Source organism: Paenibacillus oryziterrae, assembly GCF_042610485.1.
Classification (GTDB): Bacteria; Bacillota; Bacilli; order Paenibacillales; family Paenibacillaceae; genus Paenibacillus_AQ.
Genome location: NZ_JBGJZO010000009.1, coordinates 1 through 114505, shown reverse-complemented (window position 1 = coordinate 114505; position 114505 = coordinate 1). Strand labels below are relative to the sequence as shown.

At 49.2% G+C, this 114505-nt stretch carries 121 protein-coding genes, 3 tRNA genes and 1 pseudogene (1 of these 125 cut by a window edge); 33 read left to right on the top strand and 92 right to left on the bottom strand.

Translation table 11 applies throughout. The features are described from left to right. Positions 1 to 1539, bottom strand: the 5' portion of a protein-coding gene (gene ilvB / locus ACAN55_RS12270) for a biosynthetic-type acetolactate synthase large subunit (RefSeq protein WP_379132723.1). Its footprint begins 207 nt before the window's first position; only the first 1539 of its 1746 coding nucleotides appear in the window; it begins with the start codon at positions 1537 to 1539; the stop codon falls past the left edge of the window. A gap of 577 nt (positions 1540 to 2116) precedes the next feature. Between ilvB and ACAN55_RS12265 the strand changes: the two genes are divergently transcribed. Next, positions 2117 to 2563, top strand: coding sequence for a GNAT family N-acetyltransferase (locus tag ACAN55_RS12265; protein ID WP_379132720.1), 447 nt, complete (start codon positions 2117 to 2119; stop codon positions 2561 to 2563). A gap of 21 nt (positions 2564 to 2584) precedes the next feature. On the opposite strand, the gene ACAN55_RS12260 is transcribed toward ACAN55_RS12265, so the two are convergent. The 5 genes from ACAN55_RS12260 to ACAN55_RS12240 all read right to left on the bottom strand — a co-directional run bounded on the left by ACAN55_RS12260 (position 2585) and on the right by ACAN55_RS12240 (position 7874). Continuing rightward, positions 2585 to 2929 carry a hypothetical protein gene (locus ACAN55_RS12260; protein ID WP_379132718.1) on the bottom strand — a complete coding sequence of 115 codons (345 nt, stop codon included), beginning with the start codon at positions 2927 to 2929 and terminating at the stop codon, positions 2585 to 2587. A 183-nt stretch (positions 2930 to 3112) separates the two neighbouring features. Next, entirely contained in the window at positions 3113 to 4069 is a 957-nt protein-coding gene (locus tag ACAN55_RS12255; protein ID WP_379132715.1) for an ABC transporter permease, read from the bottom strand. Further along, positions 4070 to 5143: an ABC transporter permease gene (locus tag ACAN55_RS12250; protein ID WP_379132712.1), complete on the bottom strand. Its 1074-nt coding sequence runs from the start codon at positions 5141 to 5143 to the stop codon at positions 4070 to 4072. Next, a complete protein-coding gene (locus ACAN55_RS12245; protein ID WP_379132709.1) occupies positions 5130 to 6674 on the bottom strand; it encodes an ABC transporter ATP-binding protein in 1545 nt (514 codons plus the stop codon). The genes ACAN55_RS12250 and ACAN55_RS12245 overlap by 14 nt, the downstream gene beginning before the upstream one ends. A gap of 192 nt (positions 6675 to 6866) precedes the next feature. Next, positions 6867 to 7874, bottom strand: a complete 1008-nt coding sequence (locus ACAN55_RS12240; RefSeq protein WP_379132707.1) for a BMP family lipoprotein — start codon at positions 7872 to 7874, stop codon at positions 6867 to 6869. A 307-nt stretch (positions 7875 to 8181) separates the two neighbouring features. On the opposite strand from ACAN55_RS12240, the gene ACAN55_RS12235 reads away from it, so the two are divergent. Further along, positions 8182 to 8742 (top strand): acyl-CoA thioesterase, encoded by a 561-nt coding sequence (locus tag ACAN55_RS12235; protein WP_379132705.1) that lies wholly within the window; start codon positions 8182 to 8184, stop codon positions 8740 to 8742. 95 nt (positions 8743 to 8837) lie between these two features. On the opposite strand, the gene rplT is transcribed toward ACAN55_RS12235, so the two are convergent. The 4 genes from rplT to ACAN55_RS12215 form a co-directional block, all read right to left on the bottom strand. Beyond that, entirely contained in the window at positions 8838 to 9197 is a 360-nt protein-coding gene (rplT, locus tag ACAN55_RS12230; protein ID WP_189025884.1) for a 50S ribosomal protein L20, read from the bottom strand. 31 nt (positions 9198 to 9228) lie between these two features. Then, on the bottom strand, positions 9229 to 9429 hold the full coding sequence (rpmI, locus tag ACAN55_RS12225; RefSeq protein ID WP_379132702.1) for a 50S ribosomal protein L35: 201 nt from the start codon (positions 9427 to 9429) through the stop codon (positions 9229 to 9231). Between the two features lie 58 nt (positions 9430 to 9487). Then, entirely contained in the window at positions 9488 to 9985 is a 498-nt protein-coding gene (gene infC, locus ACAN55_RS12220; protein WP_379132699.1) for a translation initiation factor IF-3, read from the bottom strand. 296 nt (positions 9986 to 10281) lie between these two features. Beyond that, on the bottom strand, positions 10282 to 11520 hold the full coding sequence (locus tag ACAN55_RS12215) for a glycosyltransferase family 2 protein (protein ID WP_379132697.1): 1239 nt from the start codon (positions 11518 to 11520) through the stop codon (positions 10282 to 10284). Positions 11521 to 11929: 409 nt separating this feature from the next. Here ACAN55_RS12215 and ACAN55_RS12210 point away from each other — a divergent pair, with 409 nt between their 5' ends. Continuing rightward, complete coding sequence (locus tag ACAN55_RS12210; protein ID WP_379132695.1) at positions 11930 to 12457, top strand: phosphatase PAP2 family protein; 528 nt, start codon at positions 11930 to 11932, stop codon at positions 12455 to 12457. A gap of 147 nt (positions 12458 to 12604) precedes the next feature. On the opposite strand, the gene trmB is transcribed toward ACAN55_RS12210, so the two are convergent. Together trmB and ACAN55_RS12200 are read right to left on the bottom strand one after the other, a co-directional pair. Then, positions 12605 to 13318, bottom strand: coding sequence for a tRNA (guanosine(46)-N7)-methyltransferase TrmB (gene trmB / locus ACAN55_RS12205; protein ID WP_379132692.1), 714 nt, complete (start codon positions 13316 to 13318; stop codon positions 12605 to 12607). A 190-nt stretch (positions 13319 to 13508) separates the two neighbouring features. Beyond that, positions 13509 to 13685, bottom strand: coding sequence for a C2 domain-containing protein (locus ACAN55_RS12200; protein WP_379132690.1), 177 nt, complete (start codon positions 13683 to 13685; stop codon positions 13509 to 13511). 264 nt (positions 13686 to 13949) lie between these two features. Here ACAN55_RS12200 and mnmL point away from each other — a divergent pair, with 264 nt between their 5' ends. The 6 genes from mnmL to ACAN55_RS12170 all read left to right on the top strand — a co-directional run bounded on the left by mnmL (position 13950) and on the right by ACAN55_RS12170 (position 18192). Next, positions 13950 to 14906 carry a tRNA modification radical SAM protein MnmL/YtqA gene (gene mnmL / locus ACAN55_RS12195; protein ID WP_379132688.1) on the top strand — a complete coding sequence of 319 codons (957 nt, stop codon included), beginning with the start codon at positions 13950 to 13952 and terminating at the stop codon, positions 14904 to 14906. Further along, the gene (gene mnmM / locus ACAN55_RS12190; RefSeq protein ID WP_379132685.1) at positions 14906 to 15511 is read left to right on the top strand and encodes a tRNA 5-(aminomethyl)-2-thiouridylate-methyltransferase MnmM; all 606 of its coding nucleotides are present in this window, start codon (positions 14906 to 14908) and stop codon (positions 15509 to 15511) included. Before mnmL ends, mnmM begins: the two co-directional genes overlap by 1 nt. After that, positions 15508 to 15888 carry a VOC family protein gene (locus tag ACAN55_RS12185; protein WP_379132682.1) on the top strand — a complete coding sequence of 127 codons (381 nt, stop codon included), beginning with the start codon at positions 15508 to 15510 and terminating at the stop codon, positions 15886 to 15888. The genes mnmM and ACAN55_RS12185 overlap by 4 nt, the downstream gene beginning before the upstream one ends. Positions 15889 to 15928: 40 nt before the next feature. Beyond that, a complete protein-coding gene (locus tag ACAN55_RS12180) occupies positions 15929 to 16897 on the top strand; it encodes a type I phosphomannose isomerase catalytic subunit (protein ID WP_379132680.1) in 969 nt (322 codons plus the stop codon). Positions 16898 to 16938: 41 nt separating this feature from the next. Further along, positions 16939 to 17901, top strand: a complete 963-nt coding sequence (locus ACAN55_RS12175; RefSeq protein ID WP_379132677.1) for an alpha/beta fold hydrolase — start codon at positions 16939 to 16941, stop codon at positions 17899 to 17901. Between the two features lie 207 nt (positions 17902 to 18108). After that, entirely contained in the window at positions 18109 to 18192 is an 84-nt protein-coding gene (locus ACAN55_RS12170) for a putative holin-like toxin (protein WP_379132875.1), read from the top strand. A 209-nt stretch (positions 18193 to 18401) separates the two neighbouring features. Here the strand turns inward: ACAN55_RS12170 and ACAN55_RS12165 are convergent, their stop codons facing one another. From ACAN55_RS12165 to recQ, 3 genes are all read right to left on the bottom strand, one after another. Then, entirely contained in the window at positions 18402 to 19568 is a 1167-nt protein-coding gene (locus tag ACAN55_RS12165) for a nucleotidyltransferase family protein (protein ID WP_379132675.1), read from the bottom strand. Between the two features lie 79 nt (positions 19569 to 19647). After that, entirely contained in the window at positions 19648 to 21525 is a 1878-nt protein-coding gene (locus ACAN55_RS12160) for a B12-binding domain-containing radical SAM protein (protein ID WP_379132673.1), read from the bottom strand. 14 nt (positions 21526 to 21539) lie between these two features. After that, a complete protein-coding gene (gene recQ, locus ACAN55_RS12155) occupies positions 21540 to 23378 on the bottom strand; it encodes a DNA helicase RecQ (protein WP_379132671.1) in 1839 nt (612 codons plus the stop codon). A gap of 310 nt (positions 23379 to 23688) precedes the next feature. Between recQ and ACAN55_RS12150 the strand changes: the two genes are divergently transcribed. Continuing rightward, on the top strand, positions 23689 to 24627 hold the full coding sequence (locus ACAN55_RS12150) for an RluA family pseudouridine synthase (protein WP_379132872.1): 939 nt from the start codon (positions 23689 to 23691) through the stop codon (positions 24625 to 24627). A 178-nt stretch (positions 24628 to 24805) separates the two neighbouring features. Here the strand turns inward: ACAN55_RS12150 and ACAN55_RS12145 are convergent, their stop codons facing one another. From ACAN55_RS12145 to ACAN55_RS12125, 5 genes are all read right to left on the bottom strand, one after another. Next, the gene (locus ACAN55_RS12145) at positions 24806 to 26029 is read right to left on the bottom strand and encodes a threonine synthase (protein WP_379132668.1); all 1224 of its coding nucleotides are present in this window, start codon (positions 26027 to 26029) and stop codon (positions 24806 to 24808) included. A gap of 137 nt (positions 26030 to 26166) precedes the next feature. After that, entirely contained in the window at positions 26167 to 27048 is an 882-nt protein-coding gene (locus tag ACAN55_RS12140) for a cysteine ABC transporter substrate-binding protein (protein WP_379132665.1), read from the bottom strand. A 19-nt stretch (positions 27049 to 27067) separates the two neighbouring features. Then, a complete protein-coding gene (locus ACAN55_RS12135) occupies positions 27068 to 27823 on the bottom strand; it encodes an amino acid ABC transporter ATP-binding protein (protein ID WP_379132662.1) in 756 nt (251 codons plus the stop codon). A 21-nt stretch (positions 27824 to 27844) separates the two neighbouring features. Next, entirely contained in the window at positions 27845 to 28522 is a 678-nt protein-coding gene (locus ACAN55_RS12130; RefSeq protein WP_379132659.1) for an amino acid ABC transporter permease, read from the bottom strand. Beyond that, positions 28503 to 29168 carry an amino acid ABC transporter permease gene (locus ACAN55_RS12125; protein WP_379132657.1) on the bottom strand — a complete coding sequence of 222 codons (666 nt, stop codon included), beginning with the start codon at positions 29166 to 29168 and terminating at the stop codon, positions 28503 to 28505. The genes ACAN55_RS12130 and ACAN55_RS12125 overlap by 20 nt, the downstream gene beginning before the upstream one ends. Positions 29169 to 29353: 185 nt before the next feature. Between ACAN55_RS12125 and ACAN55_RS12120 the strand changes: the two genes are divergently transcribed. The 4 genes from ACAN55_RS12120 (at position 29354) to ACAN55_RS12105 (ending at position 32734) form a co-directional block, all read left to right on the top strand. Beyond that, complete coding sequence (locus tag ACAN55_RS12120; protein WP_379132655.1) at positions 29354 to 29923, top strand: hypothetical protein; 570 nt, start codon at positions 29354 to 29356, stop codon at positions 29921 to 29923. A 48-nt stretch (positions 29924 to 29971) separates the two neighbouring features. Beyond that, positions 29972 to 30370 carry a hypothetical protein gene (locus ACAN55_RS12115; protein WP_379132652.1) on the top strand — a complete coding sequence of 133 codons (399 nt, stop codon included), beginning with the start codon at positions 29972 to 29974 and terminating at the stop codon, positions 30368 to 30370. 1 nt (position 30371) lies between these two features. Next, the gene (gene dhaS / locus ACAN55_RS12110; protein WP_379132649.1) at positions 30372 to 30947 is read left to right on the top strand and encodes a dihydroxyacetone kinase transcriptional activator DhaS; all 576 of its coding nucleotides are present in this window, start codon (positions 30372 to 30374) and stop codon (positions 30945 to 30947) included. Between the two features lie 206 nt (positions 30948 to 31153). Beyond that, positions 31154 to 32734, top strand: coding sequence for an oleate hydratase (locus ACAN55_RS12105; protein ID WP_379132646.1), 1581 nt, complete (start codon positions 31154 to 31156; stop codon positions 32732 to 32734). Between the two features lie 420 nt (positions 32735 to 33154). Here ACAN55_RS12105 and ACAN55_RS12100 read toward each other — a convergent pair whose 3' ends face one another. Continuing rightward, the gene (locus ACAN55_RS12100) at positions 33155 to 33877 is read right to left on the bottom strand and encodes a DsbA family oxidoreductase (RefSeq protein WP_379132644.1); all 723 of its coding nucleotides are present in this window, start codon (positions 33875 to 33877) and stop codon (positions 33155 to 33157) included. 179 nt (positions 33878 to 34056) lie between these two features. Here ACAN55_RS12100 and ACAN55_RS12095 point away from each other — a divergent pair, with 179 nt between their 5' ends. Beyond that, on the top strand, positions 34057 to 35232 hold the full coding sequence (locus tag ACAN55_RS12095) for an MFS transporter (RefSeq protein WP_379132642.1): 1176 nt from the start codon (positions 34057 to 34059) through the stop codon (positions 35230 to 35232). Positions 35233 to 35445: 213 nt separating this feature from the next. On the opposite strand, the gene ACAN55_RS12090 is transcribed toward ACAN55_RS12095, so the two are convergent. After that, positions 35446 to 35667, bottom strand: a complete 222-nt coding sequence (locus ACAN55_RS12090) for a hypothetical protein (protein ID WP_379132640.1) — start codon at positions 35665 to 35667, stop codon at positions 35446 to 35448. Positions 35668 to 35756: 89 nt separating this feature from the next. After that, positions 35757 to 37049 (bottom strand): glycosyltransferase family 4 protein, encoded by a 1293-nt coding sequence (locus ACAN55_RS12085; protein ID WP_379132637.1) that lies wholly within the window; start codon positions 37047 to 37049, stop codon positions 35757 to 35759. A gap of 120 nt (positions 37050 to 37169) precedes the next feature. Here ACAN55_RS12085 and ACAN55_RS12080 point away from each other — a divergent pair, with 120 nt between their 5' ends. Beyond that, on the top strand, positions 37170 to 38141 hold the full coding sequence (locus ACAN55_RS12080) for a glycosyltransferase family 2 protein (protein ID WP_379132635.1): 972 nt from the start codon (positions 37170 to 37172) through the stop codon (positions 38139 to 38141). 162 nt (positions 38142 to 38303) lie between these two features. After that, complete coding sequence (locus ACAN55_RS12075; RefSeq protein ID WP_379132633.1) at positions 38304 to 39458, top strand: FAD:protein FMN transferase; 1155 nt, start codon at positions 38304 to 38306, stop codon at positions 39456 to 39458. A 162-nt stretch (positions 39459 to 39620) separates the two neighbouring features. On the opposite strand, the gene ACAN55_RS12070 is transcribed toward ACAN55_RS12075, so the two are convergent. From ACAN55_RS12070 to ACAN55_RS12050, 5 genes are all read right to left on the bottom strand, one after another. Continuing rightward, positions 39621 to 40331, bottom strand: a complete 711-nt coding sequence (locus tag ACAN55_RS12070; protein WP_379132630.1) for an HAD family hydrolase — start codon at positions 40329 to 40331, stop codon at positions 39621 to 39623. 4 nt (positions 40332 to 40335) lie between these two features. Further along, entirely contained in the window at positions 40336 to 40806 is a 471-nt protein-coding gene (locus ACAN55_RS12065) for a GNAT family N-acetyltransferase (protein ID WP_379132628.1), read from the bottom strand. A gap of 102 nt (positions 40807 to 40908) precedes the next feature. Continuing rightward, positions 40909 to 41415, bottom strand: a complete 507-nt coding sequence (locus ACAN55_RS12060) for a metallophosphoesterase family protein (RefSeq protein ID WP_379132626.1) — start codon at positions 41413 to 41415, stop codon at positions 40909 to 40911. Positions 41416 to 41445: 30 nt separating this feature from the next. After that, the gene (locus tag ACAN55_RS12055; RefSeq protein WP_379132623.1) at positions 41446 to 41706 is read right to left on the bottom strand and encodes a YqkE family protein; all 261 of its coding nucleotides are present in this window, start codon (positions 41704 to 41706) and stop codon (positions 41446 to 41448) included. A gap of 50 nt (positions 41707 to 41756) precedes the next feature. Further along, positions 41757 to 41975: a hypothetical protein gene (locus ACAN55_RS12050; protein ID WP_379132620.1), complete on the bottom strand. Its 219-nt coding sequence runs from the start codon at positions 41973 to 41975 to the stop codon at positions 41757 to 41759. 75 nt (positions 41976 to 42050) lie between these two features. On the opposite strand from ACAN55_RS12050, the gene ACAN55_RS12045 reads away from it, so the two are divergent. Continuing rightward, complete coding sequence (locus ACAN55_RS12045) at positions 42051 to 42413, top strand: winged helix-turn-helix transcriptional regulator (protein ID WP_379132617.1); 363 nt, start codon at positions 42051 to 42053, stop codon at positions 42411 to 42413. Positions 42414 to 42487: 74 nt separating this feature from the next. Here ACAN55_RS12045 and ACAN55_RS12040 read toward each other — a convergent pair whose 3' ends face one another. Together ACAN55_RS12040 and ACAN55_RS12035 are read right to left on the bottom strand one after the other, a co-directional pair. Then, the gene (locus ACAN55_RS12040) at positions 42488 to 42991 is read right to left on the bottom strand and encodes a GNAT family N-acetyltransferase (RefSeq protein ID WP_379132615.1); all 504 of its coding nucleotides are present in this window, start codon (positions 42989 to 42991) and stop codon (positions 42488 to 42490) included. Positions 42992 to 43085: 94 nt separating this feature from the next. Next, entirely contained in the window at positions 43086 to 43928 is an 843-nt protein-coding gene (locus ACAN55_RS12035) for an SDR family oxidoreductase (protein ID WP_379132612.1), read from the bottom strand. A 119-nt stretch (positions 43929 to 44047) separates the two neighbouring features. Here ACAN55_RS12035 and csaA point away from each other — a divergent pair, with 119 nt between their 5' ends. After that, entirely contained in the window at positions 44048 to 44377 is a 330-nt protein-coding gene (gene csaA / locus ACAN55_RS12030) for a chaperone CsaA (protein ID WP_379132609.1), read from the top strand. 98 nt (positions 44378 to 44475) lie between these two features. On the opposite strand, the gene ACAN55_RS12025 is transcribed toward csaA, so the two are convergent. Together ACAN55_RS12025 and clpP are read right to left on the bottom strand one after the other, a co-directional pair. Next, the gene (locus ACAN55_RS12025; protein WP_379132606.1) at positions 44476 to 44682 is read right to left on the bottom strand and encodes a hypothetical protein; all 207 of its coding nucleotides are present in this window, start codon (positions 44680 to 44682) and stop codon (positions 44476 to 44478) included. An 18-nt stretch (positions 44683 to 44700) separates the two neighbouring features. After that, positions 44701 to 45282 (bottom strand): ATP-dependent Clp endopeptidase proteolytic subunit ClpP, encoded by a 582-nt coding sequence (gene clpP, locus ACAN55_RS12020; RefSeq protein ID WP_379132604.1) that lies wholly within the window; start codon positions 45280 to 45282, stop codon positions 44701 to 44703. A 179-nt stretch (positions 45283 to 45461) separates the two neighbouring features. On the opposite strand from clpP, the gene ACAN55_RS12015 reads away from it, so the two are divergent. From ACAN55_RS12015 to ACAN55_RS12005, 3 genes are all read left to right on the top strand, one after another. After that, the gene (locus tag ACAN55_RS12015; protein WP_379132602.1) at positions 45462 to 46187 is read left to right on the top strand and encodes an RNA polymerase sigma factor; all 726 of its coding nucleotides are present in this window, start codon (positions 45462 to 45464) and stop codon (positions 46185 to 46187) included. 82 nt (positions 46188 to 46269) lie between these two features. Beyond that, on the top strand, positions 46270 to 47364 hold the full coding sequence (locus tag ACAN55_RS12010; protein ID WP_379132600.1) for a M24 family metallopeptidase: 1095 nt from the start codon (positions 46270 to 46272) through the stop codon (positions 47362 to 47364). A gap of 359 nt (positions 47365 to 47723) precedes the next feature. After that, complete coding sequence (locus ACAN55_RS12005) at positions 47724 to 49421, top strand: methyl-accepting chemotaxis protein (protein WP_379132595.1); 1698 nt, start codon at positions 47724 to 47726, stop codon at positions 49419 to 49421. A gap of 116 nt (positions 49422 to 49537) precedes the next feature. Here ACAN55_RS12005 and ACAN55_RS12000 read toward each other — a convergent pair whose 3' ends face one another. From ACAN55_RS12000 to cobD, 11 genes and pseudogenes are all read right to left on the bottom strand, one after another. Then, positions 49538 to 49870, bottom strand: a complete 333-nt coding sequence (locus ACAN55_RS12000; RefSeq protein ID WP_379132593.1) for a YnfA family protein — start codon at positions 49868 to 49870, stop codon at positions 49538 to 49540. Between the two features lie 3 nt (positions 49871 to 49873). Further along, positions 49874 to 51427 (bottom strand): cobyric acid synthase, encoded by a 1554-nt coding sequence (locus tag ACAN55_RS11995; protein ID WP_379132869.1) that lies wholly within the window; start codon positions 51425 to 51427, stop codon positions 49874 to 49876. Positions 51428 to 51507: 80 nt separating this feature from the next. Continuing rightward, positions 51508 to 51687, bottom strand: coding sequence for an adenosylcobinamide-GDP ribazoletransferase (locus ACAN55_RS11990; RefSeq protein WP_489685774.1), 180 nt, complete (start codon positions 51685 to 51687; stop codon positions 51508 to 51510). 9 nt (positions 51688 to 51696) lie between these two features. After that, a pseudogene (gene cobS / locus ACAN55_RS11985) lies at positions 51697 to 52491 on the bottom strand (adenosylcobinamide-GDP ribazoletransferase); the annotation flags it as partial. Continuing rightward, positions 52488 to 53036 (bottom strand): bifunctional adenosylcobinamide kinase/adenosylcobinamide-phosphate guanylyltransferase, encoded by a 549-nt coding sequence (gene cobU, locus ACAN55_RS11980; protein WP_379132590.1) that lies wholly within the window; start codon positions 53034 to 53036, stop codon positions 52488 to 52490. The gene cobU and the pseudogene cobS, both read right to left, overlap by 4 nt. Then, on the bottom strand, positions 53033 to 54100 hold the full coding sequence (gene cobT / locus ACAN55_RS11975; protein WP_379132587.1) for a nicotinate-nucleotide--dimethylbenzimidazole phosphoribosyltransferase: 1068 nt from the start codon (positions 54098 to 54100) through the stop codon (positions 53033 to 53035). Before cobT ends, cobU begins: the two co-directional genes overlap by 4 nt. Positions 54101 to 54349: 249 nt before the next feature. Beyond that, positions 54350 to 55240: a histidine phosphatase family protein gene (locus ACAN55_RS11970; RefSeq protein WP_379132584.1), complete on the bottom strand. Its 891-nt coding sequence runs from the start codon at positions 55238 to 55240 to the stop codon at positions 54350 to 54352. Positions 55241 to 55247: 7 nt separating this feature from the next. Beyond that, a complete protein-coding gene (gene cbiB, locus ACAN55_RS11965) occupies positions 55248 to 56207 on the bottom strand; it encodes an adenosylcobinamide-phosphate synthase CbiB (RefSeq protein ID WP_379132582.1) in 960 nt (319 codons plus the stop codon). Next, positions 56204 to 56350, bottom strand: a complete 147-nt coding sequence (locus ACAN55_RS11960) for a hypothetical protein (RefSeq protein ID WP_379132578.1) — start codon at positions 56348 to 56350, stop codon at positions 56204 to 56206. Before ACAN55_RS11960 ends, cbiB begins: the two co-directional genes overlap by 4 nt. Beyond that, complete coding sequence (locus ACAN55_RS11955; protein WP_379132575.1) at positions 56347 to 57084, bottom strand: adenosylcobinamide amidohydrolase; 738 nt, start codon at positions 57082 to 57084, stop codon at positions 56347 to 56349. The genes ACAN55_RS11960 and ACAN55_RS11955 overlap by 4 nt, the downstream gene beginning before the upstream one ends. Before the next feature lie 232 nt (positions 57085 to 57316). Next, positions 57317 to 58408, bottom strand: coding sequence for a threonine-phosphate decarboxylase CobD (gene cobD, locus ACAN55_RS11950; protein WP_379132573.1), 1092 nt, complete (start codon positions 58406 to 58408; stop codon positions 57317 to 57319). Between the two features lie 100 nt (positions 58409 to 58508). Between cobD and lplA the strand changes: the two genes are divergently transcribed. Next, positions 58509 to 59510 (top strand): lipoate--protein ligase, encoded by a 1002-nt coding sequence (gene lplA, locus ACAN55_RS11945; protein ID WP_379132571.1) that lies wholly within the window; start codon positions 58509 to 58511, stop codon positions 59508 to 59510. A 138-nt stretch (positions 59511 to 59648) separates the two neighbouring features. Here lplA and ACAN55_RS11940 read toward each other — a convergent pair whose 3' ends face one another. Both ACAN55_RS11940 and ACAN55_RS11935 read right to left on the bottom strand, forming a co-directional pair. Further along, on the bottom strand, positions 59649 to 59789 hold the full coding sequence (locus ACAN55_RS11940; protein ID WP_379132568.1) for a hypothetical protein: 141 nt from the start codon (positions 59787 to 59789) through the stop codon (positions 59649 to 59651). 24 nt (positions 59790 to 59813) lie between these two features. Beyond that, positions 59814 to 60527, bottom strand: a complete 714-nt coding sequence (locus tag ACAN55_RS11935) for a metal-dependent hydrolase (protein ID WP_379132863.1) — start codon at positions 60525 to 60527, stop codon at positions 59814 to 59816. A 214-nt stretch (positions 60528 to 60741) separates the two neighbouring features. On the opposite strand from ACAN55_RS11935, the gene ACAN55_RS11930 reads away from it, so the two are divergent. Both ACAN55_RS11930 and ACAN55_RS11925 read left to right on the top strand, forming a co-directional pair. Continuing rightward, on the top strand, positions 60742 to 61680 hold the full coding sequence (locus ACAN55_RS11930; RefSeq protein ID WP_379132566.1) for a DMT family transporter: 939 nt from the start codon (positions 60742 to 60744) through the stop codon (positions 61678 to 61680). 14 nt (positions 61681 to 61694) lie between these two features. Continuing rightward, entirely contained in the window at positions 61695 to 62507 is an 813-nt protein-coding gene (locus ACAN55_RS11925; protein ID WP_379132564.1) for a Cof-type HAD-IIB family hydrolase, read from the top strand. 84 nt (positions 62508 to 62591) lie between these two features. On the opposite strand, the gene ACAN55_RS11920 is transcribed toward ACAN55_RS11925, so the two are convergent. The 8 genes from ACAN55_RS11920 to cysT all read right to left on the bottom strand — a co-directional run bounded on the left by ACAN55_RS11920 (position 62592) and on the right by cysT (position 69643). After that, a complete protein-coding gene (locus ACAN55_RS11920; RefSeq protein ID WP_379132561.1) occupies positions 62592 to 62933 on the bottom strand; it encodes a PH domain-containing protein in 342 nt (113 codons plus the stop codon). A 29-nt stretch (positions 62934 to 62962) separates the two neighbouring features. Further along, entirely contained in the window at positions 62963 to 63559 is a 597-nt protein-coding gene (locus ACAN55_RS11915; RefSeq protein ID WP_379132559.1) for a GNAT family N-acetyltransferase, read from the bottom strand. A gap of 205 nt (positions 63560 to 63764) precedes the next feature. Next, positions 63765 to 64541 carry an MBL fold metallo-hydrolase gene (locus ACAN55_RS11910; protein ID WP_379132556.1) on the bottom strand — a complete coding sequence of 259 codons (777 nt, stop codon included), beginning with the start codon at positions 64539 to 64541 and terminating at the stop codon, positions 63765 to 63767. A gap of 185 nt (positions 64542 to 64726) precedes the next feature. Further along, positions 64727 to 65581 (bottom strand): copper amine oxidase N-terminal domain-containing protein, encoded by an 855-nt coding sequence (locus ACAN55_RS11905; protein WP_379132554.1) that lies wholly within the window; start codon positions 65579 to 65581, stop codon positions 64727 to 64729. A 259-nt stretch (positions 65582 to 65840) separates the two neighbouring features. Continuing rightward, positions 65841 to 66917, bottom strand: a complete 1077-nt coding sequence (locus ACAN55_RS11900) for a sulfate ABC transporter substrate-binding protein (protein ID WP_379132551.1) — start codon at positions 66915 to 66917, stop codon at positions 65841 to 65843. Between the two features lie 50 nt (positions 66918 to 66967). Continuing rightward, complete coding sequence (locus tag ACAN55_RS11895) at positions 66968 to 68032, bottom strand: sulfate/molybdate ABC transporter ATP-binding protein (RefSeq protein ID WP_379132548.1); 1065 nt, start codon at positions 68030 to 68032, stop codon at positions 66968 to 66970. Position 68033: 1 nt separating this feature from the next. Next, positions 68034 to 68831, bottom strand: a complete 798-nt coding sequence (locus ACAN55_RS11890) for a sulfate ABC transporter permease (protein ID WP_379132546.1) — start codon at positions 68829 to 68831, stop codon at positions 68034 to 68036. Next, complete coding sequence (cysT, locus tag ACAN55_RS11885; protein ID WP_379132544.1) at positions 68828 to 69643, bottom strand: sulfate ABC transporter permease subunit CysT; 816 nt, start codon at positions 69641 to 69643, stop codon at positions 68828 to 68830. The genes ACAN55_RS11890 and cysT overlap by 4 nt, the downstream gene beginning before the upstream one ends. A gap of 184 nt (positions 69644 to 69827) precedes the next feature. On the opposite strand from cysT, the gene ACAN55_RS11880 reads away from it, so the two are divergent. Beyond that, positions 69828 to 70229 carry a secondary thiamine-phosphate synthase enzyme YjbQ gene (locus ACAN55_RS11880; protein WP_379132542.1) on the top strand — a complete coding sequence of 134 codons (402 nt, stop codon included), beginning with the start codon at positions 69828 to 69830 and terminating at the stop codon, positions 70227 to 70229. A gap of 152 nt (positions 70230 to 70381) precedes the next feature. On the opposite strand, the gene ACAN55_RS11875 is transcribed toward ACAN55_RS11880, so the two are convergent. From ACAN55_RS11875 to ACAN55_RS11865, 3 genes are all read right to left on the bottom strand, one after another. Continuing rightward, a complete protein-coding gene (locus tag ACAN55_RS11875; protein WP_379132538.1) occupies positions 70382 to 70963 on the bottom strand; it encodes a TetR/AcrR family transcriptional regulator in 582 nt (193 codons plus the stop codon). A gap of 4 nt (positions 70964 to 70967) precedes the next feature. Next, positions 70968 to 71600, bottom strand: a complete 633-nt coding sequence (locus ACAN55_RS11870) for a YigZ family protein (RefSeq protein ID WP_379132536.1) — start codon at positions 71598 to 71600, stop codon at positions 70968 to 70970. A gap of 118 nt (positions 71601 to 71718) precedes the next feature. Then, positions 71719 to 73074 carry a glucose-6-phosphate isomerase gene (locus ACAN55_RS11865; RefSeq protein ID WP_379132533.1) on the bottom strand — a complete coding sequence of 452 codons (1356 nt, stop codon included), beginning with the start codon at positions 73072 to 73074 and terminating at the stop codon, positions 71719 to 71721. Positions 73075 to 73312: 238 nt separating this feature from the next. Here ACAN55_RS11865 and ACAN55_RS11860 point away from each other — a divergent pair, with 238 nt between their 5' ends. Continuing rightward, positions 73313 to 74215 (top strand): NAD(P)-dependent oxidoreductase, encoded by a 903-nt coding sequence (locus tag ACAN55_RS11860; protein ID WP_379132531.1) that lies wholly within the window; start codon positions 73313 to 73315, stop codon positions 74213 to 74215. Positions 74216 to 74283: 68 nt separating this feature from the next. Here the strand turns inward: ACAN55_RS11860 and ACAN55_RS11855 are convergent, their stop codons facing one another. From ACAN55_RS11855 to tkt, 3 genes are all read right to left on the bottom strand, one after another. After that, complete coding sequence (locus tag ACAN55_RS11855) at positions 74284 to 75807, bottom strand: methyl-accepting chemotaxis protein (protein WP_379132529.1); 1524 nt, start codon at positions 75805 to 75807, stop codon at positions 74284 to 74286. A gap of 159 nt (positions 75808 to 75966) precedes the next feature. Beyond that, on the bottom strand, positions 75967 to 76284 hold the full coding sequence (gene ppnP / locus ACAN55_RS11850; RefSeq protein WP_379132527.1) for a pyrimidine/purine nucleoside phosphorylase: 318 nt from the start codon (positions 76282 to 76284) through the stop codon (positions 75967 to 75969). A gap of 47 nt (positions 76285 to 76331) precedes the next feature. Beyond that, the gene (gene tkt / locus ACAN55_RS11845; RefSeq protein ID WP_379132524.1) at positions 76332 to 78380 is read right to left on the bottom strand and encodes a transketolase; all 2049 of its coding nucleotides are present in this window, start codon (positions 78378 to 78380) and stop codon (positions 76332 to 76334) included. A 275-nt stretch (positions 78381 to 78655) separates the two neighbouring features. On the opposite strand from tkt, the gene ACAN55_RS11840 reads away from it, so the two are divergent. Next, on the top strand, positions 78656 to 79273 hold the full coding sequence (locus ACAN55_RS11840) for a hypothetical protein (protein ID WP_379132522.1): 618 nt from the start codon (positions 78656 to 78658) through the stop codon (positions 79271 to 79273). A gap of 133 nt (positions 79274 to 79406) precedes the next feature. Here the strand turns inward: ACAN55_RS11840 and ACAN55_RS11835 are convergent, their stop codons facing one another. From ACAN55_RS11835 to ACAN55_RS11775, 13 genes are all read right to left on the bottom strand, one after another. After that, positions 79407 to 84437: an Athe_2463 domain-containing protein gene (locus ACAN55_RS11835; protein ID WP_379132519.1), complete on the bottom strand. Its 5031-nt coding sequence runs from the start codon at positions 84435 to 84437 to the stop codon at positions 79407 to 79409. 12 nt (positions 84438 to 84449) lie between these two features. Then, on the bottom strand, positions 84450 to 85814 hold the full coding sequence (locus ACAN55_RS11830; protein ID WP_379132516.1) for an S-layer homology domain-containing protein: 1365 nt from the start codon (positions 85812 to 85814) through the stop codon (positions 84450 to 84452). An 89-nt stretch (positions 85815 to 85903) separates the two neighbouring features. Continuing rightward, a complete protein-coding gene (locus ACAN55_RS11825; RefSeq protein ID WP_379132514.1) occupies positions 85904 to 86407 on the bottom strand; it encodes a hypothetical protein in 504 nt (167 codons plus the stop codon). Positions 86408 to 86428: 21 nt separating this feature from the next. Then, positions 86429 to 86809 carry a hypothetical protein gene (locus tag ACAN55_RS11820; RefSeq protein WP_379132512.1) on the bottom strand — a complete coding sequence of 127 codons (381 nt, stop codon included), beginning with the start codon at positions 86807 to 86809 and terminating at the stop codon, positions 86429 to 86431. Positions 86810 to 86822: 13 nt separating this feature from the next. Beyond that, positions 86823 to 86966 (bottom strand): hypothetical protein, encoded by a 144-nt coding sequence (locus tag ACAN55_RS11815; protein ID WP_379132509.1) that lies wholly within the window; start codon positions 86964 to 86966, stop codon positions 86823 to 86825. Next, a complete protein-coding gene (locus tag ACAN55_RS11810) occupies positions 86963 to 87178 on the bottom strand; it encodes a hypothetical protein (RefSeq protein WP_379132507.1) in 216 nt (71 codons plus the stop codon). The genes ACAN55_RS11815 and ACAN55_RS11810 overlap by 4 nt, the downstream gene beginning before the upstream one ends. A gap of 58 nt (positions 87179 to 87236) precedes the next feature. After that, positions 87237 to 88106 carry a hypothetical protein gene (locus ACAN55_RS11805; protein ID WP_379132504.1) on the bottom strand — a complete coding sequence of 290 codons (870 nt, stop codon included), beginning with the start codon at positions 88104 to 88106 and terminating at the stop codon, positions 87237 to 87239. An 11-nt stretch (positions 88107 to 88117) separates the two neighbouring features. Then, positions 88118 to 89167 (bottom strand): hypothetical protein, encoded by a 1050-nt coding sequence (locus ACAN55_RS11800; protein WP_379132502.1) that lies wholly within the window; start codon positions 89165 to 89167, stop codon positions 88118 to 88120. 12 nt (positions 89168 to 89179) lie between these two features. Beyond that, entirely contained in the window at positions 89180 to 90661 is a 1482-nt protein-coding gene (locus ACAN55_RS11795; RefSeq protein ID WP_379132499.1) for an ATPase, T2SS/T4P/T4SS family, read from the bottom strand. A gap of 20 nt (positions 90662 to 90681) precedes the next feature. Continuing rightward, entirely contained in the window at positions 90682 to 91746 is a 1065-nt protein-coding gene (locus ACAN55_RS11790) for a CpaE/TadZ family protein (RefSeq protein ID WP_379132496.1), read from the bottom strand. 12 nt (positions 91747 to 91758) lie between these two features. Further along, positions 91759 to 92529, bottom strand: a complete 771-nt coding sequence (locus ACAN55_RS11785; RefSeq protein ID WP_379132493.1) for a CpaB family protein — start codon at positions 92527 to 92529, stop codon at positions 91759 to 91761. Positions 92530 to 92748: 219 nt separating this feature from the next. After that, complete coding sequence (gene purU / locus ACAN55_RS11780; protein ID WP_379132491.1) at positions 92749 to 93645, bottom strand: formyltetrahydrofolate deformylase; 897 nt, start codon at positions 93643 to 93645, stop codon at positions 92749 to 92751. 68 nt (positions 93646 to 93713) lie between these two features. Then, positions 93714 to 94823, bottom strand: coding sequence for a deoxyribonuclease IV (locus tag ACAN55_RS11775; protein WP_379132489.1), 1110 nt, complete (start codon positions 94821 to 94823; stop codon positions 93714 to 93716). A 169-nt stretch (positions 94824 to 94992) separates the two neighbouring features. Here ACAN55_RS11775 and ACAN55_RS11770 point away from each other — a divergent pair, with 169 nt between their 5' ends. Together ACAN55_RS11770 and ACAN55_RS11765 are read left to right on the top strand one after the other, a co-directional pair. Further along, positions 94993 to 95457: a DUF2621 domain-containing protein gene (locus ACAN55_RS11770; RefSeq protein ID WP_379132486.1), complete on the top strand. Its 465-nt coding sequence runs from the start codon at positions 94993 to 94995 to the stop codon at positions 95455 to 95457. Positions 95458 to 95493: 36 nt separating this feature from the next. Continuing rightward, positions 95494 to 96396, top strand: coding sequence for a TIGR01777 family oxidoreductase (locus ACAN55_RS11765; protein ID WP_379132484.1), 903 nt, complete (start codon positions 95494 to 95496; stop codon positions 96394 to 96396). A gap of 3 nt (positions 96397 to 96399) precedes the next feature. Here the strand turns inward: ACAN55_RS11765 and ACAN55_RS11760 are convergent, their stop codons facing one another. The 12 genes from ACAN55_RS11760 to ACAN55_RS11705 all read right to left on the bottom strand — a co-directional run bounded on the left by ACAN55_RS11760 (position 96400) and on the right by ACAN55_RS11705 (position 107956). Further along, positions 96400 to 98103, bottom strand: coding sequence for a DUF6382 and FHA domain-containing protein (locus ACAN55_RS11760; RefSeq protein ID WP_379132481.1), 1704 nt, complete (start codon positions 98101 to 98103; stop codon positions 96400 to 96402). Positions 98104 to 98118: 15 nt separating this feature from the next. Beyond that, on the bottom strand, positions 98119 to 98628 hold the full coding sequence (locus ACAN55_RS11755) for an A24 family peptidase (RefSeq protein WP_379132477.1): 510 nt from the start codon (positions 98626 to 98628) through the stop codon (positions 98119 to 98121). Beyond that, entirely contained in the window at positions 98621 to 99667 is a 1047-nt protein-coding gene (locus ACAN55_RS11750; protein ID WP_379132860.1) for a TadE/TadG family type IV pilus assembly protein, read from the bottom strand. Before ACAN55_RS11750 ends, ACAN55_RS11755 begins: the two co-directional genes overlap by 8 nt. Before the next feature lie 21 nt (positions 99668 to 99688). Beyond that, positions 99689 to 101956 (bottom strand): hypothetical protein, encoded by a 2268-nt coding sequence (locus tag ACAN55_RS11745; protein ID WP_379132474.1) that lies wholly within the window; start codon positions 101954 to 101956, stop codon positions 99689 to 99691. A gap of 46 nt (positions 101957 to 102002) precedes the next feature. Further along, complete coding sequence (locus ACAN55_RS11740; protein WP_489685771.1) at positions 102003 to 102629, bottom strand: pilus assembly protein; 627 nt, start codon at positions 102627 to 102629, stop codon at positions 102003 to 102005. Positions 102630 to 102675: 46 nt separating this feature from the next. Continuing rightward, positions 102676 to 102864, bottom strand: a complete 189-nt coding sequence (locus ACAN55_RS11735) for a Flp1 family type IVb pilin (protein ID WP_379132469.1) — start codon at positions 102862 to 102864, stop codon at positions 102676 to 102678. Positions 102865 to 102877: 13 nt separating this feature from the next. Next, positions 102878 to 103756 carry a type II secretion system F family protein gene (locus ACAN55_RS11730; protein ID WP_379132467.1) on the bottom strand — a complete coding sequence of 293 codons (879 nt, stop codon included), beginning with the start codon at positions 103754 to 103756 and terminating at the stop codon, positions 102878 to 102880. Between the two features lie 11 nt (positions 103757 to 103767). Next, positions 103768 to 104535, bottom strand: coding sequence for a type II secretion system F family protein (locus ACAN55_RS11725; RefSeq protein ID WP_379132464.1), 768 nt, complete (start codon positions 104533 to 104535; stop codon positions 103768 to 103770). Further along, positions 104528 to 105796, bottom strand: coding sequence for a TadA family conjugal transfer-associated ATPase (locus ACAN55_RS11720; protein ID WP_379132462.1), 1269 nt, complete (start codon positions 105794 to 105796; stop codon positions 104528 to 104530). The genes ACAN55_RS11725 and ACAN55_RS11720 overlap by 8 nt, the downstream gene beginning before the upstream one ends. Further along, entirely contained in the window at positions 105789 to 106955 is a 1167-nt protein-coding gene (locus ACAN55_RS11715) for a P-loop NTPase family protein (RefSeq protein WP_379132459.1), read from the bottom strand. The genes ACAN55_RS11720 and ACAN55_RS11715 overlap by 8 nt, the downstream gene beginning before the upstream one ends. A gap of 147 nt (positions 106956 to 107102) precedes the next feature. Continuing rightward, the gene (locus ACAN55_RS11710; RefSeq protein ID WP_379132457.1) at positions 107103 to 107558 is read right to left on the bottom strand and encodes a thiol-disulfide oxidoreductase DCC family protein; all 456 of its coding nucleotides are present in this window, start codon (positions 107556 to 107558) and stop codon (positions 107103 to 107105) included. Positions 107559 to 107677: 119 nt separating this feature from the next. Further along, positions 107678 to 107956 carry a hypothetical protein gene (locus tag ACAN55_RS11705; RefSeq protein WP_379132454.1) on the bottom strand — a complete coding sequence of 93 codons (279 nt, stop codon included), beginning with the start codon at positions 107954 to 107956 and terminating at the stop codon, positions 107678 to 107680. A gap of 281 nt (positions 107957 to 108237) precedes the next feature. On the opposite strand from ACAN55_RS11705, the gene ACAN55_RS11700 reads away from it, so the two are divergent. Beyond that, the gene (locus ACAN55_RS11700) at positions 108238 to 108717 is read left to right on the top strand and encodes a glutathione peroxidase (RefSeq protein WP_379132451.1); all 480 of its coding nucleotides are present in this window, start codon (positions 108238 to 108240) and stop codon (positions 108715 to 108717) included. Positions 108718 to 108805: 88 nt separating this feature from the next. Here the strand turns inward: ACAN55_RS11700 and ACAN55_RS11695 are convergent, their stop codons facing one another. From ACAN55_RS11695 to ACAN55_RS11685, 3 genes are all read right to left on the bottom strand, one after another. Continuing rightward, entirely contained in the window at positions 108806 to 109168 is a 363-nt protein-coding gene (locus ACAN55_RS11695) for a DUF1304 domain-containing protein (protein ID WP_379132449.1), read from the bottom strand. Positions 109169 to 109257: 89 nt separating this feature from the next. Beyond that, positions 109258 to 109340: transfer RNA gene (locus ACAN55_RS11690), tRNA-Leu, on the bottom strand. Positions 109341 to 109428: 88 nt separating this feature from the next. Then, a complete protein-coding gene (locus ACAN55_RS11685; RefSeq protein WP_379132447.1) occupies positions 109429 to 109797 on the bottom strand; it encodes a helix-turn-helix domain-containing protein in 369 nt (122 codons plus the stop codon). 139 nt (positions 109798 to 109936) lie between these two features. On the opposite strand from ACAN55_RS11685, the gene ACAN55_RS11680 reads away from it, so the two are divergent. Continuing rightward, on the top strand, positions 109937 to 110134 hold the full coding sequence (locus ACAN55_RS11680; RefSeq protein ID WP_379132444.1) for an XRE family transcriptional regulator: 198 nt from the start codon (positions 109937 to 109939) through the stop codon (positions 110132 to 110134). A 36-nt stretch (positions 110135 to 110170) separates the two neighbouring features. Beyond that, positions 110171 to 110878 (top strand): hypothetical protein, encoded by a 708-nt coding sequence (locus tag ACAN55_RS11675; protein ID WP_379132441.1) that lies wholly within the window; start codon positions 110171 to 110173, stop codon positions 110876 to 110878. Positions 110879 to 110947: 69 nt separating this feature from the next. Here ACAN55_RS11675 and ACAN55_RS11670 read toward each other — a convergent pair. The 5 genes from ACAN55_RS11670 to ACAN55_RS11650 form a co-directional block, all read right to left on the bottom strand. Beyond that, a tRNA-Leu gene (locus tag ACAN55_RS11670) sits at positions 110948 to 111030 on the bottom strand. Positions 111031 to 111033: 3 nt separating this feature from the next. Next, a tRNA-Glu gene (locus tag ACAN55_RS11665) sits at positions 111034 to 111108 on the bottom strand. Between the two features lie 162 nt (positions 111109 to 111270). After that, positions 111271 to 112413 (bottom strand): alanine dehydrogenase, encoded by a 1143-nt coding sequence (gene ald / locus ACAN55_RS11660; protein WP_379132438.1) that lies wholly within the window; start codon positions 112411 to 112413, stop codon positions 111271 to 111273. Positions 112414 to 112587: 174 nt separating this feature from the next. Beyond that, positions 112588 to 113787: an ABC transporter substrate-binding protein gene (locus ACAN55_RS11655; RefSeq protein WP_379132435.1), complete on the bottom strand. Its 1200-nt coding sequence runs from the start codon at positions 113785 to 113787 to the stop codon at positions 112588 to 112590. A gap of 74 nt (positions 113788 to 113861) precedes the next feature. Beyond that, on the bottom strand, positions 113862 to 114505 hold a 644-nt coding region (locus tag ACAN55_RS11650; RefSeq protein WP_379132432.1), incomplete at its 5' end, for an ABC transporter ATP-binding protein.

Sequence of the window (114505 nt, the reverse complement as noted above, 5' to 3'; positions counted from 1 at the left end):
GCTTCCGGCAAGGTCGGTGTAGCTGTAGCGTTTGTTATAAATGAGATTCTGCCACTGCCGAACCATCCCGAGCACCTGATTATTAATAACAACGATTTTTACCGGAATATTGTGAATCGCACAGATCGCAAGCTCCTGGGAACACATCTGCATCCCGCCGTCACCGTTGATGGATACGACAAGCCTTTCAGGATGAGCCATTTGGGCGCCAATCGCAGAAGGGAATCCAAAGCCCATCGTTCCGAGTCCTCCCGAAGTGATCCATGAACGGGGTTGGTTGAATTTGTAATATTGAGCAGCCCACATCTGGTGCTGTCCAACGTCAGTAGTTACGATCGCTTCGCCTTTTGTCGTGTCATTGATCATCTCAATAACCCACTGCGGTTTAAGATCCGTCTCCGAGTCGTTATAGCGGAGAGGCCAGTCGAGCTTCCACTGAGCGATCTGTGTTCTCCAGGCATCAGCCTTAGCGGCACGTCCTACTTCAGTATTCAGAAGTTCCAGCACGGTCTTCACATCGCCGACGATTGGAATATCGGGTGCTACATTTTTGCCGATTTCAGCCGGGTCGATATCAATGTGAACGATTTTGGCTTTTGGTGCAAAACCGTCCAGCTTGCCGGTCACACGGTCATCGAACCGGGCTCCGATATTGATAAGCAGATCACACTGCTGAATCGCGTTATTCGCTGTGTAAGTACCATGCATACCCGGCATACCCATCCACAGATCCTCGCCGCTCGGGAAGGCCCCAAGTCCTAGCAATGTGGTAGTAATCGGGATTTCTGTCCGTTTGACGAACTCCAGCATTTCTTCATGTGCTCCGGAGTAAATGACTCCACCGCCGGCAATAATGATCGGACGTTCGGCAGCCGCAATGGCCCGAACCAGTTTATCCAACTGCAATTTATTAGGAACCGTGCGTGGATTGTATCCGCGAAGATTCACATCTTTTACAGGAACGAACAATGTATTGGCCGCAGACACATCCTTCGGAATATCGATCAGTACCGGACCTTTGCGTCCAGTTGACGCTATGTGGAAGGCCTCGTGTATAATCCGCGACAGATCCTTAACATCACGAACCAGATAACTGTGTTTAGTAATTGGCATTGTAATTCCTGTGATATCTGCTTCCTGAAAAGCATCTGTACCAATCAGACTGGAGAATACGTTCCCTGTGATTACTACCAGCGGCACTGAATCCATATAGGCTGTAGCAATACCCGTAACAAGGTTCGTCGCTCCCGGACCGGACGTTGCAATACATACCCCGGTTTTGCCGCTCGCCCGGGCATATCCGTCAGCCGCATGGATAGCACCCTGCTCATGGCGGGTCAATACATGCTTGAAATCCTTGAAGCCGTATAGCGCGTCATAAATATACAATACCGCTCCACCCGGATACCCGAATACTGTATCTACTCCTTCAAGCACCAGGCTGCGGAGCAGAATCTCCGAACCGGAAATGACTTCCGGTTCTGTCCATTTCTCCCGAAGCTGCTCAGTGGTCTGTACTTCCGGTGTTTGCGCACTCATCAGTATTCCTCCTTCGATTTCTAACATTCATTATGCAAATGACGGTGCGTCTCTCAACCATATCATGAAAACAAAAAAGCCTTTCGCCTCCCACACGAAAAAATATCGCGTGAGGGACGAAAGGCATTAGCTTCCGTGGTACCACCCATGTTTGCACAACATCTCACGATGAAGTGCCTTATCAGGTATACAAAAATCCATCGATGTAGGCTGGGCCCAAATCCTTGTAACCTGAAGTCCGTAACGCGGACCAAACGATTTCCCCTAATAATTTCACCACTTCTGCCGGTGAACCTTTCAGGGAAACAGCTCCGAGGTGAGCTCGTATATAAGGGATTTTGGTGAAGGTTGCAGCTGATCCTCTCACTCTCTGAACAAAAGAGCCCTTAAAACTTCGTCCTCATCATCGCCGATGCATGTATACTCGATAAAATGTTTAGACACATTATATGATTCCTCACACGGTAAGTCAATACCCCACTTTTTTTAACTTCTTTTGTCGTTCATTGACCTTTCAGGAACGCCGGTGCCTATATACGTCATATGATGTACGACAACGCGTGAGAGGAGGCGCATTATGATCCGTTACCGCAGACCCAAACAGGATGACGTTATAATACTCAGTTTGATCGAAACCCAGCTGGTGCCGCTGTCGCATCTGCCTCAAAATGTGCTTAGCCAGGTCCGCAAGGATCTGCCGCTGCGACTTGGACATGGCGTAACACTTGTAGCTTGTCCGGATTATGAAAGTGATCCATTTGGTTTCGTGCATTTCATGTTACATGGTGATCTGCTGTACATTGACATGCTTGCCATTGCACCTGCCGCCCGGCGGAAACGATGGGGAAATATGCTAATGGATCGTGCGGAACGGTTTGCATTATCCCGCGGGTGCCAAAGGGCGAAGGTTGCCGTTGACGCCGGAAATGCGGCAGGCCTGGCTTTTTATCAGAAGCTGGATTACAGGATCGCACGATATCTCTCCCAAAGCTATTGCTATGAACTGGAAAAGCGTTTCTCTTAACCGTGCAATCCTATATTCCACTTAAAAGAATCCGCCATATGGATAAGGTGATCCGCCATAGCCTGGGGCTCCGTATCCTGCTCCGGGATAGCCGCCTCCAGGATAGCCATACCCGCCATAAGGGGCACCTCCATAGCCATACCCACCATAGGCATAAGGAGCGGTACCAACAGCAAGCAGGTCAAAAAGCACCAGTGGAATCAATGCTTTGGTTTGTACTTTTTTGCCGCTTACCCGCTGAACAATCAGACGATTGCCGGAAATACGGATCAGCTTGCCGGTGACCTTTGTGCCGTCTTTTTTCACTGCTGTAATATTCTTGCCAATCAGTCTCATAACCTGTTGTTTAGTTACCGGTTGAGTCATAATATCCCTCCTCATAAGTTATACAAAGGATTAGCTTTCGCGTAACTTCTCAGTAAGCTGTACACTTTTTGCCTTCCTCGAAACAGTGTATTCGACGGACTTTTCCTTCGCCTGTATCACTGTCCATATGTAAAACAAAAAAACGCATTCCCGGAATACCGGAAATGCGTCTTACAGCATATTTTAGCGTTTACTTGGATCATACGGCTGGCCTAGTGCACTTGGCGCAGAAGAACGTCCAACGGCACTAACAAGCACGATAATCGTGAGCACATAAGGGATCATGAAGATAAACTCCTGCGGAATGCTCTTGGACCATTCGAACAGCTGCACATAATTACGGATAGCCTGTGAGAATCCGAAGAACACAGCAGCTCCAAACGCTCCAACCGGATTCCATTTACCAAAGATCATTGCGGCAATCGCAATAAAACCTTGTCCGGAAATCGTGTTGTGTGCAAAGGTGCTGGTAGTCGTTAATGTGATGGTAGCTCCGCCAATACCAGCGAGCATACCGCTCAGAATAACACCAATATATCTCATCCGGTTCACGTTCACACCGAGTGTATCGGCCGCGCTCGGATGCTCCCCAACAGCACGCAGACGAAGACCAAATGGAGTCTTGAAGAGTACGTAATAAATTACGATAACCAGCACGATTGCCAGATACGTTGTTGGGTAGGAATTAAACACACCTTCCCCGATAACAGGAATATCAGAGAGGAACGGAATCTTGAATTTCCGGAAACCATCGAGCAAGGGGGTTTCTCCAGCGCCATCAAACAGCAGCTTAACCATGTACAGCGTACTGCCTGCGGCTAAAAAGTTGATTACCGTACCACTGATCGTCTGATCGGCTTTGAAGGTAATCGAGGCCACGGCATGAATGAGTGCACCGAGCCCACCTACAACAATGGCACACAGTACACCAATCCATGGCGCTGCTGCTCCCATCCCTGCGTCCTGTGCATAATATCCGCCTACGGCGGCAGCAAAAGCACCAAACATCATTAAACCCTCAAGTCCAATGTTAACTACACCGGAGCGTTCTGAGAAGATGCCGCCGAGCGCCGCAAAAATAAGCGCTGTGGAAAATACAAGAGTCGTATTCAGCAATTGACCTAGCGTCTGCAGATCCATCTATAACACCTTCTCTTTCTTGCGCTTGAAGTAAAAGGGTTTCAGCACCCAACGCACAATTCCTTGTGCGGCTATGAAGAAAATAATGGAACCAATCACGATACGGATGAGTTCAGGAGGAACATCCGCCCCAAAACTCATACCTGCAGAGCCATAAGTCAGTGTGCCGTAGAGAATCGCCGCCAAGATCACACCAAGCGGATGAGTCAATCCAAGCAGAGCAACCGCGATTCCGTCAAAACCGTATCCCGGTGAAGCCGCAAATACCGACTGGTAGTGGAATACACCCAAAACTTCACCTGCTCCGGCGAGACCTGCAAAAACTCCGCTGATGAACATAGCTTTGATAATATTGCGTCCCACATTCATACCGGCGTATTCCGCAGCATGCGGATTTAAACCAACGGCACGCATTTCATAACCCTGTTTAGTCTTCCAAAGGAAGATGTAGAAGAAGGTTGCAGCTGCTAATGCAATAATCGTTCCCCAATGAAGCCGTGCATTATCAAACATGGAATTCAGGAACGTCATGGACAAGGAAGCTGGAATATCCTCGGAACGGTTCTGTCCTTCCAATAAAAGAAAAGTACGAACGATATAGTTGGAGAGGAACAATGCGATCCAGTTCAACATGATCGTCGTAATAACCTCATTAATGCCGCGTTTAGCTTTCAAGTATCCGGCAATACCGGCATACAGTCCGCCAAACAGACCCGCAGCAATAACTGCGATCGGAACCAGGAGGAACATCGGTAATCCAGAAAACTTGATACCGACAATGCTAGCTGCTGTCATGCCGATTAATACTTGGCCGTCAGCCCCGATATTGAACAGTCCGGAGCGAAAAGCAAAGGCGACTGCAAGACCCGTTAGCATTAGCGGAGTCATTTCACGGATGGCCTCGCCGAAATCGTATGGGCTGCCGAATACCCTTTTAAACAATGCGCCATAAGCGTCGATCGGATTATATCCCCCGACAATCATAACGACTGCCCCAACCAGAAATCCGAGCAAAATGGCGACAAGCGGTATAATGTAGCTATCTGTCGCAAATATTTTTTTAAGCCTGTACATTTGCGTTACCTCCCCGCTTCAAGCTTCCCGCCATCATGAGTCCCAGCTCCTGGTCATTTGTATTCTCAGGGAATACCTCACCGACTATTTGCCCTTCATAGATGACAGCGATTCTGTCCGAAACGTTCATAATTTCATCCAATTCAAAAGATATGAGCAGTACGGCTTTCCCTTGGTCACGCTGGGCAATCAACTGCTTCTGAACGAATTCGATTGCACCCACATCAAGACCACGGGTTGGTTGTGCTGCAATCAGAAGCGTTGGATTCTTGTCTATTTCCCGCGCAATAATCGCCTTTTGCTGATTACCGCCCGACAAAGAACGCGCTTTATTCTCGATAGAAGGCGTACGCACGTCAAACTGCTTCACCAGTTCCTCGGCATGCTGGTTGATAACCTCATTGTCAAGGAATCCGTTTTTGTTGTACGGGCTTCGATAATACGTTTCGAGCACCATATTCTCGCTTACAGAGAAATCCAGTACCAGACCATGCTTGTGACGGTCTTCAGGAATGTGGGAGACGTTCATTTCGATGATTTTGCGCGGTGACAGATTGGCTATTTCCTTCCCAGTCATCGTTATGGAACCGGAATCAATTTTGCGCAGACCTGTAATCGCTTGGATTAATTCACTCTGACCGTTGCCGTCGACCCCGGCGATCCCCAGGATTTCCCCAGCTTTCACTTCAAAGTTCAGACCATTCAGCACAGAAATGCCGTCTTTATTCTTACTGGAAACATCATTCAATTTAAGCACTACTTGTCCAACGTTTGGTGGTTGTTTGTCGACCTTGAAGGTGACACCGCGTCCGACCATTTTCTCAGCAAGCTCATTCGGGTTCGTCGTAGAGGTTTGAACCGTATCAATCACTTTACCCCGGCGGATAATCGTTACACGATCAGAGATTTGCATAATCTCCTTAAGCTTATGAGTAATCAAGATGATGGATTTACCCTCAGCGACGAGCCGCTTCATAATCGCCATTAGTTCGATGATTTCCTGTGGCGTCAATACGGCAGTTGGTTCGTCGAATATAAGAATATCCGCTCCGCGATACAGGGTCTTCATAATTTCTACCCGCTGCTGCATGCCTACCGAAATGTCATGGATCTTGGCGTTCGGATCTACTTGAAGGCCATACTGCTCGGATAGCTTGCGAACCTGTTCTGAAGCAGATTTATAGTCAATTTTAAGACCTTTTTTGGGTTCCATCCCAAGAACAATGTTCTCGGTAACTGTAAAAGGCTCTACAAGCTTGAAATGCTGATGCACCATACCAATGCCCAGTTCAATTGCTTTATTCGGGTTGTCGATGACAACCGGTTGCCCATTAATTTCAATACTACCTTCATCAGGCTGGTAAAGACCAAATACAATGTTCATCAGTGTCGACTTGCCTGCACCGTTCTCACCAAGCAGTGCGTGAATCTCGCCCTTTTGCAGCGTCAGACTAATGGAATCATTGGCGATAATACCTGGAAAGCGCTTTGTGATTTGCTTCAACTCTACGACTGGAGCCGCAGCACTCATGGAATCACCCTCATCACAGAATATTTAAGAAGAAACGGCTTCACCATGTTTATAGGGAGGGCACCCGCTTCAAGGAGACCTTCCGCTTTGATGAGCAAAGGTTAAAACCACTTTTAACAAGGAACAAGGCCAGCTTCACAACCGGCCTTGTTCCTTGTTTATTATTTAAATACAAGAAAAGTGTGGCAAATATTATTCGGCAGGAACAGTAATTGTTCCATCGATGATTTGTTTTTTGAACTCTTCAACTTTAGCCAGGATTTCTGCGCTTACATTGGCTTTGGAAGTTTCAGGAAGGCCTACACCATTGTCTTTCAGACCAAGAACAGTTGTAGATCCGCCTTTGAACGTACCGTCGATAACTTGTTGGGAAACCATTTTAACCGCTTCGTCAACACGTTTAACCATGGAAGTCAAAGTTACATCGTCGCCAAATTCCAGGGATTGGTCTTTGTCTACGCCGATAACCCATACTTTAGCGCCGCCTGCATCGTTGCGGGATTTAGCTTCGTTAAATACGCCGTTACCCGTTGCGCCTGCAGCTGGGAAGATGATGTCATTGCCTGCATCATACAATGTTGCAGCCAGGGATTTACCTGTGTCTGGTTTGTCATATGCGCCAGCATAAGTAATAGTTACTTCTGCGCTTGGGTTAACAGCCAGTACGCCTGCTTTGAAACCAACTTCAAAACGTTTGATAACTGGGCTTTCCATACCGCCGATGAAACCAACTTTATTTGTTTTAGTAGTCAGACCTGCAACAACACCTACCAGGAAGGATCCTTCATTCTCGGAGAATGTTACGGATTCAACGTTAGGAGCATCTACTACGCTGTCGATGATTGCCAATTTAGCATCTGGGTTCTCAGCAGCTACTTTACCAAGAGCATCTCCAAGATCAAAACCGATACCCCAAGTCAGGCTATAGCCGTCTTTAACGAATTGGTTAAGGTTCGGTTGATAATCAGCATTGGATTTACTTTGCAGATATTTAACTTTAACACCTGCTTCTTTCTCAATTGCTTGAAGGGCTTCCCATGCAGATTGGTTAAACGATTTGTCGTTTACTCCACCTACGTCGGTTACCATACCGAGTTTAACGTCGGATTTTGCACCGGAGTTGTTGTTGTTGCCGCAGCCAGCAAGTACTACTGTCATCGCGAGCAACATAACAAGCGAGAGTTTGAAAACTTTTTTCATCGATTGTGATCCCCCTTAAGAAATTGGATGTCTTTTGTCATTGCATGGACATTCCATTGTACAGATTATACCCGCAATTTTTTTTAAAATCCAGTCAATTATTGACCGGAGGTCATTAATAATTTGCAAAACATACCTTGAAACCGCTTACGATTACATCATATGTCACCATTCTATACAACTTGTGTCATTAAACCTCGAATCCAATCAAATGCGGGTTATTCTGCACATAAATATTATTGCACCACAAAGTGTTTTCTATTATTATGAGTGCTTACAACCGTACATTGAAAGGAAGTTGGCTTAAATGAACGAACATCCTAAACCCCAGACGCCACCCGCGTTCAAATATTGCCGTGAATCGCGTGTATTCAAAACAGGGCGTGTATTCCCGAACGATGTGAACAATCACAAAACGCTATTTGGCGGTAAGCTTATGAGCAGCATTGATGAAGTTGCTTCCATTTCAGCCATGCGCCATTGCCGCGCCAACGTCGTTACAGCCTCTGCCGATTCCGTAGATTTCCTGCTTCCTATCCGCCCTACAGATTCCGTCTGCTTCGAATCCTTCGTATCCTGGACAGGACGCACAAGCATCGAAGTGTTCGTGAAGATCATATCTGAACATTTATATACTGGAGAACGCGCAGTGGCCGCCACGTCTTTCCTGACGTTCGTAGCTGTCGGCGACGACGGTGAACCACATCAGGTTCCCGGAATCATCCCCGAAACCCCGGAAGAGAAACTAATCAACGAATCTGCTCAGGAACGCGCTGAGCTGCGCAAAGTAAGACGTACCATGAGCAAGACACTGGCTTCACAGCTCAATACTTCGAAGTACTGGGAAAACTACAGCTCAGGCGACTAAGAATTCTGCACTCTGAGAATGCAAGGCTAGTCGGCACAAAAAAGCACCGCTGAACGGGAACCCCGCAGGCGGTGCTTTTCGATTATATCAAGCTCTTACGCGTTGATCTTCTCTTTAGCTACAACAGCCAGAGAGTTGAATGCGTTAAGATCATTTACAGCCAGATCAGCCAGCATCTTACGGTTCACTTCTACGCCAGCCAGTTTCAGGCCGTGTACAAGCTTGCTGTAGGACAAGCCGTTCAAACGTGCTGCAGCATTGATGCGGACGATCCACAGTCTGCGGAAGTTACGTTTGGTTTGACGACGGTCACGGTATGCGTATACCATCGATTTCATTACTTGTTCTTTAGCTGTTTTAAAAATGCGGTGTTTGGAACCGAAATAACCTTTTGCCAATTTCAATACTTTTTTATGTCTACGACGAACTACAAATCCGCCTTTAACTCTTGCCATATTAATAAACCTCCCAAAAATGTGTATTAAACTACTTCAGTAGTGCAAGTCCTCTTCTCAAACGTCTAACATCCCCAGGGGCCATTACAGGGTTTCCAGCAAGAACGCGTTTAGCGCGTTTCGATTTGTGGGACAGCAAGTGGTTCTTGTGTGCTTTGTAACGAGTTACTTTGCCAGTTCCAGTAATTTTGAAGCGGCCTTTAAGGCTGCTATGTGTTTTCATTTTAGGCATGGTGTTTCCTCCTTGAATATTATGCGGCGTCAATTTGCAGTTGCAAATGACTCCAGATTTATTGGGCTTTAGGAGCCAAAATCATAATCATGCTGCGTCCTTCCAGCTTAGGCTGGCGTTCCACAACGGATATATCAGCCACTTCCGTTTTGACACGTTCCAGGATCTTCTGGCCGATATTAGCGTGAGTAATCTCACGGCCGCGGAAACGCACGGAGCATTTCACTTTATCGCCTTCACCCAGGAATTTGATGACATTTCGGAATTTGGTTTGATAATCATGTTCTTCGATGTTAGCACGGAACCAAACTTCCTTGATGTCTACAATCTTTTGGTTCTTACGTGCTTCCTTGTCTTTCTTCTGCTGTTCATAGCGGAACTTGCCGTAATCCATGATGCGGCATACCGGCGGTTTCGCCTGCGGTGCTACGTTGACTAAATCCAGATTAAGATCAATCGCCATCTGCAACGCCTCACGAATCGGCGTAATTCCGATTTGTTCCCCTTCTGCACCAACCAAACGAACCTCTTTGGCCCGAATTTCATCATTGATCATATGTTCCTTACTGATAACTCTCCACCTCCGGATGTGTGTGATACATATTTAATGCAAACTGCGGTAACCCGCAAAAAAGGGATGCCGGCTAACTCCCGACATCCCGTTTGATCAACGTTCATGAATTATATCATCCATAAATCATTGAGATCAAACCAGCCGGCACAAATGCCAGTCAGGTGAGAAGCCGATGCTTCTTCTTGCAATCTCTATGTCACTCATACCTGATTAATATACACCATCCCGCAAGTGGATGTCAACAACTTATTATCACTTTCCCAAAACCAATTCAAAGTCTATACCTGCTTACTCTGAACCTCTTCCAGTCTTACCACGCGTGTATGCTTGGTATGGCTCCATTGTTTGTTGTTTTGCGTGAAGAAGGCATAGAACGTAATGGGATACCATGACAACAGATAGATCGGGAAGAGCAGCAGATAAGCATATACCTTCTTGTACTTAACCTTTTCAAGAATCATGGAAATAAAGAAGGTAAATATATTGGCACCGATCGCCACATAGCTAAGCCAAATAGGCAGGTGTCCATAGATGTTGGCAATATGGGGACCGTTAAAGAGTGACATGTCGATCCACATGAATGCGGTCATCAGGAAGGTCAGCAGAACAATATAGACATTCGCACCGTAAAGAGCAAGGTCAAATTTCGTAAGGCTGCGTTCTTTAATACTCTGCCATAACAGAGGGAAGAAATAGCGGCGGGCTACTGTAAAATGTCCTTGCATCCAACGAAGACGCTGTCTGGAAGATGCTTTAAAAGTAAGTGGCTTCTCGTCAAATACTTTGGCATCGTAATTAAATCTTGGATACACGCCCTTGGAAGCACTGCGCATAGTGAACTCCAGATCCTCTACGAGACTGGTGGCTCCCCAGCCCATTTCCTTAAGCAGATTGGTCTCGAAGCACATTCCAGTACCGCCGAGGAAGTTGGCCATTTTCAGATTATGGCGTGAGAGCTGCCACAGACGGTTAATATACCAGTACGAAACACCATAAGCTGCAGTAATCCAGGAATCCTCCGGATTCTTCGTATCAATGTACCCTTGAATTACTTTTGCGCCCGAGCACAGGTCATTATTCATTTCCATCAGAAACTCGGTATGTGCCAGATTATCCGCATCGAACATTACGATGGCATCATACTGGCGTGGCATGTTCCATAATTCCTTGAGCATCCACTCGATGGCATACCCCTTACCCTTTTGATGAGGATTGGTGCGTACGCAAGCATTCATGCCGTGTTCTTTTACAATTCTGGCCGTTCCGTCTGTACAATTATCACAAATCACAAATACATCGTACAGTTCGGTGGGATAATGAAGTTGTTTGAGATTCTCCATAAGCGCTCCGACCACTTCTTCTTCATTGTGCGCTGCCACGAGAACCGCAAATGATTTCTCTGGTGCGAACTGCACCTTGTCTTTCTGCTTGTGAAGTCCAAATAACGAAAATCCAAACTGGTAAACCGCAATTGCCGCCAAGACCACTTGAAGTGATACAAACAGTATGTCTGCCATGATCTCTCGATGCCCCCTTTTTTGTCACACTTGATTTCTATTTCTCTCTGTGTGTTTGAACGAACTTTCTGACCCTTTTGTTGCATTACTCATAAAAATCCAAGCTATGTTCCTATACTTATTCTTAGCAGATTTCCGGATTTATATATGTGACGCGTATGGTTTATTCCCAAAAATCACGAATTACGTAATTCCTGTTTCTCAGTCAACTTTAACCGCGTCCGGGCTGCTTGAATCATTGTAAAGGGTAATGGTGTCCGAAGTCAAAACTGTCAACTTTCGCGAAAAATCGATCTTTTTCTTGAAATCGGCTCCATTTGAAACGTATGATACTTGTAGCAGCATGCAAAAATAAATGGAGCCCATTAACACCAAAATTCGGCCATCGGACTAGCTGGAGGGATATGCTATGAGACATTTTTGGATGAAACTGCACTCCTGGGAACGGCATCTATTCCAATGGATTAATGGACGTCTTCACAACCGTTATTTGAACTTCTGGCTGTTCTATCTCACCCATATTGCAGGCGCCACCAGCGCTATCGGAATCAACCTGCTCATTTGGTTCTTTGCTCCCGAGCCATGGAGAACAACTGCACTGCAAGCACTGATTGCCCTTGCTGTCAGCCATATTCCTGTAGCCATTGCCAAAATGCTCTATCCGCGCATGCGGCCTTATCTCGTACTGCCTGGCACGAATACGTTTCAGAACCCACTAAAAGACCATTCATTTCCATCCGGCCACACAACGGCTATATTTGCCTTTACGGTTCCTTATATGGCGGCACAGCCTGCCTTAACTTTCCTTCTGCTGCCTCTGGCCTGCACTATCGGCTTTTCCCGGATCTACTTGGGATTGCATTATCCGTCCGATGTGCTTGCGGGCGCTGTAATCGGCACCTCGGTTGCTGCAGCCACTATTTCCTTTTGGGTATAACATGGGTTATTTACCACACTTGCCTAGCGTATGCTATTTTATACGCTCTGGACGGCAATAAGCCCATTTAATTCCTATTCCCATAAAACAAGCGCCCCGGATATCACGAGGCGCTTGTTTTATGGGCTTTATTGCCTGTATTTGGGCCTACAATCTGTATTTATCCATTCTTGTCGCCTGATAACGTTCCAGGGCTTCTGCTCCGACTATGGCCTCACAACGGTGGATATTAACCCCACGCCCCGTGAATTTAGTCTCATATTCAGTCATAACATGTTCTTCATTAATTCCATCCGCATGCAAATCCAGTGAGATATTCTTCATCTGCAGTCCGAAATCGGCAAAGGAATTAAGAGAAAATTCAAATAAGCTGCGCGAATCCGTCTTCAGGTGAATTTCGCCGAGCGGTCCCAGCAGACCACGATATTTGTCAAGAAACCGCGGGTGGGTCAGGCGGCGCCGGGCATGTTTGCTTTTAGGCCACGGATCGCTGAAATTCAAGTAAATCCGCTCCAGTTCACCCGGTGCAAAAACCTCTTCCGCATAGTTGATATTGGCTAGCGCAAGCTTTAGGTTCGGCGGCGTCTCGTGACCCTCTGGTTCCCAAATTGCCCTAGCTTTCTCGCCGGCGCGGCGCACCAGTTCATCGTACATATCCACACCGATAAAATTGATATCGGGATATTTGAAGCTCATCCGGCTGATAAACTGCCCTTTGCCCATTCCAAACTCCACATGAATCGGATGGTCGTTGCCGAACAACTCAGACCATTTCCCTTTATAACTACGAGGGTCCAGAATGACCAAATCGGTCTGCTGCTCCAGACTTTCGCGTATTCCTTTTCTTCCGCGTAAACGCATGCTTACTCCTCCGCTATCCTCAGGCTTTAACTGTTACTTGCAATATTGTGCCGAACTTGTCCCTAAAAGTAAAGATATAAAAGCAAAAAAGAAAAGGAATTCCCATAGATTCGGCCAAAAAACGGCAGCGAGGGAATTCCTTGCTTCATTTATTTGAAAAAGGGTCGCCTGTATACATCCTCTAACTAGTTCATTTGGACTCTGCGTTAAAATCAAAAGTCTTCTCGAATGCGTTACGGATCTTACGCTGTGCTTCGGTTTTAATCTTGTGATTGCCGTTAAACTCCACTCCTGTCAGCGCAAGCGCTTCATCCGGAGTCAGCTGTACTTGAACTTTGCCTTCGGCATATGCCGTTTGAGAATTCATCTTTATCACCTCACGGTTATTATTATGGACCGGACGACACGAAGATATGAATCTCGATAAATGAATATTAGTTGCAATAATTACTGATTTTTCAATTTAAATATAACACACCATGTAAGCATTTGCAAGGAACAGAAGTGAATTTGCAGCCTATTTTTATAGAACAAAACTGCATGAATTCACGGCTTTAAGCGGGTTCGATGTTACGCTCGCCTCTGATTTTTGATACAATGAATTGAAATCTCGATATTTAAAGGAGAACTTATGTCTAACCTTCAACAGACCTCTGCCACGCTCTTGTGGGGGGATAAACGATTTCATACCTGGAATTACGAAATGCACGAACAGTTCAGCAACAAAGTCTTCAAAGTGATGCTCGATGCCGGATTCACCTGTCCGAACCGGGACGGTTCCATAGCTAAAGGCGGCTGTACCTTCTGCAGTGCCAGAGGATCCGGTGATTTCGCCGGAAGCCGCCGTGATGACCTCATTACCCAGTTCAACAATGTACGGGACAGACAGCATATTAAATGGCCGAACGCCCAGTATATCGGTTATTTCCAGGCCTATACCAACACGTATGCTCCTGTTGAGGAACTGCGGGAATATTATGAAGTGATTCTACAGCAGCCTGGCGTGGTAGGATTATCCATAGCCACACGCCCGGACTGCCTGCCGGATGACGTCGTGGAATATCTGGCGGAGCTGAACCAGCGCACATACCTATGGATAGAGATGGGCCTGCAAACGATCCATGACTCTACCTCCGAGCTCATCAACCGGGCGCATGACACCGCCTGCTATGAAGAGGCTGTGAAGAAGCTTCGCAAGCACGGCATCCGGGTCTGCACCCATATTATTCACGGCCTGCCGCAGGAAACTCATGAAATGATGCTGGACACCGTAGCCGCTGTTGCCGGAATGGATGTGCAGGGGATCAAAATTCACCTGCTGCATCTCATGCGCAAAACACCGATGGTGAAGCAATATGAGGCTGGTCTGCTGCGTTTCATGGAGCAGGACGAATATGTAAAATTGATTGTCGACTCGCTGGAGATTCTGCCGCCGGAGATGATTGTACACCGGCTTACAGGTGACGCTCCGCGCGATCTTCTGATCGGGCCGATGTGGAGCCTCAAGAAATGGGAAGTCCTTAATGCCATCGACGACGAGCTGAAAGCCCGTGATTCCTGGCAGGGCAAGAATTGGAGGAAACGCTGATGGGCTTCATGTCCGTCCTCAGCTTCGCCCATAAATTAGTTGCCGAACGGCTCGGTCAAGGAGAACGGGCGATTGATGCAACCGTTGGAACTGGTGCAGACACGCTGTATCTGGCGAGAACGGTCGGCCGCCGCGGTGATGTCTATGGCTTCGATATCCAGGCTGCAGCTTTGGAGCTTGCGGAGGCAAGATTCAAAGCAGCAGTGGAAGAGAAAGCCGAGGCCCTCCCTCCCATCACGCTGCTTCTGGAGAATCATGCCGAAATGGCCCGTGTCGTCCCTCCGTCTTGGGTAGGAACCGTCGGGGCTGTCATGTTCAACCTGGGTTATCTGCCTGCGGGCAATGCCGATAAAAGCATTATTACTGAAACTGCCAGTTCCATTGTTGCGATTGAGGCTGCATTATCCTTGCTGCGGCCAGGAGGAATCGTCACTGCGGTACTGTACCCGGGCCATCAGGGCGGAGATACGGAAGCTGCCGCAGTCGAAGCCTGGGCCTCAGCCATCCCCACGCACCTGGCGCAAAGTATTGTATACCGGCAGTTGCAACGTCAGGAATCCCCTTATGTCATAGCCCTGGAGAAGAAAGGAGCTGCCCGCGCATGACCGTGCACAAGATTGAACACACAGGCATTAAGGTTTCTTCCCTTGAAGCATCTATCGACTTCTATACTGAAGTAATCGGCCTGAGACTTCGGCATATCATCGGTGAGCCCGGTGAAATGCTTCGTCTTGCTTTTCTGGCTTTTCCGGGACAAGCTGATGTGGAAGTTGAGCTGCTTGAAAGTAACTGGGCCGATTTGCCCCGGGAGGGAAAGGTCAGCCATCTTGCTTTTAGTGTCTCTGGGATTGAAGACGAGCATAAGCGAATTGCGAATCTCGGCCTGGAAGGCCTTTCCCCTATCCGTCATTTGGCGGGAGGGAGCCGATTCTTCTTTTTTAACGGATTAGATGGAGAAAGACTGGAGTTCTTTGAATCTTAAGTTCTGATTGAATCCTACTATTAGAAGGGAAGATGCAATTATGACACAACCGTATCCATTAAAATTCCAACCCGATTTTCAAGAACGAGTATGGGGAGGCCGCGCACTGGAGAAATTCGGACTCGAGCTGCCAGAGGGTCATATCGGTGAAGGTTGGATGATCGCAGATCATCCGAACGGAGTCTCCCATGTTGCCAATGGAGAGCTGGCAGGCCTCGGTCTTGATGAAATTCGTGAGCGCTTCGGTCATGAGTGGTTTGGCAGCAAGGGAACGCCCAAGGATGGCGGAAGATTCCCGCTGCTGATTAAGCTGCTCGATTGTAACGATAATTTATCCGTACAAGTACATCCTAAGGATGACTATGAAGGTCTCCCTAAAGGCGAGCTGGGTAAAACAGAGATGTGGTACGTATTAGACGCACAGCCGGATGCCAAAATCATCTACGGGCTAAAAGAAGGCGTTACGCGCGACTCTCTTGCTGAAGCATTGGAGAATGGTACGGTTATGGATTCCCTCCAGGAAATAAACGCCGCAGCGGGTGACTCCCTGTATATCCCGGCCGGAACGGTGCATGCCTTGTGCGCTGGCGTTGTTGTTGCCGAGATCCAGCAGAACTCCGATACTACATACCGGATCTACGATTACGACCGTCCGGGTCTCGACGGGAAGCCGCGTGAGCTGCATATCGAGGATTCCCTTAACGTTACTGCCTACCAGGGTGCAGGAGCGACACGCATGTCAACGGATAGCGCTGTACCGGGAGAATGGCTGCAAATTGCCGCTTCCCCTTATTTTATTGTGGAAAAAGGGCTCGTTCAGGGAGACTGGAATCTGTCCACCACGCCGGAAAGCTTCACGATTCTGGTAGTCTGTGAGGGCAGCGGGCACATCTCTTGGGAAGGCGGGGTACAGCCATATGCGGCGGGCGAATGCTACTTGCTTCCATCCAGCTTGGGTTCCTATACTCTTGAAGGCCAATCCACTATTCTGCGTTCCTATTTGCCATAAGCTTTCCTTAGTTCATCTCTGTATTAAGGAGGAGAAGCTCTATGCTGGAAAACAGCTTCACCATGACCGATCCGGTAGGCGTTCAAATACATGTGTACGAGTGGCTTCCTGAGCCGAAATCACCGGTTCGCGGCATTGTTCAGATCGCACACGGGATGTGCGAGACCGCTGACCGGTATACCCGCTTCGCAGAAGCTCTGACGGATGCCGGTTACGCAGTGTACGCCGGAGAACACCGGGGCCACGGCAAAACAGCGGGAAGGGTGGATCTTCTGGGCGATGCCGGAGAGAATGGATTCTACTGGATGAGGCGTAATATTGCCCAGCTCGCGGGAATTGCACTTGATAAACATGAAGGCCGGCCCATCTTTCTATTCGCTCACAGCATGGGCTCCTTTCTAACTCAGAAGCTAATGTGCGAAGAAGACGGCAAGCTGTATGAAGGTTTTATTCTCAGTGGCACCAATGGCCCGCGTGGAATGCTAAAATTCGGGGAATCGCTTGCGAAGATGCAGTCCAAGATACAAGGGGAACATCACCGCAGCGTCCTGCTTAACGGTATCGTGTTTGGGAGCTACAACCGTTCTTTTTCGCCAGTGCGTACCGCTTTTGATTGGCTAAGCAGTGATCCGGATGAGGTAAACCTTTATATTTCCGACCCTTACTGCGGCGCGATATGCACCACCCGGTTCTTCCGGGATTTCTTCAGGCTGCTACAGGAGATCCATACGCCGGATTCGTTGAGCAAGCTGCATCTGGACAAACCGGTTTATATCATGTCCGGGAGTCTGGACCCTGTTGGCATGAACGGTCAGGGTGTACTTCGGCTCGCAGAGATTTACCGTACGCAAGGAGTCAAGGATCTCGAATACCGCCTGTATCCGGAAGGCCGCCATGAAATGCTGCATGAAGTTAGCCGGGACCAGGTTATCTCCGATGTACTGGATTGGCTGATACGCCATTTGCCCGCTGAGTCCATGCAGATGCAGTCATCAGCCCAATAGAACTCCGATAAAATGTACAACTATACTCAAGTGGTACATTTATCAAAAGACAGGTCTTGTCCGGTATTCCGGATAGCCTGTCTTTTCTTATTTCTGCTTCAACTCTAGTAAACATCCATTTTTTAACATCATAAATATGATATGATTTTATTGTACAGCACTGCAGAGAAGAGCATACAGCCGCCTTTAACAGGGAGGTGATAACCTATGGAAGTGAAAGATGCCATTACTCTCATGCTGATGTTGGGTATGTTCATCGTGACACTTCTGGCGTATATGAAAAAAAAATAGACCGCTCCGGGTAAGGTAACGGTCTATCCGCAATAAAACAGCGACGGACTGCTCTTCGAGCAGCTGTTGTACATGGGAGTCGTGTTGGCGCACGGCTCCTAACTAATATCTATTCTGGTTATTCCATTTTATTACATACACTATAGTGCTGCACCCGCTCATAAAAGCTACGTCAGGCTGTTGGCTGAGTTTAACTGTATTTATGGCTTTTACCAAGGAATGATCTGCAGCTCGGGCCATTTACTTGTCCATTTGTGAGCTTTTCTGAGGTAAATCTCCTCGTCAATGAGCACTTTGTTGGGTCTTACCACGAGATTGAACAGATCCTCCAGCCCGTAAGGCGCGTAAATCTGCCAGCTTCCATCAGACTCGAGCCGTGCTCCCAGGCAGGTCGCCGTTGTTGGCCACGTATCAATTGCGGCTTCCAGTGACAGGTAAGGCTGAAGATCAATTCCGAACTTATCACGGTACCACAAGTGAACACGGGCCTCATTCTTGATATCCACCGGAAGAGGCATTCCGCGAAATAACGCTCTCCCCCGTTCCACTATCTCGTTCTCAGCCGCAAAACTCAGGTCCGCATCATCATAATAAATGATATCAATATCCTCAATTCCATAAAATGCCGGCCGGTTAGTCAATACATTCCATACACTCTGCACCAGGCAGCCTGCTCCAATATAATACGGGTGAGGCCCGAGGGAACCCGCCGCCTTGAATAAGGACATCAGCAAATCATTGCTGGTGAAGATATTGAGCAACAGATCACGAAGCCCATTATCAAGAGAGGCAGGGCTCTTACTAGCATCAAATGCAGTACCAGATTCAGCAACAGTTTCTATCACGTGGCCAGTAACTGATCTACTGACTGAGACACAGGCATGATCTGAAGCGTAAAGTGTATGCTGAAGGATCTTCTGCTCCCCCATCTTCCCCATTCTGCGCAGTCCATTATCCTTAAATCCAGATCTGGTATACAGCCTGTCCGCTGCTGTGTTCTTCTCATTTACTGCAAGTACAATCTCCCGAATAGACGGAAAATGGCATTGTATAAATGCAGGCAGCAGAGACATCGCAGTTTTGGCATACCCTTTGCCTTGAGAGGAAGCATCCATCAGGAAAGCACGCAGCAGCAGCACACCCTCGTAATCTCGATAGAAATCGGAGATCCCGCTCCCAGAATGAAGGATAAAAAAGCCTACCGCCTCTTCCCCATCTGCAATGACAATAGGATACTTATTTTCATCCTCAATAGCTGCACCCAGAGTTTCCATCGGCAATCCGGTAAAAACCGCCTGCTCATCCGGGAGCCGGAAAGCTAGCAGGCGGCTTCTATACTTTTCTTCATAGTGAACTAAAGAAATAGGCTGTTTCAAACGTTGTCCCTCCTGCACTACTTCCCCCATAATCCGGGAATCAATGGGCTCTGGAACCCCTTAGCCAAATGTTAATATTCTATAGCGGAAGCGGCAGTGTGTAATATCGGGCTTGCTGGGTATCGTCCTGCTGGTACATCACGATAAGCAGTGTACGTCCCTCTTCTTCGGTAGACGGAGGTTCCGCCAGTGCTGTGGCGACTTGCTCCAATTGTAATACTTCGTGCTCCGAGTCAGATTCCCCATGCGGTGCAGCTTCAGCATCTGATGAACCGGAGACGGTATTTGCCCGAAGTCCGCTGATCGAATCCAACACGCCGGAAAGGCGGAAAGGCAGCACTTCAAGCACCATATGCTTCTGCAACTCGCGTTCATTCAGTCCCGCTTCCGCCAGATTGGCGGATATACGCCCGGGATCAGCAGCGATTTCTTTCAGGTAAGCTGCCCACTGCGATTTCTCCAGTGTGAAATCCCACCATATTTTACGCGGCTTGTATTTGTGTCCGAGGAAGTAATCCAGTTTCATTAGTCCTGTTATGATCTCCATCTTCCCGGTCCCGCGGTCTGTCAGGAAGGCATGCAGCCTCGTGAACAGATCTTCCAGCTGATGCCCGATCTTTTGCCATCCGCGCTCTTCCCAGTAATCTCCGAACTCCTGGAAGAAATCAAACGGCGAGTCAAACACATGGCGGATCAAATATTTAAGCGTATGGTCCATCCGGTGGCTGTTCCAGTATTTCTCCAGCACATCCTCCAAACGCTTGAGCCTGATAATATCGGAGAATGGCATCACATGGCTGCTCAGAATTTCATAAGGCGCATGCTCCATATACGTGTAGTCATACTTAGCTGCTTGGGCGCGCAGACCGGTACCCCGGAGCATTTTGAGGAATCCGAGCTGCAGCTCTTCAGGCTCCATGGCGAAGACGTCGTTGAAGGTTTTGCGGAAGGTGCTGTAGTCTTCCATCGGCAATCCGGCAATCAAGTCCAGATGCTGATCGATATTCCCGCTCGCCTTGATCTTCATAACCGTACGCGACAGCTTTGTGAAGTTCTGGCGGCGTTTCACCAGCTCATTCGTCTCATCATTGGTGGATTGCACCCCAATTTCAAAGCGGAACACGCCAGGAGGGGCATTTTCAGCCAAAAAGTCCAATACCTCGGGGCGCATAATATCCGCCGTAATCTCAAACTGGAACACACAGCCCTGATGATTATCAATCAGGAACTGGAACATCTCCATAGCGTAGCTGCGGTTGATATTAAAGGTCCGGTCGAGGAACTTGATGACCTTCGCCCCGTTGCCGATCAGATAGAGCAGGTCGGATTTCACACGTTCAATATCATAATAGCGCACGCCGACCTCTATGCTGGATAAACAGAACTGACAGTTGAACGGACAGCCGCGGCTGGTCTCGAAATAGACAATTCTTTTGCCCAGATCAGGCAGGTCATCGGCAAAACGGTGCGGTGTTGGCAGCGTGTTGAGATCGCTTTTGGGTCTCGGTGGGTTGACGATAAGCTCGTCCCCCTTGCGGTAAGCCGCCCCGAATACCATATGAAACTTCCGGTCATCCCGCAGCTCCTGCAACAGATGATGAAAGGTCTCTTCCCCGTCTCCATTGACGACAAAATCGATACCCGCTTCCCGCTCCATCCAGTAGAGGGGCTCATAGGACACCTCGGGCCCGCCAAGTACAATGGTAACCTCCGGCATGACCTTCTTCAGGATGCCGACAAGTTTAACGGTCTCCTCGATATTCCAGATATAACAAGAGAATCCGATGACATCAGGGGACTTCTGATACAGGTCCGACACGATATTCATCAAAGGATCTTTGATGGTGTATTCCGCTAAATGGATATCAAATTCATGTTCACTGTAAGCCTTAAGCAGACGGATCGCCAGCGACGTATGAATATATTTAGCGTTTAATGTTGCAAGGATGACTTTCATGATGATGACCTTCTTTACATTTCATTTTGAAAAAACTCCAGGAATGCCTTGCCGTATTTCCGGTATTTGACTTCGCCTACACCTTTGACTCTCAGCATTTCCGCTTCGGTCTGCGGACAAACCACACTCATTTCACGAAGGGTCGCATCATTGAAAATAATATAGGACGGCACATGCTCGCGTCCCGCCAGCTCACGCCGGATGAGGCGTAGCTGCTCGAACACGGTTTCGTTCACCGCTGAAGGAGACAGGTCACGCGCTGAACGACTGCGGTCACGCGCGCCACTTCCGCCGCCGGCACGCGTTGGACGGGCTACCCGCTGCAATACCTGACGCTGTCCGCGGAGCACTTCCGCTGCGGGAAGCTGCAGCCGTACGACCGGATATTGTCCTTCTGACAGCGATAAGTAACCTTCCGAAATAAGGACATTGATCGTTTCAGTAATTTCTTTCTCCGTACGCTGGGACATCGCTCCATGCGTCGGCAGCGAATCAAATCCGTATTGCAGCACCTTCTGATTGCGTGAGCCTTTGAGCACAGATGACACCAGGGCCACACCATACCGCTCGCGCATACGGTGAATGCAGGAGAAGATTTTCTGCGCGTCCAAGGTCATATCAACCAGTTCACGTTCATCTGTGCAAGAACTACAGATGCCGCAAGGCTTGTCCGCATGCTCCTCGCCGAAATAATCCAGCTGTGCACTGCGCAGACAGCGGGTGGTATAACAGTAGTCGATCATCTGCTGCAGCTTACGGTACTCGTTCGCTTTGCGTTCCGGGTCTTGCGGATTCTGCTCGATCAGGAATTTCTGGGTCATAATATCCTGGGCGCTGAACAGGAGGATACATTGGCTCGGTTCCCCGTCCCGTCCGGCCCGCCCCGCTTCTTGGACATAAGCCTCCATATTCTTCGGCATATTATAATGAATGACGTAACGGACGTTTGACTTATCGATTCCCATCCCAAAAGCATTGGTAGCGACCATTACGCGGATATCGTCGTACAGAAAAGCTTCCTGACTCTCCGCCCGCTCCTGGTCTGTCATCCCTGCGTGATAGCGCCCCGCAGCGATTCCTGTGGCCTGTAATCTCTGATACAAATCGTCAACTTCCTTGCGGGTTGCGGCGTACACTATGCCGGGCCAATGGGAATGGGTCGCCGTGTAGTCCATCAGGAACTCACGTTTGTTCTCCCCCCGCAGCACCGACATTGCCAGATTGTCCCGGCCAAGGCCAGTCATATACACACCGGGATCCCGAAGTCGAAGCAACCGGATCATATCCTCCATAACTTCCGGCGTGGCCGTAGCTGTGAAGGCAGCCAGAATCGGGCGTTGCGGCAGCTCTTCGACAAATGGAGATACCGACAGATAACTGGTGCGGAAATCATGCCCCCATTGCGATACGCAGTGCGCTTCGTCCACAGCCACGCAGGAGATAGACAGACCGGCCATTTCCAGGCGGAACCAGTCCAGCTCCAGCCGCTCCGGCGCTACATACAGAAGCTTCAGCTCTCCCCGCCGTGCGGCGCGGATACGGTCGTTCACTTCCTTACCGCTAAGCGTACTGTTGATATAAGCAGCCGGGATGCCCGCGGTCGTCAAGGCGTCCACCTGGTCCTTCATCAGGGAAATAAGCGGTGATATGACTAGTGTCAGACCCGGCAGCAGAAGCGCTGGAACCTGATAGCATATGGACTTCCCGCCACCGGTAGGCATAATGCCCAGCGTATCATGTCCGCGAAGCAGGTTCTCGACGATTCTTTTCTGGCCCTCGCGGAAATCGGGGTAGCCGTAATATTTTTGCAGCTCGGCTTGAGCTTGTTCCATCGTTGGTGCCTTTATATTCATAAAGATCTTTGACTCCTACAAGTATGGTAGAGCCTATGCTTTGTCAGCATACGCTTAGTTCTATGTTTAGTTTAGCGGGCATCTGGGGTTTGAGCAACCGCAGGAAGGCTGAAGACTGCTTTCTTTTCAATAAAAAATCCAATTAAGGGCCGCCTAGGCTCCATAGTATTTCTATAAGCTCCATGGTATATTGAGGAGTACAATATTAGAGGACGGAGAATGCAGCATGAACTCAAGACGCAATCCTAAGGAAACATCCAAACGCGGCCAGAAGCCCGCATATACAGCGAAATCCCAGCCTAAGCCGGGGATGAGAAATAATAATAAACCAAATAGCAAATTTAATGCTCCCACCAAAACACCTCCACAGGGAAAAACTTACGCCGTGCAAGAGCCCTCGGAGCTGCTGCCTTTCCTACTAGAAAACGTATCCGGACGCGGGCGGAACGCGATCAAATCGATCCTATCCCGAGGTCAAGTCTCAGTGAACGGCAAGACTGTTACACAACATAACTTCCAGTTACTTCCTGGACAAACGGTAGCTATCGATATGGACAAGCAGGTACAAGCCAAAGAAATGACCGGACTTCAAATTATACATGAGGATGACGACTTGATTATTATCCAAAAGGACGCGGGACTACTCTCCATTGCCACCTCTGAAGAGAATGAGCTTACGGCCTACCGTCAGCTTACAGAACATGTCCGGCTGAATAATCCGAAGAACCGGATCTTTGTTGTGCACCGCCTGGACCGTGATACCTCTGGAGTCATGATGTTCGCCAAAAGTGAAAAGATCCAGCAGGCGCTTCAGAATACATGGAAGGATACCGTGAAAGAACGAGCCTATGTGGCACTTGTCGAAGGAGCGGTCAAAAAGCCGGAAGGTACGGTAAGCTCGTGGCTGAAGGAAACTGCAACCCTCAAGATGTATTCCAGTCCCCATGAGGGTGACGGGCAGCATGCCGTGACCCACTATAAGCTGATTCAGAACAACCGCCACTTCTCTCTGCTGGAGGTGCGTCTTGAAACCGGACGCAAGAACCAAATCCGCGTGCATATGGCGGACATTGGGCATCCGATCGCGGGTGACAAGAAGTACGGCGCCGAGACCAAAACCGTCGGACGGCTAGGGCTGCACGCACGCGTGTTATCGTTCATCCACCCGACTACGGGCGAGCTGATGACTTTTGAAAGTGAGATTCCTAAGACTTTCCTGAAATATACTGCACCTGCGCCTACGAATTAAGGGAAGTAGGGACACCTTCCGGGATGCTTGCGGATCTTGTTCGTTAAGACCAGTCATCCATAGCTTAGATCTATCCATCTGGCTGCTTCCGGCCGGGCAAGATACTCTCAATCAAAAAGGATGTTCGGTAGCTTCATCGCTGCCGGACATCCTTTTTGTATGCATTCGTATTGTGCGGTTACTCCACACCTTGCGGAGAAATAAACTCTCCGATCTCAAGTACAGGCGGGTTCACCTGCACGGAATCGGGATATTTAATCCCTGCTCCTGTGTTCAGGACTACGACACGCTCTCCCGCTTTAATCCAGCCTTGAGCGGCAAGCTTCTTCGCTGCGGCGAAGGCTGCTGCACCTTCCGGGCAGATGAAGGAGCCTTCCAGACGGGCAATATCTGCCTGCTCTCTGCTCATCTCTTCATCGGAGACAGAAACGGCTGCCCCGTCCGTCTCGTAAATCGCCTTCAGCACGAGGAAGTCTCCAAGCGCCTTCGGCACATTGATTCCAAAAGCAACCGTTTCGGAATTAGGCCAGAACTCCGAGCGCTCTGCTTTCTCTTCCCAGGCCTTGACAATCGGCGCGCAGCCCTCCGCCTGCACGGCAACAAGCCGCGGCAGCTTGCCCTGCACCCAGCCAATTTCGCGCAGCTCCAGCAGCGCTTTGTGGATGCCGATCAGTCCGACTCCCCCGCCTGTCGGATAGAGAATGACATCCGGCATTTCCCAGCCAAGCTGCTCAGCGATCTCAATCCCCATCGTCTTCTTGCCTTCAATACGGTATGGCTCCTTCAAGGTCGAGGCATCATACAAGCCGTTCTGTACTACTTCCTGCGCTACAATCTTTCCGGCATCGCTGATCAGGCCGTTCACCAGATACAGACGTGCTCCGGCCAGCGCAACCTCACTGCGGGTAATCTTGGGAGCGTCCACCGGCATAACAATCGTAGCCTCAATTCCTGCGCGTGCCGAATACAACGCCCATGCCGCTCCGGCATTTCCATTGGTCGGCATCGCCAGCTTCTGAACACCAAGCTCCTTCGCCTTCGATACCCCCACCGCTGCACCACGTGCTTTGAAGCTTCCGCTCGGTACAAGGCTTTCGTCCTTCATCATCAGGGAAGTAATGCCGTACGCTTCTCCGAGCCTCGGCAATTCCAGCAGCGGAGTCATGCCCTCGCCCAGGGTCACGACATTGCCAGGATCACTTACCGGCAGCAGTTCATGGTATCTCCACAGGTCTGCCTTCCGGCCGCTTAGCTCCGGAATGCTCCACTCCTGTTTCACTTTATCCAAATCATAGCATACCAGCAGCGGTGAACCGCAGGCACATAACTGGTGCACGGTATCCGCTCCATAGGTCTGTCCGCATTCCGGACACTCCAAATGCGATAAATAGCTGAAACTCATTAACGATCCCCGCTTTCATAGATCTGATATTCCAATTAATTCACACACTAATGAAACTTAGTATATAGGATTAATCCGTTTAATTCATCCGGTAATTCGGTATGAGAAAAGGCACCTTCTCAGGTGCCTACCTTTCACTATTCCAATTTACCGCCCTCAATAACCAGCTCATCCGTGAACCCTTCACCGTACACTTCGTTTAAGGTTTCTTTATAAGCCTGGTGGATAAACTGCTCTTTGCCTAGCGAATCCAGTTCATTGTTGATCCAATTCAGCAGTTCCGTATTGCCTTTGGCAACGGCCGGCGCAATGGTATCCTGTCCGCCAAAAGTCGGGATGGTAACCGTATAGCCGGGATTCGATTTGGCCCAGGCAATCAGTTCTGTATTATCATTGGCGATCGCTGCCCCGCGCCCGTCTTTAAGCGCCGAGAATACTTCCGTGAAGGAATCAAACTTCAGCTGTTCAATATCCGGATATTCTTTGGCAAAATACGTTTCAGCGGTAGATCCCTTGTTGATGATCAGCTTCTGCCCTTTTTCCTCAAGCTGCTCTAGCGATGTTATGGGTGCGCTATCTGGAGATACGAGGCCGAAGGAAACTTTCATATATGGATTAGCGAAATCGACTTTTTCCTTACGTTCATCGGTAACGGTAAAGTTGGCCATGATAATGTCTACCTTGTTGGATTCAAGGTACGCCACACGGCTTGCCGCATCCACCAGAACGAATTCCACCTTGGACTCATCCTCCAGCAAGTCTTTGGCAAATCTTTTCGCAATATAGACATCAAAGCCCTGATTCTTACCGTCGGCATCCACGTAGCCAAACGGCGGTTTGTCTGCGAATACGCCGATACGGATCTTATCATTCTTCTTCAACTGATCGATGGAAGCAAACTTGGATGACGATGAATCGGCTGTGCCGTTATTGCCCCCGTTATTTCCGCATGCGGTTAACCCCATCAATAATGAACTGACCGCCAATGACAGTACTGCTAATCTAAACCCTTTCTTCATCCCTCTTCATCTCCTGTTTCTATAATTTATCGTATTGAAAAATATCTAGAAAGTGCTGTGCACGTTCTGTCGCCGGCTGGGTGAAAAATTGCTGCGGATCCGCAGTCTCGCAAATACTTCCTTCGTCGATGAACACAATCCGGTCCCCCACCGATTTGGCGAAGCCCATTTCATGCGTCACGATAATCATGGTCATCCCCTGGCGGGCAAGACCCAGTATCACATCCAGTACTTCCCGGACCATCTCTGGATCAAGCGACGCCGTTACTTCATCAAATAGAATGATTTCAGGATTCATGCACAACGCCCTGACAATCGCGATCCTTTGCTTCTGGCCTCCCGACAGTTGACGCGGATAAGCTTCCTTGCGGTCTAATAGGCCAACTCTCTCCAGCAGCTGCTCAGCCTGCCCCAAAGCCTCACCCTTGTCTCTCTTCTGCACTTTTAAAGGCCCGAGCAAAATATTCTCAATCACCGTCAAATGCGGGAATAAGTCATAATTCTGAAACACCATGCCGATATGCTGCCGGATCTCCCGCCAGTCAACAAGATCCCCCGCCAGATCCTTGCCCTGATAATGAATAGAGCCTCCTTGCACCGACTCCAGTCCGTTCAGGCAGCGCAGGAATGTGCTTTTTCCGCAGCCGGACGGGCCAAGAATAACAATGACTTCTCCTTTATGAACCTGAAGGTCGATACCGTTCAGCACCTTCCTGTCACCAAAATTCTTATGCAGCCCCTTTACTTCCAGCAACAATTCTCCTGAGTCTGTCATTTCATCCATTCCTCTCCTCTGCTAATTCTGCCATCTGCGTTCAAATCTCTTGGAAAGCCTGGATAACGGGAAGCATACAAGAAAATATAAGATGAAAATAAAGCCGTATACCCAGAATGATGCCGCAGGTGCTTTAATGACATTCAGCTCGATAATCTGCTGCCCGATTTTGACCACTTCGATCACACCGATCAGAACAACAAGAGATGTTGTCTTTACCATGCGGGTTGCCAAATTAATGGATGCCGGAAGCATCCGGCGAAGCGCCTGAGGAATCAGAATATGAATATATAGCTGCCGGCTGCTGAGACCCAGTGCCTTGCCGGATTCCACCTGATGCCTGGGCATCGATTCCAGCGCGCCGCGGACAATATCGCCAATCTCGGCGGCACCCCAGAGGCTGAACACAAGAATAGCTGTCGCTTCACCGCTCATATCGATATGCAGCAGCGGTGTGAAGCTGAAATGTACGGTATACAGCCAGACCAGGATGGGGATGATTCGGAAAGTCTCCAGATATAAACGCAGGATAAACTTCAGCGGCTTTGACTTCCAGGTTCTCATCAGTCCCAAAAGAATCCCCAGTAAAGTCCCAATCACGATAGAAATGAACGAAATTTCAACGGTAACGAGCAGGCCGCCCATCAGCCGCTCGAAGTTTGAACCTTCAAATAAAGCGCTAATCCCCGAATTCTGCATATCTTACCTTCCTTTCGAGCCAAGTCAGCGCAAGGGACAGCGGCAGGATCAGAACAAGATAGGCCAATACCAGCAGCAGCAGCGATTCCGCTGTTTTGTAATGCATGCCAATCAAATCTTTCGCCACGTTCATCAGATCCATTAGGGCAATAGCCCCCACAATGGAAGTCTCCTTGAGCAGGAAAATCACATTAGCCCCTAGTGCAGGGATGCTTATCGCGAACGCCTGGGGAAGAATAACGTGCCTGGCAAGCTGCACTCTGGAGAGCCCTATGCTAAGCCCCGATTCAATCTGCGACTTCCCCACAGCCTCGATTCCGCTGCGGAAAGCCTCCGTCATGTAGCTGCCGCCTAGGAAAGTAAGACCCACAATGGCGCAGGTTACTTCGCTCATGCGAAGGCCTATCTTGGGCAACCCGTAATATAGGAAAAAAAGCTGGACAAGTAGCGGAGTATTCCTCGAAAGCTCGATGTAAGCATGAATTATCACACTGACGCCCTTAATCCTGTAGTAAAGCACGATACTGAACAGCAGCCCCAGTATAAGCGAGAACAGAATCGCCCAGAACGCAAGCTTCACTGTCAGCCACATCGCCTCGCCGTAGAGAGGCAAGTTGTGAATAATAAACTCCCAGTCTAGATTCATTGACGTGTACCCTCTGTCTGTATTTTTTAAGCCCCCATAAAACTGTGTATTCCCATGAGTTTAATCAGTAACTGATGAGAACAATTCACATCTTATGTCAAACCTTACATACCGCGATATGATTTTATTCACACTATTCCAACTGACTAACTATGCTTTGCAACATTATTAATGTCTTACGCGTCATGATACAATATAAAGACATCAACCAAAGTATCCAAAAGAAGGTGCCTCTGTTGTTCCATCCTACAGTTTTCGAAAATATCAAGATTGCCTTTGAGAATCAGATTTATGATCTGGACAATCTGGATGAGACCGTTATCATCACAGGCCGCTCCGACTTGTTAGACCTTGCGGTCATGTCCCGGGAATTCAAGTTATCCTTCCAGCTCAGAGACCTCGAACAAGTAACGGCGCAGGTTGTGCTGTTATCTTCCCTTAAGGATCTGGGAGACGAAATCCTGGATGTACCCGGTACCAATCCCGGATGTACGTTGCTGCTGCGTTTTTTCCTGGGAATTACGGACGAGAAATTGCAATGTGAAGTCATTCAGGAGTTGCTGAAGGCCATTTGGGGCCAGGATACGCAGCTTGAACAGACCTTAAGCTATATCTACGGTGTGGAACGCACGCTACGCAAGAATACGATTGAACTGAAGTTCAAACGGCAGATTACTGAGAACCAGATGGAGGATATTCCGTCACTGCTGAACCACATGCTGCAAAGTTTGGAAGAGCTGAACTCGATCACTTAAACCATTAAGAATCCCTCATTACATCCCAATGAAAAGAGGTAGATCAACATGTGCTACTTGCCTCCTGCCAAAAGCAAGCAATGGCTCTTCTGGTTTCCGTTCTATGCCCTCCTCCTATGGCTGGCGTTTGTACTGCACCGGTTCGTCTTTCTGGATAATCAGGCGGATGGGTTAATCCTGCTTCGCTTGGGGCTCTTCGCTCTGGCGGTCTCCGCCATTGTCAGCGGTTTCGGCTGGCTTGGTGCGCGTCTGGTGTGGCTCTTCTCCACCATAGGGATTATTCTGGGAGTGGTTCAAATGATTCTCACGACTTACCGCGATATGTCGGGCTGGGAGGATCTCGCCGGGTTTCTGATGTTTATGGTCTTTATGATCGGGGGCTTCGCTGCGGGTCTGGTAGCAGAAGGGATCAACCTGCTGATCAAACGTCAGCGCAGGCATTCCTGATATGTCCAATGCCTTCCTGACGAAAAATGCGCTCGCCCACTCGCTGAAATCGCTGATGGAGCATACGCCGCTGAATAAGATATCGGTCAAGCATCTGGTGGATGACTGCGGTCTGAACCGTCAGACCTTCTATTACCACTTCCAGGATATTTTTGATCTCCTGGGCTGGATCTACCGCACGGAAGCGGTCGAGAGCATCGCCCAGTACCGGAGCTATAGCACATGGACGGATGGTTTCTACCGTATCTTCCGCTACATCGAAAGCAATAAAACCTTTTGTTACAACACGCTGGATTCACTGGGTCGGAACCATCTGGATATCTATCTGTACGAAGTGACCAATGATCTCGTCATGGGCGTCATTCATGAGCTGGCTGAGGGCATACATGTCAGTGAAGAGGATAAACGCTTTATCGCCAATTTCTACACGCTGGCCTTCACCGGCCTGGTGATCCAGTGGATGAGGGACGGGATGAAGGAGCAGCCAAAGCAGATCATTGAGAAGCTCAGCGGTCTGATTGAAGGCCATTTTCTTCGAGCGCTGCATAAATACGAGATCAAGCCGTCTTGGCCTTAAGGTCAGCGGCTTTTTTGTGGCTGCATAGAGACTGTAGGTACCTTCCTGCTGCAACTCCGCTCGAATTCTGTCTATTCGCTAGACACTTTATCTGAAGTGACCAAAATTCATACACTTGCGGGTTTTTGGATATTTTTTCCTTGTAAGCATTGGTTTACATTAGGGACATGAACAGCATTCAGTAAACCTAATGGAGGCGGCAACCCATGAACAAGGATTTTGACGCAAAACAGGTATATCTGGTCGGCGGAGGAATTGCTTCACTTGCAGCAGCGGTTTATCTCGTCCGGGACTGCGACTTTCCGGGAAAGAATATTCACATTATCGAGGAAATGAAGATTCTCGGTGGCAGCAACGATGGTGCAGGCGATGTGGAACAAGGATTTGTGATCCGCGGTGGTCGTATGTTGAACGATGAAACCTATGAGAATCTGTGGGAGCTGCTGACAACCATCCCTTCCATTGACCATCCGGGGCAATCCGTCAGGGAGGAAATCACCGTATTCGACAACGCTAATCCTACCCATTCGAATGCCAGACTGGTCGATCGTGACGGTCAAGTGGTGGATGTACTGTCCATGGGCTTTGATATGGCCGACCGTCTCGCCATGGGTAAGCTGATCCTGACCCCGGAAGATAAAATGGGCAAATCGCGGATTAACGACTGGTTTGGGCCTCATTTTTTTCAGACGAATTTCTGGTACATGTGGGCAACGACCTTTGCGTTCCAGCCTTGGCATAGCACGGTGGAGTTCAAGCGGTACATGATCCGGTTCATTCATGAATTCCCGAGAATTCAGACGCTGGAAGGTGTTACACGGACCCCTTACAACCAGTACGATTCCATCATTCTGCCGATGCAGAAATACCTGGAGCCGCACGGTGTGGATTTCAGCCTGAAATGTACGGTAACGGATCTGGATTTCAAGGAAGGCGACGGCATTACGGTAACGAAGATGCATGTAGTGCGGGACGGTGCGAAAGAAGTTATTTCGCTGAATGAAGGGGATATCGTCATTGTTACGAACGGCTCCATGACCGAGGGCTCCAGCCTGGGCTCCATGACTACGGCTCCTGAGTTACTTGGTAAAGGCAGCTCGTGGAAGCTGTGGGAGAACATCGCCGCCAAGAAACCGGGGCTTGGCAGTCCTTCCTCGTTCGACGATCACGTGGACAGATCGAAATGGGAATCCTTCACTGTTACGTTCCAAGACTCCAAATTCTTCGATCTGATGGAGAAATTCACGCGCAACCGGGCCGGTACCGGCGCACTGGTCACGTTCAAGGATTCCAGCTGGTTCATGTCTGTTGTCCTCGCCTTCCAGCCGCATTTCCGCAACCAGCCGGAGCATGTCCGGGTATTCTGGGGCTACGGTTTATTCCCGGATAAAGTCGGGGATTATGTGAAGAAACGCATGTGCGACTGTACCGGAGAAGAAATTATGCAGGAGCTGATCGGGCATCTGCATTTCGAAGAGCACCGGGATGACATCATGAAAACTGCCAACTGCATCCCCTGCATGATGCCTTATATCACTGCCCAATTCATGCCGAGACTCCACAGTGACAGACCGAAGGTGGTACCGGAAGGATCCACCAATCTGGCCTTCATCAGCCAATTCTGCGAAATTCCCGATGATGTTGTATTCACAGAGGAATATTCCGTGCGCGCAGCAAGAATCGCGGTATATACCTTGCTTGGCATCAACCGGCCGGTGGAGCCGATCACCCAGCACCAGTTCGATGTGCGGACGCTGCTGTCGGGGTTTGTTACCTCGTTCCGGTAAACACTGGACGCAGAAGCAACTTCGTCGGTGAAAACAGGCGGCAGTGCAACCGCTACGTCCCGGAGGGTTCTTTCAATCGCTGTTAAAGCCCGATTTCTATATAAATGAATATCAGGATGAAATCGGGCTTTAAAGGCGACCACTGCGTTTCTCCAGAATCCCTCCGGGCCTTCGCTGCCGCTTCCGCCGAAACACCTAAGACTCGGCTACCGCCCTCTGGCAACTAATGGGAATATAAAAAGCGGGAAGCAGATGAACTTCTGCTTCCCGCTTTTTGCGTTGCGTATGCCTCCACGGTGACTTAAACGTTTGCAGGAACTGGACATAGTAACTTTAAATCTATCCAGGAATCGCACACGGTGACTTTAATTGAACCTCACACAGTGACCTGAAATTTCACAGGTGCCGTACACAATAACTTTAAATCTCGCAGGAGCCGTCCGCGCAACCATCATCTTTCGACTCAGCGGACTTCGTCTGGCCGATGGTCTGGAGTACCGGAGCAGACTGCTCTTCCGCCCATACATTCTCCAGCATCTCTGTAAATACAGGACCCGGCTGTGCTCCCGAGATGGCATATTTGTTGTTAATCACAAAGAACGGCACGCCGTTAATTCCAAGCTGCTGTCCTTTGTTGATATCCGCATTGACCTCATCGGTATATGCGTCCGATGCCAGCATCTTTAATACTTCCTGCTCATCCAGGCCAACTTCGGCCGCAAGATTTGCAAGGACATCATGCTCACCTATGTTGACGGAATCAGTAAAATAGGCGCGCAGCAGACGCTCAGACATTTCGGCAGCCTTGCCCTTTGATCCGGCGTAATGGCTCAGGCGGTGGCTGTCAAAGGTATTCGTATGCAGCATGGTGTCGAACCGGAAGTCCAGTCCCACACCCTTGGCTTGCTCGGCCAATTGTGCATTCATAGCCACAGCTTTGTCCCGGGTCATGCCATATTTGGCGGCAAGCATATCATGTATATCCTGGTTCCCGCGAACCTTTGCGCTCGGATCCAGCTGGAAGCTGCGGAAGACTACTTCCACACCATCACTGTGAGGAAATTGGCTGAGTGCGTGTTCCAGCCTTCTTTTACCGATATAACAGAACGGGCAGGCGTAATCGGACCAAATTTCTATTTTCATGAAGTGAACCTCCTAATTAATAACTTAAAATGCGTCACTTACAATTATATAGTTAAATTCCGCAGATTTCAAACCCTTCCGAAATGTTATCGGTTTCACCGTTGACCTTTCACAAATAATGCTGTAGCTTAAGGCAGGTAACGCACTATACCTATGCCGTCTACAGGGAGAGATACTCAATGAAAGAGCACGCTGAACCGCAGCACAAAAACTGGCCGATCGTCCTGCTGCTACTGCTAATGTATATCATTGTGGCGATGAGTGATAACTTTAAGGGGATTTTTGTCCCTTTGTTCAAGGATGATTTCGGGGTCAATAATACGCAGATTGGCTATGTACTGACCGCATGTCTTTCTACATATGCCTTGTTTCAATATATCGGAGGAATCTTGATCGAGAGGTTCGGGTACAAAAAAGTGATTGCTCTCGGATTCCTCATCGCCATGGGCTCGCTGATCCTGCTGGTCACCTGCCAGTCGTTCGTGATGCTCGTCATCGGCTTGTCGCTTTTGAATTCGGGAATCGCCATGTTTAATGTAGGGGTGAACACGCTTGGGCCTGTCATGACCGTGGCTTCTACCGCCGTATTGATGAACTTCGTTAACTTCTCCTATGGCATCGGGAATACCTCGCTCCAGCAGGTGACAGGTACACTGCTCAAGCACGGGGTACGGTGGCAGACGTTCTATCTGGTCATGCTGATGTGCTGCGCTGCCCTGTTTATCTATCTCCTCCTGCTGAAAATCCCATATAAACCGCAGACCGGCGGTGGCTCTTACAATAAAAGCGACTTGTTCAAAAACAAGCTGCTATACTTCTATATCGCGGCAATCGGCTTTTATGTAGCAGCGGAATACGGGATTGGGAATTGGTTCGTTAACTATATGAGCGAGGAGTTCTCTCTGGATGCGGAGTCGCGGGCGCTGTATATGACGCTGTTCTTTGGATTGATGACCTTTGGCCGGATGTTCGGGGGTTTTGTCGCCGACAAGCTGGGATATTTCCGCAGCATCCTTGTTTATGGCGTGATCGCTTCCGGACTGGTGGTGGCTGGCATTTCCCTGGGTTCCAGCGGCCTGGTGCTGTTCGCGATTTCCGGACTGTTCTTCTCCGTGATCTACCCGACGCTGATGAGCACAATCCGTACGGCCTTCAAGGAAGCTGCTTCCTACGCCACCGGACTGATCCTGATGTGCGGCACCTTGATCGCCATGGCGGTTAATCTCCTGATTGGTATTGCCAACGACGGAATCGGTGCCTACTATTCCTTCTATATCGTTGCCTTCTGCCTCATCCTTAGCACTCTTGCCGTGCTGCCAATCCGCAAGCGGATGGCCGCTTTAGTACAGGAGTGAATCGAAAGTAATTAAGAGTAATATAAACTGAGTTTAAGATTTCGCCATTTGCGCGATTTCGTATCTTCGGTGAAAGCTTGGACTTCGGGCCAACGCTCCAGACTACTTAGATGGAAAATATGGCGCTAATTCAGCCACATTCGCTATTTGAAGGCAATTAACTGGAAAAACTGGCGTTAATCCAGACCTTTTGCCACTTGGAAGGCTAGCTCATTAACGGTACAAAATGGAGCTAATACTCACGATGCCCCTGCTACTACCCCTAAACGATAAAAACGTCAGTGCGAGATTCGCTCTGACGTCATTTTTCCTCACTGTAGCGTTTTCCATCACCTTGACGTTCTTCCTTACTCTAGCGTTTTCTATCATCTTGACGTTTTCTTCGCTATCGCGTCTTCCATCACTCAGATGTTTTATCTCGCTCAGCATTTCCATCACCTTAACGAAACCTCACTCTAGCGTCGTCTTCCATCCCCAACTGTTCTCTCAGCCGAACCCGCCTCTGACCACTTACGCTGCCGTCCTTATTGCCGCAATATCCCAGAGTCAAACGCGCCGGTCTCCCGCTTGGGCCATAACCTCAGCACAGCCTCATTTCCGATACTCTCTTGAAATAGGCGAATCAGTCGCGCGCTGATCTCATCTTCCGAATAATTGATTTCAACGATTGCCTTCGCTGCTTTCCCCATTCGTTCCCGTGTCTCCACATCATCCAGCAGCTCACGCATGGCGTCCGCCAGCCCTTTGGGATCGAGATTCTCCGCCAGCAGTCCGTTCTCACCGTTCCGCACAAGCCCTCTAACCCCCATCACATTAAAAGCCACCGTCGGCAGTCCGCAGGCACTTGCTTCCAGAATCACCAGCGGCAGGCCCTCATAACGGGAGGGAAGCACAAACAGTTCAGAAGCATTATAGTAGTTGGCCAACACTTCTTTGTCACGGATGGAGCCAAGCAGGATGACCTTATCCTCCAGACCCTTTTGCTTGATCAGTTCCTTCAAACTGTGCTCGTCCGGTCCTCTTCCGGCAATAAGCACCTTAAGGTGCTGCATATCCTTCAGTTGCTCTGCCGCTTCCACGAGCAAGGAATGAGCCTTTTGGTGTTCGAATATCCGGCCCACCGTTATGATATAACGGTTATCCGGATTCAAGCCAACCGCAGCAAGCGCCTGTTCCTTGTCCCTGCGATAAAAAATGGACGCATTGACGAAATTGGGGATAAGTTTAATCCGGTCTGCCATCCGTGGAAATCGGTCAGTCATGTTGCGCTGCTCATCTTCATTCAGCGTTGTGAGAAAGCTTGCCTTATGGAGTGTAAGCTTCTTAATCGGCAGAATCCATTTATGGATACTTCCCCCGTGATAGGCCGCAATAATCGGTAACTTTAAATGCTTCGCGGCTCGTGCCAGCACCTCAAATCGTCCGGATGCATATTCCTGGGCGTAAATCAGGTTAATGCCATCCTCACGCAAAATATCCTCCAAGCCACTCCCTAAAGTAGCTACATATTGGGATACAAATTTGCCGATCGGAGTCCGGTGAGAATTGGGAATCGCTCTATAAGCCTTGTATAGCCTGCCGACTGGAATAAACTTCACCGTACAATCCACAACCCCGTGGCGGTAGGAGCGGATGCTGTCTCCTTTCACTGTGAAATTATAGATGGTTGTATGAATACCATATCTTCGGAGGAGTCTTGCATAATCAAACGAAAAGTCGTTGTGATAGGAAGTCACATATTCCTCTTCATTAATCCCAAGTCCCTTCCCAAAAAAGTCTTCAAAGTAATTCGTATGCATAAAAATTCCGATATGCATGATGCAACCCCTTCTTCCTGCTGGAGTATGATCGGACGCTATGCCTACATTATATACGCTGTCAAGATGAAAAAAAGTAAACGAAAGTGGTATATACGGCCTACTAATGAGGGAGTTAAGATGTATACGAGAGAAACCATAGAGAGGGAGGCAGAGGGCATGCATGATCTGTCCATTGTAATTCCTACGCGGAACCGTATTTCCGATCTGACTCGTTGTATCGAATCCATCGGCCGGCAGCAGCGGCTTGAGGGGATTAAGCTTGAGCTGCTTATCGTCGACGACGGTGAAATTCCGCATAATGTGCTGAATCAATACCGTGATATTCTGGGCGGACTTCCTCAGGCGGAGCTGCATTACTATAAAAAAACAAAACCCGGCGTCTGGCTCTCCCGCTACGAAGCACTGGAAAAGATTGACGGGGAGATTCTGCTGACCTTTGATGATGACGCTGAACTGGATGACCCTCTATATATCCGGAGGATGCTGGGTACCTACGCACTGGACCCCGGAATTGTAGGTGTTGGCGGTGTCGCCAAAGGGCTCACGAGCAGTGCATCGGGGAAGCTTCTCGGCAGGCTTACCTGCCAGATGTCCGGATCCCCGGGCAGGCTTTCCCCAAGTACACTGGCGGGTTCACTGCTTCTCTGGGGAGAGACTAGCAGCATTTTTGAAACAGATTTCTTTCACGGCTGCAACATGTCCTTCCGGAGATCTGCGCTGCGGGATATGAAGCCTTATCCGTGGATGACGAGTTACGCCGTTGCCGACGATATATATATGTGCCATTTGGCCAGCCGTTACGGCAGACTTGTCATCAATCCGGAGATGAAGATTATTCATCATGAATCTCCGCGCTCCCGGGACAAGGCCGGACGTGTGGCTAAGGCTACCGCGGTCAATCATTATTATTTGCTTCAGCTGCGTAAAGCACCGGTGAAGAACTTCGCCGCTCTGCTGTGGACGTTAACCTATTTAACGGGAAAAGAAACCCTGAAACGGAATTTCAATGCTGTTACGGGATATGTGAGCGGCATTCTATTCGTGCTTAATCCACGCAAAAATAAATATAATGAGTACATGCTGGATTAACTGTCCATGCGTCCTCTGAAGCTCCATTTCCTGGCCGCTCCTTCGACATTCGGGGCGGTTTTTTATTGCCCGATTTGCCATGAATGGAGTATCCAGCTTGCCCTCATCTAGGGTATGATAGTAATATTGTGATCGTGATACTAACTTTATGGATGGTGAACTATGTTTAAGAACAAAAAAACAACTTTTATTGTCGCTGCCATTCTCATCATTGCAATTGCTGTCGGCGCTTGGCTGCTACTTGGCAATAATAAAGAAAATGACGGCGCGCAAAGCTCAAATGGTAGCGCGAACGTCTCCAATGAAGGGGATCAAACTTCTAACGGCGGTGCGACCGTCTCCGACGAAGGCGGTACCAAATCTCTGACTCAGACGTACTATATTTACGATACTGTTGTGAATATCAAAGTTTTCGGCGATAATGCTACCCAGAAGAATATGGATGATATCCAGGCTATGCTGGAGCGTATGGATCTGGAGCTGAGCCGGACCAAAGAAGGCGGAGAAGTGTACGCCATTAATCAGGCGGCCGGCAAGAATCCCGTTGCCGTTTCGGACGAAACTCTGGATGTCGTCAAACAATCCTTGAAATATGCTGAAGAAATGGACGGGCTGTTCGACCCTACCATCGGTCCGCTGGTGGATCTTTGGAATATCGGCAACGGAGGCGAAAGCGTGCCGCCGGAAGCGGATATTGAAGCCGCCCGGGCTTTAACTAACTACAAGGATGTAATCATCGATGATGCGGCTAAAACCGTAATGCTGGCTAAAGAAGGCATGGTGCTTGATTTAGGCGGCATCGGCAAAGGATATGCTGCTGACCGTGTTGCGGATTACCTGAAAGAGCAAGGTCTGGACAGTGCCATGATCAACCTGGGCGGAAGCAGTATTATCGCCCTGGGCAATAAGCCTAACGGCTCACAGTGGAATATCGGCCTGCAGGATCCGGACCAAAGCCGTGGTACCCAACTGGGAACAATTAAGATCAGTGACGAAGTTATCGATGCTTCCGGTGTGTATGAACGTTTCTTCATCCAGGACGGGGTACGCTACCATCATATCCTCGACCCTCGCACCGGGTTCCCTTCACAGAACGGGCTGAAGAGCCTTACGATCATGAGCCCGAACGCGACAGATGCGGATGCCCTTTCAACAGGAGTCTTTCTGATGGGGATTGAAGATGGAATGAAATATCTGGACTCCCTTCCCGAGAATGTCGAAGCCTTCTTCATTACGGATGATAACAAAATTTATGCCACATCCGGTCTCAAGGATAGATTGCAGTTAACCGACCCTACCTACGAATTCGCCGAATAATTGGAACAATTTAAAAGCTGCTCCGCTGGTTCAATAAATGACCAGTGGAGCAGCTTTTTGCTAAAGTGAAGCTTAAGGGGATGGAATAACCCGGTTCTACATGTTATACGAAGAAAAAGCAGGATAGCCGTCTCGATGTACGGTTATCCTGCTTTTTCTTGTTTATAGAATCGGCAGCCTGCCAAATTCCTCATAGCTGGTGAACGTATAACTCGGCTCATGCGCCGTGAGCGGCTCCCGGCCCCGCGGATTATACCAGCATACCTTCCAACCGGCTTCCAGCGCACCCACCACATCATTAGTCCATGTATCTCCCACGTATAAACATTGATCCGGTGTGGTGCCTGTCATACGATTGACGTAAGCGAAGATTTCCGGGTCCGGTTTGGCAATCCCTACAGCATCGGAGATAAATATACGCTCACGGGGGATCAGCTTGTCCACACCCAGCGCCTGAATTTTCTTCCACTGGTGATCTTCCGGCCCGTTCGTAATGATCCCTACGATATGTCCGCCAGTTATAAACCGCTGAAGCTGGAGAAGTACCCCTTCAATCATTTCAATGGTATATTGCCGTCCGATATATACTTCCTGAACCTTGGCTGCTTCCCCAGGAGCAAGTGGCAAGCCAAACTCCGCAAACGCCAGCTCCATCCGTATGAGCCGAATCTCCTCGAGTCCAAGCTCACCTGCCAAATATCTGGGCCAGAGCAGATCGCTATGATGCCGGACGGTATGAAACAACCCGGCCATATCCACACAGCTCTCCTCCAGCCCCAGAACTTCTTTCACCGCATCCTGAAAAGGAACCAAATGATTGTACAAGGTATCATCCAGATCAAAAAAGACAGCCAGCTTCTTACTGTTAGTCACATGATTACTCCTTACTGAAATAAAGATTATAGGTGTAAAACTCCTCGTCCCGGACATAGCCACTGGCCGTATAGAGACGCTGAGCAACTGTATTGTCAGTCATCGTGGTCAGTGATAATCCTTTGGTTCCGGTCGACAGCGCATAGGCGCGAGCGGCCTCAAGCAGCATAGCTCCGGCACCCCTGCCCCGATAAGCTTCATGCACAAACAGATCGTTCAAGATCCAAAGACGCTGAATCGTAACGGAAGAAAACGACGGATACAGCTGCGTGAAGCCTGCTGCCCGCTTATCGCTCCCTTCACCCTCCACCGCCAAATAGACAACACTTTCATTGAAGCGGAGGCGTTCGCCCAGGAAATCATACGCCGCCCTCAGGTCGGACTGCTGCCCATAATACACCCTGTACTGATCAAATAATGGAGCCAGCAGCTCCAGATTCTCCAGACTTCCTTGTTCAATCGTAAATTTCCGCATTCATGAACCTCGATTCCGGCATCAGCCATTTGTACCTTATGGTAATGCTATGCCCGGGAATTGCCCATGGAGATTCTGCACCATTCCATGGACTTAGTTCAGTTATTTTTTGGACCCGTAAAAGATATGCCGCGCACTGATTGAACCGCCGCCGATCTCCAGCAGACCGAAGGAATATAACGGCTCACGGCGCTTATCCGTCGGTGAACCCGGGTTAAACAGCAGAATCCCGCTCTCGTTCCTGATCAGCGGCTGATGCGAATGCCCGAAAAGAATACAATCCAGCTCGATGCCGGCGAAAGCCTTCAACGCGTTCCCGTCCGTTCCTTTGCCGGAATAAGGTGTATGTCCGTGCACCATCCCAATGCGGATGCCATCCAGTTCAATGACCTTGCGTTCTCCGAACCTGCGGATGATTTCTTCTCCGTCATTATTTCCGGCTATACCCTCCACCGGAGCGAGTGCAGACAGCTGCTCATAGACTTCCATGACGACCCAATCCCCCAAATGAAGAATAAGATCCACCTGGCTGAACTCCTCTATCAGTGCCTGGGGCAGGGCTTTCGACATTCTGGACATGTGCGTATCCGATACTACGCCTACTCTCATATGGGTCAGCTCCTTAAGTCGAATTCAAGCTTACTTGAAATTCCGCCAGTCCTGGCTGCTGTTCTTCAACAGATGCCCGAAATCATTGTCGAGCCGCTTTTGTTCCGCCTGCCGCTGCTCTTCCGCGGCCTTGCGGACAGCCTCCTTACGTTCGTTCTCTTCCGCTTTCCAGGCATCGGTCTGTGCCTTCAGCTTGCCAAGCACCTCGCTGCTCAGCATATCCTTCAGTGTTGCCGGGCTATCTGCGGCAGGTGTGCGCGGTGGTGCCGGAGTTTTTTTCTTTTTTGCCACAGTGCATCTCTCCTTCGGGTCTAGGGGTTATAGATATTGAGCTTGAGATTTTACAACTTTAAGGTCTGGCCGTAACTACGATGAATGTTTGGACTTCTGGCCGCTGTTATGTTTGGATTTCCTGATTTATTTCCGCTAAGAGCGGTAGAAATCCAAACATAGCATATGCTTTCAGCGAGCTTTCCTTTGGAAAGCTTTCGGGCGATCGCTTTCGCTCCTCCAGTTCCAAACAACCCCTCCGTCACTTTTCCCTTTTGTTGTTTTTTCAAGTTCAATCTATATAGTTAAAATTTGTTTTAGTTATTTGCCTTTTCGTTTATAATACAACCAAAGAGGTGAGCCAAATGAAGAGGGAAGAGTTATGTCCCAAATTGCAAAAAGGCATGGATATTATGGGCAAACGTTGGACCGGTCTGATCATTTATCAGCTCCTTCAAGGCCCGCAGCGCTTCGGTGCTATTGAAGCCGCACTCCCTGTCAGCGGCAGACTCTTGTCGGAACGGCTGAGAGATCTCGAAGCAGAAGGCATCGTCCTGCGTGAGGTATTCCCCGAAACGCCAGTCAGAATTCAATATTCTCTGACAGACAAGGGACGGGCACTGGAGCAGGTCATCCGCGATATGCAGTCGTGGTCGGATCACTGGATTGATGCCCAGTCTTCCCAGACAGAAGAGACTGCATCACAACAAAGCTCTTATAAGTTATGAAAACGCATTCGTTACTCGTACAAAGGAGGTCTGGGCATCCAGCCTTCTTTTTTTGTGCAACGAATGCTCATATATTATAATTTGCGTCCTATAATGACCAGGTCACGTTCGATGCCGTCCATCAGGGCCACTCCGGGAAGCAGTCCCCACTGGGTAAATCCGAATTTCTGCAACAGCTTCAGACTTGGCTCGTTATGTCCGAATACGAATCCTACCAGATTCTTGACGCCAAGCCGCGGACATTCCTCCAGTGCTTTGCTCATCAGGATCGTGCCGGCTCCGCAGCCGCGAAAATTCTCACTTACATATATACTGACCTCTGCAGTTCCATTATAGGCCGGCCGGCCGTAGAACGACTGGAAGCTGAACCAGGCGGCAATTACCCCGTCCTTTCTAAGCACCCACAGCGGGCGGTGGTGGCTGTTATGTTCATTGAACCATTTCACCCGGTCACTTACGCTGACAGGTTCCAGATCGGCGGTAACTACCCGCCCGGCAATCGTAGAATTATAAATCTCCACAATGGCCGGTAAATCTTCCATTGTTGCATCTTCTATTATATAGTGCTGAGCGTCCATCTCTTCTATGCCTCCATCAGACTGTGTATATTGGGATACGTTTCCCTTAAAGCAATATCTGCTTGTTCCAAGTTAATTCAATGTTCCCGTTCAGTCAACCCAGACCGACTTGCTTACTGCTCCACTGCCACAGCTTCTCCGCCTCAACCATATTATCCGCCCGGGGCGTCAGCTCCTTAATCTGCCTCCGGTAATAGTATTGTCCCGTAATTCCGCTCAGTTCCGGTGCGGTTGCCAGATATATAGCTGTATCTGCTCCCTTCTCCGGTGTCAGGAAGAACAAGGACAGGAGCTTCAGCACCGACTGGCCAAACCCGGTCTCCCGGTTAACCCCGATACTGGTTCCAACTGCGCCCGGATGTACGCAATTGACCGTCACACGGGTACCTCTCAGTCTGGCAGCCAGTTCCTTGGTGAACAGGATGTTAGCCAGCTTGGAGCGGGCATATGCCTTGGCCGGATTGTAGCCCTTCAAGAGCGTCGGATCATCGTAGTGCATAGCTCCAATTTTATAAGCGCCCGATGCAACTACCACAATACGCCCCTGCTCCGCCTTCTCAAGGGATTCCAGCAGAAGGCTGGTAAGCAGAAAGTGACCCAGATGGTTAACGCCGAGGTCCAGTTCAAACCCGTCTTGAGTCAGTTGGCGCTTAACCGATACTACTCCGGCATTATTAACCAATACATCCAGCACCGGATACTTCACGGTAAACTCCTCTGCAAACCGGCGGATGTCTTCAATTGATGATAAATCACATAACATCAACTCGATATTCGGACTACCGCTCTTCTCACGCGCTTTCTCCAGCGCCTCTTCCCCGCGGCTCCGGCTGCGGCAGGCCATAATAACCGTGGCTCCCCTCCGAGCCAATTCAACCGTTGTGGCTAGTCCCATCCCGGAATTGGCTCCGGTGACAATTACGATTCTACCATCCATACGGGCAACCTCTCTCCTGGCATAAAGGCTTCAATCCCCATAGTAAACTGGCCTTTTATGCACATTTATTCTAAGATCATGTTACAACATTTAATTCCAAGGAGAAAGGCGTGTACACATTGGCAACTATTGAAGATTTCATGAAGCTGGACATAAGGATCGGGACCATTGTGACCGCTGAGGATTTTCCGCAAGCACGCAAGCCGGCCATTAAGCTGTCTATTGATTTCGGAGAGCTCGGGATCAAAGCATCCAGCGCACAAATTACTAAACATTATGAGCCCTCATTATTAATCGGCCGCCAGATTGCTGCGGTTGTGAACTTCCCGCCGAGGCGTATAGCCGGCTTTCTCTCCGAAGTTCTCGTGCTGGGCGGTGTACCCGAAGAGCGAGATGTCGTCCTGCTGGCTCCGGACCGGAATGTACCGAATGGAACTCCTGTTGCTTAAGGCTCACGACGCTCTGACATGAACTGCTGTTTGATTTATCAAAAAAAATAGGCTGACCCAACCGTAGACGTTGTCTACAGATAGGTCAGCCTATTGTCTTATTGTCCGAACCCTACCCGCGGACGCTCCTGCGGTTTCGTATCGATCGTTACCGCCCGGATGGAACTGATAGGAATATAGAGAACCTGAAACTCGGTCCGGTACTTCACGAACCGTTCATCCACTGCTTCCAGGGTACCGCCTTTTACGCTGTATCCATCGAGGAAATTAACCGTTACCTCTTTACCTTGCAATGCCTCTAGCATATCCATCCGCTCCTCTACTTACAATGTGGTGATAACTTTGTCGATAATGCCGTATTCCAGCGCTTCCTGTGCCGACATAAAATAATCCCGGTCCATATCCTTTTCGACTTTCTCCGGAGGCTGCCCGGTTCGTTCGGCGGTAATTTGAACAATCTTCTCCCTGATCTGCAGGATACGTCTTGCGCTAATGGCAATATCACTGGCTTGCCCCTGTGCCCCGCCATGCGGCTGATGAATCATAATCTCGCTGTTCGGCAGCGCGAAGCGATTGCCCTTGGCACCGGACAGCAGCAGCAAGGATGCGAAAGATGCCGCGAAACCTGTGCAAATCGTGTTCACCTGCGGTTTGATCACCTGCATGGTATCATAAATGCCAAAGCCTGCCGTAGTTGAGCCCCCCGGACTGTTAATGTACATGTGAATCTCCTTATCCGGGTCTTCTGCAGCCAGAAACAACAGCTGGGCGATAATACTGTTCGCGAGTGCATCATCAATGGCGGCGCCGACGAATACAATCCGGTCCTTCAGCAGTCTGGAGTAGATATCATACGACCGTTCACCACGGCTGGTCTGTTCAACAACATAGGGAATCACATTCATGAGTATTCCTCCTTATTATGACCTTGCAGTCTTAACCTGTAAACGATGAAGGAGTATTGCAGGATACGTGTTTCTTTCAGAAATATTTTTGCAGGAAAAACGTATCTTTGAGCATTCTTAGTTCGTTTATACAGCAGGAAGCATGTGTTTATTAATTAAACGTTGAAGGGGATAGTACAATGATGATCCTTGGAGAATATAGCAATGACATTGTGTCTGATGAAGCCAATCTGCAGTCGCTGGCCGCGGCATTGAAACGATACTGTCTGTCCCTGACGAAGTCAGCCTGGGATGCGGAGGATCTTGCTCAGGATACCTGGGTAAAAGGCTTGACGGCGCTGAAAAACTCTACTCATACCAATCCGGAAGCCCTGCTGCTGCGGATCGCCAAAAATACCTGGATTGATACGGTGAGGAGAAACGCGGTTTATCACCGCATCCTGGAAGAAATGCAGATTAAAGAGACGCAGTCACACAATCACAGCGCCTTGGAGACTGAAATCCTGTTCCATGCGCTGATCAAACATCTATCACCTCTTCAGCGCATCGTGTTCCTGCTCCGGGATGTGCTTGGCTACTCATCCCAAGAAACAGCAGAAATGCTGGAAACGACGGAAGGCGCCATCAAATCGTCCCTTCACCGGGCCAGGCAGGCCCTTCATGCGGTCAGGAAAGAACTGAATACAGACGGTCCCAAAGCTCCGGTTGAGGAAGCCTTCATTACTTACCTGAGCGTACTTGCTCTGGCCTACGAGGACGGGGATGCCGCAGCGATGCTGGAGCTGGCTTATGCGAATGAAACGATTCGAACTGCAGCTATCGGCAAGCTTGTGGACTTGCGCCAGGGAGCTTCTTTGCACTATGGAGAAAGCAATATGCGGACGGAGCTGAGAATGGCAGCTTAGTTCACCGGTGCACTGCGTCTTATTATGATTTATAATGTACACATTGTGGTTTCAACGCGAAGTCCGAAAGGGGAAATTCTGAATGAATCATGCTCTCAGCACTCTGGAGCAGGGGATGACAGGTAGCGGGCTTGATGCCATGCTCATAACCGATCCCAAACATGTCTACTATTTAACCGGTTTTGCCTGTAATCCGCATGAGCGGTTCCTGGGACTGCTGCTGGTACGGGGAGAAGAACCTGTCCTGATCGTTCCGGCACTTGATGCCGAAGCCGCTCATGCAGCATCCTCTGTACAAACGATTCTGACCCATAGCGATACAGACAATCCATACGAGCTTCTGACCAAGCAACTTAGCAGCACGAAGCTGGATACGCTTGGTATTGAGAAAGAGCATTTTACCGTAGCCCGATTTGAATTACTGTCCCATTCCGTTCCCGCAGATCATTTCAGTGATATCGGCCCGCTGCTCCGCCAAATGCGTGCGATTAAAACTCCTGAGGAAGTCAGCAAGATGAAGTATGCTGCTGAGCTGGTTGAAGAAGTACTGCGCCGCGGGCTCCAGCACGTCAAACAGGGGGTAAGTGAAATTGAACTGGTTGCCGAGCTTGATTATCTGATGAAAAAGGTGGGGGCTTCCGGTCCTTCCTTCGATACGATGGTGCTGTCCGGTCCAAACACCGCACTCCCGCATGGAGTGCCGGGTAGCCGGGTAATCCAGCCAGGCGATTTCATCATGTTCGACCTTGGCGTCTTTGCCGGAGGTTATGCCTCGGATATTACACGCACCTTTGCGGTAGAGGAAGTAGACAGCCAGCTAATCACTATCTATAATACGGTGCTTGCCGCCAATGAAGCGGGAATCGCAGCTTCGAGACCGGGAGCTACGTTTGGTTCGGTTGACCGGGCGGCCCGTGAAGTCATTGAAGCAGCCGGGTTCGGCTCTTATTTCGTGCACCGCGTAGGTCACGGACTGGGCATGGACACCCACGAATATCCTTCCCTTCACGGATTAAACGGAGATTTTATTCAAAGTGGTAATGTGTTCACCGTTGAACCAGGCATCTATGTGCCGGGTCTTGCCGGAGTACGTATTGAAGACGACCTCATAATAACCGACGGCGGAGCGGCGACACTAACTAGCTTCCCTAAAGAGTTAACGGTGCTTCATCTCTAATCAGACGCTTCTCAAAAAGGTGCTCTGCAGCCGAACAATGGCTTGCAGAGCACCTTTTTGCGTGCTGGTGTCACAATAGTTCACAGGACAGCAAATCCAACCTAAATACGATACACATTTAAGGTAAGCCCATCCTTGTACTGGAAATAAAGATGATTAATTTTCAATAATACCTAACATGGATATTCAAAAAAACATTAAAAATACCGAAAATAAATGACAATATATCATATTTTGCTGAAACCTTGCATTAAAATTCATATTTTTCACTATTCAACCGGAGGTTAATTCTATAGAATAGTTATCAACTATACTGAATGAGCATCCCGATCTACAGATACAAAAAAGGAGAGAAGTTTATGTTACGGAACAGGCATTCGATCAGTCAAAGATTCACACGCTTATTGTTCGTTGTTTTATTACTTACATCACTCCTATTAAGCGTCAGTTTTTACTTTATATCGGTCAGCACGTTTGACAGTTATGTAGTACCGCAAATCGATAAACTACTCACCGTATCGATTGATGATATTAACAGCAAGCTTAACACTACGACAGCCCAACAGGCAGGTCAGGGCAGCGAGCAAGCCATTATGAATGTCGAATTCTATTTTAAGGACAAAATAAAGCAGCATCAGGTAGAGACGATCTTCCTTGCGAATCTGAAGGATGGAAAAGCCACAGTAATAACCGCGGATCAAGGTGCCAAACTGAAGGCTAAAGAAGAAATCGCAGTACAGCCGGCCATGGTGCAGGCAACCAAAGGAAAAGTCGGAAAAGCTGCACTGAGTGAAATTTATACCGATACCCACGGCGCACATAAGACATCATACATAGGATTAACAGGCACGACGCTAGTTCTAGGTGTCAGTGCGAATGTAGACTTTATCCAAGATAAAATGAATAGCATCCTCTGGACCAGCGCAGGCATAACTCTGCTGTCCTTAATAATCGGCGTCGGCGCTGCCTGGTTTATGAGTCTCCGGATTACCAAGCCCCTCACGCAGCTGGCAGTATATAGCAATAAGCTGGCCCAAGGGGATTTCACAGAGCAGTTGAATATTACCACTAAGGGTGAAGTCGGCCAGCTCTCCGATAGCTTCCAAACAATGACTTCGCATCTGAAAGAAATGATCGGGCATGTTCTGGAAACTTCTGAAACGGTAGTATCCGGTTCCAATGAACTGAAGGATCGCGTGGAGGAATTGAACGACATGGCTAACCGCTCTTCCATGTCTGTTGAAGAAATCGGCATAGGTAGCCAGGCGATCGCGAACAGCGCACTCGACAACTCCCGTGCAATGGATGAAATCAACATTGGTATCCAGCATATTGCCTCCGCAGCCGGTGAAGTTACGGAGCAGATTAATGAAGCCTCCGCCAAAGCGGAAGGCGGCAATGAGATTGCCCAAAGCGCAGTTGAACAAATGCGCCAGGTGGAGCTTGCGTCTGAGCAATCGTTGGAACAATTCCAGATCATGAACGAACGTTCCCTGATGATCGGCGAGGTTGTACAAGGCATCACCGAAATTACGAAGCAGATTCAAATGCTGTCGCTGAACGCCTCCATCGAGGCTGCACGCGCCGGGGAACACGGACGGGGATTTGCCGTAGTCGCTGGCGAAGTGCGCAAGCTGTCCGAGCAATCCCGCAATGCTACCGAGCAGATCCGTGAATTCCTGCTTGGGCTACAGGACGATATGAATCGTTCCGTCACCGAAATGAATCATGTGAATTCCGTAGTAGCTTCCGGGGTAGGCAAGGTACGGGAAGCCGGTAATGCGTTCAACCACTTACTCATTCTGATTCAAAGCATCAGCAACAGTGTTCAATCCGTATCAGCAGCCACCCAAGAGATCTCAGCAGGCACCGAAGAGGTTAGCGCATCTGTCGAGGAGACGGCACAAATTACCGCCAAATCCCAGAATAGTGCTGCAGAGCTGACCGAGAATTATGCGCGTCAGCAGGCTGAACTTGAAGGCCATTCAGTGACGGTAGATCACCTGCACGAGTTGGCTGTTCAACTTCAGAAGGCTGTGCAGCAGTTCAAAATATAAGGACAGTACCATGTAAAAGGGCTATTTCAGGAGGTCAGCAGTTAACCTCTGTGAAATAGCCCTTTTTTTCAAATGAAATTTATTAGGATCAAAAGCACATCAGTATTCTCAAAGTCTCAGCCGCCATGCCTTGGCGCCCAAAGCATAACCGACACTCCCAGTACACAAATGGCTGCACCGATCCAGTCGTATAGATCCGGAGTTTTTTTATCCACCAGCCAGCCCCACAGAACGGCGAGTACAATAAACACGCCTCCATACGCTGCATACACCCTTCCGAACGAAGGGAACTTTTGCAGTGTAGGGATGATCCCGTAAGCTACGAGAATGGCAGCCCCGGCCAGACCATACCACAGCGGCTTGGATTCCCTCAGCCACAGCCACACCAGATATCCTCCGCCAATCTCGGCCAGACCGGCGACTACAAAGAGCAGTAGGGCTATAAACACAAACTATCCCTCACTTCTGGAAAGCCCCATAATTTCATAAATTCTGCGCATATCTAAGCTTTCACGTACCGCATCTGCCAGACGATCGAACTCCTCTTCCCGAAGCTCAGCCGCAGCGAATGTCTCCGCTACATCTTGCAATCCCTTCGAAGCACGAAGTCCATTCAGCCACGCTCTCCGCAGCCCGTCATTGTGAAACAGCCCGTGCAGGTAAGTACCCCAGATTACTCCATCCCGGGTTCCCCAGCCCTCCAGCACCTGCTCTCCCTGTTGACCGGTCAGGAGGAATAACGGTAGCACCGATGAAGGCTCCAGATTCGTTGTCGTACCCATATGAATTTCATAACCTTCTACTGGAAGCAGTTCATCGTCAGTACCGGAAACGGTTCTAAGCCGAAGGGGGTGATTCTCAGCCAGACATCCACTGACCCTTACTGTAGTCTTCGTTTCGAGAAACGTTGTAGTGAGCGGAAGGTAACCCAGCCCCTCATTTTCTCCCGGCTCACTGCTCTCCACCGCATAAGGATCAAGAAGCCTGCTCCCCAGCATCTGGTACCCTCCGCAGATTCCTGCAAGCTGACGGGTTCCCCGGCGCAGTGCTGCTTCTATAGCGGCAGGAAAGCCTTGCTCTCTCAAATAGTGCAGATCCGCAGCCGTATTCTTGGTGCCGGGCAGGAGGATTGCATCGGGAGTACCAAGCTCCTCCGCGCGAGTCACATAGCGCACTGCTGTGTCCGGCTCATCCCCCAACGGATCAAAATCTGTAAAGTTGGATATCCGTGGATACCGGATAACTGCTATATCCAGTTCTTTGCCGTTCCCAGTATCCTTACGGCCTGATGTGCCTTCAAGCACCACTGAATCTTCCGCCTCTATGCGCAGCTGCGGCAGAAACGGAAGAACTCCAAGCACCGGGATGCCGGTCCGCTCCTCCAGCCAATCGAGTCCGGGCTGAAGCAGTGACAGGTCTCCGCGGAATTTATTAATGATAAAGCCTTTGACCCGGGTGCGTTCATGAGGCTCCAGCAGTTCCAATGTTCCTACTATAAAGGCAAATACGCCGCCCCGGTCAATATCGGCAACCAGCAGTACCGGAGCATCCGCCCATCCGGCCAGATTCATATTCACGATATCCCGGTCCTTCAGATTGATCTCGGCAGGGCTTCCCGCTCCTTCAATCAGCACGATATCAAAGTCTTCACGCAATCTTCCAAGTGCCTCAAGCACGGTGCTCTTGGCCTCCGGAAGAAACTTCTCCCGGTATTCCCTGGCGCTAAGTGCGGCATGCGGTACGCCGTGCACCACAATTTGTGCACTCATCTCTCCTGAAGGCTTCAGCAGAATCGGATTCATATCGGTGGTTGCCGTAATTCCGTAAGCTTCTGCCTGCATCCCCTGAGCGCGGCCGATTTCCTTGCCGTCTGCAGTGACGTAAGAGTTCAGCGCCATGTTCTGCGACTTAAAGGGGGCCGGACGATATCCATCCTGCCGCATGATCCGGCCAAGCGCAGCGGTCACCAGGCTTTTGCCGACATCGGAAGCCGTCCCCTGCAGCATCAGGACGGGGGCGGGCTGATTAATACAATGTGGTACTCTTTCCTGACTCAAGCGGTTCCCCTCTCTTTCTTCGACGACACCTACAGCATATTGTGCTGAAGCAGCACAAGCAGCAGAAGAAGCGCTGCTTCCAGCAGTTCGTTCAGCGCACCGTATACATCGCCGGTGAGCCCGCCGAGCCGGCTGCTGACGCGGTGCGCGGCCCGGGTGCCGCACATGGCGGCGGCACCCGGCAGCAGCAGCAGGGCCGCAAGCANCATATTGTGCTGAAGCAGCACAAGCAGCAGAAGAAGCGCTGCTTCCAGCAGTTCGTTCAGCGCACCGTATACATCGCCGGTGAGCCCGCCGAGCCGGCTGCTGACGCGGTGCGCGGCCCGGGTGCCGCACATGGCGGCGGCACCCGGCAGCAGCAGCAGGGCCGCAAGCACGAGCGGCCCCGCTGCCAGGCCGCCGCCGGCCAGCGTCAGCGCGGCGGCGGTCAGCGAGAGCAGCGCGGCCCAGAGGAGCGCGCGCTTCTCGCTTGCGGGCGGCAGGCCGGCGAAGCTGCCGGCCAGGCCTTCCCCGGCACGGGCGAGCGGCCAGCGGGCCATCGCCCGGACCATGAACCAGCGGCTCCACACCGGAGGGAGGAGCAGCAGGGGCAGTGCATAGAGCTGCCCGCCGTCCAGGAGGGCGGCAAGCAGCGATGCCTTGAGCAGGAGCAGCAGCACACAGGCCAGCACTCCCATTGCCCCCACGCGGCTGTCCTTCATGATCTCCAGCATCCGCTCTCGGCTCCGGTAGCTGAATAGCGCATCAGCAGAATCCATCCAGCCGTCCAAATGCAGCCCGCCGGTCAGCCAGACCCACAGAATGAGGGTAACTGCTGCTGCGGGAAGAGCTGGCAGCAGCAGACCAGCTGCTGCTGCACCCGCTGCAACGGTTGCGCCGATAGCTGCACCAACCAGCGGATAATACACTGCACTTTGTTTCATCAGCCCGGAATTAAACTCCGGGCTAGTCTTCACCGGAAACCGTGACAGAAACTGAAAGGCCGCCGCAATGGCATCCCTGCGCCCGCTCAGCATTTGTACTCCCTGCTCTTCAGCTCAATCGGAATACCCGCAGTAACCAGAAATACCTGATTGCACTGCCGGGCAAGTCCGGCGTTCATCATCCCGGCCAAATCACGGTAAAGTCTGCCCAGAGCATACTCCGGCACGATTCCGTCACCCACTTCGTTCGTGACCATGATCAGAGTTCCGTCATAAGCCTCCGCACTTTGCGCAAGGCGCGAAATTTCTGCTTCCAGAATCTCCTGTCGGTCTCCCCTGTCTTCAACGGACAGCAGTACATTGGACAACCATAGAGTCAGGCAATCTACCAGGACTGTCTTCCCTGCAGGCAGCCTGTCCATCAGACCGGCTAAATCATGGGGCTCCTCTATCGTCTCCCACGCATATTCCGCCTCATTCCTCCGCTGCCGGTGCAGCGCAATCCGCTCCTGCATTTCCCGGTCGAAAGCCTGCCCGGTTGCAATATATAAAGCTTGATCCGCGAGCGACATTGCCAGCCTCTCTGCGAAGGCGCTTTTGCCGCTGCGGGCTCCTCCCGTTACCAGCAGATTCATTCCTGCCCCTTCTCCGCCCCGGATACGCCTGCGCTGTCGAAGGTGGCCATCTCATTCATAATGTGCGACACCGCATCGATCAGATGCAGGCAGAGGGCTCCGCCGGTTCCTTCACCAAGCCGCAATCCCAGATCAAGCAGCGGTTCAAGACCCAGTCGCTGGAGCAGCAGCCGGTGTCCTTGCTCTCCCGAAAGATGAGCAGCGATCATATAAGCGGTGGATTCTGGTGCAATCGCCTTCGCCGCCAGCGCGGCAGCTCCAGAAATAAAGCCGTCGAGGACAACCGGTACACGGCAGGATGCCGCACCAAGAATAAGACCTGCCAACCCGGCAATCTCCAGTCCCCCTACCTTGGACAGCACATCAATGGGGTCAGCGGCATCCGGCTTGTTAACGCTGAGCGCTCTGCTTACCACATTGATTTTATTCCGCAGGCGGGCATCATCAATGCCTGTCCCCCTGCCGACGGCAACTTCCGGAGAGAGATTCTCAAAAGCGCATAACATCGCTGCACTTGCAGTCGTGTTCCCAATCCCCATTTCACCCGTGATGAACAGGTCCGTTCCGTTGCTGACAGCTTCCTGTGCCACTCTGACTCCGGCGAGCAGAGCGCTCAGGGCCTCATCCCGGCTCATTGCCGGTCCCACAGCCATATTAGCTGTGCCTTTACGCACTTTCCGGTTAATAAGCTCCGGGTGCTCAATCTCTCCCTTAATTCCGATATCGACAAACTTCACTTCAGCACCAGCATGACGGGCCAGTACATTTACCCCGGCTCCGCCGGTCAGGAAGTTGTAGGCCATTTGCACCGTAACTTCTTGAGGGAATGCACTGACGCCTTCACTGCACACGCCATGATCCCCTGCCATTACAACGACAGTACGTTTCCGGTAACTGGGTTTCTCCGTAGCGGAAATCCCCGCTAGCCTTACAGCGAGCGCTTCCAGCTGCCCCAGGCTTCCAGGGGGTTTGGTCAGGTTATTCAGGCGCATAACCGCCTGCAGGGAGGCTTTCTCGTCGGGTGGTGCGATACGTCCAGTTACTTCATAAATTGCTGACAGCATGGTCATTCCTCCTGATTAATGAAACGTTATTCACAAAACATGCCATTTCCATGTTCTTCTTTTAAGGATTATAGGTGAAACCTGTATTTGTTACAATTAAAAAAGAACCATCAGTCCAGGCATACGGCCCTGCTGTGGTTCTTGGCAGCTTATCCTTTTATACCCTTGTAGGTCAGATAGTTTCTATCTACAGCAGCTCCGGATTAATTCCCGCCTGTTAGGCTTTTTAACACGACCGGGGCCTTTGCCTTAGCAAAAAGAATGCCAACTGCCCTCAGCCCATTGAAGCTTGATTACCGCTGTTCCACCGGGAGCCGGTGCAGGTGTGCCGTGAAAATCCGACCCTGGTGTATATTTCGCCTGCAGGTGACGAATCACCCCACCGTGCGTGACGACAAGTACCCGGAGAATCTGCGGGGTGCCCTGCTCTCCCGTCGAAGCCGGCCGGGGCAGTGCTGGTTGATGGGGTACAGGTCGATGGAGTTCAGGTCGATGGAGTTCAGGTTGTTGACGTTCAGGTTGTTGGCGTTCAGATCGATGTTGTTCAGATCGATGTTGTTCAGATCCTTGGCGTTCAATTTGTTGAGTTTCATATTGATGCTGTTCAGATTGATGGTGTTCAACTTGATCCCCTGCGATTTGGTTCCGAACCGTTTGGCTGATTCCGGCCATTGAACCGATTCCAGTCCGCCGCAGAGTGTCTTCGCCTCTCCGGCCCAGCTCCTTCATAAAGCTATCTATCCGCTCTTCAAACTGCTCCCAAGCCTCACCGCCAGGGGGATTCGCTGCCGCAGGATTATCGATCCAGCTTCGGTACATCTCATTGCCCTTCAACTGGTCATAGGTACAGCCTTCCCAATCTCCGAAGTTCAGCTCACGGAGACGGGTATCATAAACGGCCTCCTGCTGTAAGGCTGGGCTCAGGGAAGCCAGAGTCTCCCGGCATCTGCGCAGATCACTGCTCCAGATGGACCAGAACTCCCCTGCTAATTCAGGCTGCGCTTGAAATTTCGCCACCGGCTCCAGTGCACCAGGCAGCAGCGGCACATCCGTGTGCCCTAAATAACGTCTCTCAGCATTCCACGCCGTTCTCCCATGTCGGAGCAGCACAAGTTCGAGCACGAACGAAAGATTCATCATTGATCGGTCAGCCCCCTATCCAGATCCATGCCACAACTGCGCATAGAACGGCGAATAGAGATGCTGACAGCTTCATCAGGCGGCACGTCCGGATAATATCCTCCGGCTCCATGAGCCGCAGGTGATCCCCCATATATGCGCGGAAGGAAACTACGCCATGGTACACATTCTCCCCGCCCAGCCGGATGCCGAGCGCTCCTGCTACGGCAGATTCCGGGAATCCGCTGTTAGGGCTCGGGTGAAGCCGGGCATCGCGGATGACCGTGCGCAGGCTTCTGCGCCAGTCTAGCCGCAGCACCCAGGCACATAGGGCAAGCAGCAGTGCCGTAAAGCGTGCCGGAATCAGATTAGCTATATCGTCAAGCCGAGCGGAGGCCCAGCCTAAATCACGGTATTTGTCATTCTTATAACCCACCATGGAATCCAAGGTATTCACCGCGCGGTAAGCCATAGCGAGCGGAGCACCGCCAATTAATGCAAAAAACAAGGGAGAAATGATACCATCGACGATATTTTCCGCCACCGTCTCCACCGTGCCGCGCACGATTTCCGGGCTGTCCAGAGAAGTTGTGTCCCGTCCGACGATCATGCCAAGCGCCTTACGGGCAGCTGGGATATCCCCTTTTTGTAACTCTATGTACACTGCCATCCCCGCATCCTTCAGTCCCTTTGCGGCAATGGTGGTGGATATCAGCCAAATCTCGGCACCCCACATCAGCCAAGGTGACAGCAAAGAAAGCAGCTGCAGCACAATTGCCGTAAGCACCCATGCACCGCCCACTACGATAATCGGCAGCAGTACACCCGCCATCCGCAGACTCCTAGGGCGTTTAACTCCTCTTCGGATCAAACGTTCAATAGCCGAGATGGCTTTGCCCATCCCCACCACCGGATGGGGAAGGCTTCGCGGATCACCGATGATCCGGTCCAGAATGTAAGCAGCCAGCAGAATAATAGAGTGCGTCATTGTCTATCCTCCGGATACCATTTCAATCCAGAAGTCTGCATAGCAGTCCATTTCCGGTCTTCAGCTGCTATGAAGCGGCTGTTTATTCTTATGATGCTTCGCTCCCGGCTTCCAACGAATGAGACTTCATGATGCCTTCTCATGGAGCGTACTTCCTTCCCTGAACCGAGCGGAGGCTTGCCGTCACAGCGGCATACACCAGGCGGCCGATCGCTCCCCCCAGATCCGTTGCCGTTCCCGCATACACATGTTCGGCACGGTATCGTCCGCTTTGACTTACACCCAGCACCAGCGCATCGGTTGTAGTGCCAGTGGCAATAAGATTGTTCTCCGGATCAGTAATCCCGAGATCCGCAAGTGCCGCTGCCTTAGCCTCAACGGCAGTCATAGCGGCGTTCACCATAGCCGCAGGATTCAGTCGCCCGTCGATGCCCAGCATAATGTTAATCGTGCCAGGCCGATACGCCGCCAGCACAGGTCTGATTACCCCAGCCCGGGCTGCGTTGCCTGCCGCTGCAGTCACACAGCAGAACAGTCCCGCCGAGCCGATATTCTCCTCTATGACAGCTGCATGAATCAGCGGAACTGCCGTCATCAGTCCTGCGCTCCCCTTCAGCGGATAGCCCCATTCACCAAGCTTATTCTCCATATCCCTGACCGGATCGCTGCAATCGTAATCTCGGCTGACGTACAGGTTCACCGCCCGTTCCAGGCGGCTCATGCCTCCCCCGTACACCGCACTCGACAACCCGTCAACTCCTCCGGGGAACTCCAGCAGCAGGTGCTGATCCTTAAGATCGAGCCTAAGTCCGGTCCATACTTCGGAGGAATATGAAATAACTCCGTTATTCTCAAAAGGCACTTTAGCTTCACTCATAAACCTATCCATTCCTCCTCTACGTGCATCAGCATCAGCAGCATTAAACCGGCAGCTGTGTCAGCTTATTTTGTGTTCTACTTTTGTGTCAGTCTATAGTGTTGGTCTTTTGTGTTGGTCTTTTGTGTTGGTCTTTTGTGTTGGTCTTTTGTGTCAGCCTTATGTTTCACTCTATTGGCCTATGCTTTATTCCGCAAGTTAACAAGCCCATTCGTAGTCCCATCCGGGTACATTATTTCCCCGCTTCCATCACTGCTGCCATCGCCTGCAGCAGCCGACGACAATCTTCCATTCCTTTGACAGCAACACGGATATGCCCGGGTCCAAGGCCCGGGTACATGGCGCAGCTGCGCACTAAGATCCCCAGGCGTCCCAGCCGGTTCTGCATCTCCTCTGCACTCCATGGGGTCGGCAGACCGCAGAGCAGAAAGTTGACCTCACTGTCCGGCACCTCGCAGCCAAGCTTCAGCAGTCCCTCCCGCAGCTCTGTACGCGCCGCAGCTATTAAACTCCGTGTCTCCTGCTCATACTTCCTGCCACTCTTCAGACAAGCTTCTCCCGCCAGAAGCGCAAGCCCGTTGACGCTCCAAGTCACCTGCTTCCCGGTCATCGCGGCGGCAAGCTCCGGGGACGCAATGGTGTAACCAAGCCGCAGCCCGGGAATGGCGTAGAATTTAGTCATTGACCTCACCAGCACCGTATGCGGATACCGCTCTAGTTCCGACTGCAATGTATTCCGCTGCTCTTCCGGAATGAAATCGTTAAAAGCCTCATCCACCGCCAGAAATGTGCCGCAGCGTTCAGCCTTCTCCGCCAGTTCCTTAAGTTCCTCAAGGGGATACTGGACGCCGTTGGGATTGTTAGGCTGTCCCAGGAAGAGCAGATCTACCTGTTCCAGCAGCCCGGCAATCTCCGTCAAGGAAGCCCTATAATCCTGTTCTTGGCTCCCGCGTACCGACACCACTTCCGCCCCGAACTGCTGAGAAAGCTGGCGGTACTCAGAGAAGCACGGCTCCACAATGCCAACCTTACGCGGAGCAACCGCGAGCAGCAGCAGCGCCATGCATTCTGCCGCACCGTTGCCTATGGTCAGCCAGCCGCTGCCCACGCCCAAACTCTCCGCAAGCATGGACTTCAGTCTCCGGTGGCCCGGATCGGGATAGGCAATAACAGCGGAAAGTGATTCCCGCAGTGCCTTCAGAACACCGGGCGGCGGACCCAGCGGATTAATATTGGCACTGAAATCGAGGAAAGTGCCTCCCCCTGTTCCGTACAGCTCTTCCGCCGTCAGCAGATCACCGCCGTGGCCGTATTTTTCCAGCATGACAAGCACGTTCCTTCCTCTAACTTCTCTTTTGTGAAATCAACTCTTTTAGTTTACAATAGTTGCTGTATTCTATCATGCGGCAACGGAGGAACGCACTATGATTTTTATCGATAACAACGGCATAACAGACGCATCCATCAATCTTGCAATTGAAGAATATGCCCTTAAACATCTTCCGATGGATGACAGCTATCTGCTCTTCTATATTAACAGCCCGTCCATTATCATCGGCAAACACCAGAATACCATAGAAGAGATCAACCAGGAGTATGTTAAAGAGCACAATATCCAGGTCGTTCGGCGTTTGTCCGGCGGCGGTGCGGTATACCATGACCTCGGCAATCTCAACTTCAGCTTTATTACTAAAGATGACGGACAGTCATTTCATAATTTCCTGAAATTCACCCAGCCGGTCATCGATTATCTGCAAAGCATGGGGGTTAACGCTGAGCTCAGCGGACGCAATGACCTTCAGGTCGGAGAACAGAAGATTTCAGGCAATGCCCAGTTCGCAACGCGCGGACGGATGTTCAGCCACGGAACGCTCATGTTCAACCTCAACTTGGATGATGTACAAGCCTCGCTGAATGTGAATCCGGAGAAGTTCAAGTCGAAGAGTACCAAATCCGTTCGCAGCCGCGTAGCTAACATTAAAGAGCTGCTAGGTACTGATATGACCATTGAGGAGTTCCGCGAGGGGCTGCTGCGTTCCATCTTCGGTATGGAGCCTTCTGAGGTGCCTCAGTACAAGCTGACAGACGCCGATTGGGTCAAAATCAATGAAATTTCGGAGCAGCACTACAAGAACTGGGACTGGAACTACGGCCAGTCGCCGAAGAGCAATGTGAAGCATATGCGCAAATTCCCGGCGGGACTTATCGATATCCGCATGGATATTGAGGATGCACGCATTCAGGATATCAAAATCTATGGCGACTTCTTCGGAGTCGGCGACGTAGCCGATGTGGAGAACGTACTGCGCGGCAAACGTTATGAAGATGCCGAGGTCAGAGAAGCCCTCTCCGGGCTTGATCTGAAGCATTATTTTGGCCGGATCGAACCCGAGGACTTTATCGGTCTTCTATTCCTGGAGGAGTAGAGCGCCGAGGTGTCACAAGCGATAAAATACAAAGAGGACGATCTGCCTGTATGCAGAACGTCCTCTTTTTGTCATGTATTCCATCTGCTCTGGAGCGCACGGTCTATATGTATGGCAGCCCCAGACTATGTCTTCTAATCAACCAACCGCATCTGCAGCGGAGAAGATGACGATCCCTTGACCGGTAATGGTATCGATGTACGCGGCACACGTTCCGATCTCCTGATAATCATTTTCTCGCGCCCTTGCCTGATCTACACGGTAAAAGGGTTCTTTCATCTTCTTCAGTTCATTACGATTCTCTTATGGAGTGAGTATGAACACATAGAGAACCAATGCCAGTGTCAGCATGATGCACAGGTTCTCCACAGCGCTGCCCCTCTTCGTCCCGGTGCTCATCAGCTTCAGCCGAAGCTTAAAGGGTAGCGGCGGGAGCGGTGTGATACCATTACGGGTCAGCGCGTCCGCCAGAAGATGCAGCATGTAAGATAACCCACCGGCCATCCACAACCCGCCGTTGTCATTCATCCCGGAAGAAGCGAAATAGAGCAGCGCTGACCACCCGGCAGCACCATACAGCGTATGGGTCAATCCGCGGTGCGGAACAAACGCAGAGACCACAAGCACACAGGCTGCGATGTAGTTCCAGGGTTCATAATCGTCTGCGAAGGCGAACAGCCCCAGAGCAATCAGCAGCATCACCAGATGCCGTAGCTTTCGGCCCGGGAAGAAGGACACACTGCCTCCCAGAAGGGCGAGTATGATGTTCCATGGCGGCGCAGCAACACCGCCGAAATAGATAAAGGCAGCTGCCCCGAGCAGGGCGATCTGGAGGAGTCTAAGCATAAAATCCGGGATGGCCTTGCGGACCAAAAGTGAATTCGGCTCATCGATATCAGGCAGAAGGGAGCTTATTGCCGCTGCGGCAACTACGGGAAGCGTGATGTCACGGCCCAAGAGACCCATCACGGACAGTGTTACTCCGGTGCCGATGATGAAATGGGATTTCCCCATCATAGAATAACCGCCCCTTTCTAAGATGTAATAAATAGGAACAAGTGTGCGGTTATCGAAGTATACCAAGACCTCTATCGTTTGTCCAGCTCCGGCTCCTTGGCTCTCTTTTATGCCGGATTCGCTTGTCGTATATGCCATTTTAAGATACAATTTGGACAACTTGACCATGCCATCCTTGCCGGAGGGCAACTGCCGGAGAAAGGATGACCTGATCTTGAACCGCTCTAGAATTGCCGATCTGAGCCTGCTGCTGGTGGCTATGATGTGGGGATGCACGTTTCTGATCGTGCAGGGTGCCGTCAAGGTGCTGCCTCCGCTGGCCTTTAACAGCATCCGGTTCACGGGTGCTGCTCTGCTTCTGGCACTGATTACTGCTGTCTTCTACCGGGGAGAATGGTCGAAGATTAGCTGGAAGATGGTCCGGCATTCCCTGCTGCTCGGACTATTCCTGTTCCTGGGCTATGCCTTCCAGACCGTCGGGCTGCTGTATACGACAACCTCCAACACCGGTTTTATCACCGGCCTGTCGGTTGTGCTCGTCCCGTTCTTGTCGCTTGCGCTGCTGAAGCAGTCCATCTCGCGTTATACGTGGCTTAGTGCCATACTTGCCGCAGTCGGGCTCTATCTTCTTGCGTTCGCCGGATCGGCGATGTCGCTGAATAAAGGAGACGCGCTGGTACTGCTCTGCGCTGTAGCCTTCGCTCTTCAGGTCGCCTATACCGGAGTGTACGCTCCGAGGTATCCTGCGCTGCCGCTCGCAGCCTTGCAACTGGCTTGCGTGGGCATCCTGAGCATTGCCGGCTCGCTACTCTTCGAAGGAGTGGCGCCGCTGGCTGGAGCAGGACAGCTTATTGGCAAGCCGGACGTGCTATGGGCACTCCTCGTGTCCATCGGGCCAACGAGCGCCTTTGCCTTCTGGATCCAGACGGCCTGCCAGAAGTACACCACACCTTCACGCGTGGCGATTATCTATTCCACCGAGCCGGTGTTCGCCGCCTTCACGGGTCTGGTCTTCGGCGGGGAGCGGCTTGGAGCCTCCGCTGCACTGGGTTGTCTTTGTATTTTAGCCGGAATGCTCATTGCCGAACTAAACCCTGAACCCGGCCGGTTCAAGCAATATTTGTTCACTTACAGATTATTCAGAAAGAAATAAGGAGAGAAACAAACATGTACAAACTGATTGCCATCGATATCGACGACACCCTGATCAATGACGACAAAGAGGTAACCCCAGCCACGCAGGCCGCGCTGGAACAGGCCGTAGCTGCAGGAGTAGTTGTAACCCTTGCAACAGGTCGTGCCTACGCATCTGCACAAGCCATTGCCCGCCAGACCGGACTTAACGTGCCGATCATCACCTACCAGGGTGCACTGGTGAAGAACCTGATGGACGAGAAGGTGCTGTATGAGCGTTATGTCCCGCAGGATGCGGTACGCAAGCTGTTCGAATACTGCGTGGAGCATAATCTGCATCTGCAAACCTATATCGACGACAAGCTTTATGCCCGCGAAGAGAACCAGAAGCTCATCGATTACACCGCCCTGAACAAAACCAAATATTATGTAGAACCAGACTGGGAGAAGCTTGTTCCGCAAAAAACACCTAAAATGCTGATCGTCGACGATCCCGACTTCCTGGATGAGCTGTCCCCGATTCTGCGTGAGCTGCTTGGTGATTCCGTGCACATTACCAAATCCAAGCCGCATTTCCTGGAAATCATGCATCATGAAGGCACCAAAGGAATTGCCCTGGAATTCCTGGCGAACCATTTCGGCTGTGACCTCTCTGAAACCATTGCCGTTGGCGACAGCTGGAACGACCACGAAATGCTCGAAGCAGCCGGCCTCGGCGTTGCCATGGAGAATTCAATTCCTGCACTCAAGGAGATTGCCGATTTCATCACTTACAGCAACAATGAAGACGGCGTGAAGCATGTCATTGAGAAGTTTATTCTGCAGGATGCCGGACAGCAGGCGTAATTCCTTCATTAAGGTTCATTAAAATAAGCCAGTCCAAACACTTGTAACAAGTGCCGGGCTGGCTTTTTACTGTTCACTAGAGCCCTATGAAGTCATAGAGCTTACTATCTTTAACAATTGTTTAACTTCAGCCATGTTCGTGAAATCAGAGAATACTATAAATTCATCCTTATATCTCAGCCTTATTTTTTTGGGAAAAAGCAGCATATCTTTCGATTCTCTGAAACTGGCAATCTCATTGTACTCATACATCCATTGAAGTCCTTCACCGAACATGTGATCAGCACAGAATAGCAGCCTCTCGTTCGTAGCTACCAGAACCCCTCCTCTGGAGACATAACCCGGATTAATAGAACAGTGGGCCGTTGCAACAATCTCTTCGTTTGGATTTAAGTATTCATTGATCTGTTCCTGACTTGTTCTCACATCTATTCTCCTAGTCTATCTGCCTATAATTAAAATTCCGTTCCACGCACCTTGGCATATACCTTACTGTCATGCAGCTCCCCGTCTTCTCCACGCATGTTCCCGCGCAAAATCCCTTCCAGCGTAAACCCGGCACGTTCCGCAACGGCGGCGCTTTTTAAGTTCCGGCTGCTGCAGCGGATTTCAATCCGGTTAGCCGCAAGTTCACGGATTGCGAAATCCGTAATGCCGTGGGCTGCTTCCGTGATATAGCCTTTGCCTGAGCAGGAGGTTCTGATCCAGTATCCGATCTCGAAACAACGGGCATCCCAGTTGATCCGGTGCAGGCCGCTGCAGCCGATAAAGTCCCCGGTTGATTTATTAAAGATACGCAGGTGCAGATCCGAGCGCTCCAGAAACTTAATGCGTGCTTTGCGGGTGAAGCTCTCTGACTCCTCGAGTGACTGCATGCTCCTGGCAAAAGGCATCCACGGCCGCAGCTCCTCCAGGCTCTCTGCCATCGCCTCATTCAATATTTGACCATCTCCCCATAAGGGTGCGCGGATCAACAAACGTTCCGTTTCAAAGCTTTCCGGGAAATCCAGCATCATCGGATTCAGTTCACTACTCACAAGGCAACTCTCCATTCTTTTCATTCTTATTAAACTTATTACTCTCGCAAAATCTTAAATAAAAGCACTACCGATTGTTATGTACGTAAAGTTTATTCTTTTATAGCATGCCGTCTGCCTTTTGTAAAACTTTTCCTATGATAAAAAAGACTGCCGGTCATCTTCCGATGACAACCAGCAGTCCTCTATTCTTACCTGGCGAAATCATCCGGCTCTACAGCTAGCTCTGCCCCAGTGGAACACTCATCCCAGTCCGTGCCAGCTTCACGTTCTCCGGCAAAATATAGTCCTTATCCAGATCCACATCATGCGACATGTGTGTGTATATGGCACGCAGCGGTTTGACGTCCAGCAGCAGCTCTGCCGCCTCCGTCATATCGTACACGGAACGTCCGGCAAGCTCCGCCGCTTCATAATAGAAACTTGTCCCCAGCACCAGCAGATCCGCACCGCGCATCAGCCGCTTCTCCTCTTCACCGAGTGAGATGGAATCCGGGCAATAGACCCACGTGAACCCGTCTTTCTCCAGCCGGTAAGCGTAGGAGTAGCCATTCTTGCCGTGGCACACTCTCCAGGTAACGATATTCCAGCCATCCAGCGTAATGCCATCGTCGCAAGGAATCATTTCAATATGGCTGCGCAGCCACGGATACTGCCGGTCAATCAGCGGGATTACCTCCGCCGGAGCATACATCTGACCTTTAATCCCCAGCCAGCGGCAGGCATCCGCCCACTCCGGAAGTCCTCCAATATGGTCAAAATGGGCATGTGTCACCAGCAGCCTGCGCATACTGCGAAGCCCTTGGGCTTCCATCTGCTTCCGCCAATCGGGGCCACAGTCGATCACCCAGAAGTCACTGCCGTTATCAATCAGTACCGACGAGCGCAGCCGGGCATTGATCCCGCCGTTTCTCGCTTCAGCACACGTATCACAGCTGCAATAGACCCGCGGTACCCCCATGGCATCGCCCGTACCCAGAAACACCAAAGTATCCATACCTGTTCCCTCCCTGTATCTCTATCTTTCTAGCATAAATGTATCAGGCGAATAAAACGATGGTTCTATTGTACGTTGCAAAGCAGTCTGCCGCAAACAGAACCGGTATTTGTACCACGCCCCCGGCCGTTCGTTATACAATCAAAAACCGCCCATTGAATGGACGGCGCTTTAAGCGTTCTTAACTATACAATAGTATTACTGATGACTTTAAAGAAACCATTCTTCGAGGCTGTATCCATGATCTGATAAATGGATTGTCTCGCAGCATCGTTAAATAAGTACCATTGGTCTTCCGTAACGTCATGAATTAAAATTTTGGGGTATCCTTCTAACATATCCGCAGGAAATGATTCAATTAAATCATAAATATCATAACGCTGGATGCTCTTGCCTTCTGCATCCAGAAAATCATATTGTCCTTCTTTATAGTAAGATCCAAGAGTGTCTATCGTGTTCATCCATGAATAATGTGCAGGAGCCTCAACCTTACTGCCTTTGTTCTCTTCAAATATATTATACATTTCTGTGTTATAGGCGTTTCCTTCGTTCTGCTGCACCATTCCGCCCATGATCATGTGAAATTCCTGCTGCATGGATTTTACTTTTACCTGATTAATCACCAAAGCTTCGCTTTTGACGGTAACTGTAGAGTTCTTATAATCCACTTGGCTCCCAAACGTTTCTGAGAGAAAACGAAGCGGAACCATGACCCGTTCATTCTTAACATACGGCTTCACGTCCAAAAGAGAAGTTACCCCATTCTTCGTCAGGCTATTGCTGTTCAGCTTTAATTGAACTTTCGTATTGTGTTTCGTGATGGTAATTCCAGAGTTAGACCAATCAACCTTAGCCCCTAAATTTTCACTGATTACACGCAGTGGTACCATTGTACGCTCATTCCTGACCTCGGGCTTCACATCAGAAGAAATCACTACCCCATCAATCTTGATTTGAATGTTTTTGCCAGCCGCAGAAGCGGGTGAAGAAGAACTGGCTAGTACAAACACAAGCATAATCACCGAAAGTACGTGTTTCATGTTTTGACAATCTCCTTTAGGAAGTATTTTACCAGATTATAATCTCAATTCCATTATTTTCTTAGTATTCGATATCGTATCTTCATATTCCTTGCTGTCTATAACGTAACCAATACAAAATATGTTACAGCCGTTCGTTGGAGCTCCATCAACATCTTTATGCAAAACCAAAAAAGGCAACCACAGGGGTTGCCTTTCCGCATGTACCTACTACTGATGATAATCCATTCCTGTGACAAATACGGTGGCATCGAAATTCTTAGATCCCTGCCAGCACCTGATACCAGATCCCCTTCTTGGAATACAGGGTGGCCCGTACCTCATCCCATCCTCCAAGATACTGAATATCAAATAATCCGTCCGGCACGGGATAACGGCTTTCATTGGCCGCATAGACTGCCTGATCCACGGGACGGAATCCGTGCTTGGCAAAGACCTCCTGGGCCTCCGGTGTCGTTAAGTAGGCAACTAGCGCTTCGGCAGCGGGCCGTGTGCCCCGTGCATCAACATATTTGTCCACGACGGCAGCCGGATTCTCGATTAGGATCGTATTGTTCGGAATGATCACCTCGTATTTAACACCTTGGGCGATCCGGGCGAGCAGCTCGTTCTCGTAAGTAACAATAACATCGCCTACCCCATATTCAAAGGCTGCCATGGAGGCGCGGCCGCTTTTGTCCAGAGATTCCACGTTGGCGTGCACACTTTCAAGGAATTTCTTGGCTGCTGCCGGGTCCTTCACGCCCCCCTGCGCTTCGGACAACTTCAGGCCCGCTCCGTAGATGGCGTTAATGTCCCACTGCGCACCTCCTGAGGTCTTCGGGTTCGGATACAGCACTTTTATCCCGGGCTTCACCAGATCAGCGAAATCATGTATACCTTTGGGGTTGCCCTCACGGGTTCCCAGCGCTACAACAGAACGGGTGACCATACCATCTACGCCACCGCGCTCTTTCCAATCCTTCTGCACAAGCCCCGCTTTCACCAGCTTCTCAATATCGCTTTCCATAGCAAGCAGCGTAACATCCGCTTCAAATCCACCGGCAATAGCCCGCGCCTGGGTTCCCGAAGCTTCATAGGACTGCTGGAAATGCAGTTCCTGTCCCGTATCTGCCTTCCACTTCGCCGCAAACAACGGGAGGATCTCCCCCATGGCATCCTTAGCCACGCTGTAAGCACCAATGACAAGCGTGAGGCCGTCTTGGGGACTAGTAGCAGCTTCCGCCTGCTCCGTGTCCTTCCCGCTGCTGCAGCCGCTGACTGTGAGGACAAGCACCAGCATGATTAAGGCCGCAATCGTTCCGTGCAGTTGTCTGCTCCTTCTGCTTAACTTCATTCCGGCCCACAGCTCCTTATATTCGGCATTGTGATATTTCAAAGACAAGATTAGATGAAGACAGGCATCGGATCTACCTTGAGACGGTTCTCCTGAATCCAGCTGCGGTCCTCGTTAAACAAGTAAGCCCGGTGTACCAGTACGGAAATCTCCTGGCCCGCCTGAAGCGTTTCTTTCTCCAGCGAACGGTAAGTCGTAAGCTTATGACCGTTCACTTCCACCTCAACCAGCCATTCACTGCCTCGGAAATGCAGATGCTTCACGGTTCCCTGTTCCGTAGCCGACGCTATTTTGAATTCATGCAGACTGCCTACCTCGATATACTCGGGGCGGATCAGCGCTTTCGTCAGCTTACCACCGCCTGCGCCTTCAAAGCCCTTCAGCTCGGAAGCATTTTCGATCAGCGTAGATTCACCAATGAAGGTCGCTACAAACGGCGTCTTCGGTTCCTTATAGATGTCCCAAGGCGTGCCTTTCTGCTCCAGCCGCCCCTGGTTAATAATCATGATCTCGTCGGCGACTTCAATCGCTTCATCCTGATCATGCGTAACGAAGATCGAAGTAATGCCTACCCGCTCAATCAGCTCGCGCAGCCATGAGCGAAGCTCCTGCCGGATCTTGGCATCGATCGCCGCGAACGGCTCGTCGAGCAGCAGCAGCTGCGGCTCCGGGGCAAGCGCCCTAGCGAAGGCGACACGCTGGCGTTGTCCGCCAGACAACTGGTGCGGATAACGGCTTTCAAAGCCTTTTAGCCCTGTCAGCTCCACAAGCTCGGTCACACGGTCCCGGATTGCCGATTTATTTGCCTTCTTGACCTTGAGACCGAACGCGATATTCTCATACACTGTCATATGTTTGAATAAGGCATAGTTCTGAAATACAAAGCCAATACCTCGTTCTTGTGGTGGAAGGCTGTTGACGGTCTGCCCATGGAATACAATCTCCCCGCTGTCCGGAGTCTCCAGACCCGCCAGCATGCGCAGAATCGAGGTCTTACCGCCTCCGCTCGGACCCAGGAGTCCAATCAGGTGGCCTTTAGTTATTCCGAAGTTGACGTCCTTGACCGCATGGAAATCTCCAAAATGCTTATTTAATCCGCGAACCTCAACATGCATATCAGTGCACTCCCTTTCTTCGTTTCGTCCATTCCATCAAGAGCAGCAATCCTGCCGAGAAGGCAGCCAACACGAGCGCAATGCCACCCGCAGCCGTAACATTAAAATTCTCAACATCCTGATACACTAGCGTCGTTGCCGTCTGGGTTTTGTTCATAATATTGCCGGAGACAACAAGCACCGCTCCGAATTCGCCCAGTGAACGGGCTACCGTCAGGATAACACCATACATCACAGCCCAGCGGATCGACGGCCAGGTAACTTTCCAGAAGGTAGTCCACCCATAGGCGCCAAGTGTTGACGCAGCCTCTTCCTGCTGGGAGCCAATCTCCTGAAGCACAGGCATGACCTCACGAACCATTAGCGGAAAAGTTACAAACAGCGTCGCGATTATCATTCCGGGAACCGCATATACAATTTTAAGGCCAATATCCTGAAATACGCCTCCAAGCGCACTGTCCGGGCCGAGCAGCAGGACAATCATGAGTCCCCCGATAACGGGCGATACCGCATAAGGAAGATCTACAATGCTGTTCAGCAGTCCCTTCAGTCGCCGTCCAATCCAAGTGGCGCGTACCAGATACAAAGCCATCATAATTCCAAAGAGCGTATTAATCAGAGTAACCACGATCACGACAATGCCCGTCATCATCAGCGCATGCAGGGCCTCAGGCCGGGTCAGGGCATTCCAGAAGCCGCCAAAACCTTCACTGAAAGCACCTGTAGTCATTTTTACTAACGGAGCGATAATGAGCAGAATAAATATTAGATAAGTAACGGATATCCATAGTCTTCTCATGATCTTCTCCCCCTCAGCTGCACCATGTTGATCAGCCATAAGATAAGGAAAGAGAGGGTCAAAAGAATTACCGATACTGCCGCTGCCCCCACCGGATTATCGCTCTCCACTTCTCCAAAAATAAAAACGGAGGAGACGAGTGTCCGTCCCGGAATATTCCCTGCCACAAGCACGACAGCTCCGAACTCGGCAAGCGCCCGCGAGAAGGCTAACATGCCTCCGCTGACCATTCCGGGTACCATAGAAGGCAGAATAACCTGTAAGAATACCCTGCTCCGCGCTGCGCCCATGGTATAGGCTGCCTCCTCCTCGGAAGCATCAAGCTCCTCCAGCAGCGGTTGCACCGCCCGGATCACGAATGGAAAAGTTACAAAGATCATGGCAATAATAATCGCCGGCTGATGAAATACAATCTCGAACCCCAGACTTTCCGCCATCCGCCCGATCAGGCTTCCAGGTCCAAGCAGCAGCAGGATCATCAGGCCGCCAACGGCTGTTGGCAGAGCAAAGGGCAGATCCACAAGACTATTGAGGATAGCTTTTCCCGGGAACCGGTAACGCACAAGCACCCAGGCAATCATCGTACCGAGGAACACATTCATAAGAGCGGCAATCACAGCAAGTTTAATGGTTAATAATACCGACTTCCAGGCAATGGGGTCACTGACACTCTCGATAAAACTGCCGAATCCGAGTGACAATGAGTTGTAGTAGACGCCAAGAATCGGCAACACAATCAATACGACAAAATACAGCAGGATAGTTGACCGGAATCCCCAGGTCCATCCTTTGTGTCTCAGCAATGAATTCAAGACTTTGTCCCCCCCACCTCCGGATAACCGGTCGGTAATTACACCGTGCGCTTTTCAATTATTCCTATTAATATACTTGGTTTAATATAATCAATACTTTACCAAACGCAGCTTGCTACCGTCAATTACTTTCGAGCCGATTTAGGGTAAAATATTATTAACAACCTTTTAGGAGGAGATCCGCATGCTGCACACCTTCGAGATTTCGACCAGTAAACGGGATGAGATGCGCGATATTACAAGAGAGATCATTTCCACTGTCACAAAAAGCGGGATTCAAAATGGAATTGCCGTTGTTTATTGCCCGCACACCACCGCCGGGATTGCTATTAATGAGAATGCCGATCCTGATGTGAAACATGATGTGCTAATGAGGCTGAATGAAGTATATCCTTGGGAGCATCCGCAGTACCGGCATGCCGAGGGCAATACATCCTCCCACCTTAAATCCATCACTACAGGCGCTTCCCAGAGCATTATCATCCATGACGGTGAACTGTTACTGGGTCGCTGGCAAGGTGTATACTTCTGCGAGTTCGACGGCCCGAGACGACGCCAGTACTTCCTAAAGATCCTCGAAGGCTAAGATCAACTCCTAACCGCTATTTATAAAAAGAGGGCCGCTCCGGATTGGCACGGAGCGGCCCTCTATACAATATAAAGCTACTATCGCTTTCACTATGCGAAGTTATACCAATGCAACGCCCTAAAGTAAAAGCCCTTAAAAAAAATTCCTAGCTATAAACTGCGGCATAACACCTTAATATGAGAGACGGCCGCAGCCCTCACATCCTCGAAAGAGACTTTATCCTGAATATAATAAGAAATAAATCCGTGGGCGGACAAGAACAACGTCAGCGGCACACTCTGCCAGTCTTCTGTCACATAGCCCTCATCCTTCATATGCCGGCGCACGATGCCGGAGAATAACTCGAAACATCGTCCCTGTTCTGCACGGCAGTAAGCCAGCAGCTCTTCATCGCGGATCATAAACATAATTTCATACTGGTAAGGATGATCAATGCCAAAGCGGATAAATTCCAGAAGCAGCTGTTCCACCCGGCTCATGCCCTCTTCCGGAGGTTTGTTCATCGCCTGGTTCAGCAGCGTGGCTACATGGTTAAAATCTTCGACGACAATCGCGTAGAACAATTCCGCTTTTTCTTTAAAATGATAGTACAAGGAGCCGTGGCTATACCCCAAATGCTGTCCGATACTGCGCATTGAAATGGCCCGGTACCCTTTGGTAATGAACAGATGCCTCGCCGACTCCAATATCCTTTCCCTCGACAACTCCTGTTCCACTGCTCTTCTTGCCATATTCCTATTCCCCTTCGCTGTAGTAAAGCCGCTGGCCCTCAGTCACCTGAGCCTGCCCCTGGGTTAAATCTGTTATCCATGCAATAAATGCATCACCCTCATCATTTCGCGGCAGACAGCATAACGTCACTTTGTCCGTGAACAAAGTCTCGCCGGTCTTAATCCCCCGTCCCCGGAGCTCGTTCTCCACCTTGCCCAGCCAAGTATATTCGATTTCCACGAATACCTCTCGCCGCAGCACACGGGTGATGACCTCTCCAGCCTCCAGTGCCAGTACAGCGCCATCCGTATAAGCCCGGATCAGACCGCCTGCACCCAGCATGATGCCTCCGAAATAACGGGTGACTACAATTGCAACATTTTTAACGCCCTGGTTGCGGATTACCTCCAAAATCGGTTTACCGGCCGTTCCACTCGGTTCCCCGTCATCCGACTGTCTCTGGATTTCGTCTCTGTCGCCGATCACATATGCAGAGCAGTTATGTGTGGCATTCCAGTGTTTCTTCTTGATATCCTCAATAAAAAGCACCGCTTCTTCTTCGTTCTCCACCGGCATGACATGCCCGATGAAGCGTGATTTACGGATTACGATTTCCCGGGAGCCGGAAGAACGTACCGTCCGGTATTGTTCCAGCATAAGTGTTCCATTCCTTATATGATCTTGGTGTCTTGATATTATATAGGAGCAGCCCATGGTTGTATGCCTCTGGACTACTCCTGTGTTCAATTACATTTGTATAATAGTTACGCTGATCTTAGTCGTTCAAGCGAGCTTCCAGCTCCGCCTTTTCTTTCTCATAACCCGGTTTGCCAAGCAAGGCGAACATGTTCTTCTTATAAGCCTCTACACCCGGTTGATCGAACGGATTCACGCCAAGCAGGTATCCGCTGATGCCGCAAGCAATTTCAAAGAAGTACACCATATATCCGAAAGTATATGGAGTTTGGTCTGGAATTGTGACAACCAGATTTGGCACTTGTCCATCTGTGTGTGCCAGCAGTGTGCCTTGGAACGCTTTTTTGTTAACAAAGTCAACGGTTTGGCCAGCCAAGAAGTTCAGGCCGTCCAGATCATCGGCGTCACGCTCAAGCGTAATGTGATGACGAACTTGCTCCACTTGGATAACCGTCTCGAAAATGTTGCGGTTACCTTCCTGGATGAATTGACCCATGGAGTGCAGGTCCGTCGAGAAGTCCACGGAAGAAGGATAGATCCCTTTGAAATCCTTGCCTTCGCTCTCTCCGAACAGTTGCTTCCACCATTCCGACACAAAGTGCAGGGAAGGCTCGTAGTTTACAAGAATCTCAGTGGTTTTGCCTTTACGGTAAAGGGCGTTACGTACTGCTGCATATTGATAGGCTTGGTTTGTTGCTACATCCGGATTGTTGAATTCATCCGCTGCTGCAGCTGCACCTTGCATCATTTCTTCAATGTTAATACCTGCGGCTGCGATTGGCAGAAGGCCAACAGCTGTAAGTACGGAATAACGTCCGCCTACATCATCAGGGATAATAAACGACTCGTAGCCTTCTTCGGAAGCAAGCTTCTTGAGTGCGCCTCTCTCCTTGTCGGTAGTTGCATAAATACGTTTGCGTGCTTCTTCCTTGCCGTATTTCTTCTCAAGCTCAGCACGGAAGATACGGAAAGCAATCGCAGGTTCCGTAGTTGTACCGGATTTGGAGATTACGTTCACAGAGAAGTCTTTGCCTTCGATCAGATCGAGCAAGTGGGTGATGTAAGTGGAGCTGATGTTGTTACCGGCAAAATAAACTTCCGGCGTCTTGCGTTTGTCTTTAGACAAGTTATTGTAGAAGGAATGAGTAAGCGCCTCGATAGCTGCGCGTGCTCCTAAGTAAGAGCCTCCGATACCAACAACAATCAGCACTTCGGAATCGCTTTGAATCTTCTTCGCTGCCGCCTGGATACGGGCAAACTCTTCCTTGTCATAGGCATGCGGAAGATTGATCCATCCCAGAAAATCAGAACCTGCTCCGGTTGCGTTATGTAGCTGTTCGTGGGCCAATTTAACCGGCGCTGCCAGATTGTCAATTTCACTCTGGTTGAAGAAAGAAAGGGCTTTACTGTAGTCAAAATTAATCTTTTTGGACACGGTAATGGTTACCTCCTGTTTGTCTCTTTAGGTTTAACACGTATTGTTAGAACTTTATAATAGGATACTTTAATTTCGCGGTACTGGCAAGGTCTTAGGGCACACCTTGGCCTAACTGCCGCTTGAATCTTGAAGGTTCTGTGGAAGCGTTCCCTAAACCGCGAGTTCTCTCCACTGTGGTACATGCCTTTTACCCGTGTTAGAATATAGGGAAATTCATTGTGAAGGTGGACTAGTAATGAAACGTATTGGATTTATCGGACTCGGAACCATGGGGGCGCCAATGGCTTCCAACCTTCTGCGTAAAGGCTATGAAGTTACGGTGTACAACCGCACGGCAGCCAAATGCAAGCCGCTGGAGGAAGAAGGCGCGCTCGTTGCTGCCACTCCGCAGGCAGCAGCAGAAGGCAAGGATGTTATTATGACCATGATCAGCAATGATGATTCGATCCGGGAGGTGTTTTACGGCGAGAACGGCATTCTGGATGCCCTGAAACCCGGAGCGGTTGTCATTGATTCCAGCACCATTTCTCCCGGACTTGTGCGGGAGATTGCTGCTGCCGTTGAGGAACGCGGCGGGAGCTTCCTGGATGCGCCTGTTACCGGCAGCAAGCCCGCAGCGATTGAAGGTACGCTCGTATTCATGGTTGGCGGCAGCGCTGACGTAATCGAAAGCAACCGTGATATTTTCGACAGTTTAGGCCGTCTCCTGCTGCACATGGGGGATAACGGTAGCGGTGCCGTAGCGAAGCTGGCTCACAACACCGTAGTCGGCATCAACAATGTCGCACTAGCCGAGGGCTTCTCCATCGCCGTGAAATCCGGTGTACCCGCAGATAAATTCCTGCAGCTGGTCCAGAACGGGTCAGCAGGCAGTAAGCAGGCCGAGCTGAAAGGGCGCAAGATTATTGAGGGCGACTTCACTAACCAGTTCTCTCTCGCGCTGATGCTCAAGGATTTGAAGCTGGCTTCCTCTCTGAGCGATTCCACCGGCATTCCTTCCCCGATGCTGGGAATTGCCAAGAGCATGTTCCAAGCCGGATTTACCAAAGGCTACGGTGACGAGGATCTCTCCGCCGTAGTCAAATGTTATGAGGAATGGATCGGCCAGACCATGGGCGGACAATCTTCAGACAAGTAGGCAGAACGAGAAAAAGCAACCCCGGTTAAAGGGTTGCTTTTTTGTCGTTATTTTAATGAACAGGTCAACTATTCTTCGTTCGACAACTGACGCAGATCGTCCCGGGCTTCTTTAATTCCAGCAAGACTGTTCCGGTTGTTCTGAAGCAGGTTCTGCAGGGTTGCCGATAGCTCCTCCAGCGTTGCTGAAGCCTCTTCACTAATCGAAGCCAGATTCGTCGTCGAATCACCAATCGTGCCGGAAGATTCACTGATCCGGTTCATGAGTCCGCTATAACCTACAGAGAGTTCGTTTAATTGCGTGATAGCATTAGTAATCGCTTCAAATGAGCTCTTCGTCTCCTCCAGAATCCCGTCACTTTCATGCATACGGAGGCTAGCCTGACTCATCTTGGACCGTGACAATTCCGATTGAGCCGTGAAGCCCTGCAACTGTTCTGAAATACGGATGGCCGCTTGCGCGGTCAGATCAGCCAACTTACGGATCTCCATAGCTACAACGGCAAACCCTCGTCCGTGCTCACCCGCTCTGGCCGCCTCGATACTGGCATTCAGTGATAAGAGATTGGTCTGGGCAGCAATGTTCTGAATGGTGCTGCTGAATTGACTCGTCTCCGCAATACGGTTAATCAGTTCTATAGTCACCTGCTCAACAGAATTAATATCCTCTCTGAAATCGTCATTACTCGCGGAGAGCTTATCCATATAGCTTTTTCCCTGATCCGATAACTGTGCAGCTTCGTTCGTCTTCTCGAGCAATGTATGTATGGAATCGGACATTTCTTTAATCAGGGTATTCATATCCTTGATGGATTCGTTAATCGACAAGGTCGAGTCCACTTGTTCATTCGCACCATTAGCAATTTCATGGAACGCTATATTCATTTCTTCAAAAGAGTGGTTGTTATCTTCTCCAGCCTTTGTCACTGAGTTCAGATGTTCCGTCACGGTGTGCACATGCTCAATCACCATTTTTTTCTGAACTTCCTGTTTGAGCGAGAGCTTCTCCGCTTCTTGGCGGGCCACATCCATAGATTTGATCAACTGCGTAGATACTTTAAGGAGCGCAAATAGAAGAACAGCAATTAAAACATATACAATAAAAAACGTTGGCGCAGCAGTAGCCTCAATATGTACGAGATCCTTCTGAACCACAACGATAAAATACAACATTACAAAACCTGCACCGATGCTGATCACCGTCGGCCATAGCTTCATAAAGATCATGGATAGAATAATCATATAAAAGATCGAGAACGTATTAGCGATGTTTGGAGATGTGGATACTGACACGGAGGAACTTATAATTGTCGATGCAACGGCGACATAACAAATTTTTTGAATCCAGATTCGCTTAAAATGCAGATAGGCATAAACCCCGAGCCCGGCTAATTGAAGCAGCACCATAAGGATGGTATGAAACTCAATTCCGCCTTTACTTAATCCTACAATGCTTAACAGGGTAAAGAATGCCGTAAACGACATGGCGATAAAGACAACAAAGTTCCGCTTGACCATGTCTAAATCTACCACACTTAATTGCTCGTCTTTGCTGCTGTTGGTTGAGCGCCTATAAAACATTTTTCTCCACATGTAACCATCCACCTTCTACATCAGTTATCGTCCATTTTCTATATTTCGACATTCTTCTACATTTTCCTGCAAAATGACACAATATTCTTCTTGTTTTTTTGTACAGAACAACAAAAGAAGCCCCGCCAGCGGCGGGGCTTCTTTTAACATCCATAGATGCTACAACACAGGGTAAGAACAGCAGTAATCCGTAACTTCGAATACTTCCAGAGCAAATTTGGAGTTGCCGGGAACGTTGAAGGTCGCGGTTCCTTTAATCTCCTGCCAAATCTCTGCACCGGGCAGCAGCACTTTCAGGTCACCGGACAGAATCTCCATAATCTCCGGGCCATCCGTGCCGAATTCATAAACTCCCGGCAGCATAATTCCAAGAGTAACCTTGGAACCGTCCTGTAAAATAACCGTACGGCTGGTTACTTTACCGCCGTAATATACATTCGCTGCCTTGTGAACGGTCGCATTCGTAAACTGATTCATGTCTCGTGTCCTCCCCCATGGTATTGGTTGTAATTCTGGTGGTAATTCTACAGCAGTGCTTTTACGCGGCTGACTACATTTTCTACGGTAAAACCGTATTCCTTGATTACGGTATCGCCAGGTGCGGAAGCACCGAAGGTTGTAATGCCCAAAATGTCGCCTTGATCGCCGGTATAACGTTCCCAGCCGAAGGTTTGCGCCATTTCAATAGCAAGACGTGCTTTAACTTCCGGCAGAATTACTGAGTCACGGTAAGCTTTGTCTTGTTTCTCGAAGAGATCCCAGCTCGGCAAGCTGATGACACGTACATCAATGCCTTCTTCAGCCAGTGCGGCTTGTGCTTTAACAGCCAATTGAACCTCAGATCCAGTTGCAATCAGTTGCGCCTGCGGTTTGCCGTTCTTCGCTTCAGAAACTACATAACCGCCACGTGCGATGTTCTCGCGTACGCCTTCCACGGTTCCAGGCAGGATCGGCAGGTTCTGACGGGTCAGTACCAACGCTACAGGGTTAGATTTGTTCTCTACAGCATATGCCCAAGCAGCAGAAGTTTCATTGGCATCCGCTGGACGGATAACGGTCAGGCCTGGAATGATGCGCAGGGAAGCCAATTGTTCAATCGGCTCATGGGTAGGACCGTCTTCACCCACAGCAATACTGTCATGAGTCAGAACATAGGTTACCGGAAGCTTCATGATCGACGCCAGACGAACCGCCGGACGCAAGTAATCCGTAAATACGAAGAAAGTACCGCCGAACACTTTTAGTCCGCTGTGCAGGGCAATCCCGTTCATCGCAGCAGCCATACCGAATTCACGTACGCCGAAGTAGATATTGCGGCCTTCATAGGATTCAGATGTATATACAGGCAGGCCTTTCAGGTGAGTCATGGTGGAGCTTTCAAGGTCAGCAGATCCGCCTACCAATTGTGGAACGCCTGCAGCCAGACCGTTCAGTGCTGTTCCGGAAGCCACACGTGTCGATACAGCTTTATCTTCCGTAGTGTACATTGGCAGTGCAGCATCCCAGCCTTGCGGAAGCTCACCACTGATCGCCAGCTCAAACTGAGCAGCCAGCTCTGGATAAGCTTGTTTGTAAGCAGCGAATTGCTCGTCCCATGCTTGGTTAGCCGCAATGCCTTGTTCCTTCACTTCGGCAAAACGTGCACGAACTTCATCCGGTACAAAGAAATCTTCTTCGTACACCCATTTGTAGAAATCCTTCGTCAGCTTCGCTTCATCAGCACCCAGTGGGGAGCCATGCGTACCACCGTGACCGCCTTTACCTTGTTTGTTCGGGCTTCCGTAACCGATCACGGTCTTCACTTCAATCAAGGTTGGCTTGCCGCTTTCTGCTTGCGCTTCTGCGATTGCCTTCTCGATTGCAGGCAGATCATTACCGTCTTCGACGCGCAGCACTTGCCAGCCATAGGCTTCGAACCGTTTCGCTACATTCTCGGAGAAGGATATATTCAACTTACCGTCCAAGGAAATATCATTGGAATCATACAGTACAACCAGCTTGCCCAGCTTCAAATGACCAGCCAGTGAAGCGGCTTCAGAAGAAATGCCCTCCATCAGGTCACCGTCACCGCAGATTGCATAAGTGTAGTGATCTACTACTTTATGCTGATCTTTATTGTAAGAAGCCGCAAGCTGAGCTTCCGCCATAGCCATACCCACTGCCATACCGATCCCTTGTCCAAGCGGACCTGTGGTTGCATCTACACCGGCAGTGTGACCGAACTCAGGATGGCCCGGAGTCAAGCTGCCCCATTGGCGGAACTGCTTCAACTCTTCCATCGGGAGATCATAGCCGCTCAGGTGCAGCAAGCTGTACAGCAGCATAGAGCCATGTCCGGCGGACAGCACAAAGCGGTCGCGGTTAATCCATGTCGGATGATCAGGATTGTGCTTCATGGTCTTCGCGAACAATTGATACCCCATCGGAGCGGAACCCATCGGCATACCTGGGTGACCGGAATTCGCTTTTTCAATGGCATCAATAGCCAAGGTACGAATCGTAGTAATCGCCAGATTGTCTACCGTGGAATTCTCTTCTTTATGGATCGCCTGCTCTTTTGCCTGTTCAGTCATTAAAGTAATCCTCCTCTAAAAATCAAGAATGTCATTTTGACTATTATTGTATCACTAATGTGGAAGCATTTCCATTTCTTTTTGCAACCTTAGAATTCCATCACGATAGGTTTCGCAACTTGGATACATTTATATACGCGCATGTACATAGCCGACGGACCAGTCCGGACTTAGCCTTAAGTCTAGTTCAACATTTAGACTAAAGTTTGTTTTCTATTACTGGAATATACAGTAAGATGAGAGGACAATATTCCCCTACGGAAAGGAACGCGATCATGACGCCTAAAAAGGATGTTTATATTGTGCTCACCGGAACGGGTACGGCCTTCAGCGGTGTCATCAGCTGGTTCACCAAAGCCGATCTGAATCATGCCTCGATTGCCTTCGACAGTAGCCTTAGTGAAGTGTATAGCTTTGGTCGCAAAAAAGCGCATAATCCCTTCATCGCCGGACTGATCCAGGAGGATTTCACCGATCCCTTCTATAAAAGCACGGACTGCGCCATCTACCTCCTGCGGGTGAGCCCCGAGGATTATGACGCCATGCATAATCATGTGACCGGCATGATGCAGAACCAGGAACGATATAAATACCATCTGCTTGGACTGATCGGCGTGCTGTTCAATATTAAGTTCGACCGGGAAGATGCCTACTTCTGCTCTCATTTCGTAGCGTCCCTATTCGAGAAGCTGGAGTCCCGGCCGGTAGACAAGCCGTCCTGCTTCGTCACTCCTGAAGATTTCGCCGCCTCCTTGTACGCCTACAAAATCTACAGCGGCAAGCTCCCGTATTATCTGAACCGGGTGAACCGGCCGACGGCACGCACGATGTCCCCTTCGGGACATCCAGCCTTAGCGGTGAGCTCATCCGGGGTTACATCGCATATTAGTTGAGTGAGAATGCAAAAACCGCCCTGACCTTCAGCGGACACAGACAGCATAATGCTGAAGGTGCCGGATGAAGATCGGGCGGTTTTTTCTGATCACAATGATTCTAGAATCCGTCACTCCTAAATTAACATCGTACTTAATGTGTTCTATGAGTCTTCGTAACTTCCCAGATGCTATCCTTAATTTTCACGGCAACGACAGTCGTTTTCACAATTCCGTTGGAGTAGTTAACTGTAAAAAGAAAGCTGTAATTCCCGTCAGGCAGATCATCGAAATTGTCCCGCCACATGGACCCCGACCAGTTCAGTCCCCCGGAAGGTGTATTAACAAGATCAACTGTGATCCCTTGGCCTGTCAAACTTACCGTTACCCGCTGGGCTTTGTCCCACGAGGTGCTGGTGTTGGTTACACCCGAAGAAAGTATAAACTCTTCCCCCGCCCAAAAAGTATCCGCCGTTCTTGGGTTGCCAGGATTCTCGTTATTGTAAGTCATACGGTTAGATTCCCATTGCGGAGTATGCGACACCATTCCGGTAATTCCAAGCGGTGCCACCTGAAAAGTTCCGTTTAAAACTACAGGCGCTGCCTTCCCATCATTTAAAGTCTGCGTTACCGTATAGGTTCCCACTTTATTTGCAACGAGGGTTGGACCGCCTGTGGTAGGGTATGGATAACTCCAGCTATAGTTCTTATTCAGAACAACCGCTCCGTCCGGATCTTTGACCGTGTAATTCACACTCAGAGTATCATGCTCGTTGTCGTTGATTCCAACCGGATCAATATGGACCGTATCCCCTTCAAACTTCGGCATCAACGTATTGTTGCTGTCGTAGGTGTAGGTTTTGAAAGAACCCGTTGGCGGCGTATTATGCGTTACCCGGATCGGCACATTCACCGACTCAGACTTCCCACTCGGATTGGTCGCTGTATAACGTATGGTATAATTGCCGTCCGGAATGTTGGGAACTGCGGCCATATTGAAGTTCCATGTTTTGCCGCCTGCGCCTCCGGTTGCGCTCAAGGATACCGTCTGCGCATAGCTGGTCCCGTAAAATAATGTAGCTGTCGCAGATGACGGATACTTCGTTGTTGTCCCCGTTAATGTAACGGGATATCCTACCACCACAAGCGCATTGGAAGCTGGTGCGGTTGGGATCAAGTTGATGGGGGTGAAGACATTGACCGAATGATCATTATACGCATACGTACCTCCGACCGATCCGTTTGCCTGAATTCGGAAATTATAAGTTCCATCCGGCGTAGTATCCGGAATCAGCATTCCGATAACATCTGCCCAAGTGATATCTGATCCTGTTTTAGTCCCGGTAAAGTAAGGTATGGTCTTGTTAATCATTCCTCCACCAGGCGGCATCTGTAAGGAAAGTGACAGCGAGTACGGATAACGTGTCCACAAGTCATAAGCTGTCAGCTTCTCACTGGCCGGAATACCTAAGGTAAGTGAAAACGCTGAATCCTGTGCCTTCAGCTTGGATTTGAGCTGAGGTGGCGGTGTAGCCGCCAGAGTAAAATCCATGATGAATGGATCTGACCATGCACCTTCCACATCTTTGACCAGATATTCTAAATGGTACGTGCCTGCAGCTAATTGATCAGGAATTTTAAAGTATGTCTCGCCGCCAAAAGTAAATTTGATTTTACGGTCTACAATACCCTTTTTCACCGGATCACTGATGTTGTGGTCTAAGTCATAGGACAGGTCCACCCAACTTGTCAGATAAGTCGATGAATTCGAATCATACGTCCAATCTAAATCGGCTTGAGCTATCGGCTTGCGGTGTACCAGGACAATGGTTTCTGATTCATTCGAATAATAGCTGTATGATGCAAACTTGGGATCTGGGCTTGGCTGATCCTTAATTCTTCGGAGAATCCGATATTCACCAGTCATGGCGAAGCTATTTCGAAGTGTTTCATTCCCCCATTTCACGGGATTGTACTCATTGGCCGCAAAGGCTGCATGGCCCATTGGATTATCGAAATGGTTCTCGTCATGAATGTACATCGTCTGCCGTTGAACGATAGGATCTGATTCCGGATCTGTTTCATCCGTAAGCATCTGGAATGTTTCACCCACCATTACCGTTTGTGATGCCGTCGGCGGGTTAAGAGTCGAAATGTAATCCACGGCGCTTTGAATGATATCTTCAATCGGCTGCCCCGTGTTCTCAATGAAATGATCATATCCCGTTTGGGTTTTGATACCTGGCTTGCCCACAAGTATGATCCGGGCATCGGTTAACCCTTTCACCTTATTAAAATCGCCCAGCTCATTGATCGTATCATCGGAAATATAGATGACGAACTTATTAGAGGTTGCCCTGACAAACGGATTAACAAGGGGCTGCCGGACGTCTTTGAACATGGTGCCGGAATAAGTACCATACCAATTGCTGACCCACTGGATGTTAGGTACCCAAACCGTCTTAAAGGTTGTGTTCACCCATCTCTCTCTTGTAATAGTCGTTTCGTTTCCTTCAGAATCACAATGTCCACCATGACTATATTCAATTCCACGAATGACAGCATAACACCATGGTTCTTGATAACTTTCATTATGTCCTGGAACATCTACGACGGTTTGATTGGATCCAAAGTCATAGTAAGAGCCATTGTCCGATACACTCTGTAGATTCAAGGTTCCTGAGTAACCACCGGCACTATGACTATAGGTTGTCGATGGATAGCCTCCGGTATTCACGGTTGTCGCTGCCGGCTGCGAGAATGTATAGGTGTGCATGTCCCAGGCATTGACGGTTGGATCCGCACCCTTTAGCCGCAACTGATTATTGATTGTTACTGCGTTTCCTTTGACATAATCGATTTTGCTCTGCGTTAAGTTCTTGTCCAGAAGGAAGAACGTATCCACAGTTTGGCGAACCGTAGGGATATCGGTGTAAATATCCGAATAAGGAACATAGTTATCGATCTCAAACTCGAACTGCTGTGTCGTGCTTCTCTTATCCGCTGCCGTAATGTATTCAGGTAGGGTTTCTTGCCCAAACTCTTCATCGACTATCACCACAATCCGGTATTTCCCCAGCTTGTTCGATAGAGGTTTGTACTCCGACAACGGAGTGCTGAAGGTATCAATCAGCTGCGAATACGTCTCGTCATTATTAACATCATAATAGACTTTAAAATTCGTATTCGTAACGGTGTCCTTATCGGTACTTACTGCATCGAGGAGCATGGAAACCCCCTCACCTCTACCAATCTGACTGGAATACGGATAGAAGACAACGGCCGGATTGAAGTCTGGTAAGACGCTGAACGGCAGCACATAAGGATCAGATGTTCGGCCTAACGCGTTGGTAACGGTTAAGGTCAGAACATATTCTCCCGGTTTCTTATACAGGAACTCCTTATGATCATCCCCGTCCTCGCCCATCCTTCGTTCACTATCGCTTGAACCGTCTGTAGCAGACCAAGACCAGGAACTGCTCACGATTGGATAAGTGGCCTGAACAAATGGATCATTGGCGTTCGGATCCCGTGAAGTGTTATCGACGCTCATTTTACGGTTTTCCTTAAAGGTGTCCCCGAAGAGTTTGAATTGAGCTCTTGGCTTCGTATCGTGAACAAGAACAATTCTGTAAGTGTCACAGCCATTCGCACCATTCTTGTCCTCACCCGGGATTGGTGTCCATCTCATGGATACAGTGACTAGACCGTCCTTGTCATCCCCAAAGACATAGCCCCCGTTATAGAATAAGTCCGCGTCGACCTCTACACCATCAACCCAGACTTGCCGATTGGCAATCCGTGAAAGATCCGTATTATCCATAGCTCCGTATTCCACGATATCAAACGCATCATTTGGAATATTGGCTACACACGCAACTGGAGGTGGACCACCAATACCAGGAGGATATTCCGTAATTTTCGGATCGGGAATATCCGGAGGCGGTTTCTCCCCCAATGTGACAGGATAGTGGTAAGTGTCTTGTGATGATAATTGTGGATTAGATTTAAATTTCGTAGTTACGGTTAGTACAAAATCAATGATATCATCTTTCTTCAAAACGCCTTTCTCAAGCGGTACATCAATATTAGAGAGAGCTATCATGCCCTGATTTTGAAACGAAACGTCTCCGCTCACTTGGGATGTGAAAGTTTTGACTGGAATCAGTTTTTGTCCCTTATAAGAGTATTCAAGCTTCAGAGTCCATTCACTGACATCACTCCGGGTATAATGTTGTGTCTTGAGATAGCGGTCATTGAAATATTTTGAATCTTGCAATGTCCCTTTGAGGTTAAGATTCCAAACCCAATTTGATCCAAGGTCATTTAGGTCTGTGGTTGTAATATTCGTGGGTATGATTTCAGCTACAACATCTGTTTTCTCCTTGCTATTTAGTTGATCAATCCCAAAGGATTGATACCAAATATCCCCGTTTTTCTTTAAATGCCACATGCGCCCCTGGCCATCGGCCCATACGGTAGGGTCTTGTTCGACATACATGTAGTCGAACAAGTTTTTGTCTTCTTTATTCTTGTCCTGATTCTTAGCAGTATTTCTAACCTGTAGACCATCCACCTTAATAACTTTATTGACATCCCGTACCGCTGGATCTCCGCTTTGATATATCTCTAGTGGAGAATTGTATTTTCCTAGAAGCATAGGAGAAAATCTCGTTGGTTTATCTGCCCGGCCTGCGATTAAACTTGTAGCATCCCATGGCCGGTAAATCCAATCGCGCGTATTGGGATCTGTTCCCTTTGGAGAATCATTAATAAAGTACATATTGCTGTAAAGCGTATTATTCTTATCCCAGCCGTAATATCTGTACTCTCCCTTTACCCCATTTTGGCTAAAGTAAGGGTGTGGCGCTACGGTATCAGTTCTTACTTCACCATATTTGTCTTGCCAGCCCTTTTTGAAATCACCCTCCGTATTGGCTTGAAGAACATCTCCATATGCAATAATTCCAAGATCGTCATACAATTTTTTATTCCAGACCTTCGCCCCTTTATTACAAATCGGAAACTCTGGTGGAGGAGATAGGTAATTGTATTTCTCGATACACTGTTGTACCGTCATCGCTGCCCCTTCGGCTACTTCAGCATTAACCGGAAATAATGAAATAATGAAAGATGCTATTAAGATAAGTGAGAGTAATCGACTTTTTCTTCGACTATAAATCATTCATTATCCCTCTTATTTTTTGTCTGAGTATGCAGAGATTCCGATAGATAACATGCCTGTACCAGTGGAAGAAATGATAACCTGGCGATTTTCAAATATTTTGTCATACTCCGGATAGCCGCCGGCTTGATCAAGCTTCACACTCTTATCGATTAACTGCTTCACTGCTGATTTATCTTTAAATACCAAATCCAAGAAGAGATCCACTGTATGTGAAGATCTAGAAACACTATCTTTATTAGTATTAATTAAAAGGGTATAGACATTTCCATCAAAACCAATCCTTAAATCAAAATATATAGTTTTATCCCAAACGTTATCTATAAAATAATACATTTGTTCCATATGTCTATCTGCGTTTTCCAAAGAGCTATAGTAATTAAGAGTACCAAAAAAATTTCGAGTTACTCCTGAGTAATTTTTCTGATCTACTTTAAGCCCATCATATACTGTCTTCATATCCCAATTAGAAAATACAAAAGGTGTTGTGCTGTATCCAGAAACATTGACAGTAGCATACGGAATTTTAGACATGTCTATCTTTTGTGGATTTCTTGCTTCAGTATTGTTCAAAACATAGGTTATCTTTGCGGCCTCTGCTCTGGAGATTAACGATTTGGGATTAAAATATCTTCCTGCATTACCCACCATTATTCCGCGAAGAGCAACTTTAGCTGAAGCAATTTGAAAACCTACACCTATTTTTGAATAATCTTTAAACAGAACAGGACCGGCCTTTTCTGCATAACTATCCACTAGAGTACCGTGGAGATAATTATCTAGGTGGTTAATAATGTCTGCAGCTCTTTCACGCGTCAACTTTTCATCGTATCTTTCTTCATATTGATCACGGATAATGTACAGCATCTTTGCTGTATTTACATAATTGATATACCAGGCTTGTCCTTTACCCCCAGCATCAAACGAAATGGAACTATCAAGAAAAGATCTTTTATTCCATTCTGGCATTAAATTAAGCGTAGATTCAGACCATCCAATCTTCCCGTTCCCATCCTTTTCCGTCATGGACAGAAGCACCATTTTCAAAAACTGTGCTACCGTTACCGGATCATTAGGCTTAAATACGTTGTTTCCAGTACCAGAAAGGTATCCCTTCTGAACGCCCTCCATTATTGTTGTGTAGGCCCAATGGGTCTTAGGTACATCTTTAAAGGTTGCTGCTTCTGCAGCTACCGTCAGAGTGTTGGAAGAAATAACACTCATAGCAATCATCCCAACTGTAAGAGCTGGAATGATTATTGCTCTTTTTAACATTTTTAGCATGTAAAAAACCTCCTGTACTCTTCTTTTATTATCAGACGCTGGAGAAAGACTGGTTAACCAAACAACTACTTCTCCGGAAACAACATGATCCATAATTAATTTTATGTCTCCGGATCAAACTGCTCAGCGTCGACCTTCATAATCTCGGTTGCTTTTAATGCTGCTATTGCTAGCCTTTCACCCTAAGGATAATACCGTATAAGATTCTCCTGAATGGCCGGAACCCGGATGGGTTCCTGCACCTTGCTCCGGGCAACCAGCACCGGATGTGCCGTCTCGATAACAGCGACGACCGATGGCCCTTTCACATATTTAACGATCCCATAGTCGCTGTCTTCATAGAGCATAGGAAACGTATAGCCTGCAGATTCATCCAACACCGTGAATTTCACAATCCTGACTTGCTGGTGAAGCCTGCTTCCGGGTAGAGGAGAAAGTCCGGCATCCAGCCCCAAATTCAGCTGCAGCGATTCCAAAAAAGTGGTATAGGCCTCTGCGGAATCAATAAGAAACTGGCCTTCAGACAACGCCTGCTCATCCACCTCCAAAGCCGCATCATGTACGGCGATGTTGTTAGCATCCTTCAGCAGGCTACGGACGACGTCCCATTCCTGATTCTGGACCTGAAAAAACCAGGAATAAATAAAAACAAGCAGCACAAAAGCTAACTTTATAATGTAATCCATTGGTTTAGGCTCATCCCTTAATCAATCGAGATATTCACTCATAATGACTCCATGACCGTAGTAATGTGCGGGCTGTGACTCCCCTGAAAAATTGTACGGGAACATGTTCACTCTCGGCGCCTTAATGTAGACGTCTATCCGGGTTTTTCGCTCCTGCACGAGTTCACTGCCGCTGGTAATTTCAATGGAAGAGCCGGAAAACCCGATAGCCTGCAGATTAGCAATCACTTCATTCCGCATGGAAGCCGTGACCATCCCCTCCGTAGCCGCTTTTTGCGTGATATAGGAGGTGTTGGCCTTGACCTGAAGGTCCAGCAGATAATCAATATAGGTGAAGATTGGCTGCAAAATAATAAAAAGCACAAGCCACATGAACAATGCCCGGAGAACCGTCGCTTTCAATGGATGTCCCCCTCTAGTACTGCTCGATTTGTTTCGTGTGGGTAATAATATCGTCCTGACTGCTGCCGATGATATGGGTTGCTGCTGAAATGAAAATACCCGCGATGACAAAACCGATGGCTAGAAACATAGCAACCGAGATGGAATCCTTCTTCATGCCGCTTCTCCTTGAATCCCGTCTGATACCAGAAGTGCCGGGTGACCATTCCCGCTAGGCAGAGTATGGTATGCTGCCGGGATATCTGGTCTGTTATCATCCGCATCACCAATAACATCCCTGACCACCGGAATCAGAATAGCGATGACAATCGCAACACAAAGGAATCCAATAGCGATAAACAACCCTGTAGAAATAGCGTCTCTTTTCATTGTTAATATCTCCCTTTTCATTTTATATTTTTATAGAATTCTTGAATATGACATTATTTTATTGAAATAGAGCAATTCCATTAAAATTCCCCTTAATAAGCATGATGTACTGCATCGCCAGTGAGACAATCATCAGAAAAGTGGCTATCGATGGAATGACATTGATGATCGTGGAGAGATCCCCGATAAAAGACCATTTTTTCAAGTATTGGTCACTTGAGATTTTGGAGATGATCTTGCCTTGCTCACGCAAATAGCGGGCCGCTTCCGTATCATCGTCCATTCCTTCGGTAGCGAGTAGAATCGAGCGGATATCATTGATAAACACATGGTTATCCGGAAACCTTCCGCAAAACCATTCAATAGCCCTCTCCGTTCCCTCATCCACAGACCGTTCCGATAGCTCATACAGATCCTGGCGAATAAACTGAAAATGCCCGGCAGTCCCTGCGCAAAAAGCACCAAATTGCATGTACCCGTGCCTCCGCAGGCGGTTATTCTCATATAGCCGGATGAAGGAGATCAGCTCGCCATCTTTTTCAATCTTTGATTTCTGATGGAGCCATGCCAGCACCCACCCAAAGGGCAGAAACCGGGATGGACTGCTGACTACAAGAATAAGCCCGCTGATTAGGACGTCATATCCGGAAAGATGATCTCGCCTGAGGTATGCGCCTGCTGCCTGCAATGTGAAATAGAGCAATGCCGCGAGATAACGGAACATCGTGACCTTCCGGGCAGAAATGGACAATCCGCATTGGATGAGCAGCTGCTGCAGCCGTTCATTCCCTGGACGGTTTCCAAGGCTGCCCCACCTGAACCCCAACCGCAGAAGATAACGCTCCTGCCGGGTACTGCTGCTGATAAATACGAGCAGGGCCAGATACACAACACCGCCAACCGCGATTAACAACAATAACCTATCCATCATTCACCTCCTTAATGGTAATCCAGCTTAGGTCTTGCAAGAATCGTACTGATAACAAAAGAAACAAATAGACCTGACAGAATAACTGCCAAAAAGGATAATCCGATGGACGTCTGAAATTGCAGCTTAAAGTACACATCCGGCTTCAGCATATAGATAAAGGTCCCTACCGAAGAAATCAGCACCACAAGGTTACCGTATAGCCCGAGACTAATCGCATCCCTGCTAACCGCCTTTACCGTCAAAATCGTCTCTCTTTGCTGCTCCATCGAGCGGTTGAGCATAAGCAATGAGTTTTTTAAGTACAGGGTGCCTTCCTTCTCCGAGTACAGCAGATCTGAAACGAACTCAACGGAAAAGGTAGTGCCTATCGCCCGCGAGAAACGTCCGGCTTCTCTTTGCAGTTCTTGCTCATTGCTATAATTTCCGAAGGCGGCCCCTAGCAGACGGAGCGGTATTTTCAAGACATTATCTGTTGCCAGAAAATCAGCCGTTTTGAGCAATAGCTCGTCCACCGGCAAATGAGTGAATTTCGCAGAGATTTTAATGACATCAAGCAAGTCATAGCTGCCTTTGACCTTCCGCTGCGCGTAGACATATCTCATACGAAAATAGGGAATGGTCGCTGAAACAATTGCAACGAATAAGGGAAAGTGCCATGACTGCGCAGAAGCTGAACTTTCATTCAGATTCACCCCCTCCAGAAAGGGATTATGGAACGCCAGATGACCCGGAAGCTCACGCAAGGTCAACATCCCCGATAGAAAAATGGCTGCAAACAGGATCAGGGTCCGCAGTGTAAATTGCATAACGCTGATGCCCGGCTCATATTTCCGATGTACGAAATAGAGAAGGTTGTCGAGGTGCCGGTACAGCCAAGAGCCATTATTGACGTTACTGACCTTGTTGCCGAAGACACGCATACCCCGATTGAATCTGAAATCAAGCTTTTGCCCAAAATGACGCAGACCCCGCTCGATCAGCGGCTGAACCAGCATCCAAAGCCCGCCTATAATCAATAAATGCAGTGCAAACCGCGTGATATATAGCATCAACTCCAATTCTTCACCTCCTTATTCATTAAGGACAATCCGTGATTTCAAGCTTTCCTTCAATGGATTCCCCAACGGCTTCAATCTGGCAAGCCTCTCGATTTCCTTACAAAAGTGTCCGTAGGCCGCAGCGTTTTTCTTGTTCATTTTGAGCTGCAGTCCCTCCGTCAATTGATCATTATAAGTCCATCCTGACTTCTCCTCATCCCAGCGCATAAGATCATTCGCAAACACTGAATTACGTGCGTCGTCATAAAAAACCTCGGAGATTCGCGTCAGCCGCTTCTTTCCTTCCTGCACACTTTCCAGAATAAATACCAGTTCACAGGCCTTCAGCGCAGAGATCAGATGGCCTTTTAGACTACCACCTACCCTTGTTGATACCGCGAAAGCGCCCTGATAGGGAATGTCTTCAGCATCCACTGTATGAAAGGTGCCGGTAATACCGTCATATCCTTTTTCTCCACTCCATAAATAGAATTCCCATTCGTTGTAACGCATTTCGGTCATATAGAGAATGTTCGGATCATGGCGCAGCGACTCCACACCAACCTCCATCAATTCTTCATTGGCAGCTTGAATCGGAATAATCCGGTGGCCCTTAATCTGATACGGCAAAATCGATTCCGGATGCTTCTCAATCATCACCACACCCATGCATGAGGTCGAACCGAGAAGCTGCTCCCCGACAATGGTATTGGCAAAGGTTGTTTTTCCCGATCCGACTGCACCTGCGATCACCGTATTGCGGAATGTCCCCGATAACGCCCGGATCATCTCCACGGCCTCCGGAGGAATACACCCTGTACCTGCCTGATCCTCCAGATCCAGAAACTCCACAACCTGGCGCCGCAGGGAGATTGTCGTGAAACCATCCCACACCCGGGGAGAGACCCAAATAGCCAAGCGAATGAAGCGTCCGGGCCACAGCGGATCATCCATTTTGAATTCTACGGAGGGGTTGTCCTTATTCAGCTTTTTATTATGGTCACTTTTCAAAAGAGAACGTTTTAGCTGCTCGACCCGGTCCAGTGACGGCATCTCATAGGGATAAGCAACGAATCTTCCTTGATGGTTATAGAAAATCTGCCGCCCAATAATCTGCAGCCCTGTGGATTCGCTAAAAGCACGGTCTGTAAACCAGCGGTAAGCCGGACCAAATCCTTTCCACTCATGAAAAAGCGCCTCAGCAATCGTATGATAAGCTTCCGGGACCTTGCCGGTGTATGGATTCTTCCGCAAATATCTCTCGATTTGATTCATAAAATAGCCGACCGCCCGGGGTTCACCAACCAGCGCCTTCGCATTCAGTTCAAAATAATTATCATCTTCCCGCTCAAGTCCGGCATTCATATCACTCTTCATCTGCTGCAAAAAGAGTTTGAACTCCTCTTTACCAGGCTTACTATGCCGCAGCAGACTCTGTTTAAGCGAGAATAAAGGAATGGGTGAAGACTCATTCTCCTCTACCAAGCCATTGGCCGCTGCAATATTTCCTCTCATTAGTGGGGCTTGGAGTCTATTCATAGAAACATGCCTTTCTTTCTGGTTTCAGGGGCCAGTCCCAAAGCAACCAGCAGAGATTGAATTTTGTCATCCAGTAGTTGAAGCTCTTTTTTGCCAAGAGGTAAACTTTCCTGAAAAGGCGGATAATAGGGAAGCTCTAGTAATATTTCGCTGCCAAAGCGCAGAGCCAGGTTTTTGGGAGAAAGTATCTCCTCCACATTGCTGCGATTGATAATGAAAGAAAAATCATGCGGATGCAGGTCCAGCTGGCCAGCCAGCTCCATCAGCGGCTCCAGCCGATATTCATGTTTCGGGTGAGTAATAAGCATTCGCACTGCTGATTGTTGCATTCCTACGTACCAAGCGGCACTTTCAGGAATCGAGCCAAAATCAGCAACCACCACATCCGCATGTTCTGCTGCCCGGGCCAGCAAGTATTGGATCTCGTCCTCCTGGTATTCCTGTGCACTTAAATAGTCATAGTTGCCAGGCAGGTATAGATATCCGTCCTGCTTAATGAATCCGGCAAAATCTTCAGCATGGAGCATTTTACCCGTCATCCTCGGGCGCAGCCGGTCCAGGCTTACTGCAGCCAATCGGTCATAACCGGGATCATATACATCCAGACCAAGTAAGATTACACGTTGCCCGGCAGAGGCAATTCGTTTCGCGAACAGCTTAGCCGTGCTGGTGCAGCCGATGCCAGGACCGGACCCGAAGAATCCGATGAGATTGGTCCTTTCCTGTCCGTCCTCTACCAGAATAAATTGCAGCTTCTCGATTATGGATAAGGAAGTCGAACGGGGAGGGAGAAAGTAAATGCCGAGCCGTTCACAACTCATATGTACAGCATGGTAACCCCCGACCCCTTTCCGTAAATACAGATACAATATTGTCGTGTTCGCAAATCGTGAGCGGAGGCTGGCGAGCTCCTGCACAGGGATTTGATCACTTGTAACGATAAGCAGCTGGCCGTCCATCTGCTCAGGTTCTGGCAGTAAAGTTTGTGTGATTACAGGATATCCGGCATTTTTGATATCATTTACACTCAACTGATCCAAGCCCAGACTGAATATTTTCAATGTAAAACCTCCTTATTCGACTCGCACAATCCAGAGCTTGAAGCCCTGTTCCAGGTATTGCTTAAGCTGCTGCCCGTCGCTCTTTCTCAGCTTTAGCTCAGGAGAAGCAACCTTACCGGTAGAAGTAAATCGATTGTTGTTATTGCCTGACTCCGAATCGAGAACATCATTGTTATCCTCTGTGCGTACATAATTGACTGTTATCCCGGATAGAAATGCGGTCGATATCACCGGATTGCGCGAACCAGATGCCCCCTGCAGATTTGCAGAATCACTAGAATCCAAGGAGTTGTCATTGTCAGTTATGCTGCCCTGACGCTCACTGGCGTTACCTCTTTGTTCTCCTTCGACCAGATAAATATCAACCCTATCTCTGCTGCGCAGCGATCCGTTGATTCCATAGATAGCTTCTTTAGGGATTGGGAAGATCCCCTCATCATCTGAAGGCTCCAAATCACTTACATCCACAAGGGATTCTGTCAAAATACTACCGTTCGATAGATTAACATTCGTTACCTTATGCTCAACCTGTGAGATTCTGGTGATAGCCTCCGCCGGGATGTCCTTGCTCTGAACGGAATCCAGATAGAGATCCCCGGGTTGTAATTCGTGATTCTTGGGCAGCAGTTGCCCATCGGCAACCTTGATCTTCACTACCGTTTGAGACAGGACATAAGGCTTAAAGTAAAGGTCATAGCCTAGTAATCCGCCGAAGCCGGTGATCAGAATTAAAAAAGCAAAGAAATAATTACGTTTTAGCAGGGATTTTCGCTGAAAAGACAATCTGCCGCCTCCTTTAAAAGCTTAATTTTTCGATTTTAGGCACAACAAAACGCACTTTGGCCTGTTCATCCAAAATGCTGGTAAAATGCTTTTTTACCTGAGATTAAAGAGTATGGGATTATGAGAGGTTTGTCGAAGTTAGAAGTTCTGAGGTGATGGCAACCCCGGTGAGAATGTCTTAGTTAAGATCATCTTCTCACCGTAGTTGTCCGTAGAGATTTAGTTGAAGACTACTGTTTTATTCTGATGGACCAGAATACGGTCCTCGATATGCCATTTCACGGCTCTCGCCAGCACAACACGCTCAATCGTTCTGCCGATACGCTTCAGCTCCGTCACATCGTCACTGTGGCTGACACGCTGCACGTCCTGCTCAATGATGGGACCACCATCCAGCTCCTCGGTGACATAATGGGCGGTGGCGCCGATAATCTTCACCCCGCGCTGATAAGCCTGGGCATACGGTTTCCCGCCAACAAATGCTGGAAGAAAAGAATGGTGGATGTTAATGATCCGGTGGCGGTAGTACTCGATAAAGGATGGAGAAATAATCTGCATATACCGAGCTAATATAATGACATCGATATCGCTGCCGATCACTTCAAGCTGCCGCTGTTCCGCCTCTGCCTTTGTATCCGCAGTAACCGGGATATGGTGATAAGGAATGCCGAAGGATTCCACATACTCTTTCATATCCAGATGGTTACTTACTACAAGAGCGATTTCGGCATCCAGATCACCGGCTTGCCACTGCCAGAGCAGCTCCACCAGACAATGATCCTCCTTCGACACGAAGATCGCCAGCTTCTTCTTATGACTTACATTGAAGATTTGCCAGTCCATCTTGAACCTTTCAGCCACTTCGCTGAACTCAGATCGTATTTCTTCGATACGCAGTTCAAGCTGAGGCAGGTCGAATTCGACTCGCATAAAAAACATTCCGCCTTCAGGGTCCATCGTATATTGGTCCGACTGAACGATGTTGGCTCCATGCTGGTACAGAAAATGCGATACGGTGGCAACAATTCCCGGTCCGTCCGGGCATGAGATAAGCATCCGGGCGCGGTTAGGGTACAGACCACCAGTAGAATGTTCTCTTTTCACGTGCAATTCCATGTTCTGAATTCCATCCTCTCGTCGGCCTATGTCAAGATACAGCGTCTAGCAAAGCGCAGTATAACCGCTTATTGTCCTGCCAGCCAGGCGATCAGCCGTTGATTAATAGCTTCCTCGCTGAGGTTCGGGAACATCGCGGATTCCGCTACGTAGTCATACAGACGTTCCAGCGGCTCGCGAGGATCTGCCTTCTTCGCTTTGGCATCGTTCTTAAGCACAGTCCATACATCCAGAACATATTGGCGCCGATCAATCTCGAGTGCTTCGAAGAAGGTTCGCAGCTCCTGAACATCAGCTAGAAACTCCGGTCCAAAGCGCTCAGCTACATTCCCGCGAAGCAAGGCGATCTCCACCTCGTACATTGGACGCTGGTTTTTGGCATCTTTTCCGATCCAAGGGGTCTCCAGAATGAAGGGCCGTCCAGCCAAAGCCGGATGATGAACTATCCGGTTGATGGCCTCGAAGCCAATCCAGCCGGAGCCTATCGGAGTATGGCGGTCTTTGGCAGCGCCGCACGGATTCTTGCTGTCATTGATATGAACAACACCGATCCGGTTCAATCCGATCGTCCGGTCGAAATGCTCCAACACTCCATCCAGATCATTGACAATATCATAACCCGCATCATGAATATGGCATGTATCAAGACAGATGGACAGCCGTTCATTATGTACGACCTTTTCAATCATCGAGGCAATTTCCTCGAAGCTGCGGCCCATCTCCGTTCCTTTACCAGCCATGGTCTCCAACGCAATATGCACTTCCGTTTCGTTCGTACCGCCGAGCACTTCATTTAGTCCATCTGCAATACGCTGAATACCGTATTCAGCATCCTTGTCCGTAAACGCGCCAGGGTGCAGCACAATATGCTTAACTCCAAAGGCATGTGTCCGGCGAATCTCCTCTTTAAGGAAATCAACTGCTAACTGATACGTACTTTCCTTATAAGAACCCAAGTTAATAATATAAGGTGCATGGACAACGATCTCCTCGACACCGTTTGCCTCCATAGCAGCCCGGCCTTCCAGAGGATATAACTCTTCAATCGGCTTGCGGCGTGTATTCTGCGGCGCTCCGGTATATATCATAAATGAACTGGAGCCGTACTCGTTCGCTTCATTGGCCGCGCTCAATAAACCTTGAGGCGAGCAGGACACATGAGAGCCTATTTTCAGCATGCGACTTCCCTCTTTCCTTCACGAATTAAACCTTATTCTATCGTGATTAAGAAAATAAATCTAGGCAAGTCCCCGGCACCTCTTTTTAGCTTCGCAAAACTTTGGAAATGAAGTATAATTTAAGCCAAAGAGAAGTTGTGACAATAATCATTGCCGAGGTGAAATGAGCATGTACATCAGAATAGGATTCACCTGGTTATCCGTCTCACCAAGCAACTGGTTTATGAACTCTATCGCTTTCTGGACCTTTTTACTTCTGGGCTCCATGTGCATCGGCGGTTACTTCATGTTCCGCAAATTCCTCAAGGTGCTCCCCAAGGCAGACGGTAAATCCAAGCTCGACTGGCAAAATTACTGGGTAGAGCGTAGCAGACCGTTATGGAGTAATGAGTCCAAAGCTTTTCTTGACCAGCTTGTCCAGCCTGTTCCCGGACCCTTTCGGGATATCGCCAAGCATTCCATCGCAGCCGAAATCGGAAAAATCGCCGTAGAGAGCCATGCACCGGAAGTCACACGTGATCACTGCATTAAAGGATATATTGCTGCCACGCCAAGACGCGACAGCCGGTTTCTGGTCAGCTTTCTGGAGAAGAACGGGATTGACTATTCCCCTTACCGTCATTTATTGAAGTAAATGTCTTAATAGCCATCCCCAAGGAGGAGTCATACCTTGAAATATGCTATATGCGGAGGATCAGGTTTTATCGGCAGGAGCTTAACTGAATACTGGTTGCATGCCGGTCATGAAGTGCTCATCATCGGCAGAACTATTCCTGTCTCCAAGAACAACCACCCCAAGCTGCAATACTCCACCTGGGACATTCTTAAAACAAATCCTGCTCAGGCTGAAGGCTGTGATGCCCTAGTTAATCTTGCAGGCTCTTCCTTGAGTCAACGGTGGTCAGCATCCGGAAAAAAAGCCATTATGAATTCCAGACTTGTAACCGTTGCCGCAGCAGCCGAGTTCTTGAAATCCTTAAAAGAGAAACCGCCCGTTGTCATCCAATCCTCCGCGGTTGCCATATACGGCACATCTCTCACAGATACCTTTGATGAATCTTCTCCGGCCCGTGTCATGGACTTCCCTTCTTCGGTTGTGAAAGAGTGGGAAGACGCCGCCGACCATGCATACAAGAATGTGCGTCTCGTCAAACTGCGTACAGGTGTTGTATTGGGCAACAAAAGTGGTGCTTTCCCCAAAATGAAACTCCCTTATCTGCTGGGTATTGGCGGCAATATCGGCAGCGGCAAGCAATGGCTGTCCTGGATTCACCTTGATGATATCATCGCCTTAATCGACTTCTGTATTGCTAGTCCAGAGGTATCAGGCCCGGTGAATGCTACAGCTCCGTCACCCGTTACCAATGAAGAATTCGGCAGAATGATCGGAAAAGTATACCATCGGCCTCACTGGCTGCCACTGCCTTCTTTTGCTATGAGAGCCGTGCTTGGAGAACTGTCTGAGATTCTACTTAAAGGACAACGCGTACTTCCTGACAAGGCGCTGGAGCATGGATTTACATTCGCCTATTCTGAACTTCAGAGAGCTTTGGAACAATTAAAATCAGAATAAAATTCATGCTGAACGAAAGATATAATTTCCTTTCACGATAGTGAAGACATCCCCGTCCTCCAGCAGGTATTCCTTATAAGGCACCATAGGTTCTCCCTTCAATAGGGTCCCGTTTCGCGAGTCCAGATCCTTGAGGATATATCCTTCCTTACCTTTCGATATTTCCGCATGGACCCTGGACACACCCTCCGATTGCTCAATATACTGCGCCACCTCTTCGGATCGTCCAATAATAAAGCTGGAACGATTCAATTCGATTTTCTCTGAATTTCCCGCTGCACCTTCTCCGCTTCTCTCCAGATAAGGAGTAGGTTCCTGCTGATGAATACCGACCTGCCCCTTAGCCAATGAAGGCTCCTCCCGAACGAGCAGCGCTGTCGGTGCAACAGGTACCGGAGTTCTGTCTGACCCTCTGCTCTTCTCCTCTAATGGCTCAGGTATACCCGATCGGAAGTCTGCTGCGGATACTGCGGGCGTGGAAATCCGCTTATCTACTGGATCAGCACTATTGCTGACCAAACTGAGATAATTCCGGACAGTGTCCGCAGTCGAGTAATCTATTTTTGCTGCCCCGGTTGACATAGACATCCCTGTTTCGGCTGCAATACGCTTACTTCCGGTACGGGTAATATCCGCCTTCCCTTCCTCTTTCAGGCCAATATCTCCCAGTCCCTTGTTCTGTGCAGACTTGCCACTCCCCAACCCTATCACTCCTTTCCAAATCAAAAGGACCAGAATAGCGGAACTGGCAGTAATTGCTGCACATAGAATCAAAGTGATCTGCTGCGGATGATTCAAATAAATAAATTTCCATAGTAGTGCATCACCCAGTAGACATGCCAGTGCAACATAAGTCTTCATACTCGAAGATTGGACGGTCGGGTCAACCTCTTCCTTAGTGCTCTCATCGGCATTTTGTTCATTTCGAAGGCCGGAATATCCGTTCATCCAAAGCGGGAATGATTCCTTATCCTCTAACTGAACAGGTAGCATACTGCGTTTATACGGCACAGTAGGTTGCTGCTCCCTGTTTGGCTCTGACTTATAAGGAGTAACCATCGATTGCTCCATCAACGGTACAGCTATTGCATATGGCGTTCTCTCCTCATCCGTAGCTTTATTGAAGCCCCCACTCCCCGTAAGGAGTTCGGCAAGCAACTCCTTAAGCCCCGTTGATGAGAAGCTTTCTTCCGAACAGTAGTACAACAGTCTCTGGACTCCGTCTCCCTTGAGCTCCGTAACCGAGGCCATCAGCGCCATGATTAGTGACTTTAAGCTTTCACCCGGCTTGACAGAAGAAGCCACACCCTCAAGTGGGATATACGTCAAAAAAACTTTGCCATACTGCAAGGACCCATCGATAAAAATATAATCCTCATGAAGTGCGTATTGCTCCGGCTGAAGCATATGCAGTTTGCCTTCCTCTATCCCCTGTGCAATTTGCAGCAATAACCCAAACAAGGTGTCCATACTAAGCTTTTCACTTTTCAGGAGATTAGAAAGCCTTTTTTTACCGGAGACCGCATATTCAAGTGTAACCATCAAATCAATTTCTTTTAGATAGAGCCGCAAATGATGAGGAATGTTCACAGCAGAGATCATTCGTAGCTGTATTCTGTTAAGCCTGCCGGAGGGCAAGCCCCCTGGCTCATCAAAAACCATGTACAACCCATCCCGCTGGACAAAATCACAGGTTAATCCGAACAAAATTCCACCTCCGTGCTAAAGATATAGGTACGCACACAAGAAACCGGGCACAACCGCCAGCATAAAAGGAAACCGCAGCATTTCCGATTCCCCTCCCCGCAGAATCTTCGGATTACGAAGTGCAATAAATCCGGCAAGCCGGCTTGCCGTTCTGCGGAAACGGGTAAATCCCTCTCGCCTGCGAACAACAATAACAAAGCCGATGATAGCCGCGAACAGTGTGGAGTATATAATGACCTGAGTTGTAAAAAGTAGTCCTGTCCATGCTCCTACCCCGGCAAAAAGCTTCACGTCTCCTGCACCAACCGCTCCGATCATATGCATAAGCAGTAAAATAATAAATCCGCCTGCGGCACCTGCTCCCGCAAAGATTAAGCCCTGCCAGCCAGCCATAACAGCTTGCACAGATAGCCCAGTGAGCAGCGCTGATACCGATATCCAGTTAGGTATTCTCATACTTCTAATGTCCGTTGCAAATGCAGCAGCTAGAAACAATGCACAGCCCCAAAATGTCCATTCATTCATCTGCAGAATTCCCCTTCCAATTGTCGTTAACAACCGTGAAGGGGACCTCTAGGGTCTGGCCGTCATCGGTCTCAGTCACAAAAGACCAAACTCCAGGTGTCGTATTGCTGCCAATCTTCCATTCCCATTTAATGTAGCCATCAGAATCCGCCTGGACCCAGCCCAAATGTTTAGCTGTGCTTTTACCGGATTTATAGAGCACGGATAAATAGGCCGATGAATTAGGTGGAATCTTAGCACGGACTACTCCCTTTTTACCGGCTATACCGGGACTTGGTTTCTCCAGGATTTCAATCGCATTTTGATTCTCATCATCATCTTGATCGGAGCCGCTGCCTCCTTCTCCGGTATCACCAATCCACACTCTTTCAATAGCCTTCGATTCCAGTACAAGCCCCTTGTTCAGGAATGGAATCTTCATCGGCAGTTCATAGCTGACCTCCAATCCGAAATAAGGCCGTCCCCCGGACTTCAGATCCGGAACTATAATGTTGGATACATGAATGTGTTCGTAATTCAAGAAATCAGATGACAGATACGGTTTCAGCATCGGCTTTACTGCCAAATCCAGAACACTTTCCGAGGCTTCCGCCTGAAGTTCCTGAAGTGGTCCTTCTCCCTTAGACAATGCCGCTTTGACCCATTCATCAAGAGGCTCCGGGAGTGACGAGACATAGCTCTCACTCCAGTCCGTCAGCGATAGGCGAGGCACCCCCCAGGTCAGAGAAGAATCTTGCCCTTCTGCTTCTCCGGTGGACGCTGCCGTGTTCGAAGATTCCGTTCCCCCTCCTGCCTGACCCTGTTCAGAAGTGCCGTTCCACTTTTGGACAGCCAATGCTGCAGGATACATATGAGAAGATACAACCTTGACTGTATCTGAAACAGTGGCTTGCAGCGCCGTGGAATACAGGGTCATTTGCACAATGGAGATCAGGAACAGAACAAACAGCAGGAACAGTGGCAATACCATTGCCGCTTCAACCGTCATACTGCCTTCAGAGTTCCCCTTCGTTGTTCTCCTGTTCCCGCAGAACTTCATGATTTTCACAATCCTTCCGACCTAATACGAAAAGTTGACGCTGAACTCTTTTACATAAGCATTTCCTTTTATATCCCCATCCGGATTTCCGCTATAGTTCAAGGCTTTAATAACCCCGGGCAAGAACCACAGGGACATTCCAAATGTGGTCTCCGAGGTAACCGCTGTAAACTTCTCCGAAGGATCGACTCCTGTGTTCAGCCGGATAAGCGCAAGCATGCGGGATAATGCTCGTTCACCACTTCCATGCAGTACCATAAACAACCGCAGATGATCACGGTAGGTAAGCTGGGCAGGCACATACTTGGAGAGCGGCAATGAGCCCTTTTGACTAAGCAGCAGCATGTCTTCTATAGCTTTCTCAATGCCGTATAGAAGCGCAGCCGCAGTAACAGCCAGTGGATTACCCAGACTTGCCCGTTCAATAAAGCCCTCCATGGTTCTCACAGCCAGCCGCATCGCGAAGATTTCACCGTACGCCGCTGCTATATTTCCAGCAGGATTATGAAACCCATAGAGAATGTATTCCATCTCCTGACTGTGAGGGTCCAGTTGATCTGCCAATTGCTGAACAGTATCACCACCACCGCCCCCAGCTAATGAGACTAACCCTGTAACATCAAAATGTTGAAAATACAGCGCTGAATATTCCGTCTGAAAAAGCCTGTCCCGCGCTCCTCCCATAATACTGCCCATCGCCCCGTAGATTCCGTCCATATCATCCATGGCTGAATTCCCGGCCTCATAGGGGTCATCCGAAGTTGAACCTCCAGCTTCCACCTCTTCTTCAACTGCAGCATTCAAACTGATATTATCCTCATAATATTGACGCAAGGCGTCATAACGTTCCATAGATTCTTCAGCCTGCCCGCCCAGACTACGTATCTTATCCAGCATGTCCATGGCTTCGCCAAGCTTCACTTTGCTCTGTTTCTCCGTTGCCTTACGTTCCTCATCTGAGGTGCGCCGGCTTTCAATAGCTTCTGCATCCTTAGCTATAAGGACCCCTTGCTTGCCATAGTCTTGTATGTATGAAGAAGTCATGCGTGCGGCACTTAATACTGAGCTGTTTATTCTGAAATAATCAGCACCAAGACCTGAAGCAGAACCAAGAGCTGCCGGAAGTCCTGATACTTCCTTATCCAAATCCAGATAAGCGCGTCCCTGCAACGATAGTCCCTGCTCCAGGTTAGTGATCTCAGAGGGGGATAATAGTAAGCTCTCCGCCTGCTTACGAAGATCCGGAATACCCGCGGTTCCCGTATCTCCTGGAGGATCGGGAGTATCCCAGTTACCAGCCGATTCATAGCCCGGGTCAATTCCCTCTTGCTTCGCCTGTTCCACAATAACCTTCATCGATTCATTCAGCCTTTGAGCCTCCTGAAGTGCGGTTCGTGCATCTTCCATCAATCCGTTATGCTTCCCTCTGTATACAACACTTGCAACTTGAATAGAAGAGATAACTTCCGCGGACTGCCGTAGATAGGCTGATATTTGATAGCTGTATCTGGGATATTCCCCTTCCTCCAAATTCATATCCTCATTCGTTTTGTTCACATAATCATTGTATTGTGCAGCTATATCTGCCGAGTTTGAAACACTTCCAAGTGATTGCGGCGAAATCGTCGATCCGGGCGGATCCATGATTAATTGGAGTAGGCCCCGCCCCTGATTAGCGGCCTCCCTGCGCCGTTTAAGCATTTGGTCCAGTTCTGCTTCACGCTGGTCATAAAGCGGCTGCAGTTGGCCGAATAATTCTGTCGTGCGCGAAGCTTCTCCCATAGCGTTTGAGATAGGTTTGAATTTCCCGGCAAGCTCCAAAGCGAAATCAACTGGAGCCTTATATTTCATATCCTCATTAATCTGCTGGCGGAACACTTCGTATCTCCCAAGAGGCGATCGCCATTGGAGGGACGAAGAATCCAGGTCCAGCGGAAGGATATTAAAGCTGTCGCTTCGCCCGCTTACCTGCAGATTTTCACTGAGAACCTTAGCGAGCAGCATATCGGCGTCACTATCTCCAAAGGCAAACAAACCATAGTCGTTCATCAGCTCCCTATCATACGCAGACATAACCGACCGGATACCTGCCCTGACGAGACGTTCTCCCTGTGTATTAGCTGCAGCAATTCTCGCATAATCAATGAGTACAGCAGCGAACAGGAAAATAAATGCCAGAATCATAATTAAAAAGACGGAAACGGAGCCTCCGGTATGCCTGCCTTTTGTATGTCTGTGATTATTACGATAGTTCCTGTCGTTATACAGAGAGTCCAGCGATCTTCTCATTCAAGTCTCCCTTTCTTCCTACTACATCAGAATATCCGCTGGAGGATTATTTCTTTTTCAGCTTTCCAACAATGTCGGAAGCATCCTTCTGCTTCATTGCACCCTGCGTTTCTTCACTTCCGTTCCCGGAGGCGGATTTCCCCTGGAACTTAGCCCCAAAGTAACGCATCAGTTCAATCGTCCGTATAAACTCTACAGGTTCCACGATCAATGACTGGGCTTCTACCTTTGGCTCCCCGCCGTCTGTAAGGATTTCATCGAGAATAGGAAGCTTCAGCAGTTGCCCGAGCTCAGCGTTAATTCTTCGGCCGGATAGTTCATACTTAAAGCTCAACTCACCTGGCATGTTATCCGGGACCCTCATTCCTGCATGACCAAGCTTATTCTCAGCTAAATCTCCTTCCGCAGCCTCCAAGGGCAAAGCAACTACGGCGCTTCCGTTCTCTTCCCCCCATCCAAACAATGATGCCAGAAGGTGATCTTCCCCTATCCGCCAGTAAAGCGAGTCATGTTGACCGTTTGTAAAAGAGCCGTCTATCTGCTTGTGGCTGTTGTCCCAATTGAAGGCTGCTCTTTCTGCAGTAGCAGAAGCAATCTGAAACAGGATAGATTTCTGATAACTGTATAGGCAAAAGAAAAGCAGCAGCATGGAGATCATCATAATGATAGGCAACAGTAACGAAGCTTCAACAGTGAAACTTCCTTCATCATTCCGTGGACTATTCAAATACTTCCTGACTCTTCTCACCGGCAGTGGAGACTAAATCTTTCACCACTTTGGTAATCTCAGTTCTGAAGACCAATACCACAGCAATCAGCACTGCAATAATCAGAATCATCTCCAGAGTCCCCAGTCCTTCTTCATCTTTCCAAAATCTCTTCGCGCTGTTCACAAATGTTGACATCATATCATTCAGCCTCCTACATATTTAACATCATGATTGCCGGTGTTCCCACCAGCACGATAACGATTAGAAAGATAACCACCATAGGAAATACCAGCTTCGCAGAGGCTTGTTCCCCGCGTGTCCGGCTAATCGCCTTCCGCTTCTCCCACAGCACCCTGGATAAATCCCGCAGCGAGAGAGCAAAGTCACCTCCGCCTCTGCGGTAGTTCAGAAGCACCGTTGTCGTGAACAAAGATACCTCTTGAACTGCACAGCGTTTGCTAAAGTTCTCAAAAGCCTGCTGAAAGGAGTACCCGCTCTCCGATTCTCCGATCATCATCTGCAGTTCACGGTATAGAGGGTGCGGCGCACTACCAGCTCTATTGCCGCTTGCGCAACAACGCACGAGCGCCTGTTGGACAGTTTCACCTGCACCTACCAGGAGGACGATACTGCTTAGAAGCTCCGGAAGCTCCAAAATGATCTCCTGCTCCCTTTGCGCCACTTTTTTATGCAGATCACTGATTAGAGCCACCGGCAGCGCCGCAGCAAGCAGCATACCCAGTACCCAGCCAAAGCTTTCTCCGCTTGCCAAGGTTATGACACAGCCGCCAGCCAGCATCAACCAGCTATAACTAAGCATCTCACCGAGGAACAGCAATGTGCGTTCCGCACCATTACGCATTCCCTGGCTTTTTTGCAATGAACGCCGGATTTTAAATATAACGGAAGGAAGATACCTAGTTATCCGGCTGTACTCAACAAGCAGTAGAAGAGGTTCACCCAACTTGCGAAGCCTAAGCCCCTCAATAGGCAGCCCTCGCAGATTAGCATATCTGTTGCCGCTCTTCACCCGCAGCACAATCCATCCACCTATTAATAACAGGAGGACGATACTACACACCCAATTCATGAGTTCCCCCTTCACAGCGGAATGTCCATAATTCTGGTTATCCAGAGATAACAGAGAAATAACCCGGCGAGAGCCAGCGTTGATATGACAAACCCCATCCCCGTATACATTGGCGCCATATAATCTCCAGAGGTCAAATTCATAAACAATATCATGGCAAGCGGGGATACCAGGAGTGCATTGGCTTCGAATTTCTTCTGGGCTATGGTTACTGCGATTTCCTGCTGGATATCCAGCTTCTCACCGATCACAGTAGATGTGCGACGCACAACCTCCACCAAATCTCCACCGGTTCGCTTGCAGACAGTGAACACATCCGCAAAACGTTTAATATCCTCCATCCCTGCACGCCTGCTGAAATCCTGCAAAGCTTCCTCAATAGGTTGTGCGTATTCCAAACGGGCACAAATAATGTTCAGCTCGGCAATCATATCGCTTCGGCCATCCGGATCCAGCATGTGTAAATCCTGAACTGCCTCCCGAAAGGCATTCTCCACGGATCTCCCTGCAGATAGCGACGAAGACAAGGAGAATAGGGTCTGTTTAAAATGGAGATTCAGCGCAGATCGGCGCCTTCTCAGTAAGTAATCCCTTAAAAGCCGCGGAGCGTATATACAACCCGGGACCGGCAGAAGTGAGAGCAGCAACTGATGGTAAAATAAATATCCCACTCCGTACAGCAACATCGTACCGATCGCAATAGCCAACGTTTTTTGAATCAGAGTCAATTCATAGTCCCTGTAATCTGGCAGAGTATAAGCTTTCTCTACTTTATTCATGTCCTTCAACCTTCCCGGAAGCATTCTCGAAGACATCCAACGGTTGAGAAGTAATCCCGGCCATTCTCAGTTTCATAGTATGCAGCAGCGGATTCCCGCAGGGCTCCAGTCCTCCTAGAACTTTCTCAGCCTGACTACCCGTTTCACGGAATTCATACAATGGATTGAGCTGAACCTCACCGTTGTGAAGTCCGGCAACCTCACTGATCTCCACGACCCGGCGCGAGCGGTCTCTCAGTCTTGCTAAATGAACAAAAATATCAATCGCAGACCCAATCTGCTGCCTGACCACCGCGACTGGTAAGTCTGCACCACTTAGAACCATGGTCTCTAGACGGCTCAGCATATCCTTCGCACTGTTCGAATGTCCGGTTGATAAGGATCCGTCATGCCCTGTATTCATCGCCTGCAGCATGTCCAGACACTCCGCACCCCTCACCTCACCCACCACAATCCGATTGGGCCTCATCCGTAGTGAAGACCGGATCAGATCACGAATCGTGATCTCCCCTTTTCCTTCCGTATTGACGTTTCTTGTCTCCAGCGAAACCAGGTTAGGAACAGTCACAATTTGCAGCTCAGCCGAGTCCTCCACCGTAATGACCCGCTCCTGGGAAGGAATGAACTGGGACAAGGCATTAAGAAATGTAGTCTTTCCCGAGCCTGTACCTCCACTGATAAAAATATTGTATTTGGCGGCAACCAGAATTTGCAGTAACTCTGCCGCTTCCTCACTTAGTGCTCCCCGCCGCACTAAATCCCTCATCGTCATCGGCGATTCCGGGAATTTGCGGATCGTCATGGCCGGTCCTTTAAGCGAAACTGGCGGTAAAACTACGTTCACCCGGGAGCCATCTTTCAGTCTGGCATCAACGATCGGGGAAGACTCATTAACAACCCTGTTGACACCAGAGACGATGGTTTGAATAATATCTTCCAATCGGCTTGAGGACTCAAAGGCCAGCGGCAGCCGGCGGATGTGCCCTTCTTCTTCAATAAAAATATCGTTATAACTGTTGATCATAATTTCCGTAATGGCGGGATTATCCACCAGCGGCTGCAGGATATCCAGACCCCGGAAGGAATCAAATAATCGTCTTACGAGATCGCGTTTCTCTTGAGCCGTCAGATGCCGCAGACTTTCTCGGGCAAAAATCGTCTGCTCGATATACGCGATTAGCTCCTGATTGCCTACTGAGGATGTAACATCCAGACCTTCGCGGATTTCACTCCGTAGTCTTCTGAATAGCTCCTCATTCATTGCCGTTCACCCTAGCGAGTACCTGCGGCAACACAGGATCCAACATTCCTTTACACAGCAGGAGAATTTCTTTCTGATATGCCGGTGAGTTCAGACATAACCCGCTATGGTTGGGCAGGCTCCAGGATGGCATATGAGGCAGGACACTACTAATATGCATACCATCAGGGGGTGGCCTGTCCACTGCTGATTCCATAGAACCGTTAAGAATAAACCGGATTTTATTCATCAGGCCGGGTGCAATTTCAGAATAAGGGGCATTGTAATGGGTTAACCATTTGAGTGCCTTATTCATGCCCGTATCATCGCCCGGGAGAATCCACAATACGACGTCGCTGGATTGCAGAACGGCTTCCGTCCGTTCCACGCCTAGGCTTCCCGTATCCACGATCACAATGTCATATGACCTTCGGGAAGACAGGAGTTTAAGCAAATCCAGCGTGTCCCTCTTGTTCATTTGCAGCATTTCCTTCACATTGCTTACAGGTTTGAATGCATCACACTGCAGCTCATCATGCCTAATCGCATAGCTGTGTACCTCACCCTTCACCTCTGTGCCATGATCCCGGGCCACCTGAATTTCGTATAGTAATCTTTCCAGGGCTGGCGCGCTTCCCCCGGTTGCCCGGAGATACAGACCGCTGCTGTCCACGTCTTCCAGATTGAGATAAAAGACGGATAATCCCATGCTCCCCAGCTGTTTAGCCATATTTAGGGAGACTATGGTTTTCCCGCTGCTTCCGCTGCCCGAGACCACACCTATAAGCAGCGTCCCACTCGTTGCAGAAGCAGAAGCCGCAGGCCGCTGAACTTCACACATTTGCAGGATGGATGACAGCAGAGTAGGCAATGCCTGATACTTGGCAATCACTTGTCCACCAGCAAGATTCTTGCTAATCCTTCCTGTCATCTCCCCTTCTTCAGCAAGCAGAGCCCATGGAACCGCACTTCTCGCTTCTACAAGCCAGGTCTCAATAAATGCTGCATCACCGACCACAGCACAGGGAACCTCTTCCCCTTTCATGTACTCCATAAACACATCCATACGACTGAATGCCGTAATCTGCAGCAACTCTCTGTATTCGCTGTGATGGACATAATCCAGAAGCGGCCCGATGTATTGGCTTTCACGCACAGCAAGCACAATCCTTACCGCCATGAACTTCCTCCTCTCAAAAAAGGCAGCAAAAAAAGCACCGTCAATAACCGTGAGAACGGTTATATAACGGTGCTTCCGCTACAATTCCTATAATTTACAGCTATAGTAGCATATATATAACAGACCATCAATACTAATTTTCGCACACTATAGAAATCTCCGCCGCAATTCCTCTGTAGGCAGCAGACATTGCTCGTCACGGCCAAACCAGCGGTAGCGGTTCCGGGCTATATACCGGTATACACTGTTGCGGATCTGGGGCGGAATCAGGATGAACGTATACGCCGCCGGCCACGGGAACCGGAGTCTACGGGCAATACGAAGAACGGCTGTCGATTCGGTATAATACTTCCCGTGCTCCAGAAGTATTACCGTGTTCAGATGCTCGCTGTGCTCCATTAGATTACCGGCCTTCAGCAGCCCCTGCGCCTTCTCGTCTTGAAGTGAGACGAACATGAAGCGAGCCTTGGGATCACGCGGAATAATGAACCGCACGAGGCCCTGGCACAGATGGCATACGCCATCGATGAACACGACCGATTTATCTGCGACTCTGTCCATCGTAGTCATTCCTATGGTGTCCCTGTTCTGCTCACTTTTCATGCTGTTCACCACCTCTCGTGATAGCTACAGTATATCCAAATAAGTAAACAAAACAAAAACGCGGGAATGCTCCCGCGCCATCATCGTTCCGTCCATGTTGTTATTTACCGTTAATGTAATTACTCGGCAGTTGCCTTCTCAATCCACTGGTCACCGATCATTTGGCCTTCGAACTCCGGAGTAAATGCTTCCATGCATTTGCAGATGAAGTCTTTGCGGCAGATCGGACAAGGTGTCTTCAGGAGACGGCTGATGTTCGTCATTTTCCATTCCGGAAACCGACTATAAAACGCGCGGCACTCCGTTCCATCAGCAAGCTTGATAATGAACTCGAATAACCCTTCTTTATCATTGCTGCTGGCTTTAGTAACATTCGTAATCGTCGGTTTGTAAGACATCTTCATCACCCATTATTTAAATTTTTGGTTATTTATTGCACACGCGGCATATTGAGATACTTAGACATATTAAAGAATTTTAGGGGGGATGTCAACCAAAGTACGCTCTGGAGACCCATTTATTGCTCATTTCCTCGCGCATTCTCTCTACCCGGCTCATTATTGCCATGAATACGAAGTGTTACCCGTTTTTTGTGAATTAAATGTTTAACTCCCGACTTAAATAGTGTACAATTAATTTGTTATAAATATATGTTCGGAAATTTAAAGGAGGTACAACTATGAGCATTTATGATTTGAAGGCCAACACCCTTCGCGGAGAAGAGGAGTCGCTATCCAAATACAAAGGCAAAGTACTGCTCGTCGTCAACACAGCCAGCAATTGCGGGTTCACCCCACAGTATAAGGGCCTGCAGAAAGTATATGAGAAATTCAAAGACCGCGGGTTCGAGGTACTTGGGTTTCCAAGCAACCAATTCGCCAATCAGGAGCCGGGCGGCAGTGACGAAATATCTGAATTCTGCGAGATCAATTACGGCGTGACCTTTCCGCTCTATGAGAAAATTGATGTGAACGGCAAGCAAGCACATCCGGTATTTCAATATTTGAGCAAGGAAGCACCCGGCATTCTCGGGACCCGAAAAGTAAAATGGAACTTCACCAAGTTCCTCGTGGATCAGGAAGGACGGGTTCTGAAGCGCTTCTCCCCTAAAACAACGCCTGAGCAGATCGAAGAGCACATCAACAAGCTGCTGAGTTAATCACGAATACACAAAAGGATACCCGCAATTACAGTGGCATTCACTGTAGATGCAGGTATCCTTTTTTTTACAGAAAAACGAAATATTATTAAGTTAAGAAGAGGACCGAGATCATGGCGAGCAGCGCAGGCAAGGCCTGGACATAAAGAATCGATTTCTTGGCCGTGAGACTGCCTACGATCCCCGCAATCAGCACGCAGGAGAGAAAGAACAGCTGAATGTTCCGCCCAACCGCCTGATCCCCATACAAGAGACCCCAGATCAGACCCGCAGCGAGAAACCCGTTGTAGAGACCTTGATTAAACGCCAGCGATTTAGAGTCCTTGGCCACCTGCTCCGTCAAACCGAACGTCTTCATCCCCTTGGGCGTGGACCACATGAACATCTCCAGATACACGATATAAATATGTATAGCGGCAACGATACTGACCAGAATAATGCTGATGACCATTTTATCCCTCCACCTTCAGTTGTACTTGAGATTATAGCATTCTTTTGAAAAAACAAAAAAGCCTTGCATGAGCAAGACTTTTCTGAATATGCGGTAGAGAGGACTCGAACCTCCACGAGCATACGCCCACTACCCCCTCAAGATAGCGTGTCTGCCATTCCACCACTACCGCATGTTGAGAGTTAAAACTAATTGTAAGGACGTTGTTTGAGGCCAACATTGATTATTATAAATCCACTTTACACAAAAGTAAAGATAGCCTAATCAGAATTTTCTTCCATCTTCTTTCGTCTCCGGTATTCGGCAAAGGCCAGATATTCCTTGATAAAATTCTTCTCCTCAGGAAGCAATGAGTCACTGTGGCAATCCAGTTGCCGCAACTGTTCAAAAAAATAATCCGCTCTGCTCTCCCGCACAACATCAGGCGCATTTTTACCAAGGATCAGCCAGTCCAGGCTAACGTCAAAAAAAGCCCCAATCTCAATCAGCTTATGGGTACCCGGAGTCGACTTCCCCCTCTTCCAGTCCCCCATATTCCCTGTACTGATGCCGAGTTGTTCGCAGAACGATTTCTTGGTGATGCCTTTTTGTTCAATCAAGTACTCGATACGCCCGTAAATGGACTGCATATGCGACCGCCTTCCAAATAACATAAAACTCGTATTTACGCTATTTTATATTGAAAAATGACGTAAAAAAGTATATAATTAACTATTATGTATTATCCATTATATCATATGCCCCTGATGGAAATAAGAGGTGACTCAGTTGAACAGCAAACGGCCAATAACACCTTTTGGATGGGCGATTAAGCAGCGTCTGGCAGAGAGGCATCTGGATCAGAAGTTATTTTGTAAAATCTACGGAATTCCGCCTTATCGTCTATCGAACCTGATTCACGGAACACGCAGGGCCCAGCACTATCGGAGCCTCGTCGAAGAAATACTGGATCTGCCCCCATCTTAAAGTTCCACTCTGAAGTACTGTGAGGAGCGATAGCCATTGCGAGAACAACAGACACCTTCTATTTATTCAGCTCTCGACGATCTGTATCGTCATACGGTGGTTATCGACAGCCAAGGATACATTCTCTTCGCCAATGCAGCATGGAATGCCTATAACGCCAGACTGGGGCTCTCAGCACGTATAGACTGGACTGGGATGAATTACTTCGAGGTTATGGAGACAATACTCCTGAACCCCCATCTGCTTGCAACTGCACGAAAGGCCCTGTATTCAATAGCCTCCGGTAAACATCTGGTCTACAGTATTGAAATTCCTCTTGAACCAGTTCCAGGGGACAGTGGCGGCTTAGTACGATTAGAGGCTTTTCCGCTAATAGGCTCTGCTAATTCAACCGGCCATTCCGTCGTTATTTGTCACGAGCTCATACAGGAATCTGCATACCACTCCGTCAATACACAACATCACGTCAACTCGAATCATCACATTAACTCACAACATCACGTTAACATGCAACATCACATTAACCCACAACATCACGTCATCCCTCTGCGTAAGCAACAGACATTCCTGCCCATTTGCGCTTCCTGCAAATCCATCCGTGATGATCGGGAGCAGTGGGTACGGATTGAGAAGTTCATGCAGCAGCAGTTGTCCGTCCAGCTCACCCATGACATCTGCCCGGAATGCATCAGACAGCTCTATCCACAATATGCCCATGTTTTGAATGGGACTCTAGGCTGTTAACCCTGATTATAATTAAAAAAGGTAAGAAAACCTCTGCTGAGCAAAGGATTTCTTACCTTCTTTGTGCAATGCGGTAGAGAGGACTCGAACCTCCACGAGCATACGCCCACTACCCCCTCAAGATAGCGTGTCTGCCATTCCACCACTACCGCATATGGTGACCCGTAGGGGATTCGAACCCCTGTTACCTCCGTGAAAGGGAGGTGTCTTAACCCCTTGACCAACGGGCCATACACTAAAACTCTATGTTCTTTTCACAACAAAAATGAGTATATCAAACCTTTATTAATCTTGCAAGCTTTTTTTATAGAGGATAATATTTCGCTAATGCAAACAGGACCTCTCTTGGCTTTTACCCGCTGAGAGGCTCCCCTGTCGCATCCCAACCTGATTCATTCCGCATCCTTTTCCGATGCCAGCATCAACACCTCAATGCCGTCCGCAGCCTCATATCCCAGGCTATCTGCCACCGCATAATTGGTAACATGACCGGCAGCCACATTAATTCCACGGGACAATGCAGTATTATGGACAGCCGCCTGTATAATACCGTGATTGGCTATCTGTAAGGCATAGGGCATCGTGACATTCGTAAGTGCCAGTGTCGAGGTCCGCGCCACTGCCCCCGGCATATTAGCCACAGCGTAATGCACCACACCGTGCTTCACATAGGTCGGATTAGCATGAGTGGTAATCCGGTCGATCGTCTCTATGGAACCCCCTTGATCGATGGCAACATCGACGATCACCGAGCCTTCACCCATCTGCTTCACCATATATTCCTTGACTAGCTTCGGTGCACGGGCACCCGGGATGAGCACAGCACCAATTAGCAGGTCCGCCTTACTGACAGCTTGCTCAATATGATATGGATCGGACATAACCGTATTGACACGTCCACCAAAAATATCATCCAAAACCCGCAGCCGGCTGGCGCTCAAATCCAGCACCGTAACCCGCGCTCCCATCCCGAGAGCTATCTTAGCCGCATTCGTACCAACAATTCCTCCGCCTATAATGACAACCTCGGCAGATTTCACCCCTGGCACACCGCCAAGCAAGATTCCTTTACCTCCGTGCGGTTTCTCCAGTAGAGCAGCACCGATCTGTACAGCCATACGTCCGGCTACCTCGCTCATCGGAATTAGCAGCGGCAATGATCCGTCCTCTAATTGAATGGTCTCATACCCGACTGCCGTAACGCCGCTTTCTACAAGCGCTCTGGTCAAGCCTGCTTCGGGCGCCAGATGCAGATAAGTGAATAAGATCAAACCTTGACGAAAGAAAGGGTACTCTTCAAAAAGAGGTTCCTTCACTTTCATGATCATGTGTGACCGCCCCCACACCTCAGAAGCTAAAGGGACGAGCTCAGCCCCTCTGTCCATATATTCCTTATCCTCAAAGCCGCTGCCTGCACCAGCCGATTGTTCCACTACAACCTGGTGCCCAGCTTTAATTAAGGTTTGAACACCAGCAGGGGTAATCGCCACACGGTTCTCATTATTCTTGATCTCCTTCGGTACGCCGATAATCATGTCCTCTCCTCCTCTGGTGTGAATATCTCATGCGTCACTCGGAATAACATATCGGACGAAAATAAGCAAAAACTCCGGAAGCACATGGCTCCCGGAGCTGCGAACCATAGATGGCTCAGATAAATGTAATCCCAGCAGATTAGCCGCTAGCAGTTAATCTACCCATAGGATATGTTATGGATTCACTTTTGTTTCGAACGTTTGTTTACCATCAACGAATTTCAGTACAACCGCCGCTTTTACAGGGTCATGCGTTTCGTTCAAGGTAATTTTACCAGTAGCCAATTGGAGATCTTTGGTTGCTGCCAAGGCATCTTTAATCTTAGCAGGATCTGCTTCACCAGCACGAGTGATAGCGTCAGCAACCAATTTCAGTGCGTCATAACCGAGAGCAGCCATACCATCTGGAACTGCACCGCCATTAGCCGCTTTGTAAGCATCTACGAAAGAAGTAACTTCTTCGGCAGTATCTTCTGGTGAGTAGTGATTGGACATGAACGTGTTGTTCAGTGCCTCTGCACCAGCGATTTCAGCCAATTGCGGGGAATCCCAACCGTCGCCGCCCAGGAATGGAGCAGTGATGCCCATTTCACGTGCTTGCTTCAGGATCTTACCCACTTCTTCGTAGTAACCAGGAAGGTAGATCACATCCGGATTTTGTTCTTTAATACGGGTCAGTACTGCTTTAAAGTCAGAGTCTTTTTGTTGGTAAGACTCTTGGCTCACGATCTGACCGCCATTCTTCACGAAAGTTTCTTCAAAGAACTTTTGGAGACCTTTCGAGTAGTCACTGGAAGTATCGGTGTAGATAACAGCCGTCTTGGCACTCAGTGATTGAGTTGCAAAGTTAGCCATAACTTGACCTTGGAAAGGATCGATAAAGGCTGCGCGGAATACCCATTCATTCACATTGCCGCTGCGCTCGTCAACGGTTACTTTAGGGTTGGTGGCACCAACAGCTACGAGAGGAATCTTCTTCTCTGTTGCTACCGGAACGATACCCAAAGTGTTAGTGGATGTGGAAGCACCGATGATCGTAACAACCTTATCATTGGTAATCAATTTTTGTGCTACTTGCGTGGCTTCTTCAGACTTTGAAGCATTATCGGCAACGATCAATTCGATCTTTTTGCCAAGGATACCGCCTGCATCATTGATTTGCTGAACTGCCAGCTTCGCACCTTTTGATGCGGAGTCGCCGAAAGAAGCTTGACCGCCCGTGAGCTCAAGGTTAGCCCCGATTTTAATCGTGTCACCGCCAGAGTTACCACCGCTAGCGGAATTTCCGCTGCTCTCTGTGTTGTTGTTGCCGCAGCCAGACGCCAATACGGCAGTCAGTACTGTAGACAAAATAATGGCCCCAATTTTCTTCATTCTTCTCCCAGCCTCCCAGATAATATAATATTTTATATGTTGTTTCTGTGATGCCCTTAGGTAGATAAAGCTTTTTAGTGGCCGAGATACGCCATTTTAATCTCTTCGGAATTCGCCAGTTCCTTGGCGTCGCCTTCGAGTACGACTCTGCCAGTCTCCAGTACATACGCACGGTGCGCAATCTTCAGCGCCTGATGCGCATTCTGCTCCACAAGCAGGACGGTCGTTCCTGCCGCATTCACTTCCTGGATAATCTTGAAGATATCCTGTACCAGAAGCGGTGCGAGTCCCATGGACGGTTCATCCAGCAGCAACAACTTGGGATGGCCCATAATGGCGCGGCCCATAGCCAGCATCTGCTGTTCCCCGCCGGAGAGGGTTCCTGCCTGCTGCTTCTTGCGCTCCAGCAGTCGTGGGAACGTCTTATAGACTTTCGCGAAATCGGCAGCCAGGCTGCTGGAATCCTGCAGATACGCGCCAAGCTCCAGATTCTCCTCAACCGACATATTGGCGAACACGCGCCGTCCTTCCGGACAGTGAATCAGCCCTTCTTTGACAATCGCCTGAACGCTTTGATTCGCAATGGATTTCCCCAGAAATTCAACGCTTCCTGTCTTCGGCTTTAGAAGACCTGAAAGCGTCTTGAGCAAGGTTGACTTCCCGGCGCCATTGGCCCCGATCAATGTCACAATCTCTCCCTGGTTAACGTGGATACTGA

Coding starts and splice junctions, on each gene's coding strand:
- ACAN55_RS12100 (WP_379132644.1), bottom strand. CDS start 33,877: ATGAAAATAGAAATTTGGTCCGATTACGCCTGCCCGTTCTGTTATATC.
- ACAN55_RS11870 (WP_379132536.1), bottom strand. CDS start 71,600: ATGCTGGAACAATACCGGACGGTACGTTCTTCCGGCTCCCGGGAAATC.
- ACAN55_RS11685 (WP_379132447.1), bottom strand. CDS start 109,797: ATGCAGTCCATTTACGGGCGTATCGAGTACTTGATTGAACAAAAAGGC.
- ACAN55_RS11730 (WP_379132467.1), bottom strand. CDS start 103,756: ATGAATTGGGTGTGTAGTATCGTCCTCCTGTTATTAATAGGTGGATGG.
- ACAN55_RS11710 (WP_379132457.1), bottom strand. CDS start 107,558: ATGAAAAGTGAGCAGAACAGGGACACCATAGGAATGACTACGATGGAC.
- ACAN55_RS12080 (WP_379132635.1), top strand. CDS start 37,170: ATGTATACGAGAGAAACCATAGAGAGGGAGGCAGAGGGCATGCATGAT.
- ACAN55_RS12060 (WP_379132626.1), bottom strand. CDS start 41,415: ATGAGAGTAGGCGTAGTATCGGATACGCACATGTCCAGAATGTCGAAA.
- ACAN55_RS12240 (WP_379132707.1), bottom strand. CDS start 7,874: ATGAAAAAAGTTTTCAAACTCTCGCTTGTTATGTTGCTCGCGATGACA.
- ACAN55_RS12120 (WP_379132655.1), top strand. CDS start 29,354: ATGATACAATATAAAGACATCAACCAAAGTATCCAAAAGAAGGTGCCT.
- ppnP (WP_379132527.1), bottom strand. CDS start 76,284: ATGAATCAGTTTACGAATGCGACCGTTCACAAGGCAGCGAATGTATAT.
- ACAN55_RS12065 (WP_379132628.1), bottom strand. CDS start 40,806: ATGCGGAAATTTACGATTGAACAAGGAAGTCTGGAGAATCTGGAGCTG.
- ACAN55_RS11890 (WP_379132546.1), bottom strand. CDS start 68,831: ATGAGAAGACTATGGATATCCGTTACTTATCTAATATTTATTCTGCTC.
- rplT (WP_189025884.1), bottom strand. CDS start 9,197: ATGGCAAGAGTTAAAGGCGGATTTGTAGTTCGTCGTAGACATAAAAAA.
- ACAN55_RS11795 (WP_379132499.1), bottom strand. CDS start 90,661: ATGAGAGGAAATATTGCAGCGGCCAATGGCTTGGTAGAGGAGAATGAG.
- ACAN55_RS11805 (WP_379132504.1), bottom strand. CDS start 88,106: ATGGATAGGTTATTGTTGTTAATCGCGGTTGGCGGTGTTGTGTATCTG.
- ACAN55_RS11830 (WP_379132516.1), bottom strand. CDS start 85,814: ATGGATCATGTTGTTTCCGGAGAAGTAGTTGTTTGGTTAACCAGTCTT.
- ACAN55_RS12170 (WP_379132875.1), top strand. CDS start 18,109: ATGGAAGTGAAAGATGCCATTACTCTCATGCTGATGTTGGGTATGTTC.
- ACAN55_RS12210 (WP_379132695.1), top strand. CDS start 11,930: ATGAGACATTTTTGGATGAAACTGCACTCCTGGGAACGGCATCTATTC.
- ACAN55_RS11725 (WP_379132464.1), bottom strand. CDS start 104,535: ATGAATAAAGTAGAGAAAGCTTATACTCTGCCAGATTACAGGGACTAT.
- ACAN55_RS11750 (WP_379132860.1), bottom strand. CDS start 99,667: ATGAAGTTCTGCGGGAACAGGAGAACAACGAAGGGGAACTCTGAAGGC.
- dhaS (WP_379132649.1), top strand. CDS start 30,372: ATGTCCAATGCCTTCCTGACGAAAAATGCGCTCGCCCACTCGCTGAAA.
- ACAN55_RS11900 (WP_379132551.1), bottom strand. CDS start 66,917: ATGAAGTTAAGCAGAAGGAGCAGACAACTGCACGGAACGATTGCGGCC.
- ACAN55_RS12125 (WP_379132657.1), bottom strand. CDS start 29,168: ATGAATCTAGACTGGGAGTTTATTATTCACAACTTGCCTCTCTACGGC.
- ACAN55_RS11915 (WP_379132559.1), bottom strand. CDS start 63,559: ATGGAGAGTTGCCTTGTGAGTAGTGAACTGAATCCGATGATGCTGGAT.
- ACAN55_RS11810 (WP_379132507.1), bottom strand. CDS start 87,178: ATGAAAAGAGACGCTATTTCTACAGGGTTGTTTATCGCTATTGGATTC.
- ACAN55_RS12045 (WP_379132617.1), top strand. CDS start 42,051: ATGAAGAGGGAAGAGTTATGTCCCAAATTGCAAAAAGGCATGGATATT.
- mnmM (WP_379132685.1), top strand. CDS start 14,906: ATGGGCTTCATGTCCGTCCTCAGCTTCGCCCATAAATTAGTTGCCGAA.
- ACAN55_RS11880 (WP_379132542.1), top strand. CDS start 69,828: ATGCTGCACACCTTCGAGATTTCGACCAGTAAACGGGATGAGATGCGC.
- ACAN55_RS11840 (WP_379132522.1), top strand. CDS start 78,656: ATGACGCCTAAAAAGGATGTTTATATTGTGCTCACCGGAACGGGTACG.
- cobU (WP_379132590.1), bottom strand. CDS start 53,036: ATGAATCTGCTGGTAACGGGAGGAGCCCGCAGCGGCAAAAGCGCCTTC.
- ACAN55_RS12105 (WP_379132646.1), top strand. CDS start 31,154: ATGAACAAGGATTTTGACGCAAAACAGGTATATCTGGTCGGCGGAGGA.
- ACAN55_RS11955 (WP_379132575.1), bottom strand. CDS start 57,084: ATGAGTGAAGCTAAAGTGCCTTTTGAGAATAACGGAGTTATTTCATAT.
- ACAN55_RS11815 (WP_379132509.1), bottom strand. CDS start 86,966: ATGAAGAAGGATTCCATCTCGGTTGCTATGTTTCTAGCCATCGGTTTT.
- rpmI (WP_379132702.1), bottom strand. CDS start 9,429: ATGCCTAAAATGAAAACACATAGCAGCCTTAAAGGCCGCTTCAAAATT.
- ACAN55_RS11960 (WP_379132578.1), bottom strand. CDS start 56,350: ATGAGAAGGCATCATGAAGTCTCATTCGTTGGAAGCCGGGAGCGAAGC.
- cbiB (WP_379132582.1), bottom strand. CDS start 56,207: ATGACGCACTCTATTATTCTGCTGGCTGCTTACATTCTGGACCGGATC.
- ACAN55_RS12115 (WP_379132652.1), top strand. CDS start 29,972: ATGTGCTACTTGCCTCCTGCCAAAAGCAAGCAATGGCTCTTCTGGTTT.
- ACAN55_RS11720 (WP_379132462.1), bottom strand. CDS start 105,796: ATGAATGAGGAGCTATTCAGAAGACTACGGAGTGAAATCCGCGAAGGT.
- ACAN55_RS11715 (WP_379132459.1), bottom strand. CDS start 106,955: ATGGCGGTAAGGATTGTGCTTGCTGTGCGTGAAAGCCAATACATCGGG.
- ACAN55_RS12235 (WP_379132705.1), top strand. CDS start 8,182: ATGAACGAACATCCTAAACCCCAGACGCCACCCGCGTTCAAATATTGC.
- ACAN55_RS12180 (WP_379132680.1), top strand. CDS start 15,929: ATGACACAACCGTATCCATTAAAATTCCAACCCGATTTTCAAGAACGA.
- cobT (WP_379132587.1), bottom strand. CDS start 54,100: ATGCTGTCAGCAATTTATGAAGTAACTGGACGTATCGCACCACCCGAC.
- ACAN55_RS11655 (WP_379132435.1), bottom strand. CDS start 113,787: ATGAAGAAAATTGGGGCCATTATTTTGTCTACAGTACTGACTGCCGTA.
- ACAN55_RS11855 (WP_379132529.1), bottom strand. CDS start 75,807: ATGTGGAGAAAAATGTTTTATAGGCGCTCAACCAACAGCAGCAAAGAC.
- ACAN55_RS11910 (WP_379132556.1), bottom strand. CDS start 64,541: ATGGATACTTTGGTGTTTCTGGGTACGGGCGATGCCATGGGGGTACCG.
- ACAN55_RS11940 (WP_379132568.1), bottom strand. CDS start 59,789: ATGAAAGAACCCTTTTACCGTGTAGATCAGGCAAGGGCGCGAGAAAAT.
- tkt (WP_379132524.1), bottom strand. CDS start 78,380: ATGACTGAACAGGCAAAAGAGCAGGCGATCCATAAAGAAGAGAATTCC.
- ACAN55_RS12135 (WP_379132662.1), bottom strand. CDS start 27,823: ATGACAGACTCAGGAGAATTGTTGCTGGAAGTAAAGGGGCTGCATAAG.
- mnmL (WP_379132688.1), top strand. CDS start 13,950: ATGTCTAACCTTCAACAGACCTCTGCCACGCTCTTGTGGGGGGATAAA.
- ACAN55_RS12035 (WP_379132612.1), bottom strand. CDS start 43,928: ATGGATGGTAGAATCGTAATTGTCACCGGAGCCAATTCCGGGATGGGA.
- ACAN55_RS11895 (WP_379132548.1), bottom strand. CDS start 68,032: ATGCATGTTGAGGTTCGCGGATTAAATAAGCATTTTGGAGATTTCCAT.
- ACAN55_RS12160 (WP_379132673.1), bottom strand. CDS start 21,525: ATGAAAGTCATCCTTGCAACATTAAACGCTAAATATATTCATACGTCG.
- trmB (WP_379132692.1), bottom strand. CDS start 13,318: ATGCGTTTACGCGGAAGAAAAGGAATACGCGAAAGTCTGGAGCAGCAG.
- ACAN55_RS12250 (WP_379132712.1), bottom strand. CDS start 5,143: ATGTACAGGCTTAAAAAAATATTTGCGACAGATAGCTACATTATACCG.
- ACAN55_RS12130 (WP_379132659.1), bottom strand. CDS start 28,522: ATGCAGAATTCGGGGATTAGCGCTTTATTTGAAGGTTCAAACTTCGAG.
- ACAN55_RS11700 (WP_379132451.1), top strand. CDS start 108,238: ATGAGCATTTATGATTTGAAGGCCAACACCCTTCGCGGAGAAGAGGAG.
- ACAN55_RS12185 (WP_379132682.1), top strand. CDS start 15,508: ATGACCGTGCACAAGATTGAACACACAGGCATTAAGGTTTCTTCCCTT.
- ACAN55_RS12040 (WP_379132615.1), bottom strand. CDS start 42,991: ATGGACGCTCAGCACTATATAATAGAAGATGCAACAATGGAAGATTTA.
- ACAN55_RS12200 (WP_379132690.1), bottom strand. CDS start 13,685: ATGAATTCTCAAACGGCATATGCCGAAGGCAAAGTTCAAGTACAGCTG.
- ACAN55_RS12260 (WP_379132718.1), bottom strand. CDS start 2,929: ATGACTCAACCGGTAACTAAACAACAGGTTATGAGACTGATTGGCAAG.
- ACAN55_RS12175 (WP_379132677.1), top strand. CDS start 16,939: ATGCTGGAAAACAGCTTCACCATGACCGATCCGGTAGGCGTTCAAATA.
- lplA (WP_379132571.1), top strand. CDS start 58,509: ATGATTTTTATCGATAACAACGGCATAACAGACGCATCCATCAATCTT.
- ACAN55_RS12265 (WP_379132720.1), top strand. CDS start 2,117: ATGATCCGTTACCGCAGACCCAAACAGGATGACGTTATAATACTCAGT.
- ACAN55_RS11825 (WP_379132514.1), bottom strand. CDS start 86,407: ATGGATTACATTATAAAGTTAGCTTTTGTGCTGCTTGTTTTTATTTAT.
- ACAN55_RS11935 (WP_379132863.1), bottom strand. CDS start 60,527: ATGATGGGGAAATCCCATTTCATCATCGGCACCGGAGTAACACTGTCC.
- ACAN55_RS11905 (WP_379132554.1), bottom strand. CDS start 65,581: ATGAAACACGTACTTTCGGTGATTATGCTTGTGTTTGTACTAGCCAGT.
- ACAN55_RS11925 (WP_379132564.1), top strand. CDS start 61,695: ATGTACAAACTGATTGCCATCGATATCGACGACACCCTGATCAATGAC.
- ACAN55_RS11755 (WP_379132477.1), bottom strand. CDS start 98,628: ATGAATGAATGGACATTTTGGGGCTGTGCATTGTTTCTAGCTGCTGCA.
- infC (WP_379132699.1), bottom strand. CDS start 9,985: ATGATCAATGATGAAATTCGGGCCAAAGAGGTTCGTTTGGTTGGTGCA.
- ACAN55_RS11695 (WP_379132449.1), bottom strand. CDS start 109,168: ATGGTCATCAGCATTATTCTGGTCAGTATCGTTGCCGCTATACATATT.
- ACAN55_RS12015 (WP_379132602.1), top strand. CDS start 45,462: ATGATGATCCTTGGAGAATATAGCAATGACATTGTGTCTGATGAAGCC.
- ACAN55_RS11705 (WP_379132454.1), bottom strand. CDS start 107,956: ATGTCTTACAAACCGACGATTACGAATGTTACTAAAGCCAGCAGCAAT.
- ACAN55_RS11770 (WP_379132486.1), top strand. CDS start 94,993: ATGTACATCAGAATAGGATTCACCTGGTTATCCGTCTCACCAAGCAAC.
- cobD (WP_379132573.1), bottom strand. CDS start 58,408: ATGCTGGAAAAATACGGCCACGGCGGTGATCTGCTGACGGCGGAAGAG.
- ACAN55_RS12010 (WP_379132600.1), top strand. CDS start 46,270: ATGAATCATGCTCTCAGCACTCTGGAGCAGGGGATGACAGGTAGCGGG.
- ACAN55_RS12075 (WP_379132633.1), top strand. CDS start 38,304: ATGTTTAAGAACAAAAAAACAACTTTTATTGTCGCTGCCATTCTCATC.
- ald (WP_379132438.1), bottom strand. CDS start 112,413: ATGATTATCGGCGTACCGAAGGAGATCAAGAATAATGAGAACCGTGTG.
- ACAN55_RS11775 (WP_379132489.1), bottom strand. CDS start 94,823: ATGCTGAAAATAGGCTCTCATGTGTCCTGCTCGCCTCAAGGTTTATTG.
- purU (WP_379132491.1), bottom strand. CDS start 93,645: ATGGAATTGCACGTGAAAAGAGAACATTCTACTGGTGGTCTGTACCCT.
- ACAN55_RS11875 (WP_379132538.1), bottom strand. CDS start 70,963: ATGGCAAGAAGAGCAGTGGAACAGGAGTTGTCGAGGGAAAGGATATTG.
- ACAN55_RS11970 (WP_379132584.1), bottom strand. CDS start 55,240: ATGATGAATCTTTCGTTCGTGCTCGAACTTGTGCTGCTCCGACATGGG.
- ACAN55_RS11835 (WP_379132519.1), bottom strand. CDS start 84,437: ATGATTTATAGTCGAAGAAAAAGTCGATTACTCTCACTTATCTTAATA.
- clpP (WP_379132604.1), bottom strand. CDS start 45,282: ATGAATGTGATTCCCTATGTTGTTGAACAGACCAGCCGTGGTGAACGG.
- ACAN55_RS11995 (WP_379132869.1), bottom strand. CDS start 51,427: ATGCTGCAGGGGACGGCTTCCGATGTCGGCAAAAGCCTGGTGACCGCT.
- ACAN55_RS12150 (WP_379132872.1), top strand. CDS start 23,689: ATGAGAAATAATAATAAACCAAATAGCAAATTTAATGCTCCCACCAAA.
- ACAN55_RS12090 (WP_379132640.1), bottom strand. CDS start 35,667: ATGGAAATGCTGAGCGAGATAAAACATCTGAGTGATGGAAGACGCGAT.
- ACAN55_RS12005 (WP_379132595.1), top strand. CDS start 47,724: ATGTTACGGAACAGGCATTCGATCAGTCAAAGATTCACACGCTTATTG.
- ACAN55_RS12245 (WP_379132709.1), bottom strand. CDS start 6,674: ATGAGTGCTGCGGCTCCAGTCGTAGAGTTGAAGCAAATCACAAAGCGC.
- ACAN55_RS12025 (WP_379132606.1), bottom strand. CDS start 44,682: ATGCTAGAGGCATTGCAAGGTAAAGAGGTAACGGTTAATTTCCTCGAT.
- recQ (WP_379132671.1), bottom strand. CDS start 23,378: ATGAATATAAAGGCACCAACGATGGAACAAGCTCAAGCCGAGCTGCAA.
- ACAN55_RS11735 (WP_379132469.1), bottom strand. CDS start 102,864: ATGATGTCAACATTTGTGAACAGCGCGAAGAGATTTTGGAAAGATGAA.
- ACAN55_RS12255 (WP_379132715.1), bottom strand. CDS start 4,069: ATGGATCTGCAGACGCTAGGTCAATTGCTGAATACGACTCTTGTATTT.
- ACAN55_RS11745 (WP_379132474.1), bottom strand. CDS start 101,956: ATGAGAAGATCGCTGGACTCTCTGTATAACGACAGGAACTATCGTAAT.
- ACAN55_RS11860 (WP_379132531.1), top strand. CDS start 73,313: ATGAAACGTATTGGATTTATCGGACTCGGAACCATGGGGGCGCCAATG.
- ACAN55_RS12085 (WP_379132637.1), bottom strand. CDS start 37,049: ATGCATATCGGAATTTTTATGCATACGAATTACTTTGAAGACTTTTTT.
- ACAN55_RS12095 (WP_379132642.1), top strand. CDS start 34,057: ATGAAAGAGCACGCTGAACCGCAGCACAAAAACTGGCCGATCGTCCTG.
- ACAN55_RS12145 (WP_379132668.1), bottom strand. CDS start 26,029: ATGAGTTTCAGCTATTTATCGCATTTGGAGTGTCCGGAATGCGGACAG.
- ACAN55_RS12215 (WP_379132697.1), bottom strand. CDS start 11,520: ATGGCAGACATACTGTTTGTATCACTTCAAGTGGTCTTGGCGGCAATT.
- ACAN55_RS12140 (WP_379132665.1), bottom strand. CDS start 27,048: ATGAAGAAAGGGTTTAGATTAGCAGTACTGTCATTGGCGGTCAGTTCA.